Raw genomic sequence first — 89,432 nt, forward strand, 5'->3', positions numbered from 1 at the left:
AAGAAATAAAGTATATATAGCTCAATAGTAGCATGAGCTTAATGACACTTTCGACAATGATTTGCCCTGTATGAGATGGGAAAATCGGTCTCGTTAATTCAGCTAATAGTGCAGGAACTGCTGTGAAAATGACTTTACCGAATATGAAAGATAAAACGCCAACTGCTGCAACTCCTAATACCATCGTTAATTTTGATTGTTCTTCTTTTTTATTTGCAATTTGTTCATCATCTTCTGGGTGGACATCAAATCGTTCTGAAGCGAAGTTTAAATGCTTTGCTCCATTCGCACTTGCGTCCACAATGGCGGCAATACCTCGTAAAAATGGAATTTTTTTTAGGATAGATAATGCTTTATTACGAACGCGTGGTAATCGATAAAATTCAATCGATTTATCTTTACGACGAACCGCTGTAACAGTATATTCTCTACCGCCAAACATAACTCCTTCTATGACTGCTTGCCCGCCATATATTTGTTTTGACTCTTCTGCCATGTTAACACCAACCTGTATTTGTTTCTCTCTTATGTAGAAAAAGAGGCAATTGTCATACTGGGTTCTGTCGTTTTGAAATAAGACAATCACCGAGTTTCCTTTATTTTATCGACAAATACAAGTATATGACAAGAGAAAATGTTACGAGAGTCGGACATTTCTTATTCTTTTTATAGACAAATTTCGCAGTATTTAAACATGCTTCAAAATAGTTTCGGGCATACTATTGAGCGGAGGTGTTGATGTGAGTCAAGAACAATTAGGAACAAGGAATTATGTGCAAATCGGTTTGTTTGGTGGAATTTTTTGGGGAGGAATATGGTATTTCCTTCATATATTTTCATTCACGGAAGCGGGACCTAATTATTTACTGTTACCATTTGCGTTTGGGAGTTGGAAAGAAGGGATATGGGGCAATCTGTCAGGAATTGTTTGCATGGGACTTCTTTCAATCTTGATTTCCTTTTTGTATAAAGCGTTTTTGGCGAAATTTGAAGGAATCATTCCAGGGATTATTTATGGGCTATTTTGGTGGGCGTTACTGTTTTTCGGAATGGGTTTAATGGCACCTGTTATTAAAAGTGCGTTCAATTTGCCGAAAGAGACGATTGTGACGACAATATGTATTTTTATATTGTATGGTGTGTTTATTGCATACTCTGTTTCTTACGCAGTAAATAGTAATAAAGCGGAGCAAGAAGGAGAAGAGAAGACGAACTATTCAAATAAGTAACTCCTATGTTAAAATGTTGTATAGATATTTAATATTAAGGAGTTTTAAGAATATGAAAAAGTTACTCCTCGTAAACGGTCCTAACTTAAATCGCCTCGGTGTTCGTGAGGTAAATGTATATGGAAAGGGCACGTTAGCGACACTTGAAGCAGATATGAAGCAAGAAGCAAAAACAATGGGAGTGGAGTTAGAATGTTTCCAATCGAATCATGAAGGTGCGATTATCGATCGTCTTCATGAGGCTGAAGATATATATGAAGGGATCATTTTAAATCCTGGAGCATTTACGCATTATAGCTATGCAATTCGAGATGCAATTGCGAGCATTTCGATTCCTGTTATTGAAGTACATATCTCTAACATTCACCAGCGTGAATCGTTCCGTCACGAATCTGTGACGGCGGCTGTTTGTGCAGGACAAATTGTTGGATTTGGTTTTTATGGCTATAAGTTAGCGTTATTTGCATTAATGGAGAAATTAAGGGAGGCATAAAGTCATGGAGAAAATCGAAAGATTAAGAAGCGCATTTGCTGAGGCTGGTATCGACGGTATTTTATTAACAAATGAACATAGTCGTAGATACATGGCTAACTTCACTGGAACAGCTGGAGTTGTACTTATTTCAAAAGAGCGTGCTCAATTTATTACGGATTTTCGTTATGTAGAGCAGGCTAGTAAACAAGCTGTTGGATATGAAATCGTGCAGCATGCGGGATTAATTATTGATGAAGTTGCAAAGCAAGTGAAAGAACTTGGAATTCAAAAGCTTGGCTTTGAGCAGGATACTCTTACATATAGCTCTTACGTAACGCATAATGAGGCGATCGAAGCTGAATTTATCCCGACTTCTGGGCTTGTAGAAAAGTTACGCTTGATAAAGACTGATTCAGAGATTAAGATATTAAAGGAAGCTGCACAGATTGCAGATGCTGCCTTTGAGCATATTCTATCATTCATTCGCCCGGGAGTATCTGAAATTGAAGTGTCAAATGAACTTGAATTTTTCATGAGAAAACAAGGAGCAACATCTTCTTCGTTTGATATTATCGTTGCTTCAGGTCTTCGTTCGGCATTACCGCACGGCGTGGCATCTGAAAAAGTGATAGAAACAGGAGATTTCGTTACATTAGACTTCGGCGCTTATTACAAAGGGTATTGTTCTGATATTACTCGTACAATTGCAGTCGGTGAACCATCTGATAAATTAAAAGAAATTTATAATGTCGTTTTAGAAGCACAATTACGTGGTGTAAACGGTATTAAAGCTGGTTTAACAGGCCGCGAGGCAGATGCATTAACGCGTGATTACATAACGGAAAAAGGATATGGTGAATACTTTGGACACTCTACTGGTCATGGAATCGGCCTTGAAATCCATGAAGCGCCAGGTTTAGCGTTCCGTTCTGATACAGTACTTGAACCAGGTATGGCTGTAACAGTAGAACCAGGTATTTATATTCCAGGTATTGGCGGCGTACGTATTGAAGATGATATCATTGTAACGAGTGAAGGTAATGAAGTAATTACGAAATCACCAAAAGAACTTATTATTTTGTAATACACAGGAGGATTTTTTTACATGATTTCAGTAAACGATTTTCGTACAGGTTTAACAATTTCAGTGGACAATGCCCTTTGGCAAGTACTTGATTTCCAACACGTAAAGCCAGGTAAAGGTGCTGCATTCGTTCGTTCTAAACTACGTAACCTTCGCACAGGTTCTGTTCAAGAGAAAACATTCCGTGCAGGTGAAAAAGTAGAAAAAGCACACATCGAAAACCGTCGTATGCAATACTTATACGCGAGCGGTGAGGCTCATGTATTTATGGATAACGGAACTTATGAGCAAATCGAACTTGGTGAAAACCAAATCGAGCGCGAATTAAAATTCCTAAAAGAAAACATGGAAGTATCTATTATGACATACCAAGGTGAAGTACTTGGTGTTGAACTTCCAAACACAGTTGAATTAAAAGTTACAGAAACAGAGCCTGGTATTAAAGGTGACACAGCTTCTAACGTAACAAAACCAGCTACATTAGAAACTGGTCTTGTTGTACAAGTACCAATCTTCATTAACGAAGGCGAAATGCTTATCATCAACACTGGTGAAGGTAAATACGTTTCTCGTGCATAGTAAAAAAGCACTCGTGATTATCACGAGTGCTTTTTTATAGAAAATAGGGCATATAGTAAATTGCGGTGACAACAAAACTAACTAAAACAAGTGAAAGAGTACCCGCTATATATGGTGTGAAAATGAATTGAAATGGTTTTATTTCACCAGTCTCAACACCAGTTAATGTTTTACTTATTGCGTGATCTGTAATGTTATTTCTATGGTTACTCATAATAATTAACCACATAATTGCAAATATTGCTAGACTGCCAAGGAAAAAGGTCTCTATAAATGACCAACCGACCAATAATGAAAAAAGATAAATAAGAGCTAATTCTACTACAATTGTTAAACTAATTTTCAAAACCTTCATATTTTCCCCCCTCATTTTGTACGTCCAGCCAATTTAAAAATTTCTTACGCGATACGACATGCAGTACGCAAGGTGATTTTACTTCTTTCTCCAGTGCAGCATGTTCGCCTGGAAACTTGTTTTTCACATGCAATGAAATGTAAGGTAGTTTTTCTTGTGCTTTTAACGAGCGAATGTTAGTCGTTTTAGCACCAGTGAATACGTATGTAAGTTGTAAGTCTAAAAAAGCGATTTTAAAGATTTCTTTTTTAGCTGCCTCATTATACCCTTTACCCCAATATGGATAGCCAAGCCAACTACCAATGTGAGATTGTTTCTTCCCATAATTAATATGTTTAAGTGTGGTGAGGCCAAGTATTTCATTCTCTTCATTTACAATCATTCTCGATAAAGACTTCTTTTGGCGCTCTTCTTCTATTGCAAAAAGAAGAAATGCTTTCGTGTCTTCGACTTTTTCTACCTGTATTCCTAATGCATTTTTTACGTGTGGTTCACTTGATAGCTCAAAAAGCACATTTGCATAGCGTAAATCAAGTGGTAATAAAGTAACGTGCTGCATCGTCTATACCCCTTTTAAATTAAATATACCATAATATACCATTAAAAAACACGAATATTCAGATTTAAATAAAGGTGTTAGAGAAAAATTATGTTTTTACTTCTGAAATAGACAACCTCTGCATATGGTTGTACAAATATATTCTTTTTTGGAATGTAGAATTCGTAACCGTTACGGGAGAAGGTGGGAGAATGAAACAGTGGCTAGCGGCAATGGAAACATCCGTGCTCGTAATGGGGTTACTTCGGTTGTTTTCGGGTAGCGCGGAAATATTCGCCGCTTTGCTTATGCTTTACGTGAATGATGCGAAGAAAGCATTGTTTATAAATGGTATGTTGGCGTTTGTTGGACCGACCGTATTAATTTTAACAATGACAATAGGCATAGCGAGTGTAGCGAGCGAAATTTCTTTCTTGAAACTCTTTTTTCTGGCACTTGGAATTGGCTGCATTTTTATCGCATTGTTGAAATAGTAAGTCGAGTATAGTGGGGAGAAGCCTATGAAAGAAGTATTAGAGGTTTTACCAAAAATGATGAAACAGTTAGTTGAAAGTTGTAAGCAATACAATACTTTAGAGGAAATTCGTGTTCGAATTGGAAGACCGCTAGAGTGTATTGCGCATGGAGAGGTGTTTTTTTACGACTATATCGCTACAGCAGAAGATGCAAGTTACTTATTGAATAAGTTAAGTCAATTCTCAATTTATACGATGGAAGAGGAATTGAAACGTGGGTATGTGACACTTCGAGGAGGACATAGAATTGGCCTAGCAGGAAAAGTCATTACAGAGAAAAGTACAGTGAAAATGATTCGTGATGTCTCTTCATTTAATATTCGTATTTCTCGTCAAAAAATAGGAATAGCTGAGCCGCTTTTGCCGTATTTGTATGAATCAAGATGGTTAAACACGATGGTAATTGGCCCGCCGCAAACGGGGAAAACGACACTTTTAAGAGATGTAGCACGTTGCATGAGTCAAGGGGTTGGTACGTCGAAAATTCCTTCTTGCAAAGTGGGGATTGTTGATGAGCGGTCAGAAATTGCTGGATGTGTGAAAGGAATCCCTCAGTATGAATTTGGTACACGAGTAGATGTGTTAGACGCATGTCCAAAGGCTGAAGGAATGATGATGATGATTCGTTCTATGAGTCCAGATGTTTTGATCGTAGATGAGATTGGACGTAAAGAAGATAGTGAAGCAATTATGGAGGCGGTGCATGCAGGGGTCCAGCTTTTTATAAGTGCACACGGGTTTTCTTATGATGATGTTGTGAAACGTCCATCGCTACAGGCAGTGCTGGAGCTTGGCATATTTGATAGGTTTGTGGAGTTATCAAAAGCAAGAGGCCCAGGAACAGTTATGCAAGTGAAAGATAGATATGGAAAACCAGTACTACCGAATCGAAAGGCTGGGGGCGTATGGTGAAAATAATTGGTGCAGTGTTAATCGTTGCGGTCAGCACTTTTTTCGGGTTTTCATACGCAAAAAGATATAGTGAGAGGCCGCGGCAACTTAGACTATTAAAATCGGCACTCCAATCATTAGAGGCAGAAATTATGTATGGGCACACACCTTTATCTGAAGCCGCCGAACGATTAGTTAAACAAATGCCCAAGCCATTAAATTGGATATTTCAAAGTTTCGCCAAAAAACTAGAAAACGGGGAACAAACAGTAAGGGAAGCTTGGATAGAAAGTTTGAAAGAGAATTGGAAGTTAACAGCATTTCAACAAACCGAGTATGAAATCTTGCAGCAATTTGGTGAAACACTTGGACAACATGATCGTGAATCACAACAAAAACATATTCGATTATGTATTACACATTTAGAGAGAGAGGAAGAAGAAGCGAAAGCGTTACAACTGCAATATGAAAAAATGATTAAGAGCTTAGGGGTACTAGCGGGGCTACTTATCGTAATTTTACTGCTATAGGAGGGAGAAAGGCGATGTCCATTGATGTTGGATTAATATTTCAAATCGCCGGAATCGGCATTGTTTTAGCTTTCATTCATACCGTATTAAAAGAATTAAAACGAGAGGATATTGCAAATTGGGTTATCCTTGTCGGTTTTGTCGTCATTCTATTCCATGTTGCATTTTTAATTAATACGTTGTTCGACAAGATTAAAAGTGTCTTTCTCTTCCAGTAAAGGAGGCGGTTCGAATCGAAATTATACAAATTGTCGGATTAGGCCTCGTTGCTACGTTTTTAGCAGCTGTTTTGAATCAGCATAAATCTAGCATTACATCGCTATTTATTGTTTTTGTAGGTAGCGTAATGTTTCTTATTTTAATCGATCAAATTCACTCTATTTTACAAATGATTGAGAGAGTAGCGAGTGAAGCGAAAGTTAGCAACGTCTATGTAGAAACGTTACTGAAAATTATTGGGATTGCTTATATCGCTGAGTTTGGAGCGCAAATTACAAAAGATGCTGGGCAAGGTGCAATCGCTTCGAAAATTGAACTAGCTGGTAAAATCTTAATTCTCGTTATGGCAATTCCTATTTTGACAGTCGTAATTGAAACTATTCTCGGATTTTTACCGACGGGATAAGGGGGAGTGAATGTTGAGGAAGTTTGGAGCTAAGCTGCTATTTGCTTGCTTCCTTTTCTTTTCTTTACCGGTTGTTGTACAAGCTTCTCCTGTAGAAACAAACGTCGTTGATCAACAATTGGATAAGCTCGGAATTGAAGATGTGAAGCAATTTTGGGACGGGCTTGTTACAAAATATGGAGGTTATTTACCAGAGAGTCAAAAAGGAAGCTTTATGGAGTTTGTAAAGGGAGAAAAAGAATTCTCTATAAAAGAATGGATGCTAGGTTTATTAAAATATTTGTTTCACGAGCTTGCTGCAAATGGAAAGCTACTTGGAACACTCATTATGCTCACAATTTTTAGTGCATTGTTGCAATCACTGCAATCTGCCTTTTCAAAGAGTAGTGTAAGTAAAATTGCCGATGCAGTTGTATATATGGTGCTTATTATTTTTGCTTTAAATAGTTTTTATGTGGTTATGACATATGCAAGAGAAACGATACAAACAATGGTAGATTTCATATTAGCGCTATTACCAATCTTGCTTGCACTCATAGCAACTGGAGGCGGTGTTGTATCTGTATCGTTTTTTCATCCGATTATCATTTTCTTAATGAATACGAGTGGGCTTCTTATGAATTACATCGTTCTACCACTTTTATTACTTGCAACGATATTAAGTATTGTAAGTACGATGAGTGATCAATATAAAGTTACGAAATTGTCCAAGCTTCTGCAAAACGTTAGCGTTGGGATTATCGGGATCTTTTTAACGATTTTTTTAGGAGTATTATCTGTACAAGGAACAGCGACAGCGGTTGCTGATGGGATAGCTGTGAAAACTGCTAAATTTGTAACAGGGAACTTTATTCCTGTAGTTGGAAGGATGTTTACAGAGGCAGCGGATACTGTTATTAGTGCGTCGGGGTTATTAAAAAATACAGTCGGAATTATAGGGCTCGTTATGTTATGTTTAATTGTCGCTTTTCCAGCGATTCAAATTTTTTGTATCGCGTTTATTTATAAATTCGCAGCAGCAGTATTGCAACCAGTTGGCGGAGGAGCAATTATTCAATGTTTAGATATCATTGGACGAAGCATCATTTACGTGTTTGCTTGCTTAGCTATCGTATCATTTATGTTCTTTTTAAGTATCACAATTATTATTGCTGCGGGGAACATTACGCTTATGATGCGATAGGAGGTGAAGAGTATGCAATTTGTTACAGAGTGGATTAGAAATATTATCGTTTTTTTACTCTTAGCGACAATGCTTCATCTTATTCTTCCAAACTCGAATTTGCAAAAATACGTTAAATTCGTCGTAAGTCTACTATTAGTTGTATTAATTTTAACACCTCTTTTTAAACTGTTGCAAACAGATGTAAATGAAGTAATCGCAAATTTTAATGAAGAAAAGTATGTAGCAGAGGGATCTGTAAAAAATTCAATAGATTCGAAGAAAAAAGAAATACAAGCTCTAACACGTGCATATAGTTTAGAAGAGATGGCTACCAAAATGAAAAAAGAAGTAGGAAAAGAGTTTGAGAAAAAGTATGGTATGACAGTCTCTGAAATACAAATAGTCGCAACGGAAAGGGTAGAAGAAGTAAAGTCAGCCAAAGATATTCAATCTGTTGTTGTGACGTTGAAAGAAAAAGAACGCAGTAAAAATGACGCAATTGAAACAGTAAAGCCAATTGAAATTAATACGAATGAACCTCCAAAAAAGGTAGAAGAAACGAATGTAGAAATGAAAGATTTCTTTTCAAGCAGGTGGCAACTAGAGAATAAACAAATCCAAGTTCAAACGGAAGGGAGGACAGGTAGAGTAAATGGACAATAAAGATAAAAATTCGAAGTTCTCATTTTTTCGAAACTTATTGAATGGGGATCAAAAAGAAAGCAACGAGAAGGGGAAAAAGGTAACACCTAAGTTTTTACTTGTCCTACTCATACTTGGAATTTTGCTTATGTTTTCTAGTAGTCTCTTTTCAAGTAAAAAAGAAGAAGTACCTGTATTTAAAGAACAAAAAACTCAAAACCAAGAAAAAGACGTACCAACTTTCGGACAAAAAAGTAATGATAGTATGTCAAATGTAGAAAAATATGAAAAAGCGTATGAACAAGAATTAAAAGCTGCTTTAGAAGAAATAGCAGGAGTAAAAGACGTAACGATTAAGGTGAATTTAGATTCATCTGAAGAAAAAATTTTAGAAAAAAATACAGTGAAACGCTCACAAACAACAGGTGAAACAGATAAAACAGGCGGTAAGAGGGAAGTAGAGGACGAGTCTCTTGATGAAAAGACTGTCATTATACGTGAAGGTGATAAAGAAACTCCCGTTGTTTTACGGACAGAGAAACCGAAAGTACGAGGTGTTCTCGTCGTAGCAAAAGGAGTGGATAATATACAAGTTAAAGCAATGGTAAAAGAAGCTGTGATAAGGCTGCTAGATGTACCAGCCCATCGTGTTTCAGTTTCACCGAAAAATTGATAGGGAGGAAATAAAGTGTTAAAAAAACAAACGGTTTGGCTATTAACAATGTTAAGTTTAGTTGTTGTACTATCTGTGTATTACGTAACAACTCCTGACAAAATGAATACAGCATCGCCGGCAACAGGTGAAAAGATTGGACAAGAAAAACAAGGTACTGACAAAGCAGTAACAAACGAAACGCCAAATAAAGAAACAACAAAAGAAACTCCAAGCAAGGAAACACCAAATAAAGAGACAACAAATAAAGAGACAGATAAAAAAGAAAATGCTAAAAAAGAAACAAGTAAAAAAGAGGGGAATGTATCAGTTCAATCGAGTGATGAGAATTTCACAGCTTTACGTATGCAAATGGAAGATAAGCGTAGTGCTGAAAGAGAAAAATTACAAAATGTAATAAAGTCTTCTAACGCTACTGCTGAAGAAAGAAGTAAGGCGAAAGATGGTATGGATGCAATCGCTACAATGGAAACAAAAGAAGGTTTACTTGAAACAGTTATTAAAGCTCAAGGAGGATATAAAGATGCCCTTGTAAGAGCTGATGGAACTGACATTAGAGTAACAGTGAAGGCAGCGAAACATTCACAAAAAGAAGCGAACAAAATTATACAGCTTGTAAGAAGTGAAGGCGGTTCTAAAGATGTAGGTGTGAAATTTGATCCATCAGCAAAATAAGTAGAATTTTAATCCGTGGGGGATTTCCCCCACGGATTATTAATTTTTACTAATCGCATTGTTTGTAAATAAGAACATAGAGTACTTCAAAATAATTAGATAAAAATAATAATAGAAAAAAGCTATCACTTTCGATAGTTTTTTTCTATTTCGTCTTTGTATGTGTTTTTACTATGTTCAACTCGGAATGGAGAAATACGTTGTGAATAAAAAATTAGCGGTTCATGGTGATGATGATTACTTTTTCCAGATTTGACGTGGATGAAGAGAACGAATGCCCAAACCATTACGGCAGGTAAGAAGAGCATGAGCCATATCATATGTCCACACCTCGATACAATATATTTTCTACACTTTGAACATACTATTCTTATATGAAGGAATGATGAACGGCGTGTAAACAAAAAAATAATATTTGGTAAAAATATGTTATGAACCGTAGATGTGGTGAAGAGTGGAGCGGCAATTAGATGTGTACTGTGTAGCATTTTGAAAAGGTAAGGAATGTTTTTTAGGAAGTGGTCTTGCCAATTTCGTGTGAAACTTGGTATTATTACTAGGTAATAATTTTTTTATTGGAATAATATTTTTACAGGAGTTTCGATTTATTATAAAGAAATATAAATTGGAATGTTTAAAAAATTTATCGTAAGATGGAAATAGTAAATATTTCTATTAGTAAATAAAATAAATTTTCTAATAGAATACATCGTATTTTTACAGTCAATCTAGTGTTAGTGATGAGAATCTGTAAAAACGGGACAAACAAGAGTATGGGAGTGGATTTTACATGTTTAAAATTCAAGAAGTTCGTGAATTAATTAAATTAATTGATAGCTCTAATATTGATGAATTTGAATACAAAAAAGACGGTACAACAATCAAAATGAAAAAGCGTGGTAATGAAGTTGTTGCGATGCAAGCACCTGTAGCGAAACAAGCTATGCAACCAGTAGCATCTGTTGAAGTTGAAACAGCAGTAGCGGCAGCGCAAGTAGAAGCACCAAAACAAGAAGAGAAGAAAGCTGTTCAAGATGAAAACCTACATAAGATTACCTCACCAATGGTAGGTACATTCTATTCTTCATCTTCACCTGATACACCTCCATATGTAAGTGTTGGAGACAGGGTATCGAAAGATTCTATCGTATGTATTGTCGAGGCTATGAAGTTATTTAACGAAATTGACGCTGATGTAGAGGGCGAAATTGTTGAGGTTCTTGTTAATAACGGACAGCTTGTTGAGTATGGACAACCGCTATTTCTTGTGAAAGCGTAATAAGGGAGTCTTTGTGATGATAAAAAAAGTATTAATAGCCAATCGTGGGGAAATTGCTGTACGAATTATTCGTGCTTGTAAAGAAATGGATATTGAAACAGTTGCGATTTATTCAGAAGCAGATAAAGAGTCACTTCACGTACAAATTGCAGATGAGGCGTATTGTGTAGGACCAACAGTTTCAAAAGAAAGTTATTTAAATTTGACGAACATTATTAGCGTTGCGAAGTTAACGGGCTGCGATGCTATCCATCCGGGATACGGATTTTTAGCAGAGAATGCAGATTTCGCAGAGTTATGCCGTGAATGTAACTTAATTTTTATCGGTCCAAGTCCAGAAGCTATTTCAAAGATGGGCACAAAAGACGTTGCTCGTGATACAATGGAAAAAGCAGGGGTTCCGATTGTACCAGGTTCACAAGGGATTATAAAAAATACCGAGGAAGCGATCGAGCTTGCAAATCAAATTGGATATCCAGTTATTATTAAAGCGACTGCAGGTGGCGGCGGAAAAGGTATTCGTGTTGCACGTCATGAAGAAGAGCTTGTAAAAGGAATTCAAATTACACAGCAAGAAGCTAGTACCGCTTTTGGGAACCCTGGTGTATACTTAGAAAAGTACGTTGAAGATTTCCGCCATGTTGAGATTCAAATAATGGCAGATACACACGGAAATGCCATTCATTTAGGAGAGCGTGATTGTACAATTCAGCGCCGTTTGCAGAAACTATTAGAAGAAAGTCCATCACCTGCACTTGATGAAAATGTTCGCAAGCAGATGGGTGAAGCGGCAGTTAAAGCGGCGGTAGCGGTTGATTATACAGGTGCTGGTACGGTTGAGTTTATTTATGAATATAAAACGAAAAGCTTTTATTTCATGGAGATGAATACGAGAATTCAAGTTGAGCATCCGGTTACTGAAATGGTGACAGGAATGGACTTAATTAAAGAGCAAATTCTTGTTGCTTCTGGAGAAAAGTTATCGTTACAGCAAGAAGAAGTACAATTTAATGGTTGGGCAATTGAATGCCGAATTAATGCGGAAAACCCTGCCAAAAAATTTATGCCATCTCCAGGTAAAGTAGAAATGTACTTACCACCAGGCGGATTTGGTATTCGCGTCGATTCAGCTGTATATCCGGGATATTCAATCCCACCTTTCTATGATTCGATGGTTGCTAAATTAATTGTTCACGGAAAAACACGTGAAGAGGCAATTGCAAAAATGAAGCGTGCACTCAGTGAGTTTGTCATTGAAGGCGTACATACAACAATCCCGTTCCATTTGCAATTGTTAGATCATCCTGATTTTGTAAAAGGTGAGTTTAATACGAAGTTTTTGGAAGAGCATGAACTTGTGACGCAGTGATACATTAAAGGAGGTTTTTTTCATGGCTGAACATATGTTAGATATGGGTCAAGATACAACTCTTGGTAAAGTAGAAATTGCACCAGAAGTAATTGAAGTAATTGCAGGTATTGCAGCTGCTGAGGTAGAAGGTGTGGCGGCAATGCGTGGTAATTTTGCTACAGATGTTGTTGAGAAGTTAGGTAAGAAAAATCATGGTAAAGGTGTAAAGGTTGAATTAGCAAACGAAGATATTATCGTTGACCTTTATGTTGTAATGTATTTTGGTGTAGCAATTCCAGTTGTTGCACAAAAGATTCAAGACAATATTCGCCAAGCACTCTTTACAATGACAGGACTTGAGCCAAAAGAAGTGAATGTTCACATCGTTGGCGTAACATTCGAAACACAAAAAACAGAAATTGAACCAGTGTAAGAATGAAAAAGGTGCCTAGTAACATAGGCATCTTTTTTATCGTTTCATTTCTTCACAAATTACAACCCTCTAATTGTTATACTATTTCAAAAAATAAGAAATAAAAAAGAAAATGTTTCGTTTTTCCAAAAAACGTACATTGTGATAAGATATGGAACTTGAAGTTAATCTTTTTATTATTTTTCAGCCTTGTAACCCGTGTGTGAAACGATAAATTGTGTTATTATCATTGTATTATAAGGTTGGAAAATCAATGAAAACTGTAAGAGTAAGTGAATTGACGGCTTATAAATTATAATAATATAACAAAGCATAAGGAAAGACTTGAAGCATAAAGGAGAGTTACAATGAAACGTAGGACGGCTAGAGAAAGAGCTATGCAAGCATTATACCAAATGGATATTACAGGTGAATTAGAACCGAAGGTAGCGGTGGAAAATACGCTAGATGAAGGTGAAGAAACAAATGAGTTTTTAGAATCACTTGTTGTAGGATTTGTAGACAATAAAGAAGAGATTGACGCAGCAATTCGTCAAAACTTAAAAAAGTGGAAGCTTGAGCGTATTAGTATTGTTGATCGCAGTATTTTACGTGTAGCTGTGTATGAAATGAAGTACATGGAAGAAATTCCACACAACGTAACAATTAACGAGGCAATTGAAATTGCTAAAACATTTGGGGATGAGGAATCTCGTCGTTTTATTAACGGCGTTTTATCTAATATAAAAGATACACTGTAATTTCTTTAAGGGGGAATCTTAAAATGGTAGCAGTAATCATCAAAGGAAATGAAGTTGCGGAGAAAAAACGAGCACAATTAACAGAAGAAGTTGTGAAGTTGAAAGAGCAAGGGATTGTACCAGGATTAGCAGTGATTTTAGTGGGAGAAGATCCAGCATCTCGTTCTTACGTAAAAGGAAAAGAAAAAGGCTGTGAACAAGTAGGAATTTATTCTGAGCTAATTGAACTTCCTGAAACGATTACTGAGGAACGTTTGCTTGCTGAAATCGATCGCTTAAATGGCGATGACCGCATTAATGGCATATTAGTGCAATTACCTTTACCAAAACATATTGAAGAAAAAGCTATCATTGAAAGAATTTCACCAGAAAAGGATGTAGATGGATTTCACCCAATCAGCGTGGGACGTATGATGACGGGACAAGATACATTCCTTCCATGTACACCGCATGGTATTGTAGAATTAGTAAAAGAAACGAATCTTGATATTTCGGGAAAACATGTTGTAATAATTGGAAGAAGTAATATTGTCGGCAAACCAGTGGGGCAATTGTTCTTAAATGAAAATGCAACTGTCACATATTGTCATTCTAAGACGCAAAATATTAAAGAATTATCGAAGTTAGCTGATATTTTAATCGTAGCTGTTGGACGACCTAAAATGGTAACAGCTGATTATATGAAAGAAGGCGCGGTTGTAATTGACGTTGGTGTGAATCGATTAGAAACAGGCAAGCTTTGTGGTGATGTTGACTTTGACAACGTGTTAGACGTTGCGGGTTACATTACGCCTGTGCCAAAGGGTGTTGGTCCAATGACGATTACAATGCTTCTTCATAATACTGTTGAATCTGCCAAACGCGCAGGTGTCGTTTGTAAATAATTTGAGTCGGCTATGAGGAGAGAGAAATGGAGAAACAATATTTAACCGTTACAGCATTAACACGCTATATAAAAACAAAAATAGAATATGACCCGCATTTACAGTCTGTTTGGTTAAAAGGTGAAATTTCCAACTTTAAAAATCATAGTCGTGGTCACATGTATTTTACATTGAAAGACGAAAATGCCAGAATCGCAGCGGTTATGTTTGCGGGCCATAATCGTAATATTAAATTCAGACCTGAAAATGGGATGAAGGTACTTGTAAAAGGGAAAATCTCTGTTTACGAGGCGAGTGGTTCTTATCAAATTTATATTCAAGACATGCAACCTGACGGAGTCGGAAATTTGCATTTGGCTTACGAACAATTAAAAGTTCGTTTAGAGGAAGAAGGATTGTTTTCTCAAGTTTATAAAAAAATAATCCCTCCTTATGCTAAAACAATAGGGGTAATTACGTCGCCAACAGGAGCTGCGATTCGTGATATCATAACAACGATTAAACGTCGTTATCCAATTGGGAATGTTATTGTATTTCCAGTACTTGTACAGGGGGAGTCAGCAGCTCCCTCGATTGTACAAGCGATTCGTACAGCGAATGAAATGGGAGATATAGATGTATTAATTGTTGGGCGCGGGGGAGGTTCTATTGAGGAATTATGGGCTTTCAATGAGGAAGTGGTTGCAAGAGCAATCTTTAAGAGCGAAATTCCTATTATTTCAGCAGTAGGGCATGAAACAGATTTTACAATCGCAGATTTTGTTGCCGATTTACGTGCACCAACACCGACTGCAGCAGCTGAACTAGCAGCACCGAACGTTATAGAGTTACAAGAAAAGGTATTACAAAGAACTCTAAGATTGCAAAGAACAATGAGAGAGTTAGTACATAAAAAAGAAGAAAAATTACAAGTATTGCAAAAATCTTATGCATTCCGTTATCCAAGACAAGTATATGAACAAAAGGAAGAGCAATTAGATAGAGCGTTAGAACAGCTTGTTTTAGCGAAAGAGCGCTACATTGATAAAAAGGTGAATCAGTTAAAACAGCTTTCATTTTATTTAGAGAAGCACCACCCGTCTCAAAAAATTATACAAACAAAGGTAGCGATTGAAACGTTGCAAAAGCAATTACAACGTGAAATGCAAACATTACTTCAAACGAAAGAATTTGCCTTTGTAAGAGCTGCTCAAAAACTTGAAGCATTAAGTCCGCTTAAAGTAATGATGAGAGGGTACGGGCTTGTATATGATGAAGAGAAGCAAGTGTTAAAAAGTGTGAAAGATGTCAGCCTTGGAGATGCTGTTTCAGTTCAATTACAAGATGGAATACTAGATTGTAGCGTATCAGGCATAGAGGAGCGTGAATTGAATAATGGAAAATAAAGTGAGTTTTGAAGAGGCAATTTCGCAACTTGAGCATCTCGTATCTAAGCTAGAGCAAGGTGATGTACCTTTAGAAGAAGCGATTTCTTATTTTAAAGAGGGTATGGAATTATCTAAGCTTTGCGATGAGAAGTTGAAGAACGTACAAGAACAAATGGCAGTTATTCTTGGAGAAGATGGAGAGCTTGAACCGTTTACTGCTTTAGGAGATGAAGCATAGTGACAATCGCTTTTGATACTTTTTTGAAAGAAAGTAAAACTTTCGTAGAAGAGAAGCTTGTAAGCTATGCAAATGAATTACAATGTCCAAATGTACTTCGGGAAGCGATGGCATATTCTTTGGAAGCGGGTGGAAAACGTCTCCGCCCGTTACTTTTATTTGCAACATTACAAGCGTTTGGGAAAGAAAGAAATCTTGGAGTAGGTGCAGCTTGTGCTCTTGAAATGATACATACATACTCGTTAGTTCATGATGATTTACCTTGTATGGATGATGATGATTTAAGAAGAGGAAAGCCCACGAATCATAAAGTATTTGGTGAAGCAATGGCAGTTTTAGCAGGAGATGGTTTGTTGACGTATGCTTTTCAAATTGTTATGGCATATGAGCAAAAAGAAATCTCTGCTGAAAAAAAAGTAAGACTTGTACTTGAGCTTGCAAAAGCAGCTGGGCCGGAAGGAATGGTTGGCGGACAAGTGGCGGATATGGAAGCTGAAGGGAAACAACTTACGATTGATGAGTTAGAGTATATTCATAAGCATAAGACCGGGAAACTACTTGAATTCGCTGTACTTGCGGGAGCGATACTTTCTAATGCTACAAAAGAGCAGGAAGAAAAGTTACTTGAGTTTGCAAAAAATATTGGCCTAGCTTTCCAAATTCGAGATGATATTTTAGATGTAGAAGGAACCGAAGAAGAGATTGGAAAACCGATTGGTAGTGATGTTTCCAACGAAAAGAGCACATATACGACGTTATTTACTGTAGATAGAGCAAAGAATATTTTAGAAGAAACAATTGCAAAAGCAAAAGATGCGATTAGCTCCTTGCAATTACAAGATGAATATTTACTATCTATTTGCGATTTGATTGCAAAACGTAATAACTAATATAACAGCGTTTTCATTTGTTGAGTCATTCATCATTTTATGATATAAATGTAGGAAAAGGTTTTTCTTTTCTTGTTATTGGCAAAAATATATGTAGATTACATTGCCGTTATCACTTCGTGTTAGCGGCTATTTTTTTCAACGCATAAAGAAATATGGTTTATAATAGGATTAGGGCACAATAGACTGGTTGATAGCAGGGTAAGATAAAGGATAGAAAAGAAAATTTCTTGTGTTGTGTAAATGTTTTTTATAATATTTGACATGTTGACAGATTATGAAATGAAAGTGAGTGATCCATGTGGATCTAACGCAAATTCAAAACCCTAGTTTTTTGAAAGATATGTCTATCAGTGAACTAGAGGGATTGAGTGAGGATATTCGTAAATTTTTAATTGAAGAGCTCTCTCAAACAGGTGGACATATTGCACCTAACTTAGGTGTAGTAGAACTCACAATTGCTCTGCATAAATTATTTGATAGTCCGAAAGATAAATTTTTATGGGATGTAGGACATCAATCCTATGTACATAAAATTTTAACAGGACGTGCGAAGGAATTCGGTACATTAAGGCAATATCAAGGTCTATGTGGTTTTCCAAAACGTTGTGAGAGTGAGCACGATGTATGGGAAACAGGTCATAGCTCGACATCACTATCTGCTGCAATGGGAATGGCTTTAGCACGTGATTTAAAGAAAACGAAAGAATATGTTATACCAATCATTGGAGATGGTGCTTTAACAGGTGGAATGGCCTTAGAGGCATTGAACCATATTGGGCATGAAAAAACAGACATGATTGTTATTTTGAATGACAATGAAATGTCAATTGCACCAAACGTTGGTGCGCTTCATAATGTACTTGGTCGTTTACGTACCGCAGGAAAATACCATTGGGTAAAAGATGAACTAGAGTATATATTGAAAAAAATCCCAGCAGTCGGTGGAAAAGTGGCTGCAACAGCAGAGAAAATAAAAGATAGTCTTAAATATTTACTAGTATCAGGCGTCTTTTTCGAAGAGTTAGGCTTTACATATTTAGGTCCAGTCGATGGGCACGATTATGAAAAGTTATTCGAAACGTTGCAATATGCAAAGAAAACAAAAGGTCCAGTACTTGTTCATGTGATTACGAAAAAAGGAAAAGGTTATAAACCAGCTGAGAGTGACGTAATTGGAACTTGGCATGGAACAGGCCCGTATAAAATTGAGTCAGGTGACTTCGTTAAACCGAAGGAAGTTGCACCAGCATGGAGTGCTGTTGTTAGTGAAACAGTACTTAAGTTGGCGAGAGAAGATGAGCGTATTGTTGCAATTACGCCTGCAATGCCTGTTGGATCGAAACTTGAGAAATTCCAAAAGGAATTCCCGAATCGTATGATCGATGTAGGTATTGCAGAACAGCATGCTACAACAATGGCAGCAGGTATGGCAACGCAAGGGATGAAACCATTCTTAGCAATTTATTCAACGTTTTTACAAAGAGCATATGACCAAGTTGTTCATGATATATGTCGTCAAAATTTAAATGTTTTCATCGGAATAGATCGCTCTGGATTAGTAGGAGCAGACGGTGAAACACATCAAGGTGTATTTGATATCTCGTTTTTACGTCATTTACCGAATATGGTAATAATGATGCCAAAAGATGAAAATGAAGGGCAACATTTAGTGTATACGGCGATGCAATATGAAGATGGACCAATCGCTTTACGTTATGCACGTGGTAATGGTCTTGGCGTTCATATGGACGAAGAATTAAAGGCAATTCCAATCGGCACATGGGAAACGTTAAAAGAAGGTACGCAGGCAGCTATTTTAACATTTGGTACGACAATTCCAATGGCAATGGAAGCAGCAGAGCGTCTTGAAAAGGCTGGAGTTTCAGTGAAAGTAGTGAACGCTCGCTTTATTAAACCAATGGATGAAGCGTATTTACATGATCTCTTAGGAAAAAATATACCGATTTTAACGATTGAAGAAGCTTGTTTAATCGGTGGTTTTGGAACTGGAGTAGTTGAATTTGCATCTGAGAACGGATACCATAGTGCATTAATTGAAAGAATGGGTATTCCAGATCGTTTCATAGAGCACGGTAGTGTAACAAAATTATTAGAAGAAATTGGTTTAACGACAGATGCTGTTGTAGACCGTATTCATACAATGATTCCATCAAAACAAAAAAGGGCGTAACAAATGAGTGCAAAAAAAGAAAGAGTAGATGTACTATTAGTAGAGCGAGGGCTTATAGAAACACGTGAGAAAGCGAAACGTGCTATTATGGCTGGACTCGTATATGCGAATGAGATGAGACTCGATAAGCCAGGAGAGAAGATCCCACAAGATACAGAGATTACGGTAAAGGGACAAGTTATGCCGTATGTAAGCCGTGGTGGTTATAAACTTGAAAAGGCACTGGAGACATTTCATCTAGATTTACAAGATAAAGTTATGATAGATATTGGTTCATCAACTGGTGGCTTTACAGATTGTGCGCTTCAAAATGGAGCGAAACTATCTTATGCATTAGATGTAGGATATAATCAATTGGCGTGGAAATTGCGTCAAGATGAGCGTGTTGTCGTAATGGAACGTACAAATTTCCGTTACGTGACACCAGCAGACTTAGAGCGTGGTTTACCACAATTTGCTAGTATAGATGTTTCATTTATATCATTAAAACTAATACTGCCAGTTTTAAAAACAATGCTTATGCTTAACGGTGATGTAGCAGCGTTAATTAAACCGCAGTTTGAAGCTGGAAGAGAGCAAGTTGGGAAAAAAGGCATTGTTCGTGATAGAAAAGTGCATGAAGCTGTCGTAGAAATGATTGTCGATTTTGCTTTAAAAGAAGGCTATGATGTAGAAGGGTTAACATTCTCACCGATTACGGGTGGAGACGGTAATATTGAATTCTTAATTCATTTAAAATGGCATGGTGAACGTGATGAGAGTGGCAAAAATCATTCTCCAATTTCTATTGAGCAAGTTGTTACAGAAGCGCATGACGTTCTAAAACAAAAAGGAAAAGGGGAATAACATATGTTGTTCCTCTTTTTGCTGTAATTGTATAATGATTGTAAAAACAATTGTGTACAAGTAACGAATTATAAGTTAACATAAATAAGTGAAGTATACCAATGTTTAAACTATGGTAAGAGATAGTGTGAGGTGCAAATGTATGAATAAAGGTCAGCGCCATATTAAAATCAGGGAAATTATTGCGAACAAAGAAATCGAAACACAAGATGAATTAGTTGATATTTTACGTAATGAGGGATTTAATGTAACGCAAGCAACAGTATCGCGCGATATTAAAGAACTGCACTTAGTGAAGGTGCCATTACATGATGGTCGCTATAAATATAGCTTGCCAGCAGATCAACGGTTTAACCCGTTACAAAAATTAAAACGAAATCTAGTGGATTCATTTGTAAAATTAGACACGGCAGGACATATGCTTGTGCTAAAAACATTGCCTGGTAACGCTCATTCACTTGGAGCACTTATTGATCATTTAGAGTGGGATGAGATCATCGGAACCATCTGTGGTGATGATACTTGCCTAATTATTTGCCGTACACCTGAGGATACAGGTGTTGTCTCTGATCGTTTCTTAAATATGTTGTAACAAAAAAATCTTGTTTGCTTTCCTCTGTAAAGTGGAAAGTGAACAGGATTTTTTTAGCGGTTAAAAATGTGAATTTTTAATTGTAATATAATATTTTGTTTGAATAAAATTAGAAAATAGGTGGATTGACCCGTAAAACGAATGTTTGGTACAATGGAGCGGGTTAGAAGAGTACATACAAACATATAGTATGACTATTTGAATAAAGAACTGAAAAAAGCCCTTAGTAGGGGATTAGTTTATAACGAGGTGAATGGGGCATTGTTATCGGAATTATCGATTAGAAACTTTGCTATTATTGAGGCATTAAATATTTCTTTTCAAAAAGGTTTAACAGTTTTAAGTGGTGAAACAGGAGCTGGAAAATCGATTATTATTGATGCGATTAGTTTACTTGTAGGTGGCCGTGGTTCAGCGGAATTTGTTCGATACGGAACAGAAAAAGCTGAGATAGAAGGGTTATTTTATGTGGAAGACGACAAGCATCCATGTATTGAAAAGGCAGAAGAGTTAGATATAGAAATAGAAGACGGCATGATTATTTTGAAGCGTGATATTGCTGCAAACGGAAAGAGTGTATGTCGTGTAAATGGGAAACTTGTCACCCTTAGTATATTAAAAGAGATTGGCAAAACGCTTGTTGATATTCATGGACAGCACGAAACGCAAGACTTAATGAATGAAGAGCGACATCTGTTTATGCTCGATCATTTTGATGGGGAGCGTATTGTTAAACAGTTGGATATATATCAAAATGTATACGCTGACTATGAGAAATTAAAAAAACAATTGAAATCGTTAAGTGAAAATGAACAACAAATGGCACATCGCTTAGATTTAATTCAATTTCAGCATGAAGAAATCCGTAAGGCTGATTTAAAGATGGATGAAGAAAATGAATTAACTGAGGAACGATTGCAAATTTCTAATTTTGAAAAGATTTATAAAGCGTTAGGTGATGCATATCGTTCGTTAAGTGCTGACGGACAAGGATTAGATAATGTAAGAAGTGCAATGGGACAAATGGAGAGTATTACACATTTAGATGAAGTATATCAAGAAAATCATGATTCAATTGCAAATAGCTATTACTTATTAGAAGAAGTTGCGTATCAACTTAGAGAAAATCTCGATATGATGGAATATGATCCGAATCGTCTAGATGAAATTGAAACACGTTTAAATGAAATTCGTATGCTAAAGAGAAAATATGGAAATAATGTAGAAGAGATTTTAGCGTATGCTGATAAAATTGAGCAAGAAATTTTTACGATTGAAAATAAAGACGTTCATATTGAAGCGACGAAGAAGCAGTTAAAGGAATTAGAAAGTGTTATTCTGAAAGAAGCAACGTTGTTAAGTAATATGCGTCATGAACTTGCAGAGCATCTTACAAATGCTATTCATCAAGAATTAAAAGAACTATATATGGAAAAAACGAAATTTGAAGTGAGAATCATGAAGAGAGAAGGAAATGCAGAAGAACCTCTTGTGGAAGGCGCACCGGTGCGCCTTACGGCGGACGGCTATGATCACGTGGAGTTTTATATTTCAACGAATCCCGGTGAACCGTTAAAACCACTTTCAAAGGTCGCTTCTGGTGGAGAGTTATCTCGTATTATTTTAGCTTTAAAAAGTATTTTTTCTAAACATCAAGGTATTGCATCTGTTATTTTTGATGAAGTGGATACTGGTGTGAGTGGTCGAGTTGCACAGGCTATTGCGGAAAAAATTTATCGTGTATCAGTAAACTCACAAGTGCTTTGTATTACGCACTTACCTCAAGTAGCTTCAATGGCGGATTCGCATTTATTTATTCGAAAACAGGTAGCGAATGATCGGACAATTACATCAGTTACCGTTTTAACTATGGAGGATAAAGTAACAGAAATAGCTCGAATGATTTCTGGTGTGGAAATTACAGATTTAACGACAGAACATGCGAAAGAGTTACTTACGCAAGCGCATCATTTTAAACAGACAGCAGAGGCTATCCAGTAATGGATAGCTTTTTTTCTCAAATGAAGATTTCTTAATTCTTCCGGTTATAAATAAAGCACTGCAAGGAGAGATTAAAAAGTGAAGCCAAGAGGCTGAATGTGGGGTAGGAGCGAGGAGAGTGAACAAATTGAAATTAGAAAGATTTCGAAAAATAATAGGTCTTTGTCTCCTTGTTTCTTTAGTTTTTATTGGATGTTTTAAGCCGCTTCGGACGTTTATTTCATCCCCGAAGCAACTTGTTGTTTTTGAAGGACAACAATCAGAAATAGCTTCATTACCAGTTTTTAAAGCTTCATCTACAAATAGCCATGTATTTACAGTGAGTTCGAATGAACAAAAACAAGGACTTATGGTAAATTCTCATCAAAATGGTGAAGCGGACATGGTGTTCCAAATCGCTGGTTTTCCAGTAAAAAAAGTAAATGTGAAAGTATTAAAAGATTTTAAAGTTATTCCAGGTGGACAATCAATTGGTGTGAAATTAAACACAAAAGGTGTACTTGTTGTAGGCCATCATTTAATTCAAACTGAAAAAGGTAAAATATCTCCTGGTGAAACAGCTGGTGTGCAAATTGGAGATATGATTACTGAAATTAATGGTAAAACAATTGAAAGAATGAGTGATGTCGCACCATTTATTCATAGTAGTGGTGAAACAGGTGAACCACTTAACCTTGTTTTGTTAAGAGATGGAAAATACATTCGCACGAAATTAACACCACAAAAAGACAGTGGGGAATCGTCTTATCGTATTGGCTTATATATTCGTGATTCGGCAGCTGGAATCGGAACAATGACATTTGTTCATCCAGATTCTATGAAATACGGAGCACTGGGTCATGTCATTTCTGATAATGATACGAAAAAGCCGATTCAAGTTGAAGATGGACAAATTATGCGTTCGACAGTTACATCGATTGAAAGAGGTAGTCATGGGAATCCAGGAGAGAAGTTAGCAAGGTTCTCACCAGATCGTGAAGTGATTGGCAATATTACAATAAATAGTCCGTATGGTATTTTTGGAAAATTAAATACAAATATGACAAACGGCGTAATGGATAAAGCAATGCCTATCGCATTATCTCATCAAGTAAAAGAAGGACCGGCAAAAATATTAACAGTTATTGATCAAGATAAAGTAGAAGCATTTGATATTGAAGTTGTTAGTACGGTACCGCAAAAATTTCCAGCTACAAAAGGTATGGTAATAAAAGTAACAGATAAGCGTTTATTAGCAAAAACAGGTGGTATCGTACAAGGGATGAGTGGAAGTCCAATTGTACAAAACGGGAAAGTAATCGGAGCCGTTACACATGTATTTGTCAATGATCCAACATCAGGGTACGGTGTTCATATTGAATGGATGTTACATGAGGCTGGAATTAATATTTATGATCAAGAAAAAAAAGCGAGCTAATTATTCATTAGCTCGCTTTTCTATTGAAAAATTCGTTGAAATTTTGTAAAAGCTCCGCAAGAGATGTTTTTTGTTGTAAAATATAAGCAAAGGGTTGAACGTTTCGTTGTATTTCTATGATGGAATGTGTTGCGAAAGGGAATAAATGAACGATAAACATATTTTTTTGTGATTTTATCGGAAAGTAACAAACTTTAAAAGGGAATTTTCACACAATTGTCGAACAATTCATGTAGCCTAGAAGGATACACATGTCGGAGAATCGATTCGGTAAGGGAGGAAAAGCTGTGGAGAAAATTAAAGTATGTCTTGTGGATGATAATAAAGAATTAGTATCAATGCTAGAGAGTTATGTAGCTGCTCAAGATGATATGGAAGTAATCGGTACTGCTTATAATGGTCAAGAGTGTTTAAACTTATTAACAGATAAGCAGCCTGATGTACTCGTTTTAGACATTATTATGCCACATTTAGATGGTTTAGCTGTACTAGAGAAAATGCGACATATTGAAAGGTTAAGACAGCCTAGCGTAATTATGTTAACAGCATTTGGACAAGAAGATGTGACGAAAAAAGCAGTTGACCTAGGTGCTTCATATTTCATATTAAAACCATTTGATATGGAGAATTTAACTAGTCATATTCGTCAAGTGAGTGGCAAGGCAAATGCTACTATTAAACGTCCATTACCATCTTTCCGATCAGCAACAACAATAGATGGAAAACCGAAAAACTTAGATGCAAGTATTACGAGTATTATTCATGAAATTGGTGTACCTGCTCATATTAAAGGGTACATGTACTTACGAGAAGCGATTTCTATGGTGTACAATGATATCGAATTACTAGGATCTATTACGAAAGTATTATATCCAGATATTGCAAAGAAATATAATACAACAGCGAGCCGTGTCGAGCGTGCAATCCGTCACGCGATTGAAGTAGCGTGGAGCCGTGGAAATATTGATTCTATTTCGTCCTTATTTGGTTATACAGTATCCATGTCAAAAGCAAAACCTACGAATTCTGAGTTTATCGCAATGGTTGCGGATAAGTTGAGACTTGAACATAAGGCTAGCTGAGAGTATAAATAGCAAAGCTGACGATGAAATCTAGAAACAATACTAATTTTAAAAAAATAAAAGTTTCATTCAAAGGCAAATGAATTTTATGATTCATTTGCCTTTTTATTTTGTAGAGAAGTAAAATTTTTTTGTAAATTAAAGGCTCATTCAACTCCCTAGGATATAAAGTCTATATTTAGAAGGATTACTTATAAGGGCACGGTCTTTTATATAATATTTTGCGAGAGGTTTTAATGAATACAGACGGGGGGACGAGAGCGGAAAAATAAAATATTAACTTGGCTAGGGATAGTAGTGGTTATAGGGGCTTGTGGTGGTGGCGACCTTTTGGATATTAAAACTTGGAGATTATCCAGTAGATAAACAAGCAAGTGCTGAAATAGATAAAAAGGAGAATCGCTGGTAGTAGGTAGAGGGGAGATGGGGATATATATGTTACTGGAAATTCTACTGAAAGCGAAGCAACTACAGCGATGCAAAACAAGTGTAATAAAGTGAAACTATAAGTAGTAGAGGTATCCATCCCTCCCCTCTTATTAGTGCGAACGACGTCCTAATAAGAGGCCAATTGAATTTTTTATTGCTGAAAGAAGCTAATATTTAAATTAATAAATAAAATATTATGTTGAAAGATTAGATTAACAATTGACAGTTTAAGGTAGATGATGTAAAATTTTGTTGATTTTTATATTGTGAAAGCTATAGTAAATAAAGAGGTATATTTACTATAAGCTTTCGTATTTCTAGATTCTTTTTTAAAAAATATGACAAAACAGGTTGTAATTTATACTTAAAAAGAGCTGGAAGGATAATGCTAGTTGCATGTTTGTCTGGCAAAAAACGATGACGTAATGGCATGCATATAAAGGAGATAAAAAATGCAGACAAAGTGGTTAAAATGGGAAGTTATAGCAGTTGTTGTTGCGGCAATAGTAATGATTGGTTTATTACTTATTAAGCCTATTGTTGGTCTCGCTGACAATGGTGACTTTGAACGTATTATGATTCAAATTGGATTGGCTTATCCAGATCCAAATGAAGCGAGGGTAGATAAATACTTTTCATTTATCCATCATTTATATGCTTATGTGAATCCAGCTGCAGGTGATTATGTTTCTTCGCAGTTGTTTCTCATGGTTCCAGCTTTATGGATTGGTAAAATATTACCAGGACCTTGGTTTGATATACGAGTTCTAGCGGTCGAATATATTATGATTTTTCTTCTAGCACTATATCTAATTGTCAAACTGAATAAAACGAATAATAAAATCGTGAATGGTTTTCTTGTAACGTTAACAATTGTTGTTTTTGCAGATATTGGATACATACTATATTTTAATTCTATGTATGGTGAAGCTGTAACGTATGTGTTTCTATTTTTAACAATTGCATTAGGAATACAACTTGCGCGTCAGAAACATCCGTCTATTTGGTTAGTTATTTTGTTTTATATATCAGCAATAATGCTAGCTTGTTCTAAAACGCAGTATACACCAGCAGGATTTATAGCAGCATTACTTACTATTAGACTATGGTTTATACGCAAGGATAAAGTATGGAGAAGTGTAATTGTATCAATGACGGCATTACTTTTAATTTTATCTTTCATTTGTTATAAAAGCTCACCTGCATGGATTGATAAAATTAATATATATCAAACAGTATTTTATGGGGTTCTTAAAGATTCTCCAAACCCAGAACAAGATTTACGTGATCTTGGAGTTGACCCAGAACTTGCTGTAAATGCAGGAACTCATTTTTGGTCTAATGCAGCGATACCACAGGAAGACCCGAGATTGCATAAAGAATTATATAATAAAATAAAATTCCCTGATATCGCCAAATTTTATTTGACGCATCCACAAAGATTTTGGAGTAAACTAGAGGCAACAGCTGAATATGCTTGGACTATCCGACCGTCCGTTGATGGGGTTGCTTTTCTTGGTAATTATGAGAAAAAAGATAATCCAGTTCCCGCTACTCAAGTGGAGACATTTTCTTTATGGAGTCATGTGAAAGAGCAATATCATCCAAATGGATTCATATGGATTGTTCTTTTATACGTTTTATATGGACTAGGAATTTTGCTAGAATACAGAAGAGCTAAGACGCATAGTGAGCGGCTTATTCCTGACATATTTACAGCGGTAGCTATAATTGGCATGATTTCTTATGTGGTCCCATTTGTTGGAAGTGGAGAAGGGGATTTCGCTAAGCATTTATTTTTATTTACAGTTTGCTTAGACGTAATGTTAGTAAGTGGGATTTGGTGGTTAGCGAAAGGTAGATTACAATAAAAACTTAGTTAATAGAGGATAATAGTCAGTGGAGATAGATAAAAAAAGCTGACTAAAATTCCACTGTATTTTATGATTATTTACGATACTAATCTTCATCGTTATGTAAGAAAAACTATTTGAAATACGAAACGAACTAGATTATTATTATTTAAGAGTCTATAATGGTGTATATTGGAAAGATTTTAGGAGGATGGACATGGAATTTTTGAGCGGAAAAGTAGTTACCGTGTTATTAGCATTGTTTTTTATCATTACAGTATATGTTAATATTAATACGGTATACTATGTAATCATTTCCTTTTTTGGATTTGGTAAAGCGAAACGTGATTATGAAATAATTGAAGATAAGACAAAGTTTTTAATATTAGTTGCAGCACATAATGAAGAGAAAGTAATTGGTTCAACTATTGATAATTTAAGAAAAATTCAATACCGAGATGATTTGTATGATATTTATGTTGTAAATGATAATAGTACGGATAGAACAGGTGCTATTTGTGAAGAAAAGGGAATGAAATATGTTAATACAAGTGAACAGCTATTTCCTCGTGAAGGCGTAGGGAAACCAGCAGGTTTACAATATGCGTTACGTCATTTAGGATTTGATAAACTGACTGAAAAATATGACTGTTTAATGATTTTAGATGCTGATAATCATGTCGATTCGAATGTTTTACAAGAGTTAAATTCACAGTACATTGCTAAAGATAAGCCAGAAGCGATTCAAATTTATTTAGATTCAAAAAACTCAGCGACTAATTTATCGCTTGGTTATGCTATGAGCTATTACTTAACAAATCGTTTCTTCCAGCTGGCAAAATATCGTCTGGGATTACCGAATGCTATTGGTGGAACTGGGTTCATTGTTAAAATGGAGTACTTAATGAAACATGGTGGTTTCCGTTTTGATTCGCTAACAGAGGATTTAGAATTAGAGATGGAAATTGTTAAAGATAATGGAAGAGTATTATGGAATCACTTTGTTCGAGTATACGATGAAAAACCAGATAACTTTAAAATTAGTATTAAACAACGTACGCGTTGGTCTCAAGGGCATTGGTATGTTGCATTTACAAACTTTAAACCTATGGTAAAAAAACTGTTTACTGAAAAAGGGAAAATAAGAATTATTGACCAGTTGTTTTATCTATTCGGAATGACTCGTGCAGTTCAAATGACAATAACCTTGATAGGTATTTTAATTGCTTTAGGATATGTTGTTGCGACGCAATCATATCAAGATATCCCTGCAATAGGGAAACGTTTAGTTGCGATGATTTTAGGTGCGAGTATTCTTTCTTTAATATTATTCCTGTATCAATTTGTTGTTTGTATGTATTATGCAGTTAAGGTAGATACAAATAGAAAGTATAAACTTATCCAAATGAGTTTTTCTATCTTTTATTACGCATATACGTTTGTTTATGCTCAAATTGTTGGTCTAATTAAATGGAAGCAACAACATACATGGGTGAAAACAGAGCATAATAAGACAACGATAAATCATAAAGCGGATAAATGATAAAGGTTTAATATATTTCCAATAGAGAAATGAAAGAGCGATGCCATGAGGCAACGCTCTTTCATTTTTTTGTTCAAAGAATGCTTGTAAGAAAGTGATTAGTTGTGGGATCAGTAGGAGAATAAGACAAGATAACTTATCTGGTGGAAGTTTCACTGTATGGAAGATGTACTTGTGATAGTATATGTAGTAAGGATAAATTAAAAAGTCCTGCAAAACAGGACCATATTATTCTTCGTCTTTATTTTGTTTTTCTAATTCAACTAGCTTTTGAATTAAAATGTGTTGTGGCATATGCATGAGCTGTTCGAGCGGCACACCTAATGCTTTTGATAAGCGAACTGCAGTGTCTGGAGAAATTTGTAATGGTCTCATAGAAGTACCTCCTTTTTCGTATAGTATAGCATAAGATTGGGGGAGTGAGGATGACTCTTATATTTGCACATCGTGGTGCAGCGGGAACGTATCCGGAAAATACAATGGTTTCATTTGAAGCGGCGGAGGCTTTTAGAGCGGACGGAATTGAGCTTGATGTTCAACTAACGAAAGATGGAAAGGTTGTCGTCATTCATGATGAAACGGTGGATCGGACAACAAATGGAAAAGGTGCGGTTCGAAATTATTTATATGAGGATTTATGTAAGTTGGATGCGAGTTATAAATTCGGTGATAAAGTAGGTTTTTGTAAAATACCTCTTCTAGAAGAAGTATTAGAATGGCTCGCCAAAACGAAATTGCTACTCAATATTGAATTTAAAAATAATAAAATCCCATACAGAGGTTTAGAAGAAGAGGTTATAACACTTGTACGTAAGTTTAGTCTAGAAGATCGTGTTGTATTTTCTTCGTTTAATCACTACAGTATGAAAAAATGTCATATGATGGCTCCGGATATTCAAACAGCTATTTTATATCGTGAAGGTTTGCATAGTCCGTGGGCATATGCAAAAAAAATGGGCGCAACAGCAGTACATCCTAATTATCGTTACCTTCAAGATGCCATAGCTATACTAACAATGGAAAGTGGTGTAGAGGTTCGCCCCTATACAATAAATGAAGAAACTCTTATGCGTAAATATTTTGATATGAATATTTCGGCGATTATTACCGATTATCCTGAAACAGCAAGAACTTTATTGCCGATAAAAAAATGAGACCTAATATAAAGGTCTCATTTTTTATTTATCAAGCTCTTTGTTGTAGGACTCATCATCAGTTAGAAATGGACAAAACCCTAGTGATTAAAGTTTTACTTTATCTTCTAAAGCGAGCTTGAACTTTATTGCGTTTACGGTCTCGGTGTAAGACGAAGCCACCAAAGATGTAAAACCCGAGTGCGAAGCAGAGAGCGCCAATAAAAAACTGTAACCATAGTATAGAAATTGGGGGGAATAAAATCCCAAATACAGTATCTCTCATTAACTTAATGCCGAATACAGCTAATGAAATAGGGATGAGTGCTAATAATAGAGCAAGGTAACGCTGCATACATAACGCTCCTTTTCAGATTATTTAGTATATTCTAATGATGTTATATGAGAAGGGGGTTTGTCAAGAGGGGGCTGAGCGAGTAAGATAAAGGTGTGAAAAATTTTGCAGAGATACTTCGAGAGGAAGTGTAATGTATGAAACAAAAGGTTTTAATTGTTGGTGCAGGTGAAGGTGGAAGTACACTGCTGAATCTGTTACAAAGTTCGAATATATTTCAAATTATAGGGGTTATTGATATAAATCCGATTGCGCAAGGATTACAAATTGCTAAGGAAAATGGGATTGCGATTGGAGAGAGTGTAACTCCGTTTTTTTCTATGCATATCGATGTCATATTTGATATGACAGGTGACGATGGTTTACATAAAGTTTTACTAGAGAAAAAGCATAAAGATACTCTTCTCATTCCAGGTGATATTGCGAAAATTGTTACGAAATTAGCGCATGAGAAGGAAGGTTTAATTGGACAGTTAGAGGAACAGACGCAACAAGGAGAATTAATTTTAAATTCTACACATGACGGTATGATTGTAATTGATAAAGAGGGACAAGTCCGTCTTTTTAATAAAAGTGCAGAGCGTATTATCGGATATAAAAAAGAAGACGCGATAGGGAAATATATTTTAGAAGTTATTCCAACTAGTAAGTTGCTTCGCATTATACGTACGAAACAAATAGAAGTAAATTATGAACTGACGTTAGAAAATGAAAAGAAAATTATTACAACACGTATTCCAATATTAAAAGAAGGAGGAGAGGTTCAAGGGGCATTTGCGATTTTTAAAGATATTACAGAAGTTGTAGATTTAGCGGAAGAAGTTACAGATTTAAAAGAAATTCAAACGTTACTAGAGGCAATTATCAACTCATCTGAAGAAGCAATTTCGGTTGTCGATGAGAAAGGAAGAGGATTAGTTATAAACCCTGCTTATACGAAGTTAACGGGTTTAACAGAAGAAGATATTCTTGGTCAACCGGCTACAACTGATATTGTAGAAGGTGAAAGTATGCATATGAAAGTACTTCGAACGCGTAGGGCGGTACGCGGAATACATATGAAGATTGGGCAAAAGAAGCGCGATGTAATTGTAAACGTAGCACCCGTTATTGTTGATGGGATATTAAAAGGAAGCGTCGGTGTAATTCGTGACGTATCAGAAATTCAAAAGTTAACAAATGAGTTGAATAGAGCGAGACAGATTATTCGTACATTAGAAGCAAAATATTCATTTGATGATATTGTCGGAAATTCAGATGAAACAACTGCAGCTATCGAGCAGGCGAAACTTGGGGCGAATACACCGGCAACAGTATTGTTACGCGGAGAATCTGGGACGGGTAAAGAATTATTTGCACATGCGATCCATAATGGAAGTAATCGAAAATATAATAAGTTCGTCCGTGTAAACTGTGCGGCGATTTCGGAGACGTTGTTAGAAAGTGAATTATTCGGTTATGAGGAGGGTGCGTTTTCTGGAGCGAAAAGAGGGGGGAAACGCGGATTCTTTGAGGAAGCGAATAACGGTAGTATCTTTTTAGATGAAATAGGTGAGTTGTCTGCAAATACGCAAGCGAAACTCCTTCGCGTGTTGCAAGAAAAAGAAATTGTAAAAGTTGGTGGAACGAAAGCGATACCTATTAATGTTCGGGTAATTGCAGCGACACATGTGAATTTAGAAAAGGCTATTCTAGAAGGAGAGTTTAGAGAGGATTTATATTATCGATTAAATAAAATTCCAATTCAAATTCCGTCTCTTCGTCAGCGAAAAGGAGATATACCGGCAATTGCTGAACGATTGATACAAAAAATAAACCAAGATTATGGTCGGAATGTAGAGGGGCTCACTGATTCGGCTATTTCCTATCTACAATCATATGAATGGCCAGGGAATGTAAGGGAACTTGAAAATATTTTAGGACGAGCGATTATCTTTATGAATTATAACGAGATATATATTGATGTACAGCATTTACCCCCTTTGCATAAAGAAGAGCAGGCGGAGTTAGCGCAAAATAACTTATTACCTGAATTAGAAGAAAAGCCACTTGAACATTTAGTGACAGAGTTTGAAGGGAATATTATTCGTGGATATCTAGAGAAATTTGATGGGAATAAAACGAAAACTGCAAAAGCATTAGGAATTTCAGTTCGAAATCTATATTACAAGCTAGAAAAGTATGAGTGTGCAAAAAATAGCATGCAATAAATTGCGTACCGTGCAATTTATTGCATGGTATATAAAAAGCGACAAATTAAGACAGAATGTTTCGTTATTTTGCAAAGTATTGATTTTACTGCATTTTGAATGCGTTTTCATTATTGGTAAGACCACTTTAAAAAGTTGGCACGGTATTTGCTTTATAAATAAACGAGGGACGACGGAAAGGGTTGATTACAAAATATGAAGTTAGAACACTTAATTGATCAAGCAGCAGGACAGCCTAAAAAAACTGTAGCTGTAGCAGTAGCTGAAGATCATGAAGTAATTGAAGCTGTAGCGAAAGCGATTAAATTACAGCTAGCTCAATTTCGTCTATATGGAAATCAAGAAAAAATAATGGGGATGCTACAAGAACATGGTTTACAAACTTCAGACCACATTGAAGTAATTGCAGCAGCGTCAAGTGCTGAGGCTGCAGAGCTTTCTGTTAAATCTGTGAGAAACGGTGAAGCAGATGTGCTTATGAAGGGCAACATCCCAACAGCGAATATTTTAAAGGCTGTGTTAAATAAAGAGTGGGGGTTACGTAAAGGTAGCGTGCTTTCACATGTAGCAGCATTTGAAGTTCCAAATTACGATCGTCTTATTTTCGTTACAGATGCAGCGATGAACATCGCACCTGATGTAACACAAAAAACTGCTATTATACAAAATACTGTAGAAGTTGCCCGGGCAATAGGAATCGAGTTGCCAAAAGTGGCACCAATCGCAGCAGTAGAGGTTGTGAATCCAGCGATGCAGGCGACAATTGATGCAGCGATGTTAACACAAATGAATCGCCGCGGACAAATTAAAAATTGTATCGTTGATGGACCACTTGCTTTAGATAATGCAGTATCACAAATCGCAGCAGAGCATAAAGGCATAGTAAGTGATGTAGCAGGTAAGGCAGACATTTTACTCGTCCCAACGATTGAAGCTGGAAATGTGCTCTATAAATCACTCGTTTACTTTGCAGATGCAAAAGTAGGAGCGATGATTGCTGGCGCAAAAGCACCGATAGTTTTAACATCTCGTGCTGATTCAGCAGAAACAAAAGTATATTCATTAGCATTGGCAGTTACGACTGCTTCAAAATAAACCAAAAAGGGTAAAACATTAGGGGGAAACGACAATGACATTAGAAATCTTCGAATACTTAGAAAAATATGATTATGAGCAAGTAGTATTTTGTCAAGATAAAGAATCAGGTTTAAAAGCAATTATTGCAATTCATGATACAACACTTGGACCGGCTCTTGGTGGAACAAGAATGTGGACATATGATTCTGAAGAAGCGGCGATTGAAGATGCATTGCGTCTTGCAAAAGGGATGACATACAAAAACGCAGCAGCTGGTTTAAACCTAGGTGGAGCGAAAACAGTAATTATCGGTGACCCACGTAAAGATAAGAGTGAAGCGATGTTCCGTGCATTAGGACGCTATATTCAAGGATTAAACGGACGTTACATTACAGCTGAAGATGTTGGTACTACAGTAGATGATATGGATATTATCCATGAAGAAACTGACTTTGTAACAGGTATTTCACCTTCATTCGGTTCTTCTGGAAACCCATCTCCAGTAACTGCATACGGTGTATACCGTGGTATGAAAGCAGCTGCGAAAGAAGCGTTCGGTACAGATAATCTAGAAGGAAAAGTAATTTCTGTTCAAGGCGTTGGTAACGTAGCATATCACCTATGCAAACATTTACACGCTGAAGGAGCAAAATTAATTGTTACAGATATTAATAAAGAAGCTGTACAACGTGCAGTAGAAGAATTCGGTGCAACAGCAGTTGAGCCAAATGAAATTTACGGTGTTGAATGTGATATTTACGCACCATGTGCATTAGGCGCAACAGTTAATGATGAAACTATTCCACAACTTAAAGCAAAAGTAATCGCGGGTTCTGCAAATAACCAATTAAAAGAAGATCGTCACGGCGACATCATTCATGAAATGGGTATTGTATACGCACCAGACTATGTAATTAATGCAGGTGGCGTAATTAACGTAGCAGACGAATTATATGGATACAATAGAGAACGTGCGCTAAAACGTGTTGAGTCAATTTATGACACAATTGCAAAAGTAATCGAAATTTCAAAACGCGATGGCATAGCAACTTATGTAGCAGCAGATCGTTTAGCTGAAGAGCGCATTGCAAGCTTGAAAAACTCTCGTAGCACATACTTACGCAACGGTCACGACATTATTAGCCGTCGCTAATCATTCATATATAACTTTTACAAAAGGTGTGGTTACCTCTTAGGAGGTTTCCACGTCCTTTTGAATTTATTAGTGGAGGTAGCAACATTGTCCTTAAATCGAATTCTTGTTATTAACCCGGGTAGTACATCCACAAAAATTGGTGTTTTTGATAATGAAAGACCTGTTTTAGAAGAAACAATTCGTCATGATGAAGAAAAGATTGGGAAATATAAACGAATTATCGACCAATATGAGTTTCGAAAAGAAACAATATTAGAAGTTTTACATTCTCACGGTATTAACATTTCAAAATTGAACGCTGTTTGTGGGCGTGGTGGATTACTTCGTCCAATAGAAGGCGGAACATACACAGTAAACGATGCGATGTTAGAAGATTTAAAAAATGGATTTAGCGGTCATCACGCTTCAAATCTTGGAGGCATTTTAGCATATGAAATCGCTTCTGGATTAAATATTCCAGCATTCATTGTGGATCCTGTCGTTGTAGATGAAATGGAACCGATTGCTCGTATAAGCGGTATTGCTGGTATGGAACGTAAAAGTATTTTCCATGCATTAAACCAAAAAGCAGTTGCTCGTAAAGTGGCTGTAGAATTAAACCACAAATACGAGGATTTAAATTTATTAGTTACACATATGGGCGGCGGTATTACAGTTGGTGCTCATAAAAAAGGAAAAGTTATCGATGTTAATAATGGCTTAAACGGAGAAGGACCATTTAGTCCAGAGCGTGCTGGTACAGTACCAGTAGGACAATTAGTTGAGATGTGTTTCTCTGGTGAGTATTACCGAGACGAAATGGTTAAAAAACTTGTCGGACAAGGTGGACTTGTAAGTCTTATCGGTACAAATGATGCAATTAAAGTAGAACAAATGGTTGAAAAAGGCGATCCTGAAGCAACTCTTATTTATAAAGCAATGGCATATCAAGTTGCGAAAGAGATTGGCGGAGCTAGTGCTGTACTTCACGGAAAAATCGATGCAATCGTATTAACTGGTGGACTTGCATACAGTAAAATACTTGTTGATGAAATAAAAGAACGAGTGGATTGGATTGCAGATGTTATCGTACATCCAGGGGAAGATGAGTTAGAAGCGTTAGCAGAAGGAGCACTTCGTGTATTACGTGAAGAAGAAGCGCCGAAAGAGTATGTGGTAAGAGAAAAACAAACAGTAGCTAGGGGTTGAGATAATGGCAAGAGAATATGATTTAGTCATCGTTGGCGGCGGTACAGGTGGATATGTTGCTGCAATTCGCGCATCACAACTAGGATTAAAAACAGCACTTGTTGAAAAAGAAAATCTTGGTGGTACTTGTTTGCATAAAGGATGTATTCCTAGTAAAGCTCTTTTACGTAGTGCGGAAGTATACGCAACTGCTAAAAAAAGCGAAGAGTTCGGAGTTATTGCAAGTAATGTAGAACTAAACTTTGCAAAAGTACAAGAGCGTAAAGAGAAGATTGTAACGCAGCTTCATAAAGGTGTTCAACATTTAATGAAACAAGGTAAAATTGATGTGTTTGAAGGTATTGGCCGTATTCTTGGCCCGTCTATTTTTTCTCCGATGCCAGGGACAATTTCAGTTGAACTTGCAAGTGGAGAAGAGAATGAAATGTTAATTCCAAAAAATGTACTTGTTGCAACGGGTTCTCGTCCAAATTCATTACCAGGTTTAGAGTTAGACGGAGAGTATGTAATGTCTTCAGATCATGCCCTAAAAATGGAAACGCTTCCTAGTTCGATCATTATCGTTGGTGGCGGTGTAATTGGTATTGAGTGGGCATCTATGCTTGCGGACTTCGGTGTAGAAGTTACAGTGTTAGAGTATGCGAAAACGATTTTACCACTAGAAGATCAGGACGTTTCAAAAGAAATGCAACGTCTGTTCAAGAAAAAAGGTATTAAAGTGGTGACTGGTGCAAAAGTATTACCAGAAACATTGGTAAAAGATAATGGAGTAACAATTCAAGCTGAACATAACGGTGAGAATAAAGAATTTAAAGCAGAAAAAATGCTTGTATCTGTAGGAAGACAAGCCAATACGCAAAATATTGGTTTAGAGAATACAGATATCGTTGTGGAAAAAGGATACATTCAAACAAATGAGTTTTATCAAACGAAAGAATCTCATATTTACGCAATTGGAGATGTAATCGGTGGTTTACAACTTGCTCACGTTGCTTCTCACGAAGGAATTGTTGCAGTAGAACATATTGCAGGGAAAGAAGTTACACCAATTGATTACTCAATGGTATCAAAATGCGTATATAGCAGTCCAGAAGTTGCTTCTGTCGGTTTAACAGAACAAGAAGCGAAAGAAAAAGGCTATAAGTTAAAAGTAGGTAAGTTCTCATTCCGCGCAATCGGAAAAGCGCTTGTATACGGAGAATCTGATGGTTTTGTAAAGCTTGTAGTTGATGAAGAAACAAATGACATTCTTGGTGTTCATATGATTGGACCACACGTAACAGATATGATTTCTGAAGCTGGTCTTGCAAGAGTACTTGATGCAACACCTTGGGAAGTAGCACATACAATTCATCCGCATCCATCATTATCTGAGGCGATTGGTGAAGCAGCACTTGCTGTAGATGGAAGAGCGTTACACGCATAAAAATGTGGATTTAGGAGGTTATGAAAAATGGCAGAAGTAAAAGAAAAGCGCCATGAAGAGCTTGGCTTAAGTGATGAGCAAGTATTAGAAATGTTCCGTACGATGTTACTTGCACGTAAAATTGACGAACGTATGTGGTTATTAAACCGTGCAGGTAAAATTCCATTCGTAATTTCTTGTCAAGGACAAGAGGCTGCACAAGTTGGAGCAGCGTTCGCTCTTGATAGAGAGAAAGATTATGCATTACCATACTACCGTGATATGGGTGTTGTACTAGCGTTTGGTATGACAGCTAAAGAGCTTATGTTGTCAGCTTTCGCGAAAGCTGGAGATCCAAACTCTGGTGGTCGTCAAATGCCTGGTCACTTCGGTCAAAAGAAAAATCGTATTGTGACAGGTTCATCTCCAGTAACAACACAAGTACCACATGCAGTTGGTATTGCGTTAGCTGGAAAAATGGAGAAGAAAGATTTAGTAACGTTCGTTACATTTGGAGAAGGTTCTTCAAACCAAGGTGACTTCCATGAAGGGGCAAACTTTGCTGGTGTACACAAACTACCTGTTATTTTCATGTGTGAAAATAACAAATATGCAATCTCTATTCCGGTTGAAAAACAATTAGCATGTAAAAACGTATCAGATCGTGCAATTGGTTATGGTATGCCTGGATATACAATAGACGGAAACGATCCGCTTGCAGTATATAAAGCTGTAAAAGAAGCAGCAGACCGCGGTCGACGTGGTGAAGGTCCAACTTTAATTGAAACAGTATCATATCGTTTAACAGCACATTCTAGTGACGATGATGATCGTGTTTATCGTGATAAAGAAGAAGTAGAAGAAGCAAAGAAAAAAGATTCAATTATAACATTTGCAGCTTATTTAAAAGAAGCTGGCGTGTTAACTGAGGAATTTGAAAAACAAATGTTAGACGAAATTATGCATATCGTAAATGAAGCAACAGAATATGCAGAAAATGCTCCGTATGCAGCACCTGAAGATGCATTGAAGCACGTATACGCAGAATAGGGGGGAACGTTTCATGGCTGTAATGTCTTATATTGATGCTATTACATTAGCAATGCGCGAAGAAATGGAACGCGATGAGAAAGTATTCGTTTTAGGAGAAGATGTTGGTAAAAAAGGTGGCGTGTTTAAAGCGACACACGGTTTATATGATCAATTTGGTGAAGATCGTGCACTTGATGCACCGCTTGCAGAATCTGCAATTGCTGGGGTAGCAATTGGTGCGGCAATGTATGGTATGCGCCCAATCGCTGAAATGCAGTTTGCTGATTTCATCATGCCAGCAGTAAACCAAATTGTTTCTGAGGCAGCAAAAATTCGTTATCGTTCTAACAATGATTGGACTTGTCCAGTTACAATTCGTGCGCCATTTGGCGGGGGGGTTCACGGTGCATTGTATCATTCACAATCTGTAGAAGCGATGTTTGCAAACCAACCAGGTTTAAAAATTGTTATCCCTTCTACACCATATGATGCAAAAGGCTTATTAAAAGCTGCAATTCGTGATGAAGATCCGGTACTATTCTTTGAGCATAAGCGTGCCTATCGCTTAATTAAAGGTGAAGTGCCAGAAGATGACTACGTATTACCAATCGGAAAAGCAGATGTAAAACGTGAAGGTGATGATATTACTGTTATCACTTACGGATTATGTGTTCACTTTGCTCTTCAAGCAGCTGAGAAGTTAGCGCAAGATGGCATTTCTGCACACATTCTTGATTTACGTACTGTGTATCCATTAGATAAAGAAGCAATCATTGAAGCTGCTTCTAAAACAGGTAAAGTTCTTCTTGTAACAGAAGATAATAAAGAAGGAAGCATTATGAGTGAAGTGGCGGCAATTATCGCTGAAAATTGTCTGTTTGATTTAGATGCACCAGTTGCACGTCTTGCAGGCCCAGATGTTCCAGCAATGCCATATGCACCAACAATGGAAAAATTCTTTATGGTAAATCCAGATAAAGTTGAAAAAGCAATGCGTGAACTTGCGGAATTTTAATCGGGGGGACTATACATGGCTGTAGAAAATATTACAATGCCTCAGCTCGGGGAGAGCGTTACAGAGGGCACAATTAGTAAATGGCTCGTTAATGTTGGCGATCACGTAAATAAGTATGATCCGCTTGCAGAAGTAATGACTGACAAAGTAAATGCAGAAGTACCATCTTCTTTCACTGGTATTGTGAAAGAGTTAATCGCTGGTGAAGGTGATACGTTAGCTGTAGGTGAAGTAGTTTGTGTCATTCAAGTAGAAGGCGCGGATGAAGTAGCAGCAACAGCTGTAGAAGAAAAAACAAAAGAAGAACCAAAGGCAGAAGTAACTACGCCTGAAAAAGCGCCGAAAGTAAAACAACCAACTGATGGAAAACCACGTTTTTCACCAGCGGTATTAAAACTTGCGGGCGAGCATAACGTTGATTTAGATTTAGTAGAAGGTACGGGAGCAAATGGTCGTATCACTCGTAAAGATATTTTAAAACTAGTGGAATCTGGAAACATTCCGCAAGTAGGTGCGAAAAAAGAGGAAGCTGTAGCAGTAGTAGAAGCGCGCCCAGAAGCACCAAAAGCAGCGCCAGTAGCGCAAAAAGTAGAAGCTGCGAAACCAGTTTCTGTACCGACAATGCCTGGCGATATCGAAATTCCAGTAACAGGTGTGCGTAAAGCAATTGCAGCGAATATGTTACGTAGTAAACATGAGGCGCCACACGCTTGGATGATGATTGAAGTAGATGTGACAAACCTTGTGTCATACCGTAATTCAATTAAAGGTGACTTTAAGAAGCGCGAAGGCTTTAACTTAACGTTCTTTGCTTTCTTCGTAAAAGCAGTAGCACAAGCGTTAAAAGAGTATCCTCAAATCAATTCTATGTGGGCTGGCGATAAAATCGTTCAGAAGAAAGATATTAACCTTTCTATCGCTGTTGCAACAGAGGAAGAACTATTTGTACCAGTAATTAAACACGCGGATGAGAAGACGATTAAAGGTATCGCTCGTGAAATTACAGAGCTTGCAGGAAAAGTACGTACGAAATCGTTAAAAGCGGACGAAATGCAAGGTGGAACATTTACAATTAATAACACAGGATCATTTGGTTCTGTTCAATCTATGGGTATTATTAATTACCCTCAAGCGGCTATTTTACAAGTTGAATCAATTGTAAAACGCCCAGTAATTATGGATAACGGTATGTTCGGTGCTCGTGACATGGTTAACTTATGTTTATCACTTGATCACCGTGTACTAGATGGCTTAATTTGTGGTAAGTTCTTAGGACGTGTAAAAGAAATTTTAGAAAATACGTCAGAAAATAATACATCTGTATATTAATAAAAAGCTCGCTTATGCGAGCTTTTTATCATCTTATTTCTTCATCTACAACCTACTATATGTATAATATCTTTCCCAGTAATCTTACAATGAACGATTATGTATTAGGAATTTATGAAAATACATTGCTGATATATGGTATATGGATATAAAATAAGAAAAGAATAATTTTTTTGGCAAATTTTACTGACGAAACTGTAGTATAATATATTGTATTGTATGAAAAAGAGAGTTATTCTATATAAGTGTTTTATAGATAATGTGTAATCAGTCGTCAAAACATGAAGAATGTTGACTCCTGGTTTTTTATTTTGCTGTAACAATGTTTCAGGAGGATGTCATGAAAAGAAGTACCGAGTTTCTAAAAAGTTTAGATGTAAAATTAATTTTAATTTTGTGTGCACTATGTGTTACGAGTATAGCTGCTATATATAGCAGTCAGCAAACTGGCCAATATGGAGAGGCAAACTTTGCGATGAAACAGGGTTTGAACTACATAATTGGGGTTGTATTGTTATTGCTTGTTGCAAGCATTGACCTAGATCAATTACAAAAATTGTCTTGGCCACTTTATATCGTTGGATTTGCTTCACTTATTCTTTTGAAAATACTACCAGTTTCCACTTTCACACCTGAAAAATTAGGTGCAAAAAGATGGTTTGTATTTCCGCTAGTTGGCCAAATTCAGCCGTCTGAGTTTTTCAAAATTTCATTGCTTCTCGTAGTAGCAAGTATAGCAGTGAAACATAATGCACAGTATATGGCAAGGACATTCCAAACGGACTTAAAATTAGTAGGTAAAATTGTGCTAGTATCCCTCCCGCCTATGGCTGTTGTATATAGCCAACCGGATACAGGGATGGTGTTCTTATATGCTGCTGCCATTGCATGTATTTTATTTATGTCAGGTATTCAGAAGAAATTGATAGCGTTATGTACAGTTATTCCAGTCACCATATTAACTACGTTAATATTTATTTACGTAAGGTATGAGGATTTCTTCTTTAATAAGTTAGTTACTTTACTAAAACCTCACCAACAATCACGTATTTTAGGTTGGTTAGATCCATTTGAACATACAGATCAAGGTTATCAAACGCAGCAATCGATTTTAGCTGTAGGTAGTGGCGGTATGGAAGGGAAAGGATTTGGCGAAGGGAACGTCTATATCCCTGAGAAGCATACTGACTTTATTTTCGCTACAATTGCCGAAGAAGGTGGATTTATCGTAGCAGCGTTAGTTGTGTTCTTGTTCCTATTACTACTATATAGAACAATTATTATTGGTTATTCTGCTGATAATTTATTCGGTACATTATTATGTGCTGGATCAATTGGGATATTAACGGTTCAAATATTCCAAAACATCGGTATGATCGTTGGATTAATGCCTGTAAAAGGGATTGCATTGCCTTTCTTATCGTATGGGGGAAGTTCCTTGTTCTCGAATATGATTATGATGGGTCTCATATTATCGGTACGGAAAACGTATAAAAAATATATGTTTTCAGTTAAGTAAAAAAGCTAGTTCGTGTAAAAACGAACTAGCTTTTTTACATATATGCTCTTAAACGTTGCAAACTAAAACAGACTAGCAGTTTGAGATGGGGTGCGAATGATGCATATGCATATTTTTGAAGGGGCACGGCACCTTTCAAATATGGAATGGGTTGTACGGGCTATAATAGCATACGTATTTTTAATATTAGTTACGAAAGCGATGGGGCAAAGATCTATCGCACAACTTCGTTTTTTAGATGTTGTATTAGTGCTATTGCTTGGTGGGAATATTTCTAACGCATTGTCTGATGAAAAAGTAGGGTTACTCGGTTCGATGATTACAACGTTCATACTCGTTGTACTTCATATTATAAGCTCAGTTTTAATGCTGAAATGGGATAGATGGAGACGTTTTTTAGAGCCAGCACCTATCATTCTTATACACAATGGTTCCATTGATTTTAGCAATTTGAAAAAAGCGAGAATTACCGTGGAATATTTATTTTCGGAACTTCGTATGCGAAATGTGAGCGATATTCAAACAATCAAATTAGCATTATGGGAAGCGAACGGTGTCGTTTCTATATTTAGATATCCAGAATATGAAGCAGTTTCGCGACTTGATCTTAAAGTGGCGGGAAAAAAATCTCCAGTTTCTTTTGTATTAGTAAAGGATGGGAGGATTCAGAAAGATGTTCTTGCTTTATTAGGAAAAACAGAAGCGTGGGCGAGAGAATTTCTAGAGGAGAGTACAGAAGTCGAATCTATTATGTTAGCTACAGTAGATGAAGCACATAAAATAAATATTTTGTTAAAAAAATGAAAAATATACGCATTTTGTCGTTTCATACATATGATACAATAGTGTGGACAACGAAAAAGGAGGCGATACGATGGGATATGTAGAAGAATTACGAAAAATAGTTGGTCATCGCCCTTTAATTTTAGTTGGTGCTGTTGTACTCGTTATAAATGAACATGGAGATGTATTATTGCAACAACGAACAGAACCGTATGGAAAATGGGGGCTGCCTGGCGGGCTCATGGAGCTTGGTGAATCACCAGAAGAAACAGCTTACCGTGAAGTATATGAAGAGACAGGTATAGAAGTAAAGAACTTACGATTAATCAATGTGTTTTCTGGAGCGAACTACTTTACAAAATTAGCAAACGGTGATGAATTTCAATCTGTAACGACAGCCTATTATACGGATGAATACGAAGGACATTTTGTTATGAATAAAGAAGAGGCGGTTCAGCTTAAATTCTTTCCAGTAACGGAGCTACCTGACTATATTGTTGGATCGCATAAAAAAATGATTGTTGAATATATGAAAATTATGGAAATGAATATATAATAATGAAAGAAATATAAAAACACAGCTCTGGTCGGTAGTCCAGACGCATGATTTCATGTCAGTAACCTTCCCCTCCGGGATGTCCAATATTTCTAATTTTATTAAAGGAGGGGCTGTCAATGGATTTGACAGTATATCACGACGGTCAATTTTTTGTAGGAATTATTACGCATAAAGAAAAAGGGAAATTGTATGGAGCGAGGTATATTTTTGGAATGGAACCTTCAGACGAGGAAGTACTTATATTTGTGAATGGTCCAATGTTAGCATATTTCCAGCACGTTGCAAAATGTGGTGTGGACGTTAAAGAAAAACAGCGTCCAAAAAATATAAAACGTATCATACGAGAAGCGGCAAAAGAAGTAAATGTAAAACGTTTTACAAAGGCACAAGAAGCAATTAGTTTATCTTATGAACTGCATAAACAAGAACAGAAAGTGCAATCTAAAGAGAAACGGGAAGCTGAAAAGCAGAGAAAACGTTTTATAAAAGTACAAAAAGCAAAGCAAAAACATCGTGGTCATTGAGAAAAGGTGTTAGAGCAAGAGCTCTAACACCTTTTCTATGCTTAAATACAAGTAAACTTACTTGTATTTCATAAACATTAACTGGTAAGATACAAATAGGTAGATTTAGAGGAGGGAAAAGATTGATTAATTTTAACTTTTTTATGAATGATGTTGTTCGTCAAGCGCGTGAAGAGATCGTTTCTGCTGGATATACAGAATTAACGACACCAGAAGCAGTTGAAGAAGCGTTTAAAAGAAATGGTACAACACTTGTAATGGTAAACTCTGTATGTGGTTGTGCAGGTGGTATTGCTCGTCCTGCTGCTGCGCATTCCGTACATTATGATAAACGTCCTAACCATCTTGTAACGGTGTTTGCAGGTCAAGATAAAGAAGCAACAGCAAGAGCTCGTGAATATTTTGAAGGGTATCCACCTTCTTCTCCATCATTTGCTTTATTAAAAGATGGAAAAATTGTAACGATGGTAGAACGTCATGAAATTGAAGGTCATGAACCGATGCAAGTTATTGCGAAATTACAATCGTATTTTGAAGAGAATTGTGAAGAACTATAAATAAGTGAAAAAGCGGTACGCCCACGATTAAGTGGGTGTACCGCTTTTTTTATTAATTATACAAAACGATGGAATATACATCATCTTGTTTTGTTATGCAGTTTTTTATGCATTGAGAATGCTTTATTTAATGTTATTTTATTTATTTTTATTTTATATATTGCATAAAAATAAAACTGCTGATACAATACAAACATCGAATAAATATTCTATTAAACTTTTAAATATACATTATTAGGGGGAAGAAAGATGAAGAAGTTATTATCGATATCGTTTGCACTTATTTTAATTGTAAGTATGTTTAGTGCGTGTAGTAATGGGGACGTAAAAGAAGAAAAAGGAAATAAGAAAGTACTTGTAATGGGAACTTCAGCAGACTATAAACCTTATGAATATGTAGAAGCTTCAAAGAGTGATGAAATTATTGGCTTTGACATTGATATTGCAAAGTATATCGGAAAAGAACTTGGGTATGAAGTGAAAGTGAAAGATATGGATTTTGGTGGTTTATTAGCGTCTCTTAGCTCAGGAAAAGTTGATTTTGTAATGGCAGGTATGACGCCAACGGCAGAGCGTAAAAATAATGTAGATTTTACAGATATATATTTTGTTGCGAAAAACATGATTGTTTCTAAAAAGGATTCTAACATTAAATCAGTAGAAGATTTAAAAGGGAAAAAAGTAGGGGTACAAACAGGATCTATTCAAGAAGAGAAGGCGGCGGAATTTAAAAAACAAGTTGATTTCAAAGCTGAGGGACGTGACCGTATACCAGAAATTGTACAAGAAATTAAAGCGGGTCGTTTTGATGCGGCGATTTTAGAAGATACAGTAGCGAAAAATTATTTAGAGAAAATGAAAGATTTACAAGGAATTGAAATTAAAGAAGCACCAGAAGAAGTAGGAGCGGCAATTGCCCTTCCGAAAAACAGTGATAAAACAGCTGAATTTAATAAAGTGATTAAAAAAATGCAAGAAAACGGAGAAATGGATAAATTAGTGAAGAAGTGGTTTGGCAGCGGAAAATAAGCTGCCTTTCACTTTTCTGTGAAGGGAATGAAAAGAATGAACTTGGATTTTTCAGCGATTACGCCTTCGATACCGTATATATTAAAAGGGCTAGAAGTTACTTTGAAAATTGTAGCAGTATCAGCTTTAGCAGGATTTATTTTAGGAACGTTATTAGCACTTTGTAAGATTGCTAGAATACGAGCATTAAATATAGCGGCAGATCTTTATACATCAATTTTCCGTGGTACACCACTTGTATTGCAATTAATGATTATTTATTTCGGTGTCCCGCAAATAATTGGTTATGAGATACCAGCCTTTTTAGCGGCTGTACTAGCATTTAGTTTGAATTCAGGTGCATATATGTCAGAAGTCATCCGTGCCGGCATTCAAGCGGTTGATAAAGGACAAACAGAAGCAGCGATGGCCTTAGGAATTCCATATGGAAAAATGATGCGAAATATTATTTTTCCCCAAGCTTTAAAAAATATATTACCGGCACTTGTAAACGAGTTTGCGACGCTTACGAAAGAGTCGGCTGTAGTAACAGTAATAGGTGCGACGGATTTAATGCGCCGCGCTTACATTGTAGGCGGTGAAACGTTTAAATATCTTGAGCCGCTACTATTTGTTGGTCTGATCTACTATACGCTAGTCATTATTCTTACATTAGTCGGGAAGGCAATTGAAGGGAGAATGAAAAAAAGTGATTAAAATTGAAAACCTTCATAAATCATTCGGGAAAAACGAAGTATTAAAAGGCATTACAACAACGATTGAAAAAGGGGAAGTAGTTGCAATTATCGGACCGTCCGGATCAGGGAAATCAACATTTTTACGCTGTATGAATTTGTTAGAAGCACCAACAAATGGTCACATTTGGATTGGAACGGAAGAAGTAACGAATCCGAAAACGAATATAATGCACGTTCGTGAAAATGTAGGAATGGTATTTCAGCATTTTCACCTATTCCCTCATATGACTGTATTAAAAAATATTACGTATGCTCCTATCAATGTAAAAGGAGTAACGAAACAAGAGTCTGAAAAGAAAGCCGAGAAACTTTTAGAAAAAGTAGGCTTGTTAAATAAAAAAGATACGTATCCGAATCGCCTTTCAGGGGGACAAAAGCAACGTGTAGCGATAGCGAGAGCGTTAGCGATGGAACCGGAAGTAATGTTATTTGATGAACCGACATCTGCTCTAGATCCAGAGATGGTGAAGGAAGTGCTAGAAGTTATGAAATCATTAGTGACGACAGGAATGACGATGGCTATCGTTACACATGAAATGGGATTTGCAAAAGAGGTGGCAGATCGCGTTCTTTTCTTAGACGGAGGAAACCTTGTAGAAGACAGTCCGCCAGCACAATTTTTTGCAGCACCAAAAAGTGAACGTGCGCAACAATTTTTACAAAAAATATTGTAATATGAAAAGGTTATGTGAATAATAAGTAGAAAAGGATGACATTGTGTCATCCTTTTTTTATACTAACTGTAAATACGTTTATACATATAGGAGTAATGATATGTTTAAAATTGGATACCGTACAGTAAAAACAGCAATAGGGACAGGAGCGGCAGTTTTTATTGCTCAGTTATTAGGGTTAGAATTTTATAGTTCAGCAGGTATTTTAGTTATATTATGTGTACAAAATACGAAGCGTAAATCACTTCAAGTATCGGTACATCGATTTTTAGCTTGTGTATTATCAATGGTATTCGCATTTTGCATTTTTGAAACAATTGGCTATACCCCACTTGCAATTAGCGTATTATTACTTACATTTATTCCGACTGCAGTTATGTTGAAAATTCAAGAAGGCATCGTCACGAGTTCAGTTATTGTTATGCATCTATATTCATTGAAACACATTACATGGCTTATAGTTGGAAATGAAATTGCTATATTAACGATAGGAATTAGTGTGGCGTTATTAGTGAACATGTATATGCCAAGTAGTGAAAATAAGCTAAGAGAGTATCGGAATAAAATAGAAAGTAATTTTAAAACGATATTGTTTGAAATGGTTGTGTATTTACGAAATCGAGAAAGTAGTTGGAGCGGGGCAGAACTCATTGAAACCGAGAATATGCTAAATGAAGCAAGAGATTTATCTTTTAAGAAGCTTGAGAATGCATTTATGCGCGAAGATGATTATTACTATCGTTACTTTAATATGCGCATGCAACAATTCGAAATTTTAGAGCGAATGATACCATTGGCAGCCTCTTTATCGTGGACATATGAACAAGCTGATATGATTGCCGATGTTGTTGAAAATATTGGGAATGCAATTAGCCCTGAAAGTACAGGTGTTATTTCCTTAAGGCAGCTTCAAGAAATGAGAGAATTGTTTAGAGAAATGCCGTTACCAGTCACACGTGAAGAATTTGAAATACGTGCAAAACTTGTTCAACTTGTATATGAAATGGAGCAATATTTACTCATTAAAAGTCGCTTTAAGGGAAAGGATAATATAAAAGAACTTATATAGAAGGTAGGAATTATTTATGCCGTATCTTCTCTCTTTCATATTATGTCTTTCTTTATCGCCGATTTGGCCTCTTGGTGATAATCCACGTGCCGGAGATCCTTTCATTATTGTAAATAAAGCGACGAATAAACTAGCTTACATTGACGATGGGAAAATTCAAAAGATTTTTCCCGTAGCGACAGGAAAAACGAATGAATTAACCCCAGAAGGAACTTTTGATATTGTAATGAAAGCGAAGGATCCGTACTATATTGCAAAAGATATTCCAGGTGGTTCACCAAAAAATCCACTTGGATCAAGGTGGATTGGGTTTAATGCAAGAGGAACTGATGGGAGTAAATATGGAATACATGGAACAAACCAACCAAGTTCAATTGGAAAGTATATTTCACAAGGATGCATAAGAATGAAGAAAAACGATGTGGAATATTTATTTGATCGCATTCCAATTGGAACAAAAGTGTGGATTGTGAAGTCGAAAAAAACATTTCAGCAATTGGCAAAAGAAAAAGGTGCCATTGTATATGAAAAAGCCAACGCAAAGGTTGGCTTTTTCTTTTATCATAAGTTGTCTTGACATGTGTACATAACCATGCGTTAATGAAAATATAGAAAGATAAAGTGAAACTTTAATCAGTGCGAGGTTATTCCCCGTTAATGCGGGATAAAAATAGGTAAAGGGGTTGCTCATATGTACTTGAATCCAAAAATTTCGTATATGCAGTTTTTTATTGGCTTTCTATTTGTGATTACATTCATATTGGCAACTTTTAATATATGCTCTTACGTTGTAGCGATTGTATTGATGGCATTACTTAATCTTACTTTTGTTATTGGGGCGTTTCAGCAGAAACAGTACACGAGTTTTGTGATAGCGTTAGTAATGGCATTTTCCTTTAGTATTGTAGCGGTTGTGTTTTATATAAAATAAACCATCTCGATGTCGAGATGGTTTATTTTATTATGTGTAAAACGTAAAAAAAAGGACGAACACATCGCCCTTTTTACCAAAACATACTTGCGCCAGCAAGTAATGTTGTTACAAGCATAGAAATTAGCATGATATAAACCATAACTTTTTGAGCTTTTTTATGCATCGTTAAACCTCCTTGCAAATCAGTACACCTTCATTGTAACGAGAAATGAAACTGTGGACAAGGGGAGAGAAAGGACAAATTTCGGGAAGGGGTTGCAAAATATAACAGGAAATTTAAGTATGCATAGAGAATATATTAAAAGATAGATTGTGAGTTTTTGTTTTGCAAGCTGAAGAATGGAGATACGATGATGAAAATATATGAGACAGGTCGCTTACATTTAAGGGAAATCGATGAGTCGTATGCTGAAAAAATTCTTCAATATTACGACAGAAATCGTGAATTTTTAAAAGCTTGGGAAGAGTATAGACCGGAGGATTTTTTTACGTTAGATTATCAAAAGAAAAAGCTACAAAAGGATAGAAAAGAGTTTACAGAAGGTAAGATCATTAGGCTATGGATTTTTAAAAAAGGTGATGACACGAAAATAATTGGCTGTATTTCATTTAATTTAATCGTTCGTGGTATTTATCAATCTTGTGTACTCAGTTATAAATTAGATAAGGAAGAGTTAAATAAAGGTTATACGACAGAAGCGCTTAGAAAAGCAATTGCAGTTGCTTTTGAGGAATTTCATTTACATCGTATAGAAGCACCAATTATGCCGCGTAATTTAGCATCTATACAAGTAGTGACGAAAATAGGCTTCCAGTATGAGGGTGTATCTAGGAAGATGTTAATGGTAAATGGAGTGTGGGAAGATCATATGCGCTGGGTATTGTTAAATGAGTAATCGAAAGCAGATGGTTATCTAGACATATAAACCGTCTGTTTTTTGTCTTGTATTTCGAAACTTTTGCGAAATTCTGTTATAATTAGTAGTGTTACATACATAATGGTAGTGCAGGAGGCGCAGTCTTATGATTAATCAAGAACGTTTAGTAAATGAATTTATGGAATTAGTACAAGTAGATTCTGAAACGAAATTTGAAGCAGAAATCTGCAAAGTATTAACAAAGAAATTTACAGATTTAGGTGTAGAAGTATTTGAAGATGACACAATGTCTGTAACTGGTCATGGTGCAGGTAACTTAATTTGTACTTTACCAGCAACAAAAGATGGCGTGGATACAATTTACTTTACTTCTCATATGGATACAGTAGTTCCTGGTAATGGAATTAAGCCTTCTATTAAAGATGGATATATCGTATCAGATGGTACTACAATTTTAGGTGCGGATGATAAAGCAGGATTAGCGTCAATGTTCGAAGCAATTCGTGTATTAAAAGAGAAAAATATTCCTCATGGTAAAATTGAATTTATTATTACAGTTGGAGAAGAATCTGGACTTGTTGGTGCAAAAGCATTAGACCGTGAGCGCATTACAGCGAAATATGGTTACGCATTAGATAGCGATGGAAAAGTTGGTGAAATCGTTGTTGCAGCTCCAACACAAGCGAAAGTGAACGCAATTATTCGCGGGAAAACAGCTCATGCTGGTGTAGCACCAGAAAAAGGTGTATCTGCAATTACGATCGCAGCGAAAGCAATTGCGAAGATGCCACTTGGTCGTATTGATTCTGAAACGACTGCAAATATTGGACGTTTTGAAGGTGGTACACAAACAAATATCGTTTGTGATCATGTACAAATCTTTGCAGAGGCTCGTTCTTTAATCAACGAGAAAATGGAAGCACAAGTTGCGAAAATGAAAGAAGCATTTGAAACAACTGCAAAAGATATGGGTGGTCAAGCAGACGTTGAAATAAACGTTATGTACCCAGGATTTAAATTTGCTGATGGCGATCACGTTGTAGAAGTTGCAAAACGTGCAGCTGAAAAAATTGGTCGCACACCTTCTCTTCACCAAAGTGGTGGCGGAAGTGATGCAAACGTAATTGCAGGACACGGTATTCCAACAGTTAACTTAGCGGTTGGTTATGAAGAAATTCATACAACAAACGAGAAGATTCCTGTTGAAGAATTAGCGAAAACAGCAGAATTAGTTGTTGCAATTATTGAAGAAGTAGCGAAGTAATAAAATAAAAAAGACGTGTGAACCAATTATGGTTTACACGTCTTTTTTATTTTGATTCAACTGCTTTCACTAGGCGGATAAACCAATATAAGAAAATCCATGGCAGTATATAGGTTGTTACGATACTTAGTAAACGAGGGAGGAGTCCAGCTGTATTAATATTAAAAATCGGGAGTAGTAAGTAATTAATTAAGAGGATTAATATAATAATGAGAAAGATATAGTTAAGTTTACTATTAGATTTCATAATAAGTCACTACTTTTACAATAATATCCATCTTACGTATTAAGTATAGCAAAAATAAGGATAAAAAGAATAAGTAATTATTATATTGTACATGAATTTGGTATAATGAAGGAACAAATGTTCTTTGGAGGGGGTAGTACTATGCGAGAAATGTATCCGAAAAATGGCCGTGTTATTTTACATGTGGATATGAATTGTTTTTTCGCATCTGTTGAAATTGCTCATGATTCATCATTACAAGGAAAGCCATTAGCGGTTGCTGGAAATGAAAAAGAGAGAAAAGGAATTATTATAACGTGTAGTTATGAGGCGAGAGAATATGGAATACGTACGACGATGCCTCTTTGGGAAGCGAAAAGGTTATGCCCACAATTAGTTGTAAGGCGTCCTAATTTCACATTATATCGTGAAGCTTCATTTCAAATGTTTCAAATCCTTTCCCGTTTTACAGAAAAGATACAACCAGTCTCTATAGATGAAGGATATTTAGATATTACAGATTGCTATGCACTCGGTTCGCCTCTTGAAATAGCAAACATGATTCAACAAGCGTTGTTAACAGAGTTACAGCTTCCGTGTAGTATTGGGATTGCTCCAAATCTTTTTCTAGCAAAGACCGCTTCAGATATGAAAAAGCCACTTGGTATTACTGTACTTCGAAAACGTGATATTCCAGAATTGATTTGGCCACTTCCAGTTGGAGCCATGCATGGAATTGGTGAGAAAACAGCTGAAAAATTAAATGATATTCATATACAGACAATTGAACAATTGGCAAAGGGAGACGAGCATATCATTCGCGCTAAAATTGGAAAGCACGGTGTTGATTTACAAAGGCGTGCAAAAGGTATGGATGATAGAGAAGTTGATCCGAGTCAAATGGGACAGCATAAAAGTGTCGGTAATTCGACGACCTTTTCAAAGGATATGGATGAAGAGAAAGAGTTACTTGATATGTTAGAACGTTTATCAAAATCAGTGAGTAAAAGATTACAAAAGCGAACTCTTGTCAGCTATAATATTCAAATTATGATTAAATACCATGATAGGCGAACGATAACACGGAGTAAGCAATTGAAAAATGCAATTTGGGAAGAACGCGATATTTTTCAAGCAGCATCCCGTTTATGGAAGCAACATTGGGACGGTGATTCCGTTCGTTTATTAGGTGTTACAGCTACTGAAATAGAGTGGAAGACAGAATCGGTGAAACAATTAGATTTGTTTTCATTTGAAGAGGATGCGAAAAAAGAACCGCTACTTGCTGTCATTGATCAAATTAATGATAAGTATGGAACACCGCTTTTACAACGAGGTAGTCAACTACTACGTAAGCAAGAGAAGTCGTTTCAACAAAAGTTAGAAAATAAGTTTATGTAGAAGGTGTCATGAAGTAGTAAATATCATGACACCTTTCATATTTAACTCGCTTCTAAATTTAAAGAAGTCTTCCACCCAGCAGCAGTAACGCCAGATTCTAATAACATTCTACTTATTATTTTTTCAATTAAGATAGCCGCATTTGTCTTGCAATGTAATGTAGCCTGTATACAGACTTTTTGCTTAGAATCTACATCTTCACTATATAACTCTTTTAAACCGAGACCTTCTGTACTTACCATGTGCATGAGTAAAAAACGAATATGTGCTTCATTTTCTTCGGAACAAGTAAGAGAAAGGAAGTAGTTTGTTTGTTCAGGTGATTCTTCTTTTGATTTTTTATTCATAAAGAGAGCGATCGGGCGAAGTAGTATATTTGCTAGTAAAACGCCGGTTGCACCTAATATAGCTGCAAGGAGAAAACCAGCGCCTGTAAGAGTACCGACAGCAGCAGCACACCATAAAGTAGCCGCAGTATTTAATCCTCTAATACTAAAACCGTCACGGATAATCACACCGCCTCCTAAAAAGCCAATCCCACTAACAACTTGAGCAGCAATACGTGAGGGGCTAGCATCATGATCAAGCATGACGGATAATAAAACAAATATACAGGCACCCAGTGATACGAGAGCATTTGTCCGTAAACCGGCCATCCGGTGTCTCCATTGCCTTTCCATTCCGATGCAAGCACCTATAATAATTGCGATAAATAATCTTAATACAATGTCATACCATACCATCATGGTCACCTCCATACATATAAGTACGTGTTATGTTTTTAAGAATGAGTGGGAGTACCCACTCATTCTCGTTTTTATCCCGTTATTTGCGGGCAGTAAGACCCCTACCTCAAAATTAAGCGAAAACAAAACAGTTAGGTGGGGGTCGGGCTGCCCGTAAAAGCCCGATTGGTGTGGGCTAATAATCAGTGGGGGATGAAAAAAACCCCCACTGATTAAAGTTTCACTTTATAACCAGCTATGAAACTTTTTAATATAAACTTTTTTCAGGAATTGTGTTAAGAAAGCATAGCCTAATAGTATTCCTACTAGCCAAGGGAAATAGCTAAGTGGTAATGCTTGTAAACCAACGGCCGCACCAAGCGGTGAGAATGGAATATAAATTCCGATTGCCATAATACAAGCGGTTAATAAAAGTACCGGTGCTGATGCAGTACTTTGAATGAATGGAATCTTCTGTGTTCTTATCATGTGAACGATTAAAGTTTGTGTGAGCAGTCCAACGACAAACCAACCAGATTGGAATAATGATTGTTCGCTAGGTGTATTTGCACCGAAGACATTCCACATGACTACGTATGTGATAATATCAAATATGGAACTAATTGGACCGATACAAATAATGAAGTTCCGTAAGTTTGCAGTATCCCATTTTCTCGGTTTTTCTAAAAATTCTTTATCCATTTTGTCCCATGGAATAGACAGCTGTGAAATATCGTAAAGCAAGTTTTGAATTAAAAGGTGAATGGCAAGCATCGGTAAAAAGGGAATGAAAGCACTTGCCACTAACACACTAAATACATTTCCAAAGTTAGAGCTAGCCGTCATTTTAATATATTTTAAAATATTTCCGAACGTAGTGCGTCCTTCTAAAATACCCGCTTCTAATATAGTTAAACTTTTTTCAAGTAGAATAATATCGGAAGACTCTTTTGCGATATCAGTTGCAGTATCAACAGATATTCCAACGTCAGCATCACGTAGTGCTACGGCATCGTTAATACCATCCCCCATATAACCTACTGTATGACCGTTCCCCTGTAAGGCACGAATAATGCGAGATTTTTGCATTGGATTTAGTTTTGCGAACACTGTTGTTTCTTCGGCTAGTTTTGCTAATGCTTTATCTGGTAAAGAATCGATCTCGTAGCCAAGGATAGGCTCACCAATATCCAATCCAACTTCTTTACAAACTTTTTTTGTAACAATTTCATTATCACCAGTTAAAATTTTTACTTGTACACCATGTTTCTGTAATGCTTGAATAGCAACAGCTGCAGATGGTTTCGGTGGATCTAAAAAGCCAATATATCCAGCGAGAATCATATTAGTTTCATCTTTTACCGTGTACTCTTCATCATTTATTTTTCTATCTTTTTTATAAGCTACAGCAATTACACGCATACCTTCGCCATTCAATGTCTCACTTAGTTGTTTGACATTTGAGCGCATTTCCTCGGTAAGTTGAACAATCTTTCCGTTTGATTTAGTGTAGTTACAAATGGATAAAATTTCTTCTACGGCACCTTTACAAACCATTGTATGTTCACCTGAGATGTCTTTGACGATGACGGACATGCGACGGCGGGCAAAATCAAATGGAATTTCATCTAGTTTTTGAAACGTTGAAGGGTCGAACTTTTGTTTTTCTTCTGTATGCTCAATAACAGCTTTATCTATTAAATTTTTCAATCCGGTTTGATAGAGGCTATTTAAATATGCAAACTGTAATACACGATCGCATGTATTACCAGTAGGATCTAAATGTCTAACAAGAACAACTTTATCCTCTGTCAATGTCCCAGTTTTATCTGTACAAAGAATGTTCATCGCGCCTAAGTTTTGAATAGAATTTAGCTGTTTTACAATAACTTTTTGCTTAGACATGTTCACAGCACCTTTAGCTAAATTAGCAGTTACAATCATTGGTAACATTTCAGGTGTAAGACCAACTGCAATAGCGATAGCGAAGAAGAAAGCTTCTTGCCAATCACCTTTTGTGAATCCATTAATGAGAAGGACAATGGGCGCCATAATAAGCATGAATGTAATTAAGAGCCAGCTTACTTTGTTTACACCTTTATCAAAGCTTGTTTCTGCGCGCTTTCCGATTACTTTATTCGCTAAAGAGCCGAAATACGTATCGGTACTTGTTGAAACGACAACAGCATTTGCGCTACCACTTACAATATTCGTACCCATAAAGCAAAGGTTTTCCATATCGAGTGGATTGAAATTTTTTTTCATATTTTTCGGTAAGATATGCTTGTTTTCTGTATGGTAGCAGTTTTCGTATTTTTCTACAGGAAGTGCTTCCCCAGTTAATGAATACTGATTAACAAATAAATCTTTAGCCGATAAAATACGCACATCAGCTGGAACGATGTCACCGGCTGAAAGTGAAATAATATCGCCAGGTACAAGTTCTTCAATTGGAATTTCTATTGTATAATTTCGATTTAAATTCGTTACGTTTTTTGTTTCGTGTACAAATCCATCTATTCTAAAGACGCTCGCGGTTGTTCGAACCATAGCCTTTAATTTATCCGCGGCTTTTTGAGAGCGGAATTCTTGTAAAAAGCGAATCGTTGAACTTAGAAGTACCATTACAGATACGACAATTGTTCCTTGCATGTCATCTGTGAAAAAAGAGAGCGCTCCAAGAGCTAATAAAACAAAAATAAATGGATTTTTAAATGCCAGCAGAAATTGGATGTACCAAGGCAACGTTTTATTATGAGCAATTTCGTTCGGACCATATAAAGAAAGTCTACGGGACGCTTCTTGTTTAGAGAGTCCATTTTCTGTAGTTTCTAGAAGTTTTAATGCAGAGTTTATATCTTGTGTTGCAACTTCCACTAATACTTTGTTATTTGTTTGCATGCTATCTTGATCGTAAGCATGCTTTGTTTCTTGTCTTTGTAAATTTAACATCGGTAGTTCCTCCTTTGTCATGAAGGAGGAAACAATCTGTTACTCGACTATTTAAAATTAGGAGGAACAGCTTCTTTCCTACCTACATGATGAAATATTAACGTAAAACATATGGGTATCTGGGCCGAATCATCACTTGCCACTGTTCCTCACCTCCGTCCAATTTAATAGTTTCTGAATATGCTATGTTTGTTTCATAGTCAGGTGCATAAAGACATAAAAAGACCTTTACTCACAACGAGTAAAGGTCTGAATTCACAGTTAAAAAACGTCCACACGAAAGCCTGTTAGTAAACATAGCTAAAAACAGTTTTTGTGTATGACAAAATACATGCACCTCTCCCTCGTTGAGTTTTAGCACTGTATAGCATAGGTACTGAAACCAGCTACGTTAAAAAAGGCCTTCATTCCGACCTTTCCTGTTGACCCATTGGCGTCTCTCGACATTTTTGGGCAGCAGCGTTTCTCTATACAGGAGCCTCACCTAACAGAGACCATATTCAATTACATGTTGAATGTTAGCACTGTAAAATCGTAGTGTCAATATCTTTTTAATCTGTTTTTTTGAAAAATCAAATAGATTTATGAAGGGTATATAGTATGAAATAAGTTGTATTTTTTGAGAATAAGTTGGAAAAATAAAAAATAATGAACATAAATAAAAAGCACTCATTACAGTGCTTTTTATAATAGATTATGAGATTGTAGGATTTTCAAAAATAACAATTTCTGAGTTACTTGTTGTTGAAACACGTTGTGCGTAATATGTTAAAGCTGAAGAAATATATGTTGGTAATGTCTCATTTGTATGTGATGCTGTATATTCATGGATTAATTCTTTTAAAGTCGTCCATTCTAATTGTGCTGGGTGATCAGACACGAAAGAACTTACCCAGCGATCAAATGAAGATGAAAAATCAGTTTGTAAACGAAATACTTCTTTCATAATAAAACGCTCCCTTAAAATGTAGTACAATCATTTTACCACAAAACACGAACGATATCTAAATTTTTTAAGTATAATGTTCGTGTTATATAGTTGTCTAGATGATTGGTTATGTAAATTCAATTTGCCATTTGAAATAACATTCCGTAAGATGAAAGATAGATTATATAAAGAGCTGGAGGAAAGAAAGTGGAATTTGTATTTTTAGGAACTGGTGCAGGTGTTCCTTCAAAAGGAAGGAATGTTTCAGCAATTGCTTTGCAGTTGTTAGAAGAACGAGGACAGACTTGGTTATTTGATTGTGGCGAGGCGACGCAACATCAAATACTACATACGTCTGTACGTCCACGCCGCATTGAAAAAATATTTATTACGCATTTACATGGCGATCATATTTTTGGATTGCCGGGTTTATTGGGTAGCCGTTCGTTTCAAGGTGGAACAACAAAATTAACAGTGTACGGACCAAAAGGAATTAAACAATTTATTGAAGTGGCATTATCAGTAAGTACGACACATGTGAAATATCCACTTGAAATCGTTGAGATAACAGAAGAAGGTACTGTGTTTGAAGATAATGAGTTTTATGTAGAAACGAAAAAATTGTCACATGGCATTGAATGTTTTGGATATCGTATTGTAGAGAAAGATATACAAGGCGTTCTTTTAGTCGATAAATTGCTCGAAATGGGAGTGAAACCAGGGCCAATCTTTAAGCGTTTAAAAGATGGAGAAGTAGTTGAATTAGAGAATGGTACGATACTAAATGGAAAAGATTTTATCGGTCCGCCTCAAAAGGGAAGAATTATTACCATTTTAGGTGATACACGATATTGCGAAGCGAGTAGAGAGCTAGCACAAAATGCTGATGTACTTGTTCATGAAGCAACTTTTGCGGCAGACGATGAACAACAAGCGCATGATTATTTTCATTCCACATCTAAGCAAGCTGCGAGCATTGCACTTCATGCAAATGCGAAACGATTAATATTAACTCACATTAGTTCTCGTTATCAAGGAGATACATATAAGGAATTATTGAAAGAGGCACGAGAGTTATTTCCTAATACAGAAATAGCGACAGATTTAAAATCATTTCCAGTAGAAAAATAATGATTTTTTGAAAAATGGTAACATTAGGTTACCATTTTTTTATGTCTAAAAAATTTTAAAAATAAAACTGTTATTATTTTATACTTAAACTTGGATGATACAGAAACTTAGAATGGTTTGAATATATAGGATAAAAATACGTAATAATGATTATTTAGAAAAACTGTTATATAAGTCAGATGACATACAAGTAATACAAATAGTAGAAAGGGACTTTTATTCAGAACTTTTAAAATTCAACAAAAGTAAGCGTTTTATAAAAAACAAGCTATAATGAGGGCAGATTACAATTTATTATAAGTCACATGCATATTAGTCATTGTCGTAACAAGTGAAGTTGACTAAAACATGAGAGAGTAATATGGAGATTATAATAGGAAAGATATCATTATTTGTACTAAGTCTTTTTTACTTTTTAGCTAAACGGTATGATTAGCTAGTGTAGCTGTTGCAAGTGCTTTAGTAGAAGCTTTTTTAATAATAAGTTGGTGGGGATTTAATTGGTATACCACTCTTTAAAAGAGTTCAGAACATCAGCAGGTAGTCTAGGTTGAGTAGCGGGTGCAAATTTAGTTGTATTAGCAATGGTTATATCACCTGTTTATGCTATGCTTGCAATGGCTTCTGTGTTAAACTTTGGATTGCTACCAGGATTTATTGCTGGTTATCTTATATCGTTTTAAATGAAAGTAATGCTATATTTCTTATGTATTATGGTATCTGGTATTATTTCAGGATATTGGTTCATTTTATTCAAAAACTATCCAATTCGTACAGCGGAACAAATTCGTGGTAGAACTGGAACAGCAACAAATGTGGCAGCTTAATAAAATAGTAGAATAAATTTTTTTCATAGAGGTTTAGGGGGAGTTATGATGAAGTACCGCTCAGTGTTTGATATTATTGGTCCGGTTATGATTGGTCCATCAAGTTCACATACAGCAGGCGCGGCAAGAATGGGGCAAGTTGCTCGTCAGCTGTTTCGTCATGAGCCAGAGAGAGTTAGCATTTCATTATATGGTTCATTTGCAAAAACATACCGTGGTCACGGTACGGATGTAGCGCTAATCGGTGGAATACTTGGATTTGAAACAGATGATTTACGTATTCCAAGTGCGTTAGATATTGCAAAAGAACGCGGGATTGAAGTGGAATTCATTGAAGAAGATGCAAATGCTCCGCATCCAAATACAGCGAAAATTCGTCTGTATAAAGGTGAAGAGGAAATTGAAGTTGTTGCTTGCTCAATTGGTGGCGGTAAAATTGAAGTTGTAGAATTAAACGGATTCGATCTTCAATTAACAGGCACGAGTCCAGCACTACTTATTGTAAATAACGATCGCTTTGGTGCTATCGCAGCTGTAGCTTCCATTCTTGCGAAACACGAGATTAACATTAGTACAATGAGCGTTTCTCGTAAAGAAAAAGGAAGAAGAGCGCTTATGGTCATTGAAACAGATGAATTGTTAGCAGATGAAGTGATTGAAGAAATAAAAGGGCAACAAAATATTTGTCAAGTAACTATTATGGATTAATTGTAGGGGGGACACACCATGTTTCGGAACGCAGCGGAACTAGTGGCGCAAGCTAAAGAACAAAATGTAAAAATCGCAGAAATTATGATTCAATGTGAAATGGAAACAAGACATATTTCACGTGAAGAAGTAATTGCTGGTATGGAAAAGAACTTAGTCGTGATGGAACAAGCAGTAGAACGTGGTATTCGCGGCGTGAAATCACCAACTGGTTTAACTGGCGGTGATGCTGTAAAAGTTCAAGCGTATATGAAGAGCGGAAAAGGCTTATCTGGAGATACGATTTTGGACGCAGTGAGTAAAGCTGTTGCAACAAATGAAGTAAACGCGGCGATGGGGATTATTTGTGCAACACCAACAGCAGGTTCTGCTGGAACAGTGCCAGGTGTACTGTTTGCACTGAAAGAAAAATTACAACCTACACGTGAAGAAATGATTGAATTTTTATTTACAGCAGGAGCTTTCGGTATGGTAGTTGCGAATAATGCTTGTATTTCTGGTGCGGCAGGAGGATGCCAAGCAGAAGTTGGTTCAGCAAGTGGAATGGCAGCGGCAGCAGCAGTTGAGATGGCTGGTGGAACACCAGATCAAGCAGCTACAGCGATGGCAATTTCATTAAAGAATATGCTTGGTTTAGTGTGCGATCCTGTTGCAGGACTTGTAGAAGTACCTTGTGTAAAGCGTAATGCAGCGGGTGCTTCAAATGCGATGATTTCAGCGGATTTATCATTAGCTGGTGTAACGAGTACAATTCCATGTGATGAAGTGATTGAGGCAATGTTTAGAATCGGACAAACGATGCCAGTAGCACTTCGTGAAACAGCTGAAGGCGGGCTTGCAGCAACACCGACAGGTCGTCGTCTACAAGAAGAGATTTTTGGAAAGAGTAATAACTAAAAGTATATGATGATAAAAAATGGAGCTCAAGTAAGATTGAGCTCCATTTTTATTTTTCTTTTGTGAGTTGTTCCAATGTTTTTCCAAGATCATGTGATCGTTTCGTTGCCTGTGTAATACAAGAAACGAGTGCTTGTTGAAATTTATTTTCCTGTAATACTTCAATGCCTGCTTCGGTAGTTCCGCCAGGAGATGTAATTTCCTTTCGCAAAATAGAAGGGTGTTTTTCGCTTGCTTTTAGCATTTCAGCAGCACCAATCATCGTCTGAAGAATAAGCGATTTTGCAACATCTTCTTTTAAACCAATTTTTTTTGCGGCGTCTTCCATCGCCTCTACTACGTAATAAATATAAGCTGGTCCACTTCCAGACAATGCAGTGACAGCATGCATATCTTCTTCCTCTACAACAGAGACGAGACCGACCGTTTCAAATAAAGATTTTGCAGTTTGAATATGTTCCGCTGTTGTATGTTTTGAAGGCGAAATAGCGGTAGCTGATTTTAAAATAGCGGCAGATGTATTTGGCATTGCACGAATGATCGGAACGTTTTTTTGAAGTAGGTTTCTAATCGAGTGAGTAGAAACACCTGCTAATAACGAAATAATAAGCAAATCCTTATTTATATATTCTTTAAGAGGGGTAAGCGCTTCTGCAACATCCTTTGGTTTCATTGCTAGAAAAAGAATATTTGTATTAGCAAGTAGTTCTTTTTTGTTATGCGTACCTTTGACACCATATTTTGTATGTAGCTCTTGTAACCTTGTCTCGTTAGAACGATTACTTACGGTAATTTGTTCTCCTTTAACTACATTTGCGTGTAACAATCCACCAATAATCGCTTCGGCAATAGAGCCTGCACCGAGAAAGGATATGTTTTGAATAGACATGATGTTCCTCCTTTAAACTTGGTTAGAAATACTTATAAATGTACATACATTCGGTTTTTTATAGAAAACACCTCTTTTTATCTGAAAATAATGACAAATTTATGTAGAAGTTGTAAACTGAAGAGGTATTCATTTTTGAACCGGAAAGAGTCAGGGGGGGCTAAGCATGACGGCGATTCACCGAATGGAGATTCCTGTGCCATTTGCAGTTGAGACTGTGAATGTGTTTTTAGTTGAGGGGGAGACATTAACATTAATTGATACAGGGACGAATACAGAAGAGGCAAAAAATGCGTTAGAAAGTCAATTAGGTGCATTAGGTTATACGATAGAAGATATTGAAACGGTAGTGATTACGCATCATCATGCGGATCATTGTGGACTTTTAAATATATTTTCTGAGAAAACGAATATTATTGGACACCCTTGGAATGAGCCGTGGATCACGCAAAATCCAGAGTTTTTAAAGCGGTATCATGAGTTTTTTAGAGAGACAGCCTTGCAGTTCGGTGTTCCAGCAGCATTTTTGAATGACGAGGCATTATTGACGACAAGGACACTTAAATATTCTTGTAATAGATCGTTAACACATACTGTGAGAGAGGGGGATCGTATTGATTCTTTACCTGGGTTTACAGTAATTGAAACCCCAGGTCATGCTTCTACTCATATTTCTTTATATAGAGAATCCGATGGGATATTAATTGGTGGGGATGCTCTCATTAGTCATATTTCTTCAAATCCAATATTAGAACCACCATATGAAGGGCAAACGGAAAGAGCACGTCCATTGCTACAATACAATCAAACGTTAAAACGTTTAAGTGAAATGAATATTTCACGTATTTTATCAGGGCATGGGGAAGATGTTCTAAATGTGAAACAACTTATTGAAACGAGGTTACAAAAGCAAGAAACACGTGCATTTAAAGTACTTGAGTTATTAAAGGAAAAACCGATGACAGCATTTGAAGTATGTGTGAAGCTATTTCCAGTATTATATAAAGAACAATTGCCGCTTACTATCTCCGAAACTGTTGGACAATTAGACTTTTTAGCATATAATCAACAAGTGATGATTGATGAATCTTCGCAACAATTGATTTATTATGCAAAGTAGGTGACAGCAATGATAGGACGCTTACAAGAAAAAGTAATCGTCATTACAGGCGCTTCTAGTGGAATTGGAGAGCAAGTTGCAATGCAAGTTGCAGAGCAGGGAGCGACTCCAGTATTAATGGCTCGAACAGAGGAGAAACTACAAGCGTTAGCAGACAAAATAAAAAAAACTTATAATACGCCTTGCTATTATTATGTATTAGACGTAAGTGAAGAGACGAAAGTACAATCTGTTTTTTCAAAGGTATTACAAGAAGTGGGACGTATTGATATATTGGTAAACAATGCGGGTTTTGGTATTTTTAAAACGTTTGAAGAGGCATCAATGGATGAAGTAAAGGATATGTTCCAAGTAAATGTATTTGGACTAGTAGCTTGTACGAAAGCGGTATTACCTTATATGGTAAAAAGAAACGAAGGACATATAATTAATATAGCTTCACTTGCTGGGAAAATTGCAACTCCGAAATCGAGTGCGTATGCAGCAACGAAACATGCCGTATTAGGGTTTACGAATAGTTTGCGCATGGAATTATCGAATACAGATATTTATGTAACAGCAATTAACCCAGGACCGATAGATACGAACTTTTTTGAAATAGCTGATCAATCTGGTACATATGTAAAAAATATGGGACGTTACATGTTAAAACCAACATATGTAGCAGAACAAATCGTAAAGGCGATGCAAACGAAAAAACGTGAAGTGAATTTGCCGAAGTGGATGGGAATGGGGCCTAAGCTCTATGCGTTATTCCCTGGTTTATTTGAACGTGTAGCAGGAAAATCATTAAGTAAAAAATAGGAGATTTCCATATGGAAATCTCCTATTTTTTTTATTTTCCAGTCACATAATCGTAAACGGTATCCTCAATTGCCTCGTATACGTCAATTTCATTATTCGAATGAATAATCACTTGAATATGTTTTACTAACATTTCCTGATCCTCTTTTGATACAGGATTGCATTGATATTGCTGAAAACTTTTTATAATCATTTTCTCAATTAACTTTTCGTTCATATTTTTCCCCGCCTGTATGTACGTATGTATTGTTTTATTGTACTTGAAGTGAAATGAAAAAACTACCATGCACTATTCTTGTATAAAAATTCGGTTGAGTATATTGTTTTTCTAGTAAAATTAAGTTTTTTTAGTTTTAAAAATTTATAAATATTTAATTGACTCTATAAATATACAATATTATAATCATACTTAATCTAAAGAATCGATATGAGGAGGAACTTATGAAAGTCGCAATTATTGGAGCAACTGGATATGGAGGTATTGAATTAATTCGGTTATTAGAGCAGCATCCGTATTTTTCGATATCATCTCTCCATTCTTTTTCGCAAGTTGGTGAGTGTATAGCAAATGTATATCCACATTTTCGAAATATCCTTGTCCATACGTTACAAGAAATTGATGTGGAGGAAATAGAGAAGGAAGCAGAAATTGTATTTTTAGCAACCCCAGCAGGTGTATCGGCAGAATTAACTCCAAAATTATTACAGGTAGGTTTAAAAGTAATTGACCTATCTGGAGACTTTCGTATGATAGATCCCCCATCATATGAACTGTGGTATAAAAGGCCAGCTGCACAAGAAGAAATTCTTAGGAAAGCAGTATATGGGCTAAGTGAATGGAAAAGGTCTGAGGTTCAAAATGCAGATTTAATTGCAAACCCAGGATGTTTTGCTACAGCTGTATTATTAGCGATAGCGCCGTTAATGCGTAGCGGCATAATTGAAGAAGATTCCATTATTATTGATGCGAAATCAGGAGTATCTGGAGCGGGCAAAACGCCAACAACAATGGCTCACTTTCCTGAGTTATATGATAACTTACACATTTATAAAGTTAATCAGCATCAGCATATTCCTGAGATTGAGCAAATGCTTGCAGAGTGGAATAGTGAAATGAAGCCAATCACGTTTAGTACACATTTAATACCGATATCACGGGGGATTATGATTACACTTTATGCGAAAGTGAAAAAGGAAATGAAAATAGAGCAGCTTCAAAAATTGTATGAAGAAACGTATGAATACTCAGCTTTCGTTCGAGTTCGCTCTCATGGAGAATTTCCAAGTCCGAAAGAAGTAAGGGGCTCAAATTATTGTGATATTGGGGTAGCTTACGATGAAAGAACAGAAAGAGTTACGGTCGTTTCTGTTATAGACAATATGATGAAAGGTGCGGCTGGGCAAGCGATTCAAAACGCAAATGTATTAGCGGGATTGGAAGAGACAACAGGTTTACAGCATATGCCGCTTTATCCATAAGGGGGACATGATGATTAAAGTAGCGTCTATTACAAAATTAGAAAGTGGTTCAATTGTAACGCCGAAAGGCTTTTCGGCAATCGGTACTAGCAATGGTTTGAAAAAGGAGAAAAAGGATTTAGGTGCAATCGTTTGTGACGTACCAGCATCGTGCGCCGCTGTTTATACAACAAATCAAATACAAGCAGCACCCCTGCAAGTAACGAAAGATAGTATAGCAACTGAAGGGAAATTACAAGCAATTATCGTTAATAGCGGAAATGCAAATGCTTGTACAGGAATGAAAGGTTTGCAAGACGCTTACGAGATGCGCGCATTAGGGGCAGAACATTTTGGGATGAAAGAAAATTACGTTGCGGTCGCTTCAACTGGTGTAATTGGAGTACTATTACCGATGGATAGCATTCGCAAGGGAGTTACATCTCTTATACCGACAAAAGAAGTAAGTGAAGCTCATTCTTTTTGTGAAGCAATTTTAACGACGGATCTTATAACGAAAGAAACTTGTTATGAGATGATTATTGATGGAAAAGAAGTGACTATCGCTGGTGTTGCTAAAGGTTCAGGAATGATTCATCCGAATATGGCAACGATGCTTAGTTTTATTACAACAGATGCCAATATAGAGCATGAAGTATTGCAAACAGCATTATCACAAATTACGAATCATACATTTAACCAAATTACGGTAGATGGAGATACTTCTACAAATGATATGGTCATCGTTATGGCAAGTGGATTGTCGGAAACGAAACCAATCAATATGGAACACACAGATTGGGAAACTTTCGTATTTACTTTACAGAAGGTATGTGAAGATTTAGCAAAAAAAATTGCACAAGATGGTGAAGGTGCTACGAAGTTAATAGAAGTAAATGTGCTAGGGGCTAAAGCGAGTGAAGAGGCAAAGAAAATTGCAAAGCAAATAGTTGGTTCAAGTCTTGTGAAAACCGCAATACACGGTGAAGACCCAAATTGGGGGCGAATTATTAGCAGTATTGGACAAAGTGAAGTAACGATTAATCCAAATACAATTGATATTACTCTTCAATCTATCGGTGTGCTAAAAAATAGTGAACCTCAAATATTTTCTGAAGAGGAAATGAAAAAGAAATTAAAAGAACATGAAATTATTATTGATGTGTATTTACATGTAGGAAAAGAGACCGGATCAGCTTGGGGATGCGACTTAAGTTATGATTATGTAAAAATAAACGCTTGTTATCGTACATAAGGAGAGAGAAGATGAGTGATTATATCGTAATTAAATGCGGCGGTAGCATGTTGGATCAATTAAATCATGTGTTTTTTGGTTGTATAAAGAAATTGCAACAGAAGTATAAGGTAGTGATTGTCCATGGTGGTGGCCCAGAAATTGATGCCAAATTAAAAGAGTGTCATATCGAAGTGGAAAAAAGAGATGGATTACGAGTAACACCAAAAGAAGTGAGGGATGTTGTTCAAATGGTGCTATGTGGTAGTACAAATAAAAAGTTTGTAATGAATTTACAAAAGAATAATTTACTGGCCGTAGGGCTTTCAGGGTGTGATGGTAATTTACTTCAAGTTCAACCTGTCAGCGAAGAAATAGGATATGTAGGAGAGGTAAGTTATGTAGAAACAACCTTATTAAAAAAATTAATAGATATGAATTATATTCCTGTTATTGCCCCAATCGGAATAAATGGTAATGAGGTGTATAACATAAATGCGGATACTGCTGCAGCTGGGATTGCGGATGCGCTATCCGCAAAAGAACTTATTTTCATTACAGATGTAGATGGGATATTACATGAAGGGAAATTGGTAAAGAAAACAGATGAGTCTGAGATTGCAACTTTTATAGAAAAAGGTGTTATTACAGGCGGGATGATTCCGAAAGTACAGGCGGCACTTACATCATTAAAAATGGGAGTACAAAAGGTAAGTATTGTGAATGGTACAAAGGATTTTACTGAGGTCACAGGCGAGTGTATCGGAACGACGGTAACGAAAGGCGTGAGTATTGTATGACGAGTCATCTTTTTCAAACGTATGGAAGAAGAAACGTTGAGTTTGTAAAGGGGAATGGAACGAAAGTTATTGATAAACATGGTAAGCAATATGTAGATTTCACTTCCGGTATTGGAGTATGTAATTTAGGACATTGTCATCCTACTGTTGTAAAGGCGGTTGAAAAGCAACTTGGAGACATATGGCATATATCGAATTTATTTACAAACTCCTTACAAGAAGAGGTTGCATCGTTAGTAACAGAAAATACAGCATTAGATTATGTGTTTTTTTGTAATAGCGGGGCAGAGGCGAATGAAGCAGCTTTAAAGCTAGCTCGTAAGCATACTGGAAAATCTCTAGTCGTAACATGTGAGCAGTCTTTTCACGGTAGAACATTTGGAACGATGAGTGCAACAGGTCAAGATAAGGTGAAAGAAGGGTTTGGTCCACTACTTCCGTCTTTTTTACATATCCCTTTTAACGATATACAAGCATTAGAGGAAGTAATGAATGAAGAAGTTGCGGCAGTAATGATAGAAGTTGTTCAAGGAGAGGGCGGAGTCATACTAGCTGATTCGTTTTTTTTGAAAGAAATCGAAATATTATGTAATAAGTACGGTTCTCTATTTATTATAGACGAAGTACAAACGGGTATAGGAAGAACCGGAACACTATTCGCTTACGAACAAATGAGAATAAAACCTGATATCGTTACTATCGCTAAGGCTCTTGGAAATGGTATTCCCGTTGGAGCAGTAATTGGTAGGAAAGAACTGGGCTCTTCTTTTAATGCGGGATCACACGGTTCAACTTTTGGAGGGAATTATATTGCGATGACTGCTGCGAAAGAAGTGTTACAGGTAAGCAAGGAACCATCCTTTTTAAAAGACGTACAGGAAAAGGGCGAATACGTATTAAAGAGATTGCAAGAAGAGTTATGTCATGTCGAATGTATTCAAAATATTCGTGGCAAGGGGCTTATGATTGGAATCGAATATAAGCATGAAGTTTCAAATTTTATAGAACAACTTGAAAAAGACGGGCTACTCGTATTACAAGCAGGGCCGAATGTCATAAGACTATTACCGCCACTCATTGTAACGAATGAAGAGTTAGAACAGGCAGTATATATGATAAAAAAAGTAGTTTGTACAAAAAACGTATCAATTATATAAGGGGGAAATTTCATGTCAACTGTACAAGTACCGAAATTAAATACGAAAGATCTTTTAACACTAGAAGAATTAACGAAAGAAGAAATTATTTCTTTAATTGAGTTCGCTATATATTTAAAAAAGAATAAGCAAGAGCCTTTATTACAAGGTAAAATATTAGGGCTTATCTTTGATAAACATTCAACTCGTACTCGTGTATCTTTTGAAGCAGGAATGGTACAGCTCGGAGGACATGGAATGTTTTTAAGTGGGAAGGAGATGCAAATCGGAAGAGGAGAGACCGTTTCTGATACTGCGAAAGTACTGTCTCATTATATTGATGGGATTATGATACGTACATTCTCACACGCGGATGTAGAAGAGTTGGCAAAAGAATCGAGCATTCCTGTTATTAATGGATTAACGGATGATCATCATCCTTGTCAAGCATTAGCAGATTTAATGACGATATATGAAGAAGTGAATACATTTAAAGGAATTAAATTGGCTTATGTAGGTGATGGGAATAATGTGTGTCATTCGTTACTGTTAGCGAGTGCAAAAGTCGGAATGAATATGACTGTGGCAACACCCGTAGGGTATGAACCGAATGAGGAAATTGTTAAAAAAGCGTTAGCGATTGCTAAAGAAACAGGCGCTGAAATTGAAATTTTGCATAATCCTGAATTAGCGGTACAGGAAGCAGATTTTATTTATACTGATGTTTGGATGAGTATGGGGCAAGATGGAGAAGAAGAGAAATATACTTTATTTCAACCTTATCAAATCAATAAAGAACTTGTTATGCATGCAAAGCAAACATATCGTTTCTTACACTGTTTACCTGCTCATCGTGAAGAAGAAGTAACAGGAGAAATTATTGATGGACCACAGTCTATCGTTTTTGAGCAAGCTGGTAATCGATTACATGCTCAAAAAGCATTATTAGTAAGTTTATTTAATAATGTAGAAGAACCTTCCTAAAAGGAAGGTTTTTTATATTAAAATGTCGGATGTATATTTGGTTAATCATTTTTATATCATTTATAATAGAAAGAGAAAACTAAATTTGTTATTCAGTGCGTGTAAGGACATACTACATATAAAATATAGTTAAAGAGATGATGAGAGTGAAAACAACTAAGCAAACATATTCGTTTTTTCAGCGGATGTGGAGAATATTAAAGTTTCAATATTATAAGTTGCTTCGATCGCCAGAGGGAGCAAAGAAAGTGTCGTTAGGTTTTGCTATTGGTTTTGGTTTAGAAATGTTAGTAATTTATACAGCATCGCTCGTATATGTAATATTTTATCCAATCGTTCGATTAGCAAAAGGATCATTTCCTGCTGCAGTTATTGGCAATATTATTGGGAAAATATCGTTTCTCCCAGTGTTTTTATTTCCGCTTGCGTATGCGCTAGGGAAAATGATTTATCCATTTCATGTACAAAAAATACATCATGAACCATTCACGATATCGGACTTGTTTTCAAGTCACATTTTCACGATGTTAAAGAGCTTATTACAGAGTGAAGTATATGTATTAATTGGAATGACAATTTTAGGAGTTGTATTCGGTGTAGTTTCATATTTCGTTGTGCATTATTTATATGAAAAGAATCGTAAGTTACGTTTGAAGAACAGAAAGAAAAAAGTGAGAGAACCACTTGTACAAATATAAAGAATGGCACATTCATTTTCTCCTTTGAATATGTTTAAGAAAAAGGGGGAGAGAATGGATGTATTATTACTATGTACCTCAAGTATACCCATATATAAATTATTATCCGGTAAACGATCTGAGACAGCAAGTTGGAGTGTATCAACAGCAACAATTTCAGCAATTGCCACAAATACCACCACAACAATCGACGCAAGATCAAAAACCATATTTAACGACATGGCCATATTCAAATGTATACTACGGTAACTATTATGAATCATAAAGCTGCTTCTATTTAGAAGCAGCTTTATGCGTTTGTTTTCAAAATTAAATTTTGAATGGTTTGAAGAGATTGAATGAGCTTTTCGCGCTCTTCCTCAGATAATGTTTGGAAATTTTCTTTTAGTTTGTCTAAAATGAATTGCTGATACTGATTTACTAATAATTTCCCTTCAGCTGTTAGAGAAATTAAAATGACCCGTCGATCTTTTTCGCTATAATGACGCTCTATTAGTTCCTCTTGAATAAGTTTGTTTAATAGAGGTGTCATGTTAGGCCTTGAAATCGCTAGCCGCTTGCCGATTTCGGAAACTGCTAATGTGCCATTTTCATGCAAAAGTAGTAATACTTGTGTATGTGATGGCGGCATATGTCTTTGAGAAGAAAATTCTCCAGGAAGCATAAATTTGCGATAAAAAAGAGGCACTAGCGAAAGAAGATGATCAACAATACGTTCCCACTCGCGTGATTCCATATAAAGGCCCCCTTCCACTTTCATTGTAACAAAAAAGACATGGTATAAAAATAGAATTGTTTCACAGCAGCTTTAATATTTGTAGGATAACACTTGCTTTGTAAATGTATTAGCAATAATCGCATAGCCGTTATCATTTGGGTGCACTTGGTCAAATAGTAAATCTTTTTTATCATTCGATATTAATTTACGAATTGGTAAAACGATAGACGGTTGATTTGCTTTTGAAATGGAATAAACGGATTCATTCCATCCGTCTAAAAACATGTCTGCATAACTTGCGATGGAGTCATCGAGTTGTAACGGGTTATAGAGTTCTGAGAGAATGAGTAAAGCGTTCGGATTTTGATCTCGAACTGTCTTTACAATAGTTTTTATATCCGCTTCAAAATGAGCTTTTTCTTTATTTAACATTTTAATACCATCTATAACACCGACATCACGATTTAAGCGAAATAAATTATTTCCTCCAATATTAATCGTAATTATATTTGCAGCTCTAATTTTTTGCTTTACATCTTCTGATTGAACTTTTTTAGCGAGACGATCTGTAGTAAGGCCGTTTATCCCAAGATTTTCTACTGTAATTGGTTTATGAATTTGTGCTTCTATTTGTCTGGAAGCTAATTCAGCAAATCCACCTTGTGTCGATCCATATCCTTTAGCGAGTGAATCACCTAATACGAGGTGATAAAAGGAGTCGTTTGTTTGCTTATCAATCCAACTTGGAGCAGATGTTTTCTCTGTTTTGTCTTCAGGTTCGTTTTGTTTTGTCTCATCGTTCTTTTCAAAATTAGAATAAGAAATGATTAGAAGGAGGAGACAAACAACTATTAAGATGACTTTTTTCATAAATTCATCCTCCTTGTAATTGGTAATTGTATCATATTCAGCAGTATTAGCAATGTAAGGGCATATTATATGTTTATGAAAAGTTTACAATAACTTTACAGAAAATTTGTTGAAGTTTGTCAAAAAATATTGACGATACGAAAGAGTTTTATATATGATAATGTCAGATAAGGTGAAATGCTACTTAGTGGGAGCTTTATCTCCCGTTAATTGTTAGTCTTCATCAATCGAGCGTTTAAGGGGACTACTCGTTAGCGCAGGATGAAATGAAAATCGTGTCTCTAATAGAAGAAAAAAGGTATGTGATTATGGACCGATAGGGATTCATTTCATTATTTCTGGTAATTGTATAAGGGGGATTTTTTGTGAAAAAGTCAAAAAAAATGCTAGCTGGAGCAACTCTTGCTATAGGTGTAATAGCGCCGCAAGTATTGCCAACAACAGCTCATGCGGATGAGAATACTGGGGAGAGTACAGTTAACTTACGAATTCTAGAAACATCAGATATTCACGTTAACTTAATGAATTACGATTATTATCAAACGAAAACAGATAATAAAGTAGGTCTCGTGCAAACGGCAACACTCGTTAATAAAGCACGTGAAGAAGTGAAGAACTCGGTCCTATTTGATGATGGGGATGCATTACAAGGGACGCCGCTTGGAGATTATGTAGCGAATAAAATAAAAGATCAGGAGAATTCTGTTGATACTAACTATGTCCATCCATTATATCGTGTAATGAATTTAATGAAGTATGACGTCATCTCTCTTGGGAATCATGAATTTAACTACGGTTTAGAGTATTTAAAAAAAGTGATTAAAAAAACGGATTTCCCGGTTATTAACTCGAATGTCTATATAGATGACCATGATGGTAATGATGAGAATGACAAGCATTACTTTGATAAACCATATCATATTTTTGAGAAAGAAGTAGTGGATGAATCAGGACAAAAACAAAAGGTGAAAATTGGCGTAATGGGATTTGTTCCACCTCAAGTTATGAACTGGGATAAAGCAAATTTAGAAGGAAAAGTTAAAGCGAAAGATATAGTTGAAACAGCGAAGAAAATGGTACCAAAAATGAAAGCAGAAGGTGCAGATGTTATCGTTGCACTAGCTCATTCCGGTGTTGATAAAAGTGGATACAACGTTGGTATGGAAAACGCGTCGTATTATTTAACAGAGGTTCCTGACGTAGATGCAGTATTAATGGGACATTCACATACTGAAGTGCAGGATATATTTAATGGTGTTCCAGTTGTAATGCCTGGCGTTTTTGGCAGTAACTTAGGTATTATTGATATGCAATTGAAAAAGGTAAACGGAAAATGGGAAGTACAAAAAAAGGATCAACCTAAGCCAGCACTTCGTAAGATTGCTGATGGTAAAGGTAATCCATTAGTACAGTCGGATCAAAAATTAGTTAATGAAATTAAAGATGAACATGAAAAGACAATCGAATATGTAAATACACCTGTAGGTAAAACGACTGCACCAATTAATAGTTATTTTTCACTAGTACAGGATGATCCTTCCGTACAAATTGTGACAAATGCGCAAAAATGGTACGTAGAACAAGAACTTAAAAAACCAGAGTACGAAAAGTTTAAAGGTATACCAGTTTTATCTGCAGGCGCACCATTTAAAGCAGGTGGCCGAAACGGTGCTACATATTATACGGATATTCCAGCTGGAACGTTAGCAATTAAAAACGTTGCAGATTTATATGTATATCCAAATACTTTATATGCTGTAAAAGTAAATGGGGCACAAGTGAAAGAATGGCTTGAAATGTCTGCAGGTCAGTTTAATAAAATTGATCCAAAGGAAACGAAAGAACAGCCGTTAGTAAATATAGGCTATCCTACATATAACTTTGATATTTTAGATGGTTTAAAATACGAAATTGATGTGACGCAACCAGCAAAATATGATAAAGATGGAAAAGTTATAAGGGAAAATGCGAATCGTATTGTAAATATGACGTATAAAGGTAAGCCAGTAGCTGACAATCAAGAATTTATCGTCGCTACAAATAACTATCGTGGAAGTAGCCAAACGTTCCCAGGTGTAAGTAAAGGGGAAGTTGTATACCAATCACAAGATGAAACACGTCAAATCATTGTGAAGTATATGCAAGAAACACCAGTTATTAATCCAGCAGCCGATCAAAACTGGACATTTAAGCCGATTGTTGCAGATAAATTAAATACAACATTCGATTCTTCACCAAATGCACAAAAGTATATAAAGAAAGATGGGAAAATATCATATGTTGGACCATCTGAAAATGAATTTGCAAAATATGCAATTGATATAACGAAGAAGAACGATGGTGGAGAAAAACCAACAACACCACCAACAGGTGAAGGTAATAATGGAGGAAATCCAACGACACCACCAACAGGTGAAGGCAATAATGGAGGGAATCCAACGACACCACCAACAGGTGAAGGTAATAATGGAGGAAATCCAACGACACCACCAACAAATGAAGGTAATAGTGGAAACAATGCAGGATCTGGACAAACTACAACAGATGATCAAAATACAAAAGAAACAACGACAACTGTAAGTGAAAATAAAGAAGCTGACAAAGATGAGCGTGATTTACCGAAAACAGGTGCAAGTGTTGCTTCTACAATTGGAGCGGGTCTTGCATTTGTTGGAGCGGGATTACTTATGTTATTTAGAAGAAAGAAAGCAAATAGATAGTAAAGTGTTGTATAAAAAAAGGATTACCGCAATCGGTAATCCTTTTTTTACTTGTATATTATGAAACTGGTACTGCTTTTTCTTTTTTCCATGAAAGACCGAATCCAGTAAAGCCGACGATAATGGTTACAACTGGACAAGCTAAACAGAAGATTGTGTATGGCAGGTAATCGAATGTTGGAACGCTAAGGACGTTTGTTAAGAATACGCCACTTACACCCCATGGTACGAGTGGATTAATTACTGTACCAGCATCTTCTAGTACTCGTGATAAATTACGACGTTCTAAACCAACTTCATCGTATTTGTTAGCGAATGCTTGTCCTGTTAAAACGATTGACAAGTATTGTTCGCCGAGTAAGAAGTTTACACCAATTGCAGTTGAAGCAGTAGAAATAATTAAGCGTGTACTATTTTTAACAAAGCTAGAGATGATATTCATCAGCTGCGCGATAATACCCATCCCTTGTAGTAATCCTCCCATGCAAAGAGCTAGGAAAATAAGGGCAACGGACATCATCATACTTTGTAAACCGCCGCGAGATAATAAGCTATCAATATCTTTTATACCAGTTTTAGAAACGTAACCGTCCTGCATAATTTTCATTAAATCAGTTAGAGATGTACTAGGTTTGAAAATAAAGAGAATAATGATTCCTACTACGATTCCAGCAAGTAATGTTGGAACTGCTGGAACCTTTTTGAATGCGAATAGGAACAGTAATAAAATTGGAATAAGTGTAACGATAGAAATTGTTGCATTTTTTTCTAACGTGCTAATAAAGGATGTGAAATCAACATTGCCTCCAGATCCACTGCCTAAAATGAAATATGCAATAAAAGCAATAATGAAAGCTGGAACTGTCGTCCAAAGCATGTTACGAATATGTTCAAATAAATCTACACCGGTTACAGCAGGAGCTAAGTTTGTTGTATCAGATAAAGGAGACATTTTATCCCCAAAGAATGCACCAGAAATAATTGCACCAGCGATAAGCGCTGGATCGTATCCAAGAGCACTACCCATGCCCATAAAGGCAAGTCCTACAGTTGCAGCAGTTGTAAATGCACTACCGATACTCGTTCCAACAATCGCACAAACAACAAAAACAGTTGGAACGAAAATTTTCGGAGATACAAGTTGGAAGCCGTATACCATTAAAGTTGGAATTGTTCCAGCTGCGATCCATACACTAATTAATACGCCTACAAGTAAGAAAATAAAAATAGATGGAATCCCCGCTGAAATACTACTGATCATCCCTTTTTCCATAGTAGACCAAGAGATTTTTTTCATAAACCCAAACGCTAATAAAATAACGATACCGAATAAAATCGGGATATGCGGTGAAACTTCTAATTGAATAACACTAAAACCAATACAGAAAAAGATAAAAATTGTTAAAAGAACAGATTCAATTTTTGAAACCATTGTTTTCCCCTCCTAATTAATCGAGAATAGCCTTTTTTATATAAAATTCGCCAATATTGTATATTTCCTTTTAAATTTTAGAATTTTTTGACAAATTACCGGTAATTTGTTAATACTTCTATATGATACGGAAATGATTGGATAAAAAAACGTCCCTGCATATAATTATGCAGGGACGAAGAAATCGCGGTACCACCCTAGCTTGTAAAATGAATGTATCACAAAATAAAGGGTCGTATGATATGCGTTAATAAAATAAAAAACGCCCCTGCAATATATGCAGGGACGAAAAATTCGCGGTACCACCCTAAATTGTGAAACAGTGTCGTTTCACCACTCTTTAGACATAACGGTCTATAACCGTCTTTCACTACTCCTTACGTTTCGTAAAAGAAGCTCCAGGGGGTAATTCATAATTCGCTCTGTACTGGTTCGCACCGACCACCAGCTCTCTGAAATCAGAAATCGAAATACTACTAAATCCTATCAACGCCGATTCATATGATGTTAGTTAAATTTTTATCATATATTCATCATACATGTCAATAAAAATGTGTAATATTTTTTTAGGGAAATAAAGGAGATAGGTTTTAACATTGAAAAATGTGCGTTATAATGAATTCGAAAGGGGAGAAAAGAGTGAAGAAAAAACTAATTCTTTTTACCACCTTACTAGTCATTGGCGGAATTTCTGGAATTTACACAGCTTTTGCAGCTGAATCAGAGCAGGTGAAGCAAAAGCAAATCCAGCAATCAGAAGTGAAGAAAGTGAAAGAAACGGAAGAGAAGAAGTCGATGGAAAAAGCAGCTGCGAAACTAGGAGTTTCTACTGATGAGAAAACAAAAGAGGAAATTACGAAAGAAGTAAACACAGCTAGATTTGAGAAGCGTCATGATTTATTAATTGAGCACGCAAAACAACTGGGAATTGATACAGAAGGAAAAAAAGATGAAGAGATTATTTTAGAAATCGGAAAGATACAGCATGGAAAGTAGAACAACTTATCGTATGATAAGTTGTTCTTTTTTAAGAACTTTTTAATTTAAAAATAATTGACAGTCTTTTGGATTTAATGTTAACTATATCTATAAACTAGTTAACATTAGGGGTGACAATTGTGACTGTAAATAGTAATACGACTGAAAAATCATCTTATACATATGAAGAATTATCAGAGAAAAATAAAGCTTACGTATGGCACCCATTTACACAAATGAAAGATTATTTAGAAGAAGATCCTGTCATTATTGAACGTGGAGAGGGAAGAAAGCTATACGATGTAAATGGAAATGAATATTGGGATGGGGTTTCATCTATTTGGCTAAATGTTCACGGACATCAAGTGCCAGAATTAGATGAAGCAATTCGTGAGCAATTAAATAAAATTGCTCATTCTACTATGTTAGGACTTGCTAACGTTCCATCAATTTTATTAGCAGAAAAAATTATTGAGGTTGTACCAGAAGGATTGAAGAAGGTGTTCTATTCAGACTCTGGTTCTACAGCTGTTGAAATAGCAATTAAGATGGCTTTCCAATATTGGCAACATAAAGGGAAACCGAGAAAACAAAGATTTGTTACATTAAAAGAAGCATATCACGGTGATACGATTGGTGCTGTTTCAGTAGGAGCAATAGACTTGTTTCACCAAGTGTATAGTTCACTCTTATTTGAAGCAATTAAAATGCCGTATCCATATACATATCGTTCTCCTTATGGAGATAATAAGGAACAAATTGTAAAAAAACATTTAGAAGAAATGGAAGAAATGCTGAAAGAAAAACATGAAGAAATTGCAGCTATTATTGTAGAACCTTTAATGCAAGGTGCTGGCGGTATGATTACAATGCCGAAAGGATATTTAAAAGGGCTAAGGGATTTATGTACAACATATAATGTTTTATTTATTACGGATGAAGTAGCAACGGGATTTGGGCGCACTGGAAAAATGTTTGCATGTGAACATGAAAATGTGACGCCAGACATTTTAACCGCTGGGAAAGGTTTAACAGGTGGTTATTTACCGGTTGCAGTTACGGTAACGACAGACGAAATATATAATGCCTTCTTAGGAGAATATGAGGAACAAAAATCATTTTTCCATGGTCATAGTTACACAGGTAATCCGTTAGGGTGTGCAGTAGCAATTGCGAATCTAGAATTATATGAAAAAACAAATTTAATAGAAGATGTTGCACGTAAAACAGAATATGTAGCAAAGCAATTAGAAGCGCTCTTTGCATATAAACATGTAGGTGATATTCGTCAGTGTGGGTTAATGGTTGGTATTGAACTAGTGAAGAATAAGGAAACGAAAGAATCGTTTGAATGGACAGAAAGAGTCGGTGTGCAAGTATGTAAACGCTCAAGAGATCTTGGCATGATTTTACGACCGCTCGGTAACACGATTGTATTTATGCCTCCTCTTGCTTCTACAATTGATGAGATTGATGATATGTTACGCATTTTATATAAAGCAATCTCAGATGTTACGGAGGGAGAAGAATGAGCGGTTTTTTCATAACAGCAACAGATACTGAAGTTGGAAAAACTGTGGTTGCAGGTGCGTTAGCAGGTGTATATAGAGAGTTGGGATATAACGTAGGGGTATATAAACCGTTGCAAAGTGGACATGTTGCATCAAACCCTGAGGGAGATGCAGCAAGATTAAAAGCATTATCGGGTGTACCGACAAAAGAAGATGAAATTTGTCCTTATTCCATTGAAGAACCGCTTGCTCCGAGACTTGCGATGAAAAGAGCTGGAAGAGTCGTAAAGTTAAAAGACATTATGAGGCACTATGAAGAACTATTAAAAGAGTTTAATAGCGTATTTGTCGAAGGGGCAGGCGGGCTTGCAGTCCCATATACTGAAGATAGTTTAGTAATTGATTTCGCAAAACAATTACAGTTGCCTCTTATTATAGTAGCTCGCCCTACGCTAGGGACAGTAAATCATACTGTCTTAACAATTTCTTATGCACAGGCACACGGTTTAACAGTAGCAGGTGTAATTTTGTCTAGTTGTAAAGAATGTGACAAAGAAAGAGTGCAAGAAAATGAAGAAATGATTGAGGAGTTAAGTGGAGTACCAGTTTTAGGTTTATTACCATTTCTTGAAGGTGAATTTACTAGGGAAAAATTATTGGAATCAGCAAAAGAACATATTATGATTTCAAAATTAGAGGAGTTCATTCAAAATGAATCAAACGTGGCGCACACATCTTCAATCTAAATTACAACAATTACATGAGCAAGGACAGTATCGTAATTTGCATGTAACAGAGCAAGCAGAAGAGACGTGGCTTATTCGAGATAAAAAAAGGTTGTTAAATTTAGCATCAAATAATTATTTAGGATTAGCTGGGGATGAAAGATTAAAAGAAGCTGCTATTGCGTGTACAAAAAAATATGGAACTGGTGCGACTGCCTCTCGCCTCGTTGTAGGAAATTATCCATTGTATGAAGAGGTTGAGAGAAGTGTATGCAACTGGAAAGGTACTGAAAGAGCACTAATTGTAAATAGTGGATATACAGCAAATGTAGGTGCTATATCTGCTTTAGCCTGTCGTCACGATATTGTGTTTAGTGATAAATTAAATCACGCAAGTATTGTTGATGGAATTATATTAAGCGGCGCAGAACATAAAAGGTATCGTCACAATGATTTGGATCATTTAGAGAAGTTATTGAAAATAGCGTCACCTGAAAAGAGGAAATTAATCGTAACTGATACTGTTTTTAGTATGGATGGTGATACTGCATACTTGAGAGAATTAGTGCAGCTTAAGGAGAAATACGGGGCAATCATTATAGTTGATGAAGCGCATGCGAGTGGAATATATGGAATCGATGGAGCTGGGTTATCTCATATAGAAAAAGACATTGCTCAAAAAATTGATATACATATGGGGACGTTTAGTAAAGCTTTAGGGTGCTATGGTGCGTATTTGACAGGCGATGCAATTTATATAGAGTATTTACGAAATATGATGAGAAGCTTTATTTTTACTACAGCCTTACCACCAGGAATATTAGGGGCGATACGAAAAGCAATTGAAATTGTGAAAGAAGATAACGAAAGAAGAGAGAGTCTTATAGCGAATGGTGCATATTTCAGAACCCATTTACGAGAAGCTGGTTTTGATATTGGGAATAGCTCAACTCATATTGTACCGATTGTAGTCGGTTCAAATGAAAATGCTTTACGGTTTAGTAAAAGATTACAAGAGGTAGACATCGCAGCAATTGCAATTCGTCCACCGACGGTTCCAATTAATAGTTCCCGGGTCCGTTTTGCTGTTACGTCACAACATACAATAGCTGATTTAAAATGGGCCATTGACCAAATTATTCACATTGCGAAAGAAGAGGAGCTTTTCGTATGAAAGAGCTAAAGATTATTTTTATCCCTGGATGGGGAATGGAAGAAAATGTTTGGGATTTAGTACTTCCGTATTTCAAAGAATATCCTGTTCAATGCATAGATTGGCGTAACGTGAAAGAGATAGGCGAGTTTGCGGAACGAATAATAGATGTAGCGCATGATGAAAATGTAATTTTAGTTGGATGGTCATTAGGAGCTTTAGCGGCAATTCAAGCCTATAAAAAGATTAAGGCGAAAGGTATCGTATTAATTGGTGGTACTGCTAAATTTACAAATACGAGTGACTATACAAGTGGATGGAATTCTTTGCATGTAGAACGGCTGAAAAAGAATTTGGTGGGGAAGAAAGAAGATACGCTCAAGCGGTTCTATGAAAATATGTTTACGAAAGATGAGTTGAAAGAGAATAAATGTTTTGAAGATATTGTAAAACATTTTAAAGGGGATTCTATTCAGTCTTTACAATTAGGTTTGGATTATTTAATAGAAACAGATATGAGAGGAGAGCTGAAAGAAATTCAAGCACCTATACTATTTATTCATGGAGAGCAGGATGTAATATGTCCATTGTCTGCTGCTCATAGTATGGCGGACAATACAAATGTAACACTCAAGGTAGTAAGTGAGGCAGGACACGCATTATGTATAACGAATTTTGAATATTGCGCAAATGAGGTAATTCAATTTGTAGAGGGGATACGACATGATCAACAAAACGTTACTGCAAAAACGGTTTAACGTGGCAGCTGTATCTTACGATCAATATGCAAATGTACAAAAAAAGATGGCACATTCATTACTTTCTACATTGAATCGACGATATAGTGCAAATTCATCGATACGTATTTTAGAACTTGGATGCGGGACAGGTTATGTCACAGAGAAATTATCAAACTTATTTCCAAAAGCGCATATTACAGCTATTGATTTTGCTGAAAGTATGATTGCGGTTGCGAAAACTAGACAAAATGTAAAAAATGTAACGTTTCACTGTGAAGATATCGAACGATTACGATTAGAAGAATCATATGATGTCATTATTTCAAATGCTACATTTCAATGGCTAAATGATTTAAAACAAGTGATTAAAAATCTATTTCATCATTTGTCTACAGATGGGATACTACTCTTTTCAACGTTTGGACAAGAAACTTTTCAAGAGCTTCACAATTCGTTTCGGAGGGCGAAAGAAGAAAAAAATATACGAAATGAAATAGTGATAGGTCAACGTTTTTATTCGAAAGATCAGTTACGCCATATATGCAAGATAGAAACAGGGGATGTACATGTTTCTGAAACATGTTACATAGAGAGTTTTGCAGAAGTTAGAGAGTTTCTGCATTCTATTCGAAAAGTAGGAGCGACCAATAGTAATGAAGAATCATATTGCCAAAGTCCCTCACTCTTTCGTGCGATGCTTCGTATATACGAAAGAGACTTCACGGGAAATGAAGGGATAATGGCAACGTATCATGCTTTATTTACGTATATAACAAAAGAGGGGAAGAGATGAAATGAAACAAGTACAAACAAAAAGGGATTGGAAAAAACTTGCATACGACGTAGTAGAAGAGAAAATGATTACGAAAGAAGATGCAATAGCAATATTAGAAGCTGATGATACAGAAGTTTTAGAAATTATGAATGCAGCCTACATCATTCGTCATCATCATTTTGGTAAGAAAATAAAATTGAATATGATTATTAATACGAAATCTGGCTTATGTCCTGAAGATTGTGGGTATTGTTCACAGTCTATTATTTCAGAAGCACCAATTGATAAATATGCATGGTTAACGCAGGAGAAGATTGTAGAAGGAGCACATGAAGCAATTCGCCGTAAAGCGGGTACATATTGTATTGTAGCATCTGGCCGTCGCCCGACAGATAAAGAAGTAAATCACGTAATTGGGGCTGTGAAGGAAATTCGTGAAACGACAGATTTGAAGATTTGTTGCTGTTTAGGTTTCTTAAACGAAGATCAAGCAGGACGCTTAGCAGAAGCTGGTGTTCATCGTTATAACCACAACTTAAATACACATGAAAACAATTATGAAAGCATTTGCTCAACTCATACGTATGACGATCGTGTTGATACGGTTCAAAAAGCGAAACAAGCTGGTATTTCACCATGCTCTGGGGCGATTTTTGGAATGGGAGAAACAATTGAAGAACGTGCTGAAATAGCATTTGAATTACAACGTATAGATGCAGATTCTATTCCGTGTAATTTCCTCGTTGCTGTAAAGGGCACACCGCTTGAAGGACAAAAAGAGTTAACACCTGTAGAATGTTTAAAAGTATTGGCGATGATGCGTTTCGTAAACCCAACAAAAGAAATTCGTATTTCAGGAGGTCGCGAAATTAATTTACGTTCTGTACAGCCACTCGGCTTATTTGCAGCAAACTCTATTTTTGTCGGGGATTACTTAACGACAGCTGGACAAGAGCCAACTGCAGACTGGGGTATGATTGAAGATTTAGGATTTGAGATTGAGGAATGTGCACTATAAGATAGAGGAAAAAGCAAACTTGTAAAAGAGTTTGCTTTTTTTGTAAATAAAATGTAATAAAAGGCTATTATCACTTGATACGAATGGGTTTTGAGTGAGAAAAAGAATTTTTGCGGACGAATTTTCCAAGCCCTAGTTGTACATAGTAAATATGTATTTTATATTGGGTTGGAGGATTTTACATGCACAAATACATATTAGCGATTATGACCTGTCTAATTTTAATAAAAGCAATAAGTACTGATCCAGTTAAGGCCGCTGAAAATCCTGAACAAAAAGAGATGCAACAAAGAATTGAACAACATTTTCGAACGAAAGCTGAACATTTTGGATTGAAAACGGAAGGGAAAGATTTAAAGGAAGTACGAAAAGAAATTACTATTATAGAAGAAGCGAAAAAAAGAGAGAATGTATGGAGAACAGCGCAAGCACTTCGTATAAAGACAGAAGGAAAAACGATGAATGAATTAATAAAAGATGTACGAAAAAAAGCGAAAAAATAAAAAGAGGCCGCAGCCTCTTTTTTTATGCCCATTGTTTTGATAAGTGAGCCATTTCAATGGCAGCAACGGCTGATTCATATCCTTTATTACCAGCTTTCGTACCTGCACGTTCAATCGCTTGTTCAATTGTTTCTGTCGTTAATACACCGAAAATAACAGGGATGTCAGTTTGTAGTGATAAAGACGCAACACCTTTTGCTACTTCATTACAAACGTAATCGTAATGTGTAGTAGCTCCACGGATTACAGTACCTAAAGTAATAACAGCATCATACTTTCCGCTACAGGCCATCTTTTTAGCGATTAAAGGAATTTCAAATGCACCAGGAACCCAAGCGACATCAATATCATTTTCTTCTACGCCGTGACGTTTTAATCCGTCTAAAGCGCCGCCAAGTAATTTACTTGTAATAAATTCATTAAAACGTCCAACAACAACCCCAACTTTTAATCCTGTACCAACTAAATGACCTTCGAATACCATAATAAATCTCTCCTTTGATTATAAGTTTAATAAATGTCCTAATTTGTTTACTTTCGTTTGTAAATATGTTTTATTCTCTTCTTTTGTTGGCATTTGCAACGGTACACGCTCGACTACTTCTAAATCGTAACCTTGTAAGCCAGCAATTTTTCTTGGATTATTCGTTAATAATCGTAAACTTTGTAAGCCTAAATCTTTTAATATTTGAGCGCCGATACCATAATCACGAAGGTCAGCAGGGAAGCCGAGTTTTTCATTTGCTTCTACAGTATCGAATCCTTCTTCCTGCAATTTATAAGCGCGAAGCTTATTAAGAAGCCCGATGCCTCGTCCTTCTTGTCTCATATAAAGAAGAACACCTTTTCCTTCACGCTCAATTTGAGCAAGTGCTGCATGGAGTTGTGGTCCGCAATCACAGCGACATGAACCGAATACATCTCCTGTTAAACATTCAGAATGAACACGTACAAGCACCGGTTCACCTGTTGAAATATCACCTTTTATGAGCGCAATATGTTCTTTCGTATCTAATGAGTTAGAATAGCCAATTGCTTGGAAAGTACCGAAATCTGTAGGTAAGGTAATTTCCACTTCTCTCGTCACAAGTGTTTCATGATGGCGGCGATAAACAATTAAATCTTCTATCGTAATCATTTTTATATCAAATTGTTTTGCGCACTGTAGTAAATCAGGTACACGTGCCATCGTACCGTCCTCATTAATAATCTCGCAAATGACTCCAGCAGGTTCTGCTCCGCAAAGTTTTGCTAAATCGACAGCAGCTTCTGTATGACCTGAACGGCGAAGGACACCGCCTTCTTTTGCGATTAATGGAAAGATATGTCCAGGTCGATTGAAATCAGCACCTTTAGATGCAGGGTTTAACAATTCTTGTATCGTAGTTGCACGTTCGTGAGCGCTAATCCCTGTTGTTGTAGAAACATGATCAATGCTCACTGTAAACGCAGTATGATGTGAATCTGTATTATGAGATACCATTGGTTCTAATTGTAGGCGCTCTGCGTACCCTTCCGTAATCGGTACGCAAACGAGGCCGCGACCATGTGTAATCATAAAATTAATTGTTTCTGGCGTAATATACTCTGCTAAAGCGATAAAATCGCCTTCATTTTCTCGGTTTTCATCGTCGCATACGATAACGACTTTTCCTTGTTTTAAATCTTCTAGAGCTTCTTCAATACGATGAAACATTATGTTTCCCCCTTATAGAAATCCGTTTTCTTGTAAAAAGCTTTCGGACATTGACCCCGTTCGTTTTACAGGTTTAGAAATAAAGCGTTCGATATATTTACCAATCATGTCACACTCAATGTTTACGATATCTCCGGCATTCTTTTCTCCGATGACAGATTCGCTTACTGTGTGTGGGATGAGTGAAATTGTTATGGAAGATTCGTCTATATCAAATATCGTTAAACTCGTTCCATCAACAGCAACGGATCCTTTATGCAAACAATAGCGTAGCAATTCATCGGAAATTGCTATTTTGTAATAGACGGCATTGTAATGTTGTTTTTTAGTTAAAATTGTCCCGATGCCATCGATATGTCCTGAAACGAAATGTCCACCAAAGCGCCCGTTTGCAGCCATGGCCCGCTCTAAATTTACTTTAGAGTGTGATTTAAGCAGGCGAAGTGATGTTGATTTCAGCGTTTCAGGCATTGCATCAACTGTAAATGAAGTAGTTGTAAAGCTCGTTACAGTTAAGCAAATCCCGTTAACCGCGATACTATCACCTAAATGGACATCAGATAAAATTTCATTTGCATGGATCGTTAATTTCATCGCTTCTCCGCTTTGTTGCATGTTTGTGATCGTTCCTAATTCTTCTACAATTCCTGTAAACATTTCGTCACCTCATTTCGGGCAGTCGCAATAATTTTGATATCATCGCCAATTTGTTTCATCTCTTGAATTTTCATGGAAAGCGAATCTTGTAATTTTGAAAAACCGTTTCCTCCAAAAAGAGTAGGAGCACCTTTCCCGCCAATTAATTTCGGGCTTATATAGGTTACAATTTCATTGAAATTGTTTGTTTGTAAGAAACTTGCATGAACAGTTTGTCCACCTTCGATGAAGAGAGACAGGATTTGTTTTTCACCGAGTAGATCTAAAACATCTTGAATTTCAATTTGCTTCGTTTTCATTTGGAATATCGCTATATTTTTAGATTCATAAGAAGCTATTTTCTCTTTATTTACATTCTTACCTACAATAATCCATGTCGGTGCTAAAGTATCTGTTATGACATGAGAAGATGGTGGCGTTCGTAAATGGGTATCTAAAATAATGCGAATAGAATGTTTCCCGCCATTTGGAATTCTTGTTGTTAAATGTGGATTGTCGGCTATAACTGTATTCACGCCAACAAGAATTGCATCATGTGTATGGCGATATTGGTGAACGTCAGCGCGTGCTTCTGCACCAGTAATCCACTTACTTTCACCAGTTACAGTGGCTGTTTTGCCATCTAAGCTCATCGCGGTTTTTATCGTGACAAATGGGCGTTTCGTTTTCATGTAGTGAAAAAAGTAACGATTTAATAAAACTGCTTCTGCTTCAAGAACACCGGTAGTTACTTCAATTCCAGCTTCCTCTAATCTTCTTTTTCCGTTACCAGAAACGAGCGGATTACAATCGAGAGTAGCAATTACAACACGCTTAACTCCCTTTTCGATGAGTAATTCACAGCAAGGTGGTGTTTTTCCAAAGTGGCTACACGGCTCAAGTGTTACATAGACGGTAGCGTTTTTGGCTTTCTCACCAGCCATATGAAGGGCATGAACTTCCGCGTGTTCTTCACCAGCACGTAAATGAGCGCCCATTCCGACGATGTTTCCATCTTTTACAACAACAGCACCAACCATAGGATTCGGACTCGTTTGTCCTGATGTCCCCTTAGCTAATTGCAAGGCAATCCTCATATATTCTTGATCAGTCATTCTCTTCACCTCTCCTAAAAAAATCAAAAAACCCCAAGGATTTAATATCCTTGGGGTTTGGGAGACGTGATTTCTAGAATTATAGTTCGAATACGAAAGTACAGGAAAGAAACCTAGCGATGATTGACATTTTTGCATAAGGAAAAAACCTAGCAAAATATCGAATTTTTTAAACACTAGTTGTCTCTTTTTTATTTCAGTATAAAAAATGAGTATAGAAAACTAAACATATATATAAATTCAAAATGAATGTATAAAAATATGCATACTGAAATAAAAGTGTATTCACTATATAAAAAACTAGAAACATATCCTTCTCCCATCCAGACTATACTGTCGGCCCTAGAGTTTCACTAGATCCACCGTTTTCGAGTTGAAAACGGGTCACGGACTTAGAAGTTTTCACTTCATCACCGCCGGTTGGGAATTTCACCCGACCCCGAAGGATGCTGTTTGGTCAAATTATAGCACAAAAAAGAAAAAAGGCTAGCAAAAAATATTTGAATGTGAAGAATTGTGTGAAAATATATGGAGATTGAAATGGAGACAAAAGTGTTAGAAATGTTGTTAGCAAAAGGAATATCCAGACTTTGATTAAAAGAAAAAACATGCACAAAAAATGTGCATGTCACATACAAAATTACTTTGCCTCTGGTGCTCTAACAACAGATTCGAATTTACCTTTATGCGAAGCATCGCAATAAGGCATATTTTTTGATAAACCACAACGGCATAAAGAAAATGCTGGTTTTGCTGGGAATACATTCCCTTGTGAGTCGACTAATTCCACGTCCCCTGTAACGCGAAAAGAGCCATTATCATTTACTTTAATTTGTACTTTTGCCAACGCTATCCCTCCTTCCCAAACGCTTAATTTCATCATATAATCAAGGGAAGCGCTTGACAATATAAAGTGAAACTTTAATTAGTGGAGGGGGTTCATTCCACTGATTATTAGCCTTCACCAATCGGGCGATTACGGGCAGTTAATCTCCCGCCTAACTTCTTTGCTTCAGCCGAATTTTGAGATGGGAGTCTCACTGCCCGTTAACGCGGGATAAAAAGAACACTTTCTTTGGGAGAGAAGAGAGTGTTATAATGTTTTTTATAACTGACTAGAGTAAGGTGACGAAAGATGGATAAACAATTACTTACATTACGAAATATTGCAAATGAGCGCACGTGGGCATCATTTTTGAATGATAATCATCCATATAGTTTATTGCACTGGTCGATTGCCGGTGTAGGACAAGAAGCGAAGGATGTTTGGTTACTTCAAGATGAGGTAACGTTTCAAACGACAGAATTTCCAACGCTAGATGAAGCTGTGCAATGGATTTCTGAAAACATGGAACAAGTTACAGACGTTTTATCGCAATGAAAAAAACAGGCTTATGCAAGCCTGTTTTTTGTTTCTTTTACGTATGTGTTCAAAAATTGATCAAGAGCTGCTTCATACTCCTCTTTATTTTCGTTATAAGAGCAAGCGTGTGCACCGTGTTCTGCAATATAAAGTTGTTTATTATTTTCTTTTGCTTCATATAGAGCTTTTGTCATATCGGCTAAAATATAATCGTCATCTTTACTATGAATAAAGAGAACGGGATTGTTAATGTTTTTTATACAGTCGATTGGTGAAACTTCACGAATTGTATACCCGTCACGAACTTTTAAAAAAGCATTTGCTAATGGTAATAAAGGCCATTTGGGTAAATGGAATTCAACCTTTAAGCGGTGCTGTAATTGCCCATAGAAATCAGAAAAAGGACAATCTGCAATATAGAAATCAGCACCATCTTCTACAAGTCCTGCGTATTGAAGTAGTGTTGCAGCGCCCATAGATTCACCATGAATACCGAGTATTATATTTGTGCCAAAACGACTTTTTAGCCAGTCAACTACTGATTTTAAATCATGTTTTTCATAGTATCCATAGCTTGTTGTTTTTCCTCCGGTTTTACCATGACGACGATGATCATAAATAAGGACATTATATCCTCTGCTTAAAAATAAGTTTGCATATTTTACAGAGTTCATTTTGTTTACAGTTACGCCGTGACAAAAAACCATAAACTTGTTGGAATGACCTGCAGGAATGTAATATCCATGAAGATCATATCCGAATTGCGAAGGGATATGAATTTCTTCTTTATGAAGAGCATCAAAATCTTCTATACGAAAATGTTTTTTCGATTCTCTTTCTAGAACTTCTTCCTCTGTTTTTTTCTTCAAGTACATCACTTTATTTGTAAAGAAAATCCCAAGGGCAGTTATCGCACCTAGTATAGTAAACAATGCTGCAAAAAAACGTTTCATACTTTACCTCATCCTCCAAATACCGTTACATGTGATACACTTACA

General features: G+C 36.3%; 97 protein-coding genes, 1 pseudogene, 2 riboswitches and 1 other annotated feature. Of the genes and pseudogenes, 76 read left to right on the forward strand and 22 right to left on the reverse strand.

Annotation, left to right across the window (positions count from 1 at the left end; translation table 11 throughout):
• The coding region (locus tag JDS92_RS10805; RefSeq protein ID WP_199631923.1) for a DUF1385 domain-containing protein at positions 1 to 496 on the reverse strand (496 nt) is incomplete at its 3' end.
• Positions 497 to 740: 244 nt separating this feature from the next.
• Between JDS92_RS10805 and JDS92_RS10810 the strand changes: the two genes are divergently transcribed.
• Genes JDS92_RS10810 through efp form a run of 4 tightly spaced genes read left to right on the forward strand, consistent with a single transcriptional unit; the run spans position 741 to position 3,367 of the window.
• A complete protein-coding gene (locus JDS92_RS10810) occupies positions 741 to 1,229 on the forward strand; it encodes a YqhR family membrane protein (RefSeq protein WP_000076902.1) in 489 nt (162 codons plus the stop codon).
• A gap of 52 nt (positions 1,230 to 1,281) precedes the next feature.
• Positions 1,282 to 1,722: a type II 3-dehydroquinate dehydratase gene (gene aroQ / locus JDS92_RS10815; RefSeq protein ID WP_000735144.1), complete on the forward strand. Its 441-nt coding sequence runs from the start codon at positions 1,282 to 1,284 to the stop codon at positions 1,720 to 1,722.
• A 4-nt stretch (positions 1,723 to 1,726) separates the two neighbouring features.
• Positions 1,727 to 2,788: a Xaa-Pro dipeptidase gene (gene pepQ / locus JDS92_RS10820; protein ID WP_000411034.1), complete on the forward strand. Its 1,062-nt coding sequence runs from the start codon at positions 1,727 to 1,729 to the stop codon at positions 2,786 to 2,788.
• A 21-nt stretch (positions 2,789 to 2,809) separates the two neighbouring features.
• The gene (efp, locus tag JDS92_RS10825; protein WP_000626519.1) at positions 2,810 to 3,367 is read left to right on the forward strand and encodes an elongation factor P; all 558 of its coding nucleotides are present in this window, start codon (positions 2,810 to 2,812) and stop codon (positions 3,365 to 3,367) included.
• 34 nt (positions 3,368 to 3,401) lie between these two features.
• Here efp and JDS92_RS10830 read toward each other — a convergent pair whose 3' ends face one another.
• Together JDS92_RS10830 and JDS92_RS10835 are read right to left on the reverse strand one after the other, a co-directional pair.
• On the reverse strand, positions 3,402 to 3,722 hold the full coding sequence (locus JDS92_RS10830) for a hypothetical protein (RefSeq protein WP_000866179.1): 321 nt from the start codon (positions 3,720 to 3,722) through the stop codon (positions 3,402 to 3,404).
• Positions 3,703 to 4,281 (reverse strand): GNAT family N-acetyltransferase, encoded by a 579-nt coding sequence (locus tag JDS92_RS10835; RefSeq protein WP_001164998.1) that lies wholly within the window; start codon positions 4,279 to 4,281, stop codon positions 3,703 to 3,705. The genes JDS92_RS10830 and JDS92_RS10835 overlap by 20 nt, the downstream gene beginning before the upstream one ends.
• Positions 4,282 to 4,472: 191 nt before the next feature.
• On the opposite strand from JDS92_RS10835, the gene JDS92_RS10840 reads away from it, so the two are divergent.
• The 9 genes from JDS92_RS10840 to JDS92_RS10880 are packed head-to-tail and all read left to right on the forward strand — an operon-like array spanning position 4,473 to position 9,997.
• The gene (locus JDS92_RS10840; protein ID WP_000816054.1) at positions 4,473 to 4,754 is read left to right on the forward strand and encodes a YqhV family protein; all 282 of its coding nucleotides are present in this window, start codon (positions 4,473 to 4,475) and stop codon (positions 4,752 to 4,754) included.
• Positions 4,755 to 4,781: 27 nt separating this feature from the next.
• On the forward strand, positions 4,782 to 5,708 hold the full coding sequence (gene spoIIIAA, locus JDS92_RS10845; protein ID WP_097957949.1) for a stage III sporulation protein AA: 927 nt from the start codon (positions 4,782 to 4,784) through the stop codon (positions 5,706 to 5,708).
• The gene (gene spoIIIAB / locus JDS92_RS10850) at positions 5,702 to 6,217 is read left to right on the forward strand and encodes a stage III sporulation protein SpoIIIAB (RefSeq protein WP_015000953.1); all 516 of its coding nucleotides are present in this window, start codon (positions 5,702 to 5,704) and stop codon (positions 6,215 to 6,217) included. The genes spoIIIAA and spoIIIAB overlap by 7 nt, the downstream gene beginning before the upstream one ends.
• 14 nt (positions 6,218 to 6,231) lie before the next feature.
• Complete coding sequence (gene spoIIIAC / locus JDS92_RS10855; protein WP_000020914.1) at positions 6,232 to 6,435, forward strand: stage III sporulation protein AC; 204 nt, start codon at positions 6,232 to 6,234, stop codon at positions 6,433 to 6,435.
• 23 nt (positions 6,436 to 6,458) lie between these two features.
• Positions 6,459 to 6,842 carry a stage III sporulation protein AD gene (gene spoIIIAD, locus JDS92_RS10860; protein ID WP_077393170.1) on the forward strand — a complete coding sequence of 128 codons (384 nt, stop codon included), beginning with the start codon at positions 6,459 to 6,461 and terminating at the stop codon, positions 6,840 to 6,842.
• Between the two features lie 10 nt (positions 6,843 to 6,852).
• Positions 6,853 to 8,025 carry a stage III sporulation protein AE gene (gene spoIIIAE / locus JDS92_RS10865; RefSeq protein WP_097957951.1) on the forward strand — a complete coding sequence of 391 codons (1,173 nt, stop codon included), beginning with the start codon at positions 6,853 to 6,855 and terminating at the stop codon, positions 8,023 to 8,025.
• Positions 8,026 to 8,037: 12 nt separating this feature from the next.
• Entirely contained in the window at positions 8,038 to 8,670 is a 633-nt protein-coding gene (spoIIIAF, locus tag JDS92_RS10870) for a stage III sporulation protein AF (protein WP_001161043.1), read from the forward strand.
• Complete coding sequence (spoIIIAG, locus tag JDS92_RS10875) at positions 8,660 to 9,322, forward strand: stage III sporulation protein AG (protein WP_000368888.1); 663 nt, start codon at positions 8,660 to 8,662, stop codon at positions 9,320 to 9,322. The genes spoIIIAF and spoIIIAG overlap by 11 nt, the downstream gene beginning before the upstream one ends.
• A 15-nt stretch (positions 9,323 to 9,337) precedes the next feature.
• Complete coding sequence (locus JDS92_RS10880) at positions 9,338 to 9,997, forward strand: SpoIIIAH-like family protein (RefSeq protein ID WP_000914719.1); 660 nt, start codon at positions 9,338 to 9,340, stop codon at positions 9,995 to 9,997.
• Positions 9,998 to 10,122: 125 nt separating this feature from the next.
• Here the strand turns inward: JDS92_RS10880 and JDS92_RS10885 are convergent, their stop codons facing one another.
• Positions 10,123 to 10,317: a hypothetical protein gene (locus tag JDS92_RS10885; protein WP_000638007.1), complete on the reverse strand. Its 195-nt coding sequence runs from the start codon at positions 10,315 to 10,317 to the stop codon at positions 10,123 to 10,125.
• Between the two features lie 470 nt (positions 10,318 to 10,787).
• Here JDS92_RS10885 and accB point away from each other — a divergent pair, with 470 nt between their 5' ends.
• The 17 genes and pseudogenes from accB (at position 10,788) to JDS92_RS10965 (ending at position 29,136) form a co-directional block, all read left to right on the forward strand.
• Entirely contained in the window at positions 10,788 to 11,276 is a 489-nt protein-coding gene (gene accB / locus JDS92_RS10890) for an acetyl-CoA carboxylase biotin carboxyl carrier protein (protein WP_000472855.1), read from the forward strand.
• Between the two features lie 16 nt (positions 11,277 to 11,292).
• On the forward strand, positions 11,293 to 12,645 hold the full coding sequence (accC, locus tag JDS92_RS10895; RefSeq protein WP_000592880.1) for an acetyl-CoA carboxylase biotin carboxylase subunit: 1,353 nt from the start codon (positions 11,293 to 11,295) through the stop codon (positions 12,643 to 12,645).
• 22 nt (positions 12,646 to 12,667) lie between these two features.
• Complete coding sequence (locus tag JDS92_RS10900; RefSeq protein WP_000807630.1) at positions 12,668 to 13,060, forward strand: Asp23/Gls24 family envelope stress response protein; 393 nt, start codon at positions 12,668 to 12,670, stop codon at positions 13,058 to 13,060.
• 347 nt (positions 13,061 to 13,407) lie between these two features.
• Positions 13,408 to 13,800, forward strand: a complete 393-nt coding sequence (nusB, locus tag JDS92_RS10905; RefSeq protein WP_000830246.1) for a N utilization substance protein NusB — start codon at positions 13,408 to 13,410, stop codon at positions 13,798 to 13,800.
• A gap of 23 nt (positions 13,801 to 13,823) precedes the next feature.
• Entirely contained in the window at positions 13,824 to 14,684 is an 861-nt protein-coding gene (folD, locus tag JDS92_RS10910; protein WP_000226729.1) for a bifunctional methylenetetrahydrofolate dehydrogenase/methenyltetrahydrofolate cyclohydrolase FolD, read from the forward strand.
• Between the two features lie 26 nt (positions 14,685 to 14,710).
• Entirely contained in the window at positions 14,711 to 16,069 is a 1,359-nt protein-coding gene (gene xseA, locus JDS92_RS10915) for an exodeoxyribonuclease VII large subunit (RefSeq protein ID WP_199631924.1), read from the forward strand.
• The gene (xseB, locus tag JDS92_RS10920; RefSeq protein WP_000428977.1) at positions 16,059 to 16,289 is read left to right on the forward strand and encodes an exodeoxyribonuclease VII small subunit; all 231 of its coding nucleotides are present in this window, start codon (positions 16,059 to 16,061) and stop codon (positions 16,287 to 16,289) included. Before xseA ends, xseB begins: the two co-directional genes overlap by 11 nt.
• Positions 16,289 to 17,179, forward strand: a complete 891-nt coding sequence (gene ispA, locus JDS92_RS10925; RefSeq protein ID WP_000150368.1) for a (2E,6E)-farnesyl diphosphate synthase — start codon at positions 16,289 to 16,291, stop codon at positions 17,177 to 17,179. Before xseB ends, ispA begins: the two co-directional genes overlap by 1 nt.
• A 301-nt stretch (positions 17,180 to 17,480) precedes the next feature.
• A complete protein-coding gene (gene dxs / locus JDS92_RS10930; protein ID WP_000366442.1) occupies positions 17,481 to 19,373 on the forward strand; it encodes a 1-deoxy-D-xylulose-5-phosphate synthase in 1,893 nt (630 codons plus the stop codon).
• Between the two features lie 3 nt (positions 19,374 to 19,376).
• Positions 19,377 to 20,219 carry a TlyA family RNA methyltransferase gene (locus JDS92_RS10935; protein ID WP_001274740.1) on the forward strand — a complete coding sequence of 281 codons (843 nt, stop codon included), beginning with the start codon at positions 19,377 to 19,379 and terminating at the stop codon, positions 20,217 to 20,219.
• A gap of 142 nt (positions 20,220 to 20,361) precedes the next feature.
• Positions 20,362 to 20,811, forward strand: a complete 450-nt coding sequence (argR, locus tag JDS92_RS10940) for an arginine repressor ArgR (RefSeq protein WP_001032581.1) — start codon at positions 20,362 to 20,364, stop codon at positions 20,809 to 20,811.
• A 261-nt stretch (positions 20,812 to 21,072) separates the two neighbouring features.
• Entirely contained in the window at positions 21,073 to 22,812 is a 1,740-nt protein-coding gene (gene recN, locus JDS92_RS10945) for a DNA repair protein RecN (RefSeq protein ID WP_043322351.1), read from the forward strand.
• A gap of 118 nt (positions 22,813 to 22,930) precedes the next feature.
• Entirely contained in the window at positions 22,931 to 24,229 is a 1,299-nt protein-coding gene (spoIVB, locus tag JDS92_RS10950) for a SpoIVB peptidase (RefSeq protein WP_002048975.1), read from the forward strand.
• 287 nt (positions 24,230 to 24,516) lie between these two features.
• Positions 24,517 to 25,311 (forward strand): sporulation transcription factor Spo0A, encoded by a 795-nt coding sequence (gene spo0A / locus JDS92_RS10955; RefSeq protein WP_000411416.1) that lies wholly within the window; start codon positions 24,517 to 24,519, stop codon positions 25,309 to 25,311.
• A gap of 240 nt (positions 25,312 to 25,551) precedes the next feature.
• Positions 25,552 to 25,790 (forward strand): annotated as a pseudogene (locus tag JDS92_RS31520) (hypothetical protein); the annotation flags it as partial.
• A 402-nt stretch (positions 25,791 to 26,192) separates the two neighbouring features.
• A complete protein-coding gene (wsfD, locus tag JDS92_RS10960; protein WP_001193753.1) occupies positions 26,193 to 27,611 on the forward strand; it encodes a glycan biosynthesis hexose transferase WsfD in 1,419 nt (472 codons plus the stop codon).
• A 199-nt stretch (positions 27,612 to 27,810) separates the two neighbouring features.
• Positions 27,811 to 29,136, forward strand: a complete 1,326-nt coding sequence (locus JDS92_RS10965; protein ID WP_000395074.1) for a glycosyltransferase family 2 protein — start codon at positions 27,811 to 27,813, stop codon at positions 29,134 to 29,136.
• A gap of 228 nt (positions 29,137 to 29,364) precedes the next feature.
• Here JDS92_RS10965 and JDS92_RS10970 read toward each other — a convergent pair whose 3' ends face one another.
• Positions 29,365 to 29,511 carry a YycC family protein gene (locus JDS92_RS10970; RefSeq protein WP_001247671.1) on the reverse strand — a complete coding sequence of 49 codons (147 nt, stop codon included), beginning with the start codon at positions 29,509 to 29,511 and terminating at the stop codon, positions 29,365 to 29,367.
• Between the two features lie 50 nt (positions 29,512 to 29,561).
• On the opposite strand from JDS92_RS10970, the gene JDS92_RS10975 reads away from it, so the two are divergent.
• Complete coding sequence (locus tag JDS92_RS10975; RefSeq protein ID WP_000172598.1) at positions 29,562 to 30,290, forward strand: glycerophosphodiester phosphodiesterase; 729 nt, start codon at positions 29,562 to 29,564, stop codon at positions 30,288 to 30,290.
• A 100-nt stretch (positions 30,291 to 30,390) separates the two neighbouring features.
• Here the strand turns inward: JDS92_RS10975 and JDS92_RS10980 are convergent, their stop codons facing one another.
• Positions 30,391 to 30,624 carry a DUF2627 domain-containing protein gene (locus tag JDS92_RS10980; protein ID WP_001190186.1) on the reverse strand — a complete coding sequence of 78 codons (234 nt, stop codon included), beginning with the start codon at positions 30,622 to 30,624 and terminating at the stop codon, positions 30,391 to 30,393.
• Between the two features lie 137 nt (positions 30,625 to 30,761).
• Between JDS92_RS10980 and JDS92_RS10985 the strand changes: the two genes are divergently transcribed.
• From JDS92_RS10985 to JDS92_RS11075, 19 genes are all read left to right on the forward strand, one after another.
• A complete protein-coding gene (locus JDS92_RS10985) occupies positions 30,762 to 32,834 on the forward strand; it encodes a sigma-54 interaction domain-containing protein (protein WP_097952992.1) in 2,073 nt (690 codons plus the stop codon).
• A gap of 195 nt (positions 32,835 to 33,029) precedes the next feature.
• On the forward strand, positions 33,030 to 33,929 hold the full coding sequence (gene yqiS, locus JDS92_RS10990) for a phosphate butyryltransferase (protein WP_000763063.1): 900 nt from the start codon (positions 33,030 to 33,032) through the stop codon (positions 33,927 to 33,929).
• Between the two features lie 34 nt (positions 33,930 to 33,963).
• Entirely contained in the window at positions 33,964 to 35,064 is a 1,101-nt protein-coding gene (locus JDS92_RS10995) for a leucine dehydrogenase (RefSeq protein WP_000171363.1), read from the forward strand.
• Between the two features lie 87 nt (positions 35,065 to 35,151).
• The gene (buk, locus tag JDS92_RS11000) at positions 35,152 to 36,255 is read left to right on the forward strand and encodes a butyrate kinase (RefSeq protein WP_000056190.1); all 1,104 of its coding nucleotides are present in this window, start codon (positions 35,152 to 35,154) and stop codon (positions 36,253 to 36,255) included.
• 4 nt (positions 36,256 to 36,259) lie between these two features.
• The gene (gene lpdA / locus JDS92_RS11005) at positions 36,260 to 37,681 is read left to right on the forward strand and encodes a dihydrolipoyl dehydrogenase (protein ID WP_000090439.1); all 1,422 of its coding nucleotides are present in this window, start codon (positions 36,260 to 36,262) and stop codon (positions 37,679 to 37,681) included.
• 27 nt (positions 37,682 to 37,708) lie between these two features.
• On the forward strand, positions 37,709 to 38,710 hold the full coding sequence (gene bfmBAA / locus JDS92_RS11010) for a 3-methyl-2-oxobutanoate dehydrogenase subunit alpha (protein ID WP_000852549.1): 1,002 nt from the start codon (positions 37,709 to 37,711) through the stop codon (positions 38,708 to 38,710).
• Between the two features lie 13 nt (positions 38,711 to 38,723).
• Positions 38,724 to 39,707 carry a 3-methyl-2-oxobutanoate dehydrogenase subunit beta gene (gene bfmBAB, locus JDS92_RS11015; RefSeq protein WP_000290072.1) on the forward strand — a complete coding sequence of 328 codons (984 nt, stop codon included), beginning with the start codon at positions 38,724 to 38,726 and terminating at the stop codon, positions 39,705 to 39,707.
• A 15-nt stretch (positions 39,708 to 39,722) separates the two neighbouring features.
• Positions 39,723 to 41,036: a dihydrolipoamide acetyltransferase family protein gene (locus JDS92_RS11020; RefSeq protein WP_000257667.1), complete on the forward strand. Its 1,314-nt coding sequence runs from the start codon at positions 39,723 to 39,725 to the stop codon at positions 41,034 to 41,036.
• Positions 41,037 to 41,376: 340 nt separating this feature from the next.
• Entirely contained in the window at positions 41,377 to 42,555 is a 1,179-nt protein-coding gene (locus JDS92_RS11025) for an FtsW/RodA/SpoVE family cell cycle protein (protein WP_000831187.1), read from the forward strand.
• Between the two features lie 99 nt (positions 42,556 to 42,654).
• On the forward strand, positions 42,655 to 43,359 hold the full coding sequence (locus tag JDS92_RS11030; protein WP_000550952.1) for a DUF421 domain-containing protein: 705 nt from the start codon (positions 42,655 to 42,657) through the stop codon (positions 43,357 to 43,359).
• A 70-nt stretch (positions 43,360 to 43,429) separates the two neighbouring features.
• Positions 43,430 to 43,894, forward strand: coding sequence for an NUDIX hydrolase (locus JDS92_RS11035; protein ID WP_000542539.1), 465 nt, complete (start codon positions 43,430 to 43,432; stop codon positions 43,892 to 43,894).
• Positions 43,895 to 44,013: 119 nt separating this feature from the next.
• Positions 44,014 to 44,421 carry a YjdF family protein gene (locus tag JDS92_RS11040; RefSeq protein WP_002044836.1) on the forward strand — a complete coding sequence of 136 codons (408 nt, stop codon included), beginning with the start codon at positions 44,014 to 44,016 and terminating at the stop codon, positions 44,419 to 44,421.
• A gap of 143 nt (positions 44,422 to 44,564) precedes the next feature.
• Positions 44,565 to 44,978, forward strand: a complete 414-nt coding sequence (locus JDS92_RS11045) for a BrxA/BrxB family bacilliredoxin (RefSeq protein WP_001979317.1) — start codon at positions 44,565 to 44,567, stop codon at positions 44,976 to 44,978.
• Positions 44,979 to 45,227: 249 nt separating this feature from the next.
• Complete coding sequence (locus JDS92_RS11050; RefSeq protein WP_000735464.1) at positions 45,228 to 46,007, forward strand: transporter substrate-binding domain-containing protein; 780 nt, start codon at positions 45,228 to 45,230, stop codon at positions 46,005 to 46,007.
• A 36-nt stretch (positions 46,008 to 46,043) separates the two neighbouring features.
• Complete coding sequence (locus JDS92_RS11055; protein WP_001046918.1) at positions 46,044 to 46,703, forward strand: amino acid ABC transporter permease; 660 nt, start codon at positions 46,044 to 46,046, stop codon at positions 46,701 to 46,703.
• Positions 46,696 to 47,418: an amino acid ABC transporter ATP-binding protein gene (locus JDS92_RS11060; protein ID WP_199631925.1), complete on the forward strand. Its 723-nt coding sequence runs from the start codon at positions 46,696 to 46,698 to the stop codon at positions 47,416 to 47,418. Before JDS92_RS11055 ends, JDS92_RS11060 begins: the two co-directional genes overlap by 8 nt.
• A gap of 100 nt (positions 47,419 to 47,518) precedes the next feature.
• On the forward strand, positions 47,519 to 48,487 hold the full coding sequence (locus JDS92_RS11065) for an aromatic acid exporter family protein (protein ID WP_000472694.1): 969 nt from the start codon (positions 47,519 to 47,521) through the stop codon (positions 48,485 to 48,487).
• A 16-nt stretch (positions 48,488 to 48,503) separates the two neighbouring features.
• Complete coding sequence (locus JDS92_RS11070; protein ID WP_199631926.1) at positions 48,504 to 49,064, forward strand: L,D-transpeptidase; 561 nt, start codon at positions 48,504 to 48,506, stop codon at positions 49,062 to 49,064.
• A gap of 114 nt (positions 49,065 to 49,178) precedes the next feature.
• Positions 49,179 to 49,418, forward strand: a complete 240-nt coding sequence (locus JDS92_RS11075) for a DUF3894 domain-containing protein (protein ID WP_000281159.1) — start codon at positions 49,179 to 49,181, stop codon at positions 49,416 to 49,418.
• Positions 49,419 to 49,491: 73 nt separating this feature from the next.
• Here the strand turns inward: JDS92_RS11075 and prli42 are convergent, their stop codons facing one another.
• Positions 49,492 to 49,584 carry a stressosome-associated protein Prli42 gene (prli42, locus tag JDS92_RS11080; protein ID WP_000549039.1) on the reverse strand — a complete coding sequence of 31 codons (93 nt, stop codon included), beginning with the start codon at positions 49,582 to 49,584 and terminating at the stop codon, positions 49,492 to 49,494.
• Between the two features lie 187 nt (positions 49,585 to 49,771).
• Here prli42 and JDS92_RS11085 point away from each other — a divergent pair, with 187 nt between their 5' ends.
• Both JDS92_RS11085 and JDS92_RS11090 read left to right on the forward strand, forming a co-directional pair.
• Positions 49,772 to 50,317 (forward strand): GNAT family N-acetyltransferase, encoded by a 546-nt coding sequence (locus JDS92_RS11085; protein ID WP_002044843.1) that lies wholly within the window; start codon positions 49,772 to 49,774, stop codon positions 50,315 to 50,317.
• A 127-nt stretch (positions 50,318 to 50,444) separates the two neighbouring features.
• A complete protein-coding gene (locus JDS92_RS11090) occupies positions 50,445 to 51,563 on the forward strand; it encodes a tripeptidase T (RefSeq protein ID WP_000609819.1) in 1,119 nt (372 codons plus the stop codon).
• Between the two features lie 46 nt (positions 51,564 to 51,609).
• Here JDS92_RS11090 and JDS92_RS11095 read toward each other — a convergent pair whose 3' ends face one another.
• Positions 51,610 to 51,810 (reverse strand): hypothetical protein, encoded by a 201-nt coding sequence (locus JDS92_RS11095; protein ID WP_081339628.1) that lies wholly within the window; start codon positions 51,808 to 51,810, stop codon positions 51,610 to 51,612.
• Positions 51,811 to 51,951: 141 nt separating this feature from the next.
• Here JDS92_RS11095 and JDS92_RS11100 point away from each other — a divergent pair, with 141 nt between their 5' ends.
• Complete coding sequence (locus JDS92_RS11100) at positions 51,952 to 53,190, forward strand: DNA polymerase IV (protein ID WP_199631927.1); 1,239 nt, start codon at positions 51,952 to 51,954, stop codon at positions 53,188 to 53,190.
• Between the two features lie 41 nt (positions 53,191 to 53,231).
• Here JDS92_RS11100 and JDS92_RS11105 read toward each other — a convergent pair whose 3' ends face one another.
• From JDS92_RS11105 to JDS92_RS11115, 3 genes are all read right to left on the reverse strand, one after another.
• Positions 53,232 to 53,933, reverse strand: a complete 702-nt coding sequence (locus JDS92_RS11105; RefSeq protein ID WP_000262353.1) for an MgtC/SapB family protein — start codon at positions 53,931 to 53,933, stop codon at positions 53,232 to 53,234.
• A 228-nt stretch (positions 53,934 to 54,161) separates the two neighbouring features.
• Positions 54,162 to 56,867, reverse strand: coding sequence for a magnesium-translocating P-type ATPase (mgtA, locus tag JDS92_RS11110; RefSeq protein WP_199631928.1), 2,706 nt, complete (start codon positions 56,865 to 56,867; stop codon positions 54,162 to 54,164).
• 331 nt (positions 56,868 to 57,198) lie between these two features.
• A riboswitch (M-box (ykoK) riboswitch) is annotated at positions 57,199 to 57,366 on the reverse strand.
• Positions 57,367 to 57,561: 195 nt separating this feature from the next.
• The gene (locus JDS92_RS11115) at positions 57,562 to 57,813 is read right to left on the reverse strand and encodes a DUF3932 family protein (protein WP_199631929.1); all 252 of its coding nucleotides are present in this window, start codon (positions 57,811 to 57,813) and stop codon (positions 57,562 to 57,564) included.
• Between the two features lie 189 nt (positions 57,814 to 58,002).
• On the opposite strand from JDS92_RS11115, the gene rnz reads away from it, so the two are divergent.
• The 4 genes from rnz to sdaAA all read left to right on the forward strand — a co-directional run bounded on the left by rnz (position 58,003) and on the right by sdaAA (position 61,358).
• A complete protein-coding gene (rnz, locus tag JDS92_RS11120) occupies positions 58,003 to 58,926 on the forward strand; it encodes a ribonuclease Z (RefSeq protein ID WP_000397436.1) in 924 nt (307 codons plus the stop codon).
• Between the two features lie 683 nt (positions 58,927 to 59,609).
• On the forward strand, positions 59,610 to 59,753 hold the full coding sequence (locus JDS92_RS11125) for a hypothetical protein (RefSeq protein WP_000867046.1): 144 nt from the start codon (positions 59,610 to 59,612) through the stop codon (positions 59,751 to 59,753).
• A gap of 48 nt (positions 59,754 to 59,801) precedes the next feature.
• On the forward strand, positions 59,802 to 60,461 hold the full coding sequence (gene sdaAB, locus JDS92_RS11130; RefSeq protein ID WP_000877455.1) for an L-serine ammonia-lyase, iron-sulfur-dependent subunit beta: 660 nt from the start codon (positions 59,802 to 59,804) through the stop codon (positions 60,459 to 60,461).
• A gap of 18 nt (positions 60,462 to 60,479) precedes the next feature.
• The gene (gene sdaAA / locus JDS92_RS11135; RefSeq protein WP_000489451.1) at positions 60,480 to 61,358 is read left to right on the forward strand and encodes an L-serine ammonia-lyase, iron-sulfur-dependent, subunit alpha; all 879 of its coding nucleotides are present in this window, start codon (positions 60,480 to 60,482) and stop codon (positions 61,356 to 61,358) included.
• Positions 61,359 to 61,407: 49 nt separating this feature from the next.
• Here the strand turns inward: sdaAA and proI are convergent, their stop codons facing one another.
• Complete coding sequence (gene proI, locus JDS92_RS11140) at positions 61,408 to 62,247, reverse strand: pyrroline-5-carboxylate reductase ProI (RefSeq protein WP_000027276.1); 840 nt, start codon at positions 62,245 to 62,247, stop codon at positions 61,408 to 61,410.
• Between the two features lie 166 nt (positions 62,248 to 62,413).
• On the opposite strand from proI, the gene JDS92_RS11145 reads away from it, so the two are divergent.
• Together JDS92_RS11145 and JDS92_RS11150 are read left to right on the forward strand one after the other, a co-directional pair.
• Positions 62,414 to 63,367 carry an MBL fold metallo-hydrolase gene (locus JDS92_RS11145; RefSeq protein WP_000125110.1) on the forward strand — a complete coding sequence of 318 codons (954 nt, stop codon included), beginning with the start codon at positions 62,414 to 62,416 and terminating at the stop codon, positions 63,365 to 63,367.
• A 9-nt stretch (positions 63,368 to 63,376) separates the two neighbouring features.
• The gene (locus JDS92_RS11150; RefSeq protein ID WP_199631930.1) at positions 63,377 to 64,171 is read left to right on the forward strand and encodes an SDR family oxidoreductase; all 795 of its coding nucleotides are present in this window, start codon (positions 63,377 to 63,379) and stop codon (positions 64,169 to 64,171) included.
• Positions 64,172 to 64,202: 31 nt separating this feature from the next.
• Here JDS92_RS11150 and JDS92_RS11155 read toward each other — a convergent pair whose 3' ends face one another.
• Positions 64,203 to 64,388 carry a YqzH family protein gene (locus tag JDS92_RS11155; protein ID WP_001003215.1) on the reverse strand — a complete coding sequence of 62 codons (186 nt, stop codon included), beginning with the start codon at positions 64,386 to 64,388 and terminating at the stop codon, positions 64,203 to 64,205.
• A gap of 224 nt (positions 64,389 to 64,612) precedes the next feature.
• Here JDS92_RS11155 and argC point away from each other — a divergent pair, with 224 nt between their 5' ends.
• From argC to JDS92_RS11190, 7 genes are all read left to right on the forward strand, one after another.
• On the forward strand, positions 64,613 to 65,650 hold the full coding sequence (gene argC, locus JDS92_RS11160; RefSeq protein WP_199631931.1) for an N-acetyl-gamma-glutamyl-phosphate reductase: 1,038 nt from the start codon (positions 64,613 to 64,615) through the stop codon (positions 65,648 to 65,650).
• Between the two features lie 10 nt (positions 65,651 to 65,660).
• Positions 65,661 to 66,884, forward strand: coding sequence for a bifunctional glutamate N-acetyltransferase/amino-acid acetyltransferase ArgJ (gene argJ / locus JDS92_RS11165; RefSeq protein ID WP_199631932.1), 1,224 nt, complete (start codon positions 65,661 to 65,663; stop codon positions 66,882 to 66,884).
• Between the two features lie 11 nt (positions 66,885 to 66,895).
• Entirely contained in the window at positions 66,896 to 67,663 is a 768-nt protein-coding gene (argB, locus tag JDS92_RS11170; protein ID WP_199631933.1) for an acetylglutamate kinase, read from the forward strand.
• Complete coding sequence (locus tag JDS92_RS11175) at positions 67,660 to 68,820, forward strand: acetylornithine transaminase (RefSeq protein ID WP_199631934.1); 1,161 nt, start codon at positions 67,660 to 67,662, stop codon at positions 68,818 to 68,820. Before argB ends, JDS92_RS11175 begins: the two co-directional genes overlap by 4 nt.
• A gap of 12 nt (positions 68,821 to 68,832) precedes the next feature.
• Complete coding sequence (gene argF, locus JDS92_RS11180) at positions 68,833 to 69,783, forward strand: ornithine carbamoyltransferase (protein ID WP_000108847.1); 951 nt, start codon at positions 68,833 to 68,835, stop codon at positions 69,781 to 69,783.
• A gap of 137 nt (positions 69,784 to 69,920) precedes the next feature.
• A complete protein-coding gene (locus tag JDS92_RS11185; RefSeq protein WP_002059978.1) occupies positions 69,921 to 70,481 on the forward strand; it encodes a DUF2062 domain-containing protein in 561 nt (186 codons plus the stop codon).
• 58 nt (positions 70,482 to 70,539) lie between these two features.
• Positions 70,540 to 70,746, forward strand: coding sequence for a hypothetical protein (locus tag JDS92_RS11190; protein WP_000291937.1), 207 nt, complete (start codon positions 70,540 to 70,542; stop codon positions 70,744 to 70,746).
• Positions 70,747 to 70,770: 24 nt separating this feature from the next.
• Here JDS92_RS11190 and JDS92_RS11195 read toward each other — a convergent pair whose 3' ends face one another.
• Together JDS92_RS11195 and JDS92_RS11200 are read right to left on the reverse strand one after the other, a co-directional pair.
• On the reverse strand, positions 70,771 to 71,217 hold the full coding sequence (locus JDS92_RS11195; RefSeq protein WP_000445820.1) for a MarR family winged helix-turn-helix transcriptional regulator: 447 nt from the start codon (positions 71,215 to 71,217) through the stop codon (positions 70,771 to 70,773).
• 72 nt (positions 71,218 to 71,289) lie between these two features.
• Positions 71,290 to 72,069, reverse strand: coding sequence for a GDSL-type esterase/lipase family protein (locus tag JDS92_RS11200; protein WP_000755809.1), 780 nt, complete (start codon positions 72,067 to 72,069; stop codon positions 71,290 to 71,292).
• Between the two features lie 365 nt (positions 72,070 to 72,434).
• On the opposite strand from JDS92_RS11200, the gene cpdB reads away from it, so the two are divergent.
• Positions 72,435 to 74,789 carry a bifunctional 2',3'-cyclic-nucleotide 2'-phosphodiesterase/3'-nucleotidase gene (cpdB, locus tag JDS92_RS11205; protein ID WP_199631935.1) on the forward strand — a complete coding sequence of 785 codons (2,355 nt, stop codon included), beginning with the start codon at positions 72,435 to 72,437 and terminating at the stop codon, positions 74,787 to 74,789.
• A gap of 58 nt (positions 74,790 to 74,847) precedes the next feature.
• On the opposite strand, the gene nhaC is transcribed toward cpdB, so the two are convergent.
• Positions 74,848 to 76,221 carry a Na+/H+ antiporter NhaC gene (nhaC, locus tag JDS92_RS11210; protein ID WP_199631936.1) on the reverse strand — a complete coding sequence of 458 codons (1,374 nt, stop codon included), beginning with the start codon at positions 76,219 to 76,221 and terminating at the stop codon, positions 74,848 to 74,850.
• Positions 76,222 to 76,499: 278 nt separating this feature from the next.
• Positions 76,500 to 76,720: a binding site (T-box leader), on the reverse strand.
• 140 nt (positions 76,721 to 76,860) lie between these two features.
• Here nhaC and JDS92_RS11215 point away from each other — a divergent pair.
• The 8 genes from JDS92_RS11215 (at position 76,861) to JDS92_RS11250 (ending at position 83,624) form a co-directional block, all read left to right on the forward strand.
• Positions 76,861 to 77,217: a hypothetical protein gene (locus JDS92_RS11215; RefSeq protein WP_199631937.1), complete on the forward strand. Its 357-nt coding sequence runs from the start codon at positions 76,861 to 76,863 to the stop codon at positions 77,215 to 77,217.
• A 122-nt stretch (positions 77,218 to 77,339) separates the two neighbouring features.
• On the forward strand, positions 77,340 to 78,731 hold the full coding sequence (gene bioA, locus JDS92_RS11220; protein WP_000217832.1) for an adenosylmethionine--8-amino-7-oxononanoate transaminase: 1,392 nt from the start codon (positions 77,340 to 77,342) through the stop codon (positions 78,729 to 78,731).
• Positions 78,728 to 79,456 (forward strand): dethiobiotin synthase, encoded by a 729-nt coding sequence (gene bioD, locus JDS92_RS11225; RefSeq protein WP_199631938.1) that lies wholly within the window; start codon positions 78,728 to 78,730, stop codon positions 79,454 to 79,456. Before bioA ends, bioD begins: the two co-directional genes overlap by 4 nt.
• A complete protein-coding gene (gene bioF / locus JDS92_RS11230) occupies positions 79,422 to 80,609 on the forward strand; it encodes an 8-amino-7-oxononanoate synthase (protein WP_001077303.1) in 1,188 nt (395 codons plus the stop codon). Before bioD ends, bioF begins: the two co-directional genes overlap by 35 nt.
• Positions 80,606 to 81,346, forward strand: a complete 741-nt coding sequence (locus tag JDS92_RS11235) for an alpha/beta fold hydrolase (protein ID WP_000661287.1) — start codon at positions 80,606 to 80,608, stop codon at positions 81,344 to 81,346. Before bioF ends, JDS92_RS11235 begins: the two co-directional genes overlap by 4 nt.
• The gene (gene bioC / locus JDS92_RS11240) at positions 81,312 to 82,121 is read left to right on the forward strand and encodes a malonyl-ACP O-methyltransferase BioC (RefSeq protein WP_199631939.1); all 810 of its coding nucleotides are present in this window, start codon (positions 81,312 to 81,314) and stop codon (positions 82,119 to 82,121) included. The genes JDS92_RS11235 and bioC overlap by 35 nt, the downstream gene beginning before the upstream one ends.
• 1 nt (position 82,122) lies before the next feature.
• Positions 82,123 to 83,121, forward strand: a complete 999-nt coding sequence (bioB, locus tag JDS92_RS11245) for a biotin synthase (protein WP_000815851.1) — start codon at positions 82,123 to 82,125, stop codon at positions 83,119 to 83,121.
• Between the two features lie 182 nt (positions 83,122 to 83,303).
• Positions 83,304 to 83,624, forward strand: coding sequence for a hypothetical protein (locus tag JDS92_RS11250; protein WP_000549775.1), 321 nt, complete (start codon positions 83,304 to 83,306; stop codon positions 83,622 to 83,624).
• Between the two features lie 22 nt (positions 83,625 to 83,646).
• On the opposite strand, the gene ribH is transcribed toward JDS92_RS11250, so the two are convergent.
• From ribH to JDS92_RS11275, 5 genes are all read right to left on the reverse strand, one after another.
• Positions 83,647 to 84,108 (reverse strand): 6,7-dimethyl-8-ribityllumazine synthase, encoded by a 462-nt coding sequence (gene ribH / locus JDS92_RS11255; RefSeq protein WP_199631940.1) that lies wholly within the window; start codon positions 84,106 to 84,108, stop codon positions 83,647 to 83,649.
• 18 nt (positions 84,109 to 84,126) lie between these two features.
• Positions 84,127 to 85,320: a bifunctional 3,4-dihydroxy-2-butanone 4-phosphate synthase/GTP cyclohydrolase II gene (gene ribBA, locus JDS92_RS11260; RefSeq protein WP_000469004.1), complete on the reverse strand. Its 1,194-nt coding sequence runs from the start codon at positions 85,318 to 85,320 to the stop codon at positions 84,127 to 84,129.
• Positions 85,321 to 85,332: 12 nt separating this feature from the next.
• Positions 85,333 to 85,977 (reverse strand): riboflavin synthase subunit alpha, encoded by a 645-nt coding sequence (gene ribE / locus JDS92_RS11265; protein ID WP_199631941.1) that lies wholly within the window; start codon positions 85,975 to 85,977, stop codon positions 85,333 to 85,335.
• Positions 85,959 to 87,071, reverse strand: coding sequence for a bifunctional diaminohydroxyphosphoribosylaminopyrimidine deaminase/5-amino-6-(5-phosphoribosylamino)uracil reductase RibD (ribD, locus tag JDS92_RS11270; protein ID WP_199631942.1), 1,113 nt, complete (start codon positions 87,069 to 87,071; stop codon positions 85,959 to 85,961). The genes ribE and ribD overlap by 19 nt, the downstream gene beginning before the upstream one ends.
• A 307-nt stretch (positions 87,072 to 87,378) precedes the next feature.
• Positions 87,379 to 87,522, reverse strand: a riboswitch (FMN riboswitch).
• Positions 87,523 to 87,711: 189 nt separating this feature from the next.
• Entirely contained in the window at positions 87,712 to 87,954 is a 243-nt protein-coding gene (locus tag JDS92_RS11275) for a CDGSH iron-sulfur domain-containing protein (RefSeq protein ID WP_002039507.1), read from the reverse strand.
• A 252-nt stretch (positions 87,955 to 88,206) separates the two neighbouring features.
• On the opposite strand from JDS92_RS11275, the gene JDS92_RS11280 reads away from it, so the two are divergent.
• Positions 88,207 to 88,452, forward strand: coding sequence for a DUF2552 family protein (locus JDS92_RS11280; RefSeq protein ID WP_000360799.1), 246 nt, complete (start codon positions 88,207 to 88,209; stop codon positions 88,450 to 88,452).
• A gap of 11 nt (positions 88,453 to 88,463) precedes the next feature.
• On the opposite strand, the gene JDS92_RS11285 is transcribed toward JDS92_RS11280, so the two are convergent.
• Complete coding sequence (locus JDS92_RS11285; protein WP_000819222.1) at positions 88,464 to 89,387, reverse strand: alpha/beta hydrolase; 924 nt, start codon at positions 89,385 to 89,387, stop codon at positions 88,464 to 88,466.
• Positions 89,388 to 89,432 lie beyond the last annotated feature (45 nt).

It is taken from the genome of Bacillus cereus group sp. N12 (assembly GCF_016483575.1).
Classification (GTDB): domain Bacteria; phylum Bacillota; class Bacilli; order Bacillales; family Bacillaceae_G; genus Bacillus_A; species Bacillus_A toyonensis.

Excerpts from the sequence above, each read along its gene's own strand:
- JDS92_RS10995 (WP_000171363.1), top strand. The coding sequence starts at position 33,964 with ATGACATTAGAAATCTTCGAATACTTAGAAAAATATGATTATGAGCAA.
- proI (WP_000027276.1), bottom strand. The coding sequence starts at position 62,247 with ATGTCTATTCAAAACATATCCTTTCTCGGTGCAGGCTCTATTGCCGAA.
- JDS92_RS11025 (WP_000831187.1), top strand. The coding sequence starts at position 41,377 with ATGAAAAGAAGTACCGAGTTTCTAAAAAGTTTAGATGTAAAATTAATT.
- ribD (WP_199631942.1), bottom strand. The coding sequence starts at position 87,071 with ATGACTGATCAAGAATATATGAGGATTGCCTTGCAATTAGCTAAGGGG.
- JDS92_RS11105 (WP_000262353.1), bottom strand. The coding sequence starts at position 53,933 with ATGGTATGGTATGACATTGTATTAAGATTATTTATCGCAATTATTATA.
- spoIIIAG (WP_000368888.1), top strand. The coding sequence starts at position 8,660 with ATGGACAATAAAGATAAAAATTCGAAGTTCTCATTTTTTCGAAACTTA.
- JDS92_RS10965 (WP_000395074.1), top strand. The coding sequence starts at position 27,811 with ATGGAATTTTTGAGCGGAAAAGTAGTTACCGTGTTATTAGCATTGTTT.
- yqiS (WP_000763063.1), top strand. The coding sequence starts at position 33,030 with ATGAAGTTAGAACACTTAATTGATCAAGCAGCAGGACAGCCTAAAAAA.
- JDS92_RS11190 (WP_000291937.1), top strand. The coding sequence starts at position 70,540 with ATGTATTATTACTATGTACCTCAAGTATACCCATATATAAATTATTAT.
- argC (WP_199631931.1), top strand. The coding sequence starts at position 64,613 with ATGAAAGTCGCAATTATTGGAGCAACTGGATATGGAGGTATTGAATTA.
- JDS92_RS11100 (WP_199631927.1), top strand. The coding sequence starts at position 51,952 with ATGCGAGAAATGTATCCGAAAAATGGCCGTGTTATTTTACATGTGGAT.
- bioC (WP_199631939.1), top strand. The coding sequence starts at position 81,312 with ATGATCAACAAAACGTTACTGCAAAAACGGTTTAACGTGGCAGCTGTA.
- bioD (WP_199631938.1), top strand. The coding sequence starts at position 78,728 with ATGAGCGGTTTTTTCATAACAGCAACAGATACTGAAGTTGGAAAAACT.
- JDS92_RS11115 (WP_199631929.1), bottom strand. The coding sequence starts at position 57,813 with ATGAAAGAAGTATTTCGTTTACAAACTGATTTTTCATCTTCATTTGAT.
- JDS92_RS11125 (WP_000867046.1), top strand. The coding sequence starts at position 59,610 with ATGAAAGTAATGCTATATTTCTTATGTATTATGGTATCTGGTATTATT.
- JDS92_RS11090 (WP_000609819.1), top strand. The coding sequence starts at position 50,445 with ATGATTAATCAAGAACGTTTAGTAAATGAATTTATGGAATTAGTACAA.
- ribE (WP_199631941.1), bottom strand. The coding sequence starts at position 85,977 with ATGTTTACAGGAATTGTAGAAGAATTAGGAACGATCACAAACATGCAA.
- bfmBAA (WP_000852549.1), top strand. The coding sequence starts at position 37,709 with ATGGCAGAAGTAAAAGAAAAGCGCCATGAAGAGCTTGGCTTAAGTGAT.
- JDS92_RS11250 (WP_000549775.1), top strand. The coding sequence starts at position 83,304 with ATGCACAAATACATATTAGCGATTATGACCTGTCTAATTTTAATAAAA.
- ribBA (WP_000469004.1), bottom strand. The coding sequence starts at position 85,320 with ATGTTTCATCGTATTGAAGAAGCTCTAGAAGATTTAAAACAAGGAAAA.
- JDS92_RS11085 (WP_002044843.1), top strand. The coding sequence starts at position 49,772 with ATGATGAAAATATATGAGACAGGTCGCTTACATTTAAGGGAAATCGAT.
- JDS92_RS10975 (WP_000172598.1), top strand. The coding sequence starts at position 29,562 with ATGACTCTTATATTTGCACATCGTGGTGCAGCGGGAACGTATCCGGAA.
- lpdA (WP_000090439.1), top strand. The coding sequence starts at position 36,260 with ATGGCAAGAGAATATGATTTAGTCATCGTTGGCGGCGGTACAGGTGGA.
- JDS92_RS10835 (WP_001164998.1), bottom strand. The coding sequence starts at position 4,281 with ATGCAGCACGTTACTTTATTACCACTTGATTTACGCTATGCAAATGTG.
- sdaAA (WP_000489451.1), top strand. The coding sequence starts at position 60,480 with ATGTTTCGGAACGCAGCGGAACTAGTGGCGCAAGCTAAAGAACAAAAT.
- argB (WP_199631933.1), top strand. The coding sequence starts at position 66,896 with ATGAGTGATTATATCGTAATTAAATGCGGCGGTAGCATGTTGGATCAA.
- JDS92_RS10885 (WP_000638007.1), bottom strand. The coding sequence starts at position 10,317 with ATGATATGGCTCATGCTCTTCTTACCTGCCGTAATGGTTTGGGCATTC.
- JDS92_RS11185 (WP_002059978.1), top strand. The coding sequence starts at position 69,921 with ATGATGAGAGTGAAAACAACTAAGCAAACATATTCGTTTTTTCAGCGG.
- JDS92_RS10830 (WP_000866179.1), bottom strand. The coding sequence starts at position 3,722 with ATGAAGGTTTTGAAAATTAGTTTAACAATTGTAGTAGAATTAGCTCTT.
- JDS92_RS11095 (WP_081339628.1), bottom strand. The coding sequence starts at position 51,810 with ATGAAATCTAATAGTAAACTTAACTATATCTTTCTCATTATTATATTA.
- JDS92_RS11035 (WP_000542539.1), top strand. The coding sequence starts at position 43,430 with ATGGGATATGTAGAAGAATTACGAAAAATAGTTGGTCATCGCCCTTTA.
- JDS92_RS10970 (WP_001247671.1), bottom strand. The coding sequence starts at position 29,511 with ATGAGACCATTACAAATTTCTCCAGACACTGCAGTTCGCTTATCAAAA.
- nhaC (WP_199631936.1), bottom strand. The coding sequence starts at position 76,221 with ATGGTTTCAAAAATTGAATCTGTTCTTTTAACAATTTTTATCTTTTTC.
- JDS92_RS11280 (WP_000360799.1), top strand. The coding sequence starts at position 88,207 with ATGGATAAACAATTACTTACATTACGAAATATTGCAAATGAGCGCACG.
- efp (WP_000626519.1), top strand. The coding sequence starts at position 2,810 with ATGATTTCAGTAAACGATTTTCGTACAGGTTTAACAATTTCAGTGGAC.
- aroQ (WP_000735144.1), top strand. The coding sequence starts at position 1,282 with ATGAAAAAGTTACTCCTCGTAAACGGTCCTAACTTAAATCGCCTCGGT.
- accC (WP_000592880.1), top strand. The coding sequence starts at position 11,293 with ATGATAAAAAAAGTATTAATAGCCAATCGTGGGGAAATTGCTGTACGA.
- JDS92_RS11045 (WP_001979317.1), top strand. The coding sequence starts at position 44,565 with ATGAATGATGTTGTTCGTCAAGCGCGTGAAGAGATCGTTTCTGCTGGA.
- JDS92_RS11065 (WP_000472694.1), top strand. The coding sequence starts at position 47,519 with ATGTTTAAAATTGGATACCGTACAGTAAAAACAGCAATAGGGACAGGA.
- spoIIIAB (WP_015000953.1), top strand. The coding sequence starts at position 5,702 with ATGGTGAAAATAATTGGTGCAGTGTTAATCGTTGCGGTCAGCACTTTT.
- JDS92_RS11200 (WP_000755809.1), bottom strand. The coding sequence starts at position 72,069 with ATGAAAAAAGTCATCTTAATAGTTGTTTGTCTCCTCCTTCTAATCATT.
- JDS92_RS11155 (WP_001003215.1), bottom strand. The coding sequence starts at position 64,388 with ATGAACGAAAAGTTAATTGAGAAAATGATTATAAAAAGTTTTCAGCAA.
- JDS92_RS10840 (WP_000816054.1), top strand. The coding sequence starts at position 4,473 with ATGAAACAGTGGCTAGCGGCAATGGAAACATCCGTGCTCGTAATGGGG.
- JDS92_RS11020 (WP_000257667.1), top strand. The coding sequence starts at position 39,723 with ATGGCTGTAGAAAATATTACAATGCCTCAGCTCGGGGAGAGCGTTACA.
- ribH (WP_199631940.1), bottom strand. The coding sequence starts at position 84,108 with ATGGTATTCGAAGGTCATTTAGTTGGTACAGGATTAAAAGTTGGGGTT.
- mgtA (WP_199631928.1), bottom strand. The coding sequence starts at position 56,867 with ATGTTAAATTTACAAAGACAAGAAACAAAGCATGCTTACGATCAAGAT.
- bfmBAB (WP_000290072.1), top strand. The coding sequence starts at position 38,724 with ATGGCTGTAATGTCTTATATTGATGCTATTACATTAGCAATGCGCGAA.
- JDS92_RS11070 (WP_199631926.1), top strand. The coding sequence starts at position 48,504 with ATGCCGTATCTTCTCTCTTTCATATTATGTCTTTCTTTATCGCCGATT.
- bioB (WP_000815851.1), top strand. The coding sequence starts at position 82,123 with ATGAAACAAGTACAAACAAAAAGGGATTGGAAAAAACTTGCATACGAC.
- wsfD (WP_001193753.1), top strand. The coding sequence starts at position 26,193 with ATGCAGACAAAGTGGTTAAAATGGGAAGTTATAGCAGTTGTTGTTGCG.
- JDS92_RS11175 (WP_199631934.1), top strand. The coding sequence starts at position 67,660 with ATGACGAGTCATCTTTTTCAAACGTATGGAAGAAGAAACGTTGAGTTT.
- xseA (WP_199631924.1), top strand. The coding sequence starts at position 14,711 with ATGGAGAAACAATATTTAACCGTTACAGCATTAACACGCTATATAAAA.
- spoIIIAA (WP_097957949.1), top strand. The coding sequence starts at position 4,782 with ATGAAAGAAGTATTAGAGGTTTTACCAAAAATGATGAAACAGTTAGTT.
- prli42 (WP_000549039.1), bottom strand. The coding sequence starts at position 49,584 with ATGCATAAAAAAGCTCAAAAAGTTATGGTTTATATCATGCTAATTTCT.
- spoIIIAC (WP_000020914.1), top strand. The coding sequence starts at position 6,232 with ATGTCCATTGATGTTGGATTAATATTTCAAATCGCCGGAATCGGCATT.
- sdaAB (WP_000877455.1), top strand. The coding sequence starts at position 59,802 with ATGAAGTACCGCTCAGTGTTTGATATTATTGGTCCGGTTATGATTGGT.
- JDS92_RS11195 (WP_000445820.1), bottom strand. The coding sequence starts at position 71,217 with ATGGAATCACGCGAGTGGGAACGTATTGTTGATCATCTTCTTTCGCTA.
- JDS92_RS11075 (WP_000281159.1), top strand. The coding sequence starts at position 49,179 with ATGTACTTGAATCCAAAAATTTCGTATATGCAGTTTTTTATTGGCTTT.
- JDS92_RS10900 (WP_000807630.1), top strand. The coding sequence starts at position 12,668 with ATGGCTGAACATATGTTAGATATGGGTCAAGATACAACTCTTGGTAAA.
- JDS92_RS11055 (WP_001046918.1), top strand. The coding sequence starts at position 46,044 with ATGAACTTGGATTTTTCAGCGATTACGCCTTCGATACCGTATATATTA.
- xseB (WP_000428977.1), top strand. The coding sequence starts at position 16,059 with ATGGAAAATAAAGTGAGTTTTGAAGAGGCAATTTCGCAACTTGAGCAT.
- JDS92_RS11145 (WP_000125110.1), top strand. The coding sequence starts at position 62,414 with ATGACGGCGATTCACCGAATGGAGATTCCTGTGCCATTTGCAGTTGAG.
- folD (WP_000226729.1), top strand. The coding sequence starts at position 13,824 with ATGGTAGCAGTAATCATCAAAGGAAATGAAGTTGCGGAGAAAAAACGA.
- JDS92_RS11050 (WP_000735464.1), top strand. The coding sequence starts at position 45,228 with ATGAAGAAGTTATTATCGATATCGTTTGCACTTATTTTAATTGTAAGT.
- JDS92_RS10935 (WP_001274740.1), top strand. The coding sequence starts at position 19,377 with ATGAGTGCAAAAAAAGAAAGAGTAGATGTACTATTAGTAGAGCGAGGG.
- nusB (WP_000830246.1), top strand. The coding sequence starts at position 13,408 with ATGAAACGTAGGACGGCTAGAGAAAGAGCTATGCAAGCATTATACCAA.
- JDS92_RS11030 (WP_000550952.1), top strand. The coding sequence starts at position 42,655 with ATGCATATGCATATTTTTGAAGGGGCACGGCACCTTTCAAATATGGAA.
- JDS92_RS11235 (WP_000661287.1), top strand. The coding sequence starts at position 80,606 with ATGAAAGAGCTAAAGATTATTTTTATCCCTGGATGGGGAATGGAAGAA.
- spoIIIAE (WP_097957951.1), top strand. The coding sequence starts at position 6,853 with ATGTTGAGGAAGTTTGGAGCTAAGCTGCTATTTGCTTGCTTCCTTTTC.
- JDS92_RS11040 (WP_002044836.1), top strand. The coding sequence starts at position 44,014 with ATGGATTTGACAGTATATCACGACGGTCAATTTTTTGTAGGAATTATT.
- argJ (WP_199631932.1), top strand. The coding sequence starts at position 65,661 with ATGATTAAAGTAGCGTCTATTACAAAATTAGAAAGTGGTTCAATTGTA.
- argR (WP_001032581.1), top strand. The coding sequence starts at position 20,362 with ATGAATAAAGGTCAGCGCCATATTAAAATCAGGGAAATTATTGCGAAC.
- accB (WP_000472855.1), top strand. The coding sequence starts at position 10,788 with ATGTTTAAAATTCAAGAAGTTCGTGAATTAATTAAATTAATTGATAGC.
- bioF (WP_001077303.1), top strand. The coding sequence starts at position 79,422 with ATGAATCAAACGTGGCGCACACATCTTCAATCTAAATTACAACAATTA.
- JDS92_RS11275 (WP_002039507.1), bottom strand. The coding sequence starts at position 87,954 with ATGATGAAATTAAGCGTTTGGGAAGGAGGGATAGCGTTGGCAAAAGTA.
- pepQ (WP_000411034.1), top strand. The coding sequence starts at position 1,727 with ATGGAGAAAATCGAAAGATTAAGAAGCGCATTTGCTGAGGCTGGTATC.
- JDS92_RS10985 (WP_097952992.1), top strand. The coding sequence starts at position 30,762 with ATGAAACAAAAGGTTTTAATTGTTGGTGCAGGTGAAGGTGGAAGTACA.
- JDS92_RS11150 (WP_199631930.1), top strand. The coding sequence starts at position 63,377 with ATGATAGGACGCTTACAAGAAAAAGTAATCGTCATTACAGGCGCTTCT.
- JDS92_RS10980 (WP_001190186.1), bottom strand. The coding sequence starts at position 30,624 with ATGCAGCGTTACCTTGCTCTATTATTAGCACTCATCCCTATTTCATTA.
- JDS92_RS11285 (WP_000819222.1), bottom strand. The coding sequence starts at position 89,387 with ATGAAACGTTTTTTTGCAGCATTGTTTACTATACTAGGTGCGATAACT.
- spoIIIAF (WP_001161043.1), top strand. The coding sequence starts at position 8,038 with ATGCAATTTGTTACAGAGTGGATTAGAAATATTATCGTTTTTTTACTC.
- argF (WP_000108847.1), top strand. The coding sequence starts at position 68,833 with ATGTCAACTGTACAAGTACCGAAATTAAATACGAAAGATCTTTTAACA.